Annotated in this window: 89 protein-coding genes and 1 pseudogene (1 of these 90 running past the window's edge); 36 read left to right on the forward strand and 54 right to left on the reverse strand. The window is 71.1% G+C overall.

Features of this window, described 5'->3' with window-relative positions:
- Together ACFOWZ_RS06430 and ACFOWZ_RS06435 are read right to left on the reverse strand one after the other, a co-directional pair.
- Positions 1–1,056, reverse strand: a 1,056-nt coding sequence (locus ACFOWZ_RS06430; RefSeq protein WP_382370124.1) for a GNAT family N-acetyltransferase, incomplete at its 3' end; no start/stop codon positions are given.
- Positions 1,053–1,562, reverse strand: coding sequence for a universal stress protein (locus ACFOWZ_RS06435; protein ID WP_382370126.1), 510 nt, complete (start codon positions 1,560–1,562; stop codon positions 1,053–1,055). The genes ACFOWZ_RS06430 and ACFOWZ_RS06435, both read right to left, overlap by 4 nt.
- Positions 1,563–1,741: 179 nt before the next feature.
- Between ACFOWZ_RS06435 and ACFOWZ_RS06440 the strand changes: the two genes are divergently transcribed.
- The 3 genes from ACFOWZ_RS06440 (at position 1,742) to ACFOWZ_RS06450 (ending at position 3,184) form a co-directional block, all read left to right on the forward strand.
- Complete coding sequence (locus ACFOWZ_RS06440) at positions 1,742–2,209, forward strand: universal stress protein (RefSeq protein ID WP_382370128.1); 468 nt, start codon at positions 1,742–1,744, stop codon at positions 2,207–2,209.
- Positions 2,206–2,442 (forward strand): SHOCT domain-containing protein, encoded by a 237-nt coding sequence (locus ACFOWZ_RS06445; RefSeq protein WP_382370130.1) that lies wholly within the window; start codon positions 2,206–2,208, stop codon positions 2,440–2,442. The genes ACFOWZ_RS06440 and ACFOWZ_RS06445 overlap by 4 nt, the downstream gene beginning before the upstream one ends.
- A 79-nt stretch (positions 2,443–2,521) precedes the next feature.
- A complete protein-coding gene (locus tag ACFOWZ_RS06450; protein WP_030471099.1) occupies positions 2,522–3,184 on the forward strand; it encodes a response regulator in 663 nt (220 codons plus the stop codon).
- A 65-nt stretch (positions 3,185–3,249) separates the two neighbouring features.
- Here the strand turns inward: ACFOWZ_RS06450 and ACFOWZ_RS06455 are convergent, their stop codons facing one another.
- On the reverse strand, positions 3,250–4,923 hold the full coding sequence (locus ACFOWZ_RS06455; protein WP_382370132.1) for a sensor histidine kinase: 1,674 nt from the start codon (positions 4,921–4,923) through the stop codon (positions 3,250–3,252).
- A 138-nt stretch (positions 4,924–5,061) separates the two neighbouring features.
- On the opposite strand from ACFOWZ_RS06455, the gene ACFOWZ_RS06460 reads away from it, so the two are divergent.
- The 6 genes and pseudogenes from ACFOWZ_RS06460 to ACFOWZ_RS06485 form a co-directional block, all read left to right on the forward strand.
- The gene (locus ACFOWZ_RS06460) at positions 5,062–6,066 is read left to right on the forward strand and encodes an Acg family FMN-binding oxidoreductase (RefSeq protein ID WP_382370134.1); all 1,005 of its coding nucleotides are present in this window, start codon (positions 5,062–5,064) and stop codon (positions 6,064–6,066) included.
- 142 nt (positions 6,067–6,208) lie between these two features.
- Positions 6,209–6,901: a universal stress protein gene (locus tag ACFOWZ_RS06465; RefSeq protein WP_382370136.1), complete on the forward strand. Its 693-nt coding sequence runs from the start codon at positions 6,209–6,211 to the stop codon at positions 6,899–6,901.
- A gap of 325 nt (positions 6,902–7,226) precedes the next feature.
- On the forward strand, positions 7,227–9,551 hold the full coding sequence (locus tag ACFOWZ_RS06470; protein WP_382370466.1) for a phosphoketolase family protein: 2,325 nt from the start codon (positions 7,227–7,229) through the stop codon (positions 9,549–9,551).
- The gene (locus ACFOWZ_RS06475; protein ID WP_382370138.1) at positions 9,548–9,877 is read left to right on the forward strand and encodes a hypothetical protein; all 330 of its coding nucleotides are present in this window, start codon (positions 9,548–9,550) and stop codon (positions 9,875–9,877) included. Before ACFOWZ_RS06470 ends, ACFOWZ_RS06475 begins: the two co-directional genes overlap by 4 nt.
- A complete protein-coding gene (locus ACFOWZ_RS06480; RefSeq protein WP_382370140.1) occupies positions 9,874–10,062 on the forward strand; it encodes a hypothetical protein in 189 nt (62 codons plus the stop codon). Before ACFOWZ_RS06475 ends, ACFOWZ_RS06480 begins: the two co-directional genes overlap by 4 nt.
- A 150-nt stretch (positions 10,063–10,212) precedes the next feature.
- A pseudogene (locus ACFOWZ_RS06485) lies at positions 10,213–10,446 on the forward strand (respiratory nitrate reductase subunit gamma); the annotation flags it as partial.
- Between the two features lie 36 nt (positions 10,447–10,482).
- On the opposite strand, the gene aroH reads toward ACFOWZ_RS06485, so the two are convergent.
- From aroH to ACFOWZ_RS06500, 3 genes are read right to left on the reverse strand one after another with little or no spacing between them, the layout of a single operon-like run.
- A complete protein-coding gene (aroH, locus tag ACFOWZ_RS06490) occupies positions 10,483–10,845 on the reverse strand; it encodes a chorismate mutase (protein ID WP_382370142.1) in 363 nt (120 codons plus the stop codon).
- A 3-nt stretch (positions 10,846–10,848) separates the two neighbouring features.
- Complete coding sequence (locus ACFOWZ_RS06495) at positions 10,849–11,673, reverse strand: class II aldolase/adducin family protein (RefSeq protein WP_382370144.1); 825 nt, start codon at positions 11,671–11,673, stop codon at positions 10,849–10,851.
- Between the two features lie 23 nt (positions 11,674–11,696).
- Positions 11,697–13,235, reverse strand: coding sequence for an FAD/NAD(P)-binding protein (locus ACFOWZ_RS06500; protein ID WP_382370146.1), 1,539 nt, complete (start codon positions 13,233–13,235; stop codon positions 11,697–11,699).
- A 460-nt stretch (positions 13,236–13,695) separates the two neighbouring features.
- Here ACFOWZ_RS06500 and ACFOWZ_RS06505 point away from each other — a divergent pair, with 460 nt between their 5' ends.
- Positions 13,696–14,673: an AraC-like ligand-binding domain-containing protein gene (locus tag ACFOWZ_RS06505; RefSeq protein ID WP_382370148.1), complete on the forward strand. Its 978-nt coding sequence runs from the start codon at positions 13,696–13,698 to the stop codon at positions 14,671–14,673.
- Positions 14,674–14,719: 46 nt separating this feature from the next.
- On the opposite strand, the gene ACFOWZ_RS06510 is transcribed toward ACFOWZ_RS06505, so the two are convergent.
- Positions 14,720–15,196, reverse strand: a complete 477-nt coding sequence (locus ACFOWZ_RS06510) for a pyridoxamine 5'-phosphate oxidase family protein (protein ID WP_382370150.1) — start codon at positions 15,194–15,196, stop codon at positions 14,720–14,722.
- Positions 15,197–15,364: 168 nt separating this feature from the next.
- Here ACFOWZ_RS06510 and ACFOWZ_RS06515 point away from each other — a divergent pair, with 168 nt between their 5' ends.
- Genes ACFOWZ_RS06515 through aroF form a run of 4 tightly spaced genes read left to right on the forward strand, consistent with a single transcriptional unit; the run spans position 15,365 to position 19,617 of the window.
- Positions 15,365–15,883, forward strand: coding sequence for a flavin reductase family protein (locus ACFOWZ_RS06515; protein ID WP_382370152.1), 519 nt, complete (start codon positions 15,365–15,367; stop codon positions 15,881–15,883).
- Complete coding sequence (locus ACFOWZ_RS06520) at positions 15,883–17,313, forward strand: FAD-binding oxidoreductase (protein ID WP_382370154.1); 1,431 nt, start codon at positions 15,883–15,885, stop codon at positions 17,311–17,313. The genes ACFOWZ_RS06515 and ACFOWZ_RS06520 overlap by 1 nt, the downstream gene beginning before the upstream one ends.
- 17 nt (positions 17,314–17,330) lie before the next feature.
- A complete protein-coding gene (locus tag ACFOWZ_RS06525; RefSeq protein ID WP_382370156.1) occupies positions 17,331–18,524 on the forward strand; it encodes an acyl-CoA dehydrogenase family protein in 1,194 nt (397 codons plus the stop codon).
- A gap of 58 nt (positions 18,525–18,582) precedes the next feature.
- Positions 18,583–19,617, forward strand: coding sequence for a 3-deoxy-7-phosphoheptulonate synthase (aroF, locus tag ACFOWZ_RS06530; protein ID WP_382370158.1), 1,035 nt, complete (start codon positions 18,583–18,585; stop codon positions 19,615–19,617).
- Positions 19,618–19,697: 80 nt separating this feature from the next.
- Here the strand turns inward: aroF and ACFOWZ_RS06535 are convergent, their stop codons facing one another.
- From ACFOWZ_RS06535 to ACFOWZ_RS06550, 4 genes are all read right to left on the reverse strand, one after another.
- The gene (locus ACFOWZ_RS06535) at positions 19,698–20,192 is read right to left on the reverse strand and encodes a nuclear transport factor 2 family protein (protein ID WP_382370160.1); all 495 of its coding nucleotides are present in this window, start codon (positions 20,190–20,192) and stop codon (positions 19,698–19,700) included.
- Positions 20,176–21,720, reverse strand: a complete 1,545-nt coding sequence (locus ACFOWZ_RS06540) for an AMP-binding protein (RefSeq protein ID WP_382370162.1) — start codon at positions 21,718–21,720, stop codon at positions 20,176–20,178. The genes ACFOWZ_RS06535 and ACFOWZ_RS06540 overlap by 17 nt, the downstream gene beginning before the upstream one ends.
- A 72-nt stretch (positions 21,721–21,792) precedes the next feature.
- A complete protein-coding gene (locus ACFOWZ_RS06545; protein ID WP_382370164.1) occupies positions 21,793–23,229 on the reverse strand; it encodes an MFS transporter in 1,437 nt (478 codons plus the stop codon).
- An 83-nt stretch (positions 23,230–23,312) separates the two neighbouring features.
- Positions 23,313–23,891 (reverse strand): TetR/AcrR family transcriptional regulator, encoded by a 579-nt coding sequence (locus tag ACFOWZ_RS06550; RefSeq protein ID WP_382370166.1) that lies wholly within the window; start codon positions 23,889–23,891, stop codon positions 23,313–23,315.
- A 59-nt stretch (positions 23,892–23,950) separates the two neighbouring features.
- Here ACFOWZ_RS06550 and ACFOWZ_RS06555 point away from each other — a divergent pair, with 59 nt between their 5' ends.
- Entirely contained in the window at positions 23,951–24,916 is a 966-nt protein-coding gene (locus tag ACFOWZ_RS06555; protein WP_382370168.1) for an LLM class oxidoreductase, read from the forward strand.
- Here the strand turns inward: ACFOWZ_RS06555 and ACFOWZ_RS06560 are convergent.
- Both ACFOWZ_RS06560 and ACFOWZ_RS06565 read right to left on the reverse strand, forming a co-directional pair.
- Positions 24,807–25,508: an amidase family protein gene (locus ACFOWZ_RS06560; RefSeq protein WP_382370170.1), complete on the reverse strand. Its 702-nt coding sequence runs from the start codon at positions 25,506–25,508 to the stop codon at positions 24,807–24,809. The two genes, ACFOWZ_RS06555 and ACFOWZ_RS06560, sit on opposite strands and share 110 nt — an antisense overlap.
- 6 nt (positions 25,509–25,514) lie before the next feature.
- The gene (locus ACFOWZ_RS06565) at positions 25,515–25,643 is read right to left on the reverse strand and encodes a hypothetical protein (RefSeq protein ID WP_382370172.1); all 129 of its coding nucleotides are present in this window, start codon (positions 25,641–25,643) and stop codon (positions 25,515–25,517) included.
- 720 nt (positions 25,644–26,363) lie between these two features.
- Here ACFOWZ_RS06565 and ACFOWZ_RS06570 point away from each other — a divergent pair.
- From ACFOWZ_RS06570 to argJ, 7 genes are all read left to right on the forward strand, one after another.
- Entirely contained in the window at positions 26,364–27,944 is a 1,581-nt protein-coding gene (locus tag ACFOWZ_RS06570; protein ID WP_382370174.1) for a B12-binding domain-containing radical SAM protein, read from the forward strand.
- 15 nt (positions 27,945–27,959) lie between these two features.
- Positions 27,960–28,583: a LysE family translocator gene (locus tag ACFOWZ_RS06575; RefSeq protein WP_382370176.1), complete on the forward strand. Its 624-nt coding sequence runs from the start codon at positions 27,960–27,962 to the stop codon at positions 28,581–28,583.
- Between the two features lie 130 nt (positions 28,584–28,713).
- Positions 28,714–29,454 carry an enoyl-CoA hydratase/isomerase family protein gene (locus tag ACFOWZ_RS06580; RefSeq protein WP_382370178.1) on the forward strand — a complete coding sequence of 247 codons (741 nt, stop codon included), beginning with the start codon at positions 28,714–28,716 and terminating at the stop codon, positions 29,452–29,454.
- Entirely contained in the window at positions 29,451–30,860 is a 1,410-nt protein-coding gene (locus ACFOWZ_RS06585) for an asparagine synthase-related protein (RefSeq protein WP_382370180.1), read from the forward strand. The genes ACFOWZ_RS06580 and ACFOWZ_RS06585 overlap by 4 nt, the downstream gene beginning before the upstream one ends.
- Positions 30,857–31,684 carry a TauD/TfdA family dioxygenase gene (locus ACFOWZ_RS06590; protein ID WP_382370182.1) on the forward strand — a complete coding sequence of 276 codons (828 nt, stop codon included), beginning with the start codon at positions 30,857–30,859 and terminating at the stop codon, positions 31,682–31,684. Before ACFOWZ_RS06585 ends, ACFOWZ_RS06590 begins: the two co-directional genes overlap by 4 nt.
- Positions 31,685–31,720: 36 nt before the next feature.
- Positions 31,721–33,121, forward strand: coding sequence for a class I adenylate-forming enzyme family protein (locus ACFOWZ_RS06595; protein ID WP_382370183.1), 1,401 nt, complete (start codon positions 31,721–31,723; stop codon positions 33,119–33,121).
- 64 nt (positions 33,122–33,185) lie between these two features.
- Positions 33,186–34,355 carry a bifunctional glutamate N-acetyltransferase/amino-acid acetyltransferase ArgJ gene (gene argJ, locus ACFOWZ_RS06600; protein ID WP_382370185.1) on the forward strand — a complete coding sequence of 390 codons (1,170 nt, stop codon included), beginning with the start codon at positions 33,186–33,188 and terminating at the stop codon, positions 34,353–34,355.
- 126 nt (positions 34,356–34,481) lie between these two features.
- On the opposite strand, the gene ACFOWZ_RS06605 is transcribed toward argJ, so the two are convergent.
- The 9 genes from ACFOWZ_RS06605 to ACFOWZ_RS06645 form a co-directional block, all read right to left on the reverse strand.
- Positions 34,482–35,144, reverse strand: coding sequence for a TetR/AcrR family transcriptional regulator (locus ACFOWZ_RS06605; RefSeq protein WP_382370187.1), 663 nt, complete (start codon positions 35,142–35,144; stop codon positions 34,482–34,484).
- A gap of 37 nt (positions 35,145–35,181) precedes the next feature.
- Complete coding sequence (locus tag ACFOWZ_RS06610; RefSeq protein WP_030471071.1) at positions 35,182–35,382, reverse strand: ferredoxin; 201 nt, start codon at positions 35,380–35,382, stop codon at positions 35,182–35,184.
- 15 nt (positions 35,383–35,397) lie between these two features.
- Complete coding sequence (locus ACFOWZ_RS06615) at positions 35,398–36,582, reverse strand: cytochrome P450 (protein WP_382370190.1); 1,185 nt, start codon at positions 36,580–36,582, stop codon at positions 35,398–35,400.
- Positions 36,566–38,092: a bifunctional 3-(3-hydroxy-phenyl)propionate/3-hydroxycinnamic acid hydroxylase MhpA gene (mhpA, locus tag ACFOWZ_RS06620; protein ID WP_382370192.1), complete on the reverse strand. Its 1,527-nt coding sequence runs from the start codon at positions 38,090–38,092 to the stop codon at positions 36,566–36,568. Before mhpA ends, ACFOWZ_RS06615 begins: the two co-directional genes overlap by 17 nt.
- Positions 38,089–38,439, reverse strand: coding sequence for a DoxX family protein (locus ACFOWZ_RS06625; protein WP_382370194.1), 351 nt, complete (start codon positions 38,437–38,439; stop codon positions 38,089–38,091). The genes mhpA and ACFOWZ_RS06625 overlap by 4 nt, the downstream gene beginning before the upstream one ends.
- Before the next feature lie 16 nt (positions 38,440–38,455).
- Complete coding sequence (locus tag ACFOWZ_RS06630; protein ID WP_382370196.1) at positions 38,456–40,321, reverse strand: acyl-CoA synthetase; 1,866 nt, start codon at positions 40,319–40,321, stop codon at positions 38,456–38,458.
- The gene (locus ACFOWZ_RS06635; protein ID WP_382370198.1) at positions 40,318–41,259 is read right to left on the reverse strand and encodes a fumarylacetoacetate hydrolase family protein; all 942 of its coding nucleotides are present in this window, start codon (positions 41,257–41,259) and stop codon (positions 40,318–40,320) included. The genes ACFOWZ_RS06630 and ACFOWZ_RS06635 overlap by 4 nt, the downstream gene beginning before the upstream one ends.
- A gap of 34 nt (positions 41,260–41,293) precedes the next feature.
- Positions 41,294–42,427, reverse strand: coding sequence for a VOC family protein (locus ACFOWZ_RS06640; RefSeq protein WP_382370200.1), 1,134 nt, complete (start codon positions 42,425–42,427; stop codon positions 41,294–41,296).
- Positions 42,428–42,571: 144 nt separating this feature from the next.
- Positions 42,572–43,744 carry a TetR/AcrR family transcriptional regulator gene (locus tag ACFOWZ_RS06645; RefSeq protein ID WP_382370202.1) on the reverse strand — a complete coding sequence of 391 codons (1,173 nt, stop codon included), beginning with the start codon at positions 43,742–43,744 and terminating at the stop codon, positions 42,572–42,574.
- A gap of 188 nt (positions 43,745–43,932) precedes the next feature.
- On the opposite strand from ACFOWZ_RS06645, the gene ACFOWZ_RS06650 reads away from it, so the two are divergent.
- The gene (locus ACFOWZ_RS06650; protein WP_382370204.1) at positions 43,933–45,495 is read left to right on the forward strand and encodes a long-chain-fatty-acid--CoA ligase; all 1,563 of its coding nucleotides are present in this window, start codon (positions 43,933–43,935) and stop codon (positions 45,493–45,495) included.
- Here the strand turns inward: ACFOWZ_RS06650 and ACFOWZ_RS06655 are convergent.
- From ACFOWZ_RS06655 to ACFOWZ_RS06665, 3 genes are read right to left on the reverse strand one after another with little or no spacing between them, the layout of a single operon-like run.
- The gene (locus tag ACFOWZ_RS06655; protein WP_382370206.1) at positions 45,490–46,653 is read right to left on the reverse strand and encodes an acyl-CoA dehydrogenase family protein; all 1,164 of its coding nucleotides are present in this window, start codon (positions 46,651–46,653) and stop codon (positions 45,490–45,492) included. The two genes, ACFOWZ_RS06650 and ACFOWZ_RS06655, sit on opposite strands and share 6 nt — an antisense overlap.
- Positions 46,654–46,661: 8 nt before the next feature.
- A complete protein-coding gene (locus ACFOWZ_RS06660) occupies positions 46,662–46,925 on the reverse strand; it encodes a GXWXG domain-containing protein (RefSeq protein WP_382370208.1) in 264 nt (87 codons plus the stop codon).
- Positions 46,922–48,526, reverse strand: a complete 1,605-nt coding sequence (locus ACFOWZ_RS06665; RefSeq protein ID WP_382370210.1) for a succinic semialdehyde dehydrogenase — start codon at positions 48,524–48,526, stop codon at positions 46,922–46,924. The genes ACFOWZ_RS06660 and ACFOWZ_RS06665 overlap by 4 nt, the downstream gene beginning before the upstream one ends.
- Before the next feature lie 184 nt (positions 48,527–48,710).
- On the opposite strand from ACFOWZ_RS06665, the gene ACFOWZ_RS06670 reads away from it, so the two are divergent.
- The 4 genes from ACFOWZ_RS06670 (at position 48,711) to ACFOWZ_RS06685 (ending at position 52,343) form a co-directional block, all read left to right on the forward strand.
- Entirely contained in the window at positions 48,711–49,898 is a 1,188-nt protein-coding gene (locus ACFOWZ_RS06670) for an oxygenase MpaB family protein (RefSeq protein WP_382370212.1), read from the forward strand.
- Between the two features lie 195 nt (positions 49,899–50,093).
- Complete coding sequence (locus ACFOWZ_RS06675) at positions 50,094–50,504, forward strand: hypothetical protein (protein ID WP_382370214.1); 411 nt, start codon at positions 50,094–50,096, stop codon at positions 50,502–50,504.
- Between the two features lie 199 nt (positions 50,505–50,703).
- On the forward strand, positions 50,704–51,582 hold the full coding sequence (locus ACFOWZ_RS06680; RefSeq protein WP_382370216.1) for an ATP-binding cassette domain-containing protein: 879 nt from the start codon (positions 50,704–50,706) through the stop codon (positions 51,580–51,582).
- Complete coding sequence (locus ACFOWZ_RS06685) at positions 51,579–52,343, forward strand: hypothetical protein (RefSeq protein WP_382370218.1); 765 nt, start codon at positions 51,579–51,581, stop codon at positions 52,341–52,343. The genes ACFOWZ_RS06680 and ACFOWZ_RS06685 overlap by 4 nt, the downstream gene beginning before the upstream one ends.
- Before the next feature lie 132 nt (positions 52,344–52,475).
- On the opposite strand, the gene ACFOWZ_RS06690 is transcribed toward ACFOWZ_RS06685, so the two are convergent.
- On the reverse strand, positions 52,476–53,108 hold the full coding sequence (locus ACFOWZ_RS06690; protein ID WP_382370220.1) for a hypothetical protein: 633 nt from the start codon (positions 53,106–53,108) through the stop codon (positions 52,476–52,478).
- Positions 53,109–53,843: 735 nt separating this feature from the next.
- On the opposite strand from ACFOWZ_RS06690, the gene ACFOWZ_RS06695 reads away from it, so the two are divergent.
- On the forward strand, positions 53,844–54,008 hold the full coding sequence (locus tag ACFOWZ_RS06695) for a hypothetical protein (RefSeq protein ID WP_382370222.1): 165 nt from the start codon (positions 53,844–53,846) through the stop codon (positions 54,006–54,008).
- 327 nt (positions 54,009–54,335) lie between these two features.
- Positions 54,336–55,007: a response regulator transcription factor gene (locus ACFOWZ_RS06700; protein WP_382370224.1), complete on the forward strand. Its 672-nt coding sequence runs from the start codon at positions 54,336–54,338 to the stop codon at positions 55,005–55,007.
- Positions 55,008–55,117: 110 nt separating this feature from the next.
- Here ACFOWZ_RS06700 and ACFOWZ_RS06705 read toward each other — a convergent pair whose 3' ends face one another.
- Positions 55,118–57,814, reverse strand: a complete 2,697-nt coding sequence (locus tag ACFOWZ_RS06705; protein WP_382370226.1) for an excinuclease ABC subunit A — start codon at positions 57,812–57,814, stop codon at positions 55,118–55,120.
- Between the two features lie 541 nt (positions 57,815–58,355).
- Here ACFOWZ_RS06705 and ACFOWZ_RS06710 point away from each other — a divergent pair.
- From ACFOWZ_RS06710 to ACFOWZ_RS06720, 3 genes are all read left to right on the forward strand, one after another.
- A complete protein-coding gene (locus tag ACFOWZ_RS06710; protein ID WP_382370228.1) occupies positions 58,356–59,723 on the forward strand; it encodes an aldehyde dehydrogenase family protein in 1,368 nt (455 codons plus the stop codon).
- Between the two features lie 52 nt (positions 59,724–59,775).
- Complete coding sequence (locus ACFOWZ_RS06715) at positions 59,776–60,636, forward strand: transglutaminase domain-containing protein (RefSeq protein ID WP_382370230.1); 861 nt, start codon at positions 59,776–59,778, stop codon at positions 60,634–60,636.
- 128 nt (positions 60,637–60,764) lie between these two features.
- On the forward strand, positions 60,765–61,442 hold the full coding sequence (locus ACFOWZ_RS06720) for a response regulator transcription factor (protein WP_382370232.1): 678 nt from the start codon (positions 60,765–60,767) through the stop codon (positions 61,440–61,442).
- Here ACFOWZ_RS06720 and ACFOWZ_RS06725 read toward each other — a convergent pair whose 3' ends face one another.
- The 9 genes from ACFOWZ_RS06725 to ACFOWZ_RS06765 all read right to left on the reverse strand — a co-directional run bounded on the left by ACFOWZ_RS06725 (position 61,443) and on the right by ACFOWZ_RS06765 (position 72,871).
- Positions 61,443–62,492, reverse strand: coding sequence for an alcohol dehydrogenase catalytic domain-containing protein (locus tag ACFOWZ_RS06725; RefSeq protein ID WP_382370234.1), 1,050 nt, complete (start codon positions 62,490–62,492; stop codon positions 61,443–61,445).
- On the reverse strand, positions 62,489–64,360 hold the full coding sequence (locus tag ACFOWZ_RS06730; protein ID WP_382370236.1) for a cellulase family glycosylhydrolase: 1,872 nt from the start codon (positions 64,358–64,360) through the stop codon (positions 62,489–62,491). The genes ACFOWZ_RS06725 and ACFOWZ_RS06730 overlap by 4 nt, the downstream gene beginning before the upstream one ends.
- 4 nt (positions 64,361–64,364) lie before the next feature.
- Positions 64,365–65,513, reverse strand: a complete 1,149-nt coding sequence (locus ACFOWZ_RS06735; protein WP_382370238.1) for a DegT/DnrJ/EryC1/StrS family aminotransferase — start codon at positions 65,511–65,513, stop codon at positions 64,365–64,367.
- 14 nt (positions 65,514–65,527) lie between these two features.
- Positions 65,528–66,571: a glycosyltransferase family 4 protein gene (locus tag ACFOWZ_RS06740; protein WP_382370240.1), complete on the reverse strand. Its 1,044-nt coding sequence runs from the start codon at positions 66,569–66,571 to the stop codon at positions 65,528–65,530.
- A complete protein-coding gene (locus tag ACFOWZ_RS06745; RefSeq protein WP_382370242.1) occupies positions 66,568–67,527 on the reverse strand; it encodes an NAD-dependent epimerase/dehydratase family protein in 960 nt (319 codons plus the stop codon). The genes ACFOWZ_RS06740 and ACFOWZ_RS06745 overlap by 4 nt, the downstream gene beginning before the upstream one ends.
- Positions 67,520–68,830 carry a nucleotide sugar dehydrogenase gene (locus ACFOWZ_RS06750; protein WP_382370244.1) on the reverse strand — a complete coding sequence of 437 codons (1,311 nt, stop codon included), beginning with the start codon at positions 68,828–68,830 and terminating at the stop codon, positions 67,520–67,522. The genes ACFOWZ_RS06745 and ACFOWZ_RS06750 overlap by 8 nt, the downstream gene beginning before the upstream one ends.
- Positions 68,827–70,377 (reverse strand): class I adenylate-forming enzyme family protein, encoded by a 1,551-nt coding sequence (locus ACFOWZ_RS06755; protein WP_382370246.1) that lies wholly within the window; start codon positions 70,375–70,377, stop codon positions 68,827–68,829. The genes ACFOWZ_RS06750 and ACFOWZ_RS06755 overlap by 4 nt, the downstream gene beginning before the upstream one ends.
- Positions 70,367–71,107, reverse strand: coding sequence for a nucleotidyltransferase family protein (locus ACFOWZ_RS06760; protein ID WP_382370248.1), 741 nt, complete (start codon positions 71,105–71,107; stop codon positions 70,367–70,369). Before ACFOWZ_RS06760 ends, ACFOWZ_RS06755 begins: the two co-directional genes overlap by 11 nt.
- Positions 71,108–71,407: 300 nt before the next feature.
- A complete protein-coding gene (locus tag ACFOWZ_RS06765; RefSeq protein ID WP_382370250.1) occupies positions 71,408–72,871 on the reverse strand; it encodes an amidase family protein in 1,464 nt (487 codons plus the stop codon).
- 251 nt (positions 72,872–73,122) lie between these two features.
- Between ACFOWZ_RS06765 and ACFOWZ_RS06770 the strand changes: the two genes are divergently transcribed.
- From ACFOWZ_RS06770 to ACFOWZ_RS06780, 3 genes are all read left to right on the forward strand, one after another.
- Positions 73,123–73,935, forward strand: a complete 813-nt coding sequence (locus tag ACFOWZ_RS06770; RefSeq protein ID WP_382370252.1) for a 4'-phosphopantetheinyl transferase family protein — start codon at positions 73,123–73,125, stop codon at positions 73,933–73,935.
- A 30-nt stretch (positions 73,936–73,965) separates the two neighbouring features.
- Positions 73,966–75,315 carry a hypothetical protein gene (locus tag ACFOWZ_RS06775; protein ID WP_382370254.1) on the forward strand — a complete coding sequence of 450 codons (1,350 nt, stop codon included), beginning with the start codon at positions 73,966–73,968 and terminating at the stop codon, positions 75,313–75,315.
- Between the two features lie 244 nt (positions 75,316–75,559).
- On the forward strand, positions 75,560–76,849 hold the full coding sequence (locus ACFOWZ_RS06780) for an MATE family efflux transporter (protein WP_382370256.1): 1,290 nt from the start codon (positions 75,560–75,562) through the stop codon (positions 76,847–76,849).
- A 96-nt stretch (positions 76,850–76,945) separates the two neighbouring features.
- Here ACFOWZ_RS06780 and ACFOWZ_RS06785 read toward each other — a convergent pair whose 3' ends face one another.
- Genes ACFOWZ_RS06785 through ACFOWZ_RS06830 form a run of 10 tightly spaced genes read right to left on the reverse strand, consistent with a single transcriptional unit; the run spans position 76,946 to position 86,344 of the window.
- Entirely contained in the window at positions 76,946–77,878 is a 933-nt protein-coding gene (locus ACFOWZ_RS06785; protein ID WP_382370258.1) for a transglutaminase-like domain-containing protein, read from the reverse strand.
- A 29-nt stretch (positions 77,879–77,907) separates the two neighbouring features.
- Entirely contained in the window at positions 77,908–78,201 is a 294-nt protein-coding gene (locus ACFOWZ_RS06790; RefSeq protein ID WP_382370260.1) for a phosphopantetheine-binding protein, read from the reverse strand.
- 29 nt (positions 78,202–78,230) lie between these two features.
- Positions 78,231–79,421 (reverse strand): acyl-CoA dehydrogenase family protein, encoded by a 1,191-nt coding sequence (locus ACFOWZ_RS06795; protein WP_382370262.1) that lies wholly within the window; start codon positions 79,419–79,421, stop codon positions 78,231–78,233.
- Complete coding sequence (locus tag ACFOWZ_RS06800; protein ID WP_382370264.1) at positions 79,418–80,107, reverse strand: hypothetical protein; 690 nt, start codon at positions 80,105–80,107, stop codon at positions 79,418–79,420. The genes ACFOWZ_RS06795 and ACFOWZ_RS06800 overlap by 4 nt, the downstream gene beginning before the upstream one ends.
- Positions 80,104–81,009 carry a hypothetical protein gene (locus ACFOWZ_RS06805; RefSeq protein WP_382370266.1) on the reverse strand — a complete coding sequence of 302 codons (906 nt, stop codon included), beginning with the start codon at positions 81,007–81,009 and terminating at the stop codon, positions 80,104–80,106. The genes ACFOWZ_RS06800 and ACFOWZ_RS06805 overlap by 4 nt, the downstream gene beginning before the upstream one ends.
- A 53-nt stretch (positions 81,010–81,062) precedes the next feature.
- A complete protein-coding gene (locus ACFOWZ_RS06810; protein ID WP_382370268.1) occupies positions 81,063–81,998 on the reverse strand; it encodes a 3-oxoacyl-[acyl-carrier-protein] synthase III C-terminal domain-containing protein in 936 nt (311 codons plus the stop codon).
- Complete coding sequence (locus tag ACFOWZ_RS06815) at positions 81,995–83,362, reverse strand: MATE family efflux transporter (RefSeq protein ID WP_382370270.1); 1,368 nt, start codon at positions 83,360–83,362, stop codon at positions 81,995–81,997. Before ACFOWZ_RS06815 ends, ACFOWZ_RS06810 begins: the two co-directional genes overlap by 4 nt.
- Positions 83,363–83,364: 2 nt before the next feature.
- Positions 83,365–83,637 carry an acyl carrier protein gene (locus ACFOWZ_RS06820; RefSeq protein WP_382370272.1) on the reverse strand — a complete coding sequence of 91 codons (273 nt, stop codon included), beginning with the start codon at positions 83,635–83,637 and terminating at the stop codon, positions 83,365–83,367.
- Complete coding sequence (locus ACFOWZ_RS06825) at positions 83,634–84,950, reverse strand: type III PLP-dependent enzyme (RefSeq protein WP_382370274.1); 1,317 nt, start codon at positions 84,948–84,950, stop codon at positions 83,634–83,636. The genes ACFOWZ_RS06820 and ACFOWZ_RS06825 overlap by 4 nt, the downstream gene beginning before the upstream one ends.
- Positions 84,947–86,344 carry a preATP grasp domain-containing protein gene (locus ACFOWZ_RS06830; protein ID WP_382370276.1) on the reverse strand — a complete coding sequence of 466 codons (1,398 nt, stop codon included), beginning with the start codon at positions 86,342–86,344 and terminating at the stop codon, positions 84,947–84,949. The genes ACFOWZ_RS06825 and ACFOWZ_RS06830 overlap by 4 nt, the downstream gene beginning before the upstream one ends.
- A gap of 459 nt (positions 86,345–86,803) precedes the next feature.
- Between ACFOWZ_RS06830 and ACFOWZ_RS06835 the strand changes: the two genes are divergently transcribed.
- On the forward strand, positions 86,804–87,844 hold the full coding sequence (locus ACFOWZ_RS06835; protein ID WP_382370278.1) for a hypothetical protein: 1,041 nt from the start codon (positions 86,804–86,806) through the stop codon (positions 87,842–87,844).
- Between the two features lie 507 nt (positions 87,845–88,351).
- On the opposite strand, the gene ACFOWZ_RS06840 is transcribed toward ACFOWZ_RS06835, so the two are convergent.
- The 8 genes in view from ACFOWZ_RS06840 to ACFOWZ_RS06875 are tightly spaced (at most 31 nt apart) and all read right to left on the reverse strand, a layout consistent with a single transcriptional unit that may run on beyond the window.
- Positions 88,352–88,723, reverse strand: coding sequence for a nuclear transport factor 2 family protein (locus ACFOWZ_RS06840; RefSeq protein ID WP_382370280.1), 372 nt, complete (start codon positions 88,721–88,723; stop codon positions 88,352–88,354).
- A complete protein-coding gene (locus ACFOWZ_RS06845; protein ID WP_382370282.1) occupies positions 88,720–95,592 on the reverse strand; it encodes an amino acid adenylation domain-containing protein in 6,873 nt (2,290 codons plus the stop codon). The genes ACFOWZ_RS06840 and ACFOWZ_RS06845 overlap by 4 nt, the downstream gene beginning before the upstream one ends.
- Positions 95,589–107,885, reverse strand: coding sequence for a non-ribosomal peptide synthetase (locus ACFOWZ_RS06850; protein ID WP_382370284.1), 12,297 nt, complete (start codon positions 107,883–107,885; stop codon positions 95,589–95,591). The genes ACFOWZ_RS06845 and ACFOWZ_RS06850 overlap by 4 nt, the downstream gene beginning before the upstream one ends.
- The gene (locus tag ACFOWZ_RS06855) at positions 107,882–112,615 is read right to left on the reverse strand and encodes an amino acid adenylation domain-containing protein (RefSeq protein WP_382370286.1); all 4,734 of its coding nucleotides are present in this window, start codon (positions 112,613–112,615) and stop codon (positions 107,882–107,884) included. Before ACFOWZ_RS06855 ends, ACFOWZ_RS06850 begins: the two co-directional genes overlap by 4 nt.
- A 31-nt stretch (positions 112,616–112,646) precedes the next feature.
- A complete protein-coding gene (locus tag ACFOWZ_RS06860) occupies positions 112,647–112,856 on the reverse strand; it encodes an MbtH family protein (protein ID WP_382370288.1) in 210 nt (69 codons plus the stop codon).
- Between the two features lie 21 nt (positions 112,857–112,877).
- A complete protein-coding gene (locus ACFOWZ_RS06865; protein WP_382370290.1) occupies positions 112,878–114,074 on the reverse strand; it encodes a methylaspartate mutase in 1,197 nt (398 codons plus the stop codon).
- Positions 114,071–114,499 carry a cobalamin B12-binding domain-containing protein gene (locus tag ACFOWZ_RS06870; RefSeq protein ID WP_382370292.1) on the reverse strand — a complete coding sequence of 143 codons (429 nt, stop codon included), beginning with the start codon at positions 114,497–114,499 and terminating at the stop codon, positions 114,071–114,073. Before ACFOWZ_RS06870 ends, ACFOWZ_RS06865 begins: the two co-directional genes overlap by 4 nt.
- Positions 114,496–115,343: the 3' portion of a glutamate synthase-related protein gene (locus tag ACFOWZ_RS06875; RefSeq protein WP_382370294.1), read on the reverse strand. It continues 418 nt past the right edge of the window; only the last 848 of its 1,266 coding nucleotides appear in the window; its start codon lies beyond the right edge, outside the window; the stop codon is at positions 114,496–114,498. The genes ACFOWZ_RS06870 and ACFOWZ_RS06875 overlap by 4 nt, the downstream gene beginning before the upstream one ends.

A 115,343-nucleotide genomic window follows, 5' to 3' on the forward strand; every position in this document is an offset into this window, starting at 1 on the left:
GAGGCCGAGCCGCCGCAGCTCCTCCTGCACGCCGATCGCGACCCCGCCGGACTGGGTGACGAGCCCGACGGCACCCGCGCGGTCGCGGTCACCCGCGAACGTGGCGTTCATCCGCACGTCGAACGAGCTCGTCGACACACCGAGGCAGTTCGGGCCGACGAGCCGCATGCCGTGCCTGCGGACCGCGTCCAGCAGGGCCTCGGCGTCGACACCGGACGAGATGACGACGAGCGCCCGCACGCCGCGCCGGCCGCACTCCTCCGCGACGGCGGGAACCGCCTTCGCGGGCACGCACAACACCGCCAGCTCGGGTGCTTCCGGCAGCTCGCTGACCGAGCCGTAGCAGTCGACGCCGGCCACGGACTTGGCGTGCGGGTTCACCGCGTACAGGTCGCCGGTGTAGCAGCCCTTCACGAGGTTGCGCAGCACCGCGTGCCCCACGGAGTCCGCCGACCTGCCCGCGCCGACGACGGCGATCGAGGCAGGGCGCAGCACGTGGCGAAGGCTCGCGACGTCGGCGAGCGACTCGCGTTCGCCCACGGCGTCGAGGTACCTGTCGCCGGGTTCCAGCACGAGCTCGACGTAGACGACCTCGCCGTCGGGCACGATCGAGGTGACCAGGCCCATGTCGGTGAACACGCGCAGCATCCGGCCGTTGATCGTGAGCACCTCGGCGGTGAACCGGCGCACGCCCCGGCCGCGCGCCAGCGACGCGAGGTGTTCGAGCAGGAGGGTTCCCACGCCGTGGGCCTGCTCGGTGTGGGAGACGACCAGCGCGACCTCCGCGAAGTCCGTCCGCCGCACCACCACGTAGCTCGCGGCACCCAGCAACCGGTCCTCGAGAAAGGCGCCGAGCACCACGTGCCGGGGTGCGTCCGGCGAGACCATCCGCTCGACGAAGTCCTCCAGCTGGTGCGGCGACGTGCTGAAGAACCTCAGGTACCGGTCCTCGACCGGCAGGCCGCGGTGCAACGCGAGCAGCGCCGGCACGTCACCCGGCCCCAGCTCGCGCACCGTGACGACCGAGCCGTCCGTCAGCAGCGCCGCCGCGTTCACAGCAGCGGTCCAGGAGTCAGCGGTGCGGCGGCGGCAGCGGGTGCGTGTTCCTGTTCCCGCTCGACCTTCGGCTCGCGGACCACGACGACCGGGCACGAGGCGTGGTGCACGCAGTGGGCGCTGACCGAGCCGAGGATCGCCCCGACGACCGTGCCGTGGCCGCGGCTGCCGACCACGAGCAGTTCGGCGTCCTTCGACGCGGCGGTGAGCACGTCCCTGGCGTCGCCCTCGACCAGGATCCGGCGGATCTCCACGCCCTCGAACCCCTGCGTCACGGCGTCGAGAGACTTCCGCGCCGCGGCTTCGAGCGCCGGCGGCGACATCTCCACCATGATCTCGGCGGGCACCTGCCCGATCATCACGCCGTAGTCCCGGTGCCACGCCGAGATCACGTCGACCGGGCACCCGCGCCGCCGCGCGTCCTCCACGGCCCACCGCAGCGCCGCACGGGCGGCGGGCGATCCGTCAACTCCGACCACCACGGGCCGGGACTCGTTCTCGCTCATGCACATCAGGCTTCCGCCCGGTGCCGCGGCGGGTGAGTGCCCGCGGTCCCCCGCCGTCCGGGACCTTCGTCCCCGGCCCGGCCGGGCCGGTGCGGATGGGCTCACCCTGCTCGTGACGTTGGCCCCTCCCCGCAGTCCCCGCCCGCGCTGGAGGCTGGTCCGGAGTGATGGGAGCGGTCATGAGGGCACCTGTGATCCTGGTCGGCGTCGACGGTTCGGCCCAGTCGCGCGCGGCGCTGCGGTGGGCGATGGAGGAGGCGTCGCACCGCGGTGCGCGGGTGGAGGCCGTGCTGGCCTACCACCAGGAACCGGTCGTCGTCCCGGCGGTGCCGATGGGCCTCAACCCGTACGGCGAGATGCCGCAACGACGACACCCCGCCCGCGAGCTCCACGACACCGTGCAGCAGGTGCGTTCCACGATGCTCAACGCGCCCGACGTCGCCGAGTGCGTCGTCGTGGGTGACGCGGCGGACCACCTGGTGGAGGCCTCCAAGCACGCCGAACTGCTGGTGATCGGCACCCGCGGCCGGGGTGCGATCCGTGAGCTCCTCTCGCACGGCGTCGCCGCGCACTGCCTGCGCCACGCCGAATGCCCCGTCGTGGTCGTTCCCGCGGCGGCGACCTCACGAACGCCAGGGAGGCGATGAAGATGCACTGGTACTACGGCACCCCGATGGGCTGGGGCGGGTTCGCGATGATGGCGCTGACCACGGTGTTGTTCTGGGGCGGGCTCGTGGCCCTGGTCGTCGTGCTGCTGCGCCGGCACCCGCACGCTCCGCAGATCGGCTCCGCGACCCGCATACTGGAGGAGCGGCTGGCCAGGGGCGAGATCGACACCGACGAGTTCGAACGGGTCAGGAGGACCCTCGATTCCCGGTGACAGGGCCTTTGGTCCCTGGGTACCACCAGCCGTCCCGCGAGATCGTGACGGTGCAACGGTCGAGGAGAGGTGGTCGCAAGTGGTGTCGCGTGTCTTCCTGGTGGACGATCACGAGGTCGTCCGGGTCGGGATCAGGGAGCTGCTCAGCGCCTCCCCCGACCTGGAAGTCGTCGGCGAGGCGTCGTCGGTGACCGAGGCGCTCACGATGGTCCCGGCGACCAACCCGGACGTGGCGGTGCTGGACGTGCGGCTCCCCGACGGCAACGGCATCGAGCTGTGCCGCGAGCTGCGGTCGCGCCTGCCCGAGCTGAACGTCCTGATGCTCACCTCGTTCACCGACGACGAGGCGTTGTTCGACGCGATCATGGCGGGCGCGTCCGGTTTCGTGCTCAAGCGCATCGTCGGCACCGACCTCACGGCGGCGGTGCGGACGGTCGCGGCCGGACAGTCCCTTTTGGACGCTCGCTCCACCGCGGCGCTGCTCAACCGCATCCGCCGGGAACGCGAGCAGGGCGACCCCGTCCGCGCGCTCACCGAGCAGGAACGCACCGTGTTCGACTACATCGGCGACGGGCTCACGAACCGGCAGATCGCGGAGAAGATGTTCCTCGCGGAGAAGACCGTGAAGAACTACGTCTCGCACCTGCTCGCGAAGCTGGGGCTCGAGCGCCGCACCCAGGCCGCCGTGCTGTCGTCCCAGCTGCGCAGCAAGCCGACGCAGCACGACAACGAGACGGGCTGAGCACGCCGAGACGTGCCTGCCACCGGCCAGTCGCGTGCGCGTGGCGAGGGCGGCTGGCCAGGTGCCTAGTCCAACGGGACCCGCCACGTCACGCGCGTCCCGCCACCAGGCTCCCCGGCGACGGTGAGGGCCCCGTTCAGCGCGGCCGCCCGCTGTTCGAGGTTGCGCAGCCCGCTGCGCGCCACCTCGGGCGGCATGCCCAGCCCGTTGTCGACCATCGTGATGATCAACGCGTCGCCCGCCTCGACGGTGAGCGTCAGCTCGGTCGCGCGGGCGTGGCGCAGCGCGTTCGTGACGGTCTCGCGCACCACGGCCTCGGCGTGTTCGCCGATGTGGTCGGGCACGAGGCTGTCGATGGTCCCCGACATCCGGATCGCCGGGCTCACCGGCGCGCCCTCGGTGATCTCGGCGACGATGTTGAGCAGCCTGCGCCGCAGACCGGTGTCGCCGGAGTCGGCCTGCAGGTCGAAGATCGACGTGCGGATCTCCAGCACGGTCTGGTCGAGCTGGTTGACCGCCTTCGTCACCCGCCGGCGCGCCTCGGGGTGGGTCACCCACGTCAACGCGCCCTGCAGGCTCATGCCGGTGGCGAACAGCCGCTGGATCACGTGGTCGTGCAGGTCGCGGGCGATCCGGTCGCGGTCCTCCAGCACGTCGACCAGGCGCTTGGCGCTCTGGTTCTCGGCGAACTCGATCGCCACCACGGCCTGGTCGGCGAACGACGCCAGCAACGGCATCAGGTCCGCACCGAACGCGGCCGCGTCCTTGTCCCGGACGGCGAGCAGCACGCCGGTCACGTTCGTGCCCGCCCGCAACGGCAGCACCACGGCGGCGCCCGCCTGGGCGGACAGGTCCCCCAGGTGACCGTCCACCTGCTCGACCAGCGCGGGAGCCGAAGTCTCCAGGACCTGCGCGAGCAGCGGGACGTCGGCGGTGAACTGGACGGCGGGGGCGTCGGTGCCCGCCAGCGCCGCCGCGCGGAGCTCATCGCCCTCACGCAGCAGCACGACGGCCCACGACGCCGACGCGAGCTCGACGGACCGCTGGGCGATGAGCTGCAGGGCGTCCTGCGCCGAGGCCCCCGCGAGCAGCTGGGCGTTGATCTCCGCGGTCGCCTCCAGCCACCGCTCGCGCATCCGGGACCGTTCGAACAGCCTGGCGTTCTCCACCGCGACACCGGCGGCGGCGGCGAGCGCCTCCAGCACGACCTCGTCGTCGGGGGTGAAGTCGCCGCCGTCCTTCTTCTCGGTCATGTAGAGGTTGCCGAACACCTCGTCGCGCACCCGCACGGGAGTGCCGAGGAAGCTGTGCATCGGCGGGTGGTTGGGCGGGAAGCCGACGGACGCGGCGTGCTCGCTCAGGTCGTGCAGCCGGATGGCCCTCGGATCCTTGATCAGCAGACCGAGCAGGCCCTTGCCCTGGGGCAGGTGCCCCATCTGCGCACGGGTCGCGGGGTCGATGCCGACGTAGACGAACTGCGACAGGTTGTGCCGCGACCCGAGCACGCCCAGCGCGCCGTAACGGGCACCCACCAGCTCCACGGCGGCCTGCACGATGCGCTGCAGCGTCGAGTCCAGCTCCAGACCGGCGCCGACCGCGAGCACCGCGTCCAGCAGGCTCTGCATCTTGTCCCTGGTCGACCCGATCTCGGCGAGCCGATCGCGCATCTCGTCGAGCAGCTCGTCCAGGCGCAGGCCACCGAGCAGGCTGCGTGACGGCGTCTCATCGGGATCCAGCATGGATCAAGCTTTTCACGTGACCGCAAAGCCGCCAAGCGGTCCCGGCCAGGTCGGGACCTTCGACAGTGGGTCCCCGCCCTCGCGGCACGGACAGTGAACGGACACAGCTTCGAGCAGCAACACGATGGAGTGAAGGACATGGCTGAGGTGACCGCGGCACTCGGGCTGGAGCCCGAACAGATCGAGAGCGCGCTCACGGCCGCTTCGCTCGCGCCGTCCGTGCACAACACCCAGCCCTGGCGGTTCCGCGTCCGGCCGGACCGCATCGAGCTGCACCCGGACCCGGCCCGGCGGCTCGCGGCCACCGACCCTGAGGACCGCGAGCTGCGGCTCTCGTGCGGCGCCGCCCTGTTCAACCTGCGGCTGGCGCTGCAGTGCCGCGGCGTGCGCCCGCTGGTGACGATGCTGCCCGGCGCGGACGCACCCGGCGCCCTCGCGGTCGTTCGCCGAGGTGGGACGTTCAAGGCCGAGGACGAGCACCGCGCGTTGCTCGCGGCGGTGCCGCACCGCCGCACGAACCGCCGCCCGTTCCTCGACGCGGCCATCGATCCCCGGCAACGACACGCGCTCGTCCGCGCCGCCGAACTGGAACGGTCCTGGCTGCACGTCGTCGCCACGCCGGAAGACCGCGCCCAGCTCAAGCGGTTCGTCCAGCGGGCCCACGAGATCCAGCTCGCCGACGAGAGGGTGCAGGCGGAGTTCGCCGCGTTCACCGGCCACCGCCCCGGCGCGACCGACGGCGTGCCGCCCGCGTCGGCAGGAGTGCGTCCGGAGATGCAGGACGAGTGGGTGTTCCGCGACTTCCAGGGCCCGCAGCGCCAGGCCGGCAAGGACTACGAGTCCGACCCGCTCGTCGTGGTCCTGTGCTCGTTCTACGACGGCCCGCTGGGCGACCTGCAGGCAGGACAGGCGATGCAACGCGTCCTGCTCACCGCGACCACGCACGGGCTGTCCGCGTCGTTCATGTCCCAGCCGGTCGAGGTCCGGCGCGTCCGCGAGGAACTGCGCCGCGCGCTCGGCGGCGTGCTCGTCCCGCAGACCGTGCTGCGCCTGGGCTTCAGCACCCCCGTGCCACCGACCCCGCGGCGTGCCGTCGCCGAGCTGCTGCTCAACTCCGACGAGCACGCGATCTCAGGTGGATGAACGGCGCTTTTGTCCACCTGAGGTGGACAAAAGCGCCGTTCATCCACGTCGGGCAGGGCCCTGCGACGACAGGACTTTGGTCCCGGCGCAGTCGCCTCTTCCCGCCCTGCTCCGGACGGCGCAAACACCCCATCGTTGTCCCATGGAACCAGTCGTGCTCATCCAAGACGGTCCCGGACGCGACGAGAACGCGCTGCGCTGGGCCGCCGCCCACGCCCGGCTCGTCGGCGCCGGCCTCGAGATCCACCACCCCCGGGACGACTTCCGCGCCCAGCTCGTGGTCGTCGGCTACCGGGGTCCGGGGAGCTCGGCACTCGGTCTGGGTGGCCACGTCCTGCCGCTGCTGGCCACCACGCACTGCGACGCGGTCGTCGTGCGCGGCACGCCCGCGGCCGTCGACGGCCGGCACCGCCACGTCACCGCCCTGGTCAGCGGTGGCTCCGGTGATGGCCGAGTGCTGCGCCACGCCGCCGACTTCGCCCGGCGACGTGGCGCCGTACTGCGCGTCCTGCACGCGGCGCCACAGCCTCCGGCCCGGTGCGCCGCCGACCCGGACCACTCGTACGTCCTCGACCGCGCGGCCGCGGCGCTCGGCACCGTCGCGCACCACGCGGTCCTGGTGCGCGCGCAACCGCACGAGGCGATCGCCCGCTGCACCGACACGGATCTGGTCGTCGTCGGTTCCGGGGACTCGCACGACAGCGGCACCGTCACCAAGGCGGCACTCCACCACGCGCCGTGCCCCGTTCTCGTGGTGCACGGGCCCGTTCTGGAGCAGCACCACGGCCGAATCGTCGTCCCCGCTCCTCGCCGGCCGGTTCACTCCCAGGCCTGAGCGTCACGCCATCTCGGCCGCGCACCTCGCACCCCAGTTCCGCGCCCGGTCGAGCTCGCCGTCCACCACCGGGCCCTTCGTCCCGCCGACGTAGAAGTTCTCCGCCGGCGCCAACGTCCGGAAGCCTGCTCGTCGCAGCCGCGTGAGGGCGGCGCCGAGCCGACCTCGACGAGGTCGACGGTCATCCCGGTACAGCAGGACACCCCCGCGGCCCGGTGGGCGACCAGGGCCCGAGGAAACGGCGCGGGCAGGACTTCGGTCCCGTCAGATGCGGACCCCGCACCCTGGGAGGTGACCGAGCGGCACGGCAACGTGGCAGGTAACGATTCAGAGTGAGGAGCGCGAGATGCCGAACGCCGACCTGTCGCTGGTCGACGCGTACTGGCGAGCCGCCAACTACCTGTCGGCGGGCCAGATCTACCTGATGGACAACCCGCTGCTGACCGAGCCGCTGGCGCCCGAGCACGTCAAGCCGCGCCTGCTCGGCCACTGGGGCACGACTCCCGGACTGAACTTCATCTACGCCCACCTGAACCGGATCATCCGCGAGCGCGACCTCGACGTGCTCTTCGTGACCGGCCCCGGCCACGGCGGACCGGCCCTGCTCGCGAACACCTGGCTGGAGGGCACGTACAGCGAGACCTACCCGGACGTGCCGCGCGACGCCGAGGGCATGCGCCGGCTGTTCCGCCAGTTCTCCTTCCCCGGTGGCGTGCCGAGCCACGTCGCGCCCGAGGTGCCCGGTTCGATCCACGAGGGCGGGGAGCTGGGGTACTCGCTGGCGCACGCGTTCGGCGCGGCGTTCGACAACCCCGGTCTCATCGTCGCTTGCGTGGTCGGCGACGGCGAGGCGGAGACCGGGCCGCTCGCGACCAGCTGGCACGCCGGCAAGTTCCTCAACCCCGCCACCGACGGCGCCGTGCTGCCGATCCTGCACCTCAACGGCTACAAGATCGCCAACCCGAGCCTGCTGGCGCGCATCCCGCACGAGGAGCTCGATTCGCTGTTGCGCGGCTACGGTTACGCGCCGTTCTACGTCGAAGGCCACGAGCCCGCGGCGATGCACGCACGCATGGCGGAGGTGCTCGACCAGGTCGTCGACAAGATCCAGCTGGGCGAACGGCCGATGATCGTGCTGCGCAGCCCGAAGGGCTGGACCGGGCCGTCCGAAGTGGACGGTGTGCCGATCGAGAACACGTGGCGCGCCCACCAGGTTCCGCTGTCGGGCGTGCGGACCGATCCCGGCCACCTGAGGCAGCTGGAGTCGTGGCTGCGCGGCTATCGGCCGGAGGAGCTCTTCGACGCCGACGGCGCACCACGACCGGAGCTGGCCGCGCTCGTGCCGCACGGGACGCGTCGGTTGGGCGCGACACCGCACGCCAACGGCGGATTGCTGTTGCGCGCGTTGAAGATGCCGGAGATCCGCGCGCACGCCGTGGACGTCGTCAAACACGGCAGCACGCACTCGGAGCCCACCAGGGTGCTCGGCCGGATGCTGCGCGACGTCATCACGCTCAACGCCGGCGCCCGCTCGTTCCGGATCTTCGGCCCCGACGAGACGGCCTCGAACCGGCTCGACGCCGTGTACGACGTGACCGGGAAGCAGTGGCAGGCGCAGACGTTGCCGGTCGACGAGCACCTCACCCACGACGGCAGGGTCGTCGAGGTGCTGTCCGAGCACCTCTGCCAGGGCATGCTGGAGGGGTATCTGCTCACCGGCAGGCACGGGCTGTTCAACTGCTACGAGGCGTTCATCCACATCGTCGACTCGATGTTCAACCAGCACGCCAAGTGGCTCAAGACGCATCAGAAACTGGTGTGGCGCAGGCCGATCGCGTCGCTCAACTACCTGCTGAGCTCGCACGTGTGGCGGCAGGACCACAACGGTTTCTCCCACCAGGACCCCGGTTTCATCGACCACGTGATGAACAAGAAGGCCGAGGTCGTGCGCGTCTACCTGCCACCGGACACCAACACGCTGCTGTCTGTCGCGGACCACTGCCTGCGCAGCAGGGACTACGTCAACGTGATCGTGGCCGGCAAGAACGAGACACCGGACTGGCTCTCCCCCGACGAGGCCGCGTTGCACTGCGCGCGCGGCGCCGGGATCTGGGACTGGGCGGGCAACGACGAGGACGAACCCGACGTCGTGCTGGCGTGCGCGGGCGACGCACCGACCGTCGAGGTGCTGGCGGCGGCGAAACTGCTGCGCGAGCACCTGCCGTCGCTGCGGGTGCGGGTGGTGAACGTGGTGGACCTGATGCGCTTGCAGCCGGACACCGAGCACCCGCACGGCATGCCGGACCGCGAGTTCGACGCGCTGTTCACGGCGGACCGCCCGGTGATCTTCGCCTACCACGGCTACCCCTGGCTCATCCACCGCCTGACCTACCGCCGCACCAACCACCACAACCTGCACGTCCGCGGCTACAAGGAGGAAGGCACCACCACGACCCCGTTCGACATGCTGGTGCTCAACGACATGGACCGCTACCGGCTCGTCATCGACGTCGTCGACCGGGTGCCGGGACTCGGCCAGAAGGCGGCCGGGCTGCGGCAGCTCATGCAGGACCAGCGCACCCGCCACCACGCCTGGATCCGCGAGCACGGCGAGGACCTGCCCGAGGTGCGCGACTGGACCTGGCAGTGAACGTGCTGGTGGTGAACGCGGGGTCGTCCAGCCTCAAGCTCCGCGTGCTCGGCGAGGACGACACCGTTCTCGCCGAGCACCACGCCGAGCGCTGGACCGGCGAAACCGGTCCCCTGGAAGACTTCCTGAGCACCAGCGCCACCGCGATCGACGACGACACTCGTGCCAGGATCGAGGCTCTCACTGCGCTCGCACCGTTGCACCAGCCCCGTGCTTTGGCCGGCGTCGACGCGGCGACGCGTTTGCTGCCCGGAGTGCCGCAGGTCGCGTGCTTCGACACTTCGTTTCACACCACCATGCCCGCGGCCAGGGCATCGCCGCCATGACGGCGTCACTGGGCGGCATCGACCTGCTCGTGTTCACCGGCGGCGCAGGCGAACACGACCCGGTGTTGCGCGCGGAAACCGTTGCCGGACTCGCGTTCCTGGGCCTCGAACTCGACCCCGGCCGCGCAGATGAGGACGTCGGCCCCTCACCTCCGCACCACTTCGCACACAACGGTGAAGGTTGACAACCCAACTGGCCGCACGCGGCCTCTGGCAGACGTGGTTCCGCTGGACGACGGCCGGTGAGTTCGCAGGCTTCCTCGCACCGGCACTCGTGGGCGCGACCACCTCCTCCCCGCAGCTGCTCGTTCTCGCGGGACTGGCAGAAGGCGCCGATCTTCTACCTCCAGCCGAAGCCGGACCTGATGGCCGCGGCACCCCTCGGCTTCCAGCTGCACGCACTCTCCGCCTGGGCACTGGTCGCGTTCTGGCCGTTCAGCCGCCTGGTGCACGTCTTCTCCGCCCCGATCGGCTACCTGACCAGGCCCTACATCGTCTACCGCAGCCGCGACCCGAAGCACGGCACCCGCGCACCCCGCCGGGGCTGGGAAAGCCTGAACCAGCGCTGAGCCCGGCCCACCCCGGCCGGGCTCCCGCTCACCCCGTCACCCTGGCACGAGATCCGGACGCAGCGCCGACGCCCCGTGCAGGTACACGTGCCGGATCTCCGACCGCGGCAGCGGAGTCTCGACGTGTGCCATGACGCGCACCACGCGTGCCAGTCCGGTGGGGACGGCGATCTCGGTGGCGCACATCATGGGCACGTCGTCGAGCCAGCCGCCCCGCGCGGCCGCCGCCGGGAACGTGCTGCGCAGGTCCGGGGTCGTCGTGAACAGCAGGCTGATCACGTCCTCGGAGTCGACGCCGTTGCGGTCGAGCAGCTCGGCCATCAGTTCCTTCGTGGCGGCCACGACCAGTGCCGGGTCGTCGGCGTCCACCTGGGTGGCGCCGCGGATAGCTCGGATCACCGCTCACTCCTCGAGGAGATCGGGCTGCTCCAGGGTGATCTCGTCGTAGAGCAGCTGGAAGCTGAACCAGCCGAGCTGCGCGTCGCCGAAACCGTCCTGTGCCGCGAGGGCCTGCTCGTGCGACATCGGCACGGGCTTGCCGGCCGACATCGCCAGCAGCTGCACGTGTGCGCAGCTGTCGAACGTGAAGAACCAGTGCACTGCCTCTTCCAGTGAGCCGCCGACGGTGATGAGACCGTGGTGGCGCAACAGGATCGCGCGCTTGTCGCCGAGCTTCTCCGCGATGTCCTGGCCCTGCTCGACCGCGATGGACGGGCCGCGGTAGTCGTCGTAGAGCACCTGGTCCTGGTAGAACGCGGCCGACTCCTGGTCGAGCGGCTCCAGCAGCTGGCCGAGTGCGCCGAGCGCCCGCGAGTGCGCGGTGTGCGCGTGGGCGGCGGCCTCGGCCTTCGGGTTCAGGCTGTGGATCTTCGAGTGGATGACGAACGCGCTCGGGTTGACCGGGTGGTTGCCCTCGACGACGGTGCCGTCCTCGTCGACGCAGATGAGGTCGCGGACCTTCACCAGGTTGAACGACACGCCGAACGGGTTCACCCAGAACCTGTCGTCGTGCTCGGGGTCGCGCACCGAGATGTGGCCGGAGATCCCTTCCCCGAAGCCGTACTTGCCGAACAGCCGCAGCGCCGCGGCGAGCCGCTGCTTGCGGTGCCTGCGTTCCTGGGCCATGTCGGCGAACTCCGGCGCGTGCGGCATGGGCAGCCCGGTGTGCGTGTCGGCGAGGTAGCCCGGCCGCACGGGTTCGACGGTGGAAAGTTCCACAGTGGACATTTCGTTGAACTCCTCGATGATGATCAGGCGGACTGCAGGACGTCGTGCCCGGTGGTCAGCACCGCGCTGTCCTCGCGGATGGCGCGGACGATGTCGACCGCTCTGTCCACGAGGGACTGAACGCCGAACGTGAAGAACAGGCTGCCGGCGGCGGGGTCGCCGAGCGCGTAGAGCCTCGGGTTCGGCGTGGAACCGACGGTGAGCCTGCTGGTGGCGCGCTCGACGTGCACACCGCCGCGCGGGTGCGGTTCGGCGAGACCTGCCGCGACGAGCGAGTTGACGAGCGGTGCGGCGAGCTCGTTGACCTTGCGCATCCGCGCGTTGGTCGCGTTGATCACCACGGCCGAGCGGTGGTCGCCGCGTGCCGTGCCGATGTGAAAACCGCCTCCTGGCACGGATTCGACGCCTTCGAGTCCGTTGACCAGCTCGACCTGTCCGGACTCGACGAGCGAGAGCAGCACCGCCGCGTTGCCGGGCGGCATCGGGCAGCACAGGCTCATGAGCGCGCGGTCGTACCGCTGCAGCAACGCGTTCTTGTCCTGCTCGGTCAGCAACGGCCACACGTCCGGGCCCGCATCGGGAACGGCCTGCTGCAGGATGCGCAGGCCGATGCTCGGCGAGTCCACCTCGCCGAGTTGCCTGCGCAGCCTGACGATCGGGTCCTCGGTGCGCAACGAGTCGATCTCCGCGCGCACCGCCTCGATGCTCTCCCCCGCCGCGGCGAGCTCGGCGCTCATGAGCGTCACGAGGTCCTGCAGCGTCCTCGTCTCGCCTCGCGCGGCCACCCCGCGGAAGTGAGCGGGGGTGAAGTACCGCAGCCGGTGGTGGATCTGCTTCTGCCGCACGCCCGGGAGCACACCCCGACGGGAGAACAGCCTGATCTTGCCCTGGTGCCCTGTCGCGTTCAGCGCGAGCACCACGTCCACCGCCGTCAGCCCGCTGCCGATCACGGCGACGTCGGCCTCGGGGTCCACGGCGGACAGCGTCCGGCCGACCGGATAGGGCTCCATCAGGTAACCCTCTTGTCCTGCAAGCGAATAGTGGTCAGCAGGCCGTCCGGCGCCGACGCTGAGCACCGCGTAGTCCACTTCGTGCACGTCACCGCGTGCGGTGTGCAGCTTCAGCCCGCCGTTCGCGGCCGGCGTGGCGTACTCCGCGCGCTGCCGCACCAGCTCGACGCGCCAGTCCCGTTGCAGGAGCGTCATGAGCGCCGCCCGTGCGGACTGTTCCAAGTAGTCGCCGTAGACGGCACGCGGCACGAAGTGCGACCCCGAAAGGGGATCGGTGTAGGCGGCCGCTCCGCCCACGAACAGCTGGCGTGTGGTCAACCACTCGGCGAGGTGCTGGTTGTCGCCGGCGCGCACGGACATGTCGTCCGGCGTCGCGTTGACCCGCACCACTTCGAGGTCCGGCTGGTAGGGCCTGCCGCGCCACAGGTGGCGCGACGGCTCGAAAACCGTGATGACACCGGGCCGCAGGTCGCGTTCCTGCACCAGCGCGTCCAGCAAACACACCGCGGACGCGCCGCCACCGATCACGGCGATTCTCGGTAAAGACGACATGTCCCACCCTTGACTCTGACTTGCCGAAAGTTCGAAACACAACCTGATGCAACACGTGTGCATTCAGGGAATGGGCGAGATTGTCGCTCGCTGACCGAAGGCTACCGTCCGGTCTAACCACCCGGTTTGCGCACCAGCGCGCGGAGAGTTGCGGATTAGCGCATCAATGCAGTCCAGATGGCCCCACGACCCGGCCCCGCAAGCATCTGTGATTGAGGTCACCATCAGGTTCTTTAATAGGTCGTTCCGCATTCCCGAGAACGTGCTACTCGGTCGGACGCGAACCCGCGTTACATCGGACGCGCATGAAGTTATGCGTCCGTGATCACCTCTGTTTGCCCTCACAACCATTTCAAATAATGACTCCATGCGCATCACTCGAACGGGTAGAGTGAGGGTTCCGCGCAGCGTGGCGTGGTCGGTCTGGCGCATTTCGTCACAAACTCAGGGGGAGTCGACAGTGACCATCGCGTCCGTCGTGGAGGTTGTCAGCACGACCACCGCCGATCCGGCGTGCCGGTTCGACCAGTGGGAGGACCAGGTCAAGCGAACCTGCGGCACGCTCCAGGTCCTCGGCGACCGCGACCGCTTCGACGGCGGATGCATCATGACCTGCAGCCTCGGCGACGTCCGGGTGTCCATGATCTCGGCCGACCCGCACACCGTCATCAGGCAGGAACACGTTGCCAGCAGGGAAGGTGGCCACGTCTACGTCGCCGCGCCGTTGCAGGGCAGCACGAAGCTGAGCCAGGACGGCACGGACGTCACCGTCGAAACAGGCGACGTCGTCGCGTTCGACAGCAGCAGGCCGTACACGCTGTGCATGCCGGAGCGGTTCCAGATGGTCGCCGTGCGCGCGCCGCACCGCTCGCTCGGCCTCACGCCGCAAAGCACCCAGGCCGTCACCGCCTCGCCGTGGAACGGCAAGACCGGCGTCGGTGCGCTGGCGGTCCACACGTTCGCGGCACTCGGCGCACACCTGCTCGAACTGGAAGCAGCGGCGATCGAGCCGCTCGGCGTGACGATCAACGGACTCATCACCACGCTCTTCGCGGAACGACTGCGTTCCGCCGCGGTCGACCCGTTGGCGGCGCGGCGCCTGCTGATGCTGCGGATCTGCAGCTTCGCCAAGGAACACCTCGGCGACTGCGGACTCAGCCCGGCCACGCTCGCCAGGCGGTACAACATCTCACTGCGCTATCTGCAGGTCCTCTTCGCCGAGCAGGGCACGAGTCCCGCCAAGTGGATCAGGGACGAACGTCTCGCGCGCCTGCGCGCCGACCTCACCGAACCGCGCTACGACCACCTGACCGTCGCCGCTCTGGGCGAGCGCTGGGGTCTGGTCGACGCGTCACAGGTCAGCAGGCTGTTCCGGATGAAGTACGGCGTCACGCCGCGCGACTTCCGCCGGATGCGCAACGAGGCCGTCGCCGCCTGAAAGAGCCGTTGGTACTGCAACGTCGCAGCACCAACGGCACCGGCGATCAGTCTTCCCGGTCGTGCGGCGTCGGGTTCGTGCTGAACTTCCGCGGCGTGACGAACACCGCCGCACGCCGGTCAGCCAGCATTTCCCGGTCGTACTCCTCGAGATCGGGGTGCGTTCCCCCGGCCGCCGCGTAGATGTCCCGCAGCAGCTGCGGCACGCGCTCGGCGGGCAGTCCGGGCAATTCGTCGTCCGGACCGGCGATCTGCACCGGCCCCGTCACCGCGATCCAGTCCCAGCCCGACCGGAACACCAACGTCGCCTGCGGGGTCTTGCGCAGGTTGCGCAGCTTCGTCGTCCCACCACGTGAGACCAGCGCGAGGACCTGCTCTCCGGTCACCGGGTGCGCCACGACTCCGGCGTTGACGACGGACACCGCCGGTTCACCGTTCGTTCGCATCGTCACCAGAACCGCCAGCCAGTCCTGAGTGGACGCGAGCTCGGCGACCCTCTGCAGGCCGTTCTCCGTCGAGATCATCTGGTTCTTCGCTCCCTCACCCGTGCGCGAAATGCCGAAAACGTGTGCGCGGACCGGACAGGCCCGCCCTGCACGGCTCGATACTATCGGTGTCATCACGCGAAAGTCCTTGCGTTCAAAGGGATGAACGGAATCCCGAACCCAACCTCACTCGACAAGGGGAGACCCGTGGGCGTCGATCTACGCATGGCGATGCGCAACTTCGCCACCGGCGTCTGCGTGATGACCACGTACGCCGATGGCCCGAACGGACGAACACACGACGGCGTAACGGTCAACTCGCTGACATCCGTCTCGCTCGATCCGCCGCTGGTGTCGGTGTGCCTGCGCCGCGACTCCACCTTCCTGGCCGATCTGCTGGACACCAAGGTCTGGGCGCTGTCCATTCTGGACATCAGCGCGACCGACGTCGCCAGGGCGTTCGCGCAGAAGCGGGAGATCCGCGCGGCGGCGCTGCACACCCTGTCCGCGACGCCGGGCGAGGACACCGGCGCGCTGGTGCTCGACTCCCCCGCCTGGCTGGAGTGCCGGCTGCGGCAGCACGTCGACGTCGGCGACCACACCGTCGTGGTGGGTGACGTGATCGCCACCGGGGCACAACGCGGAAGGCGGCCACCACTGGTCTTTCTGCACGGCGAGTACCACGCGGGCCGCTGCCAGCAACAGACGGAAGAGGCAGTCAAGTGATGAGCGATACGCCCGGCACCGACACGATCAGCATCGCCGCGGACATCGTCGGCGTGGACCGCGTGTCGCCGGACGGACCCGGTGCCAACACCGGTTTGTTCCGGCAGCGCAAGGTGTTCGGCACCGTCCGGCCGCGCACGGCCGACGAGGTGCGCAGGCTGGTCGCCGCGTACGCGGCACGATCGGTGTCACTGCACGCGTACAGCACCGGCCGCAACTGGGGCCTCGGGTCCCGCGAACCGGCCGACGACGACGTGGTGGTGCTCGACCTCGGCTCACTGGACGAGATCAGGGAGATCGACGTCGACGCGGGCTGGGCCGTCGTCGAACCCGGTGTGACGCAGGGACAACTGGCCGCCCGGCTGGACGGCACCGCCCGGATGCTCAACGTGACCGTGTCGTCCGCGCACTCCAGCGTGATCGGCAACGCGCTCGACCGCGGCGTGGGACTGCGCCACCAGCGGGTGGAAGACCTGATGGGGCTCGAGGTCGTGCTGCCGGACGGCGAGGTCGTGCGCGTCGGCTGGTGGCCGGACGCACACAGGCAGACCCCGGTCTACCCGCACGGGCTCGGCCCGTCGCTGGTGCAGCTGTTCGTCCAGGGCAACTTCGGCATCGTGACCGGCGCAGTCGTCCGGCTGCTGCCGCGTCCCGAGGCGCTGCGCGTGGTGCGGTTGAACTTCCAGTCGGCCGAGCTGGGCGAGGCGACCGCACAGCTGCGCCGCTGGCAGGCGCAGGGTCTGGTCAGTGGCGTGCTCAAGTTCTACAACCCCGCCGCCGCGCGTGGTTACGGCAGCACGCCGGGCGAGTGGCTCGCGCACGTCTGCGTGGACGGCACCCCTGCCGCCGTCGCCGCGCTCAGCGGGATCATCGTCGACGAAGCAGTGCGCAGCGGCGTCTTCACCGACGTCTCCAACACCGACGCGGCCGACCCGGCCAGTCCGCACCACGAGGTGACGGCGCTGGTCGAGCGGTCCTACCTCGGCGACCCGGACGTCACGGACACCGTGTTCGAGGCGAAGATGGGCATGCCCGCCGACCAGCTCGACGAGCGCATCGGGTTCCTCTTCTTCCTGCCGCTGCTGCCGTTCACGCCGGAAGCCGTCGTCAAGGCGGACGAGTTGCTCGAACGGGTGCGCGAGGAGACGGGAATCGCCTGCGGTGCGACCGGGAACGTGCTCGGGCCCGACGTCGTCGACCTCGTCGTCACCCTCAAGTTCGACCGGAGCGACGCAGACGTCGCGCACCGGGCGCTGGACCTGGTGTACGAGAGCTTCACCGAGGCCGGCTTCCTGCCGTACCGCCTCGACGTCGACCACCGCGAGTGGTTCGACCGCTGCGGCGGGCAGCCGAGCGAACGGGCGTTCACCAGGCGCCTCAAGGACTCCATCGACCCGGCCGGGACCATCGCACCCGGTCGCTACTTCTGAAGGCCAGGAAGGCTGCAATGACCATTTTGGACTCTGTTGAGGCGGCGCCGCTCACGGCGGAGGACGTGCTCGCCCGCGCACGGGCGGCGGCACCCCTGCTGCGCGAGCGTTCGGCCGAGATCGAGCAGGCGCGACGTCTGCCTGCCGACGTCGTCGACCTGTTGCGCAGCACCGGCGTCTTCCGGATGGCCCTGCCGCGCAGCTGGGGCGGCCCCGAGCTGAACCCGATCCAGCAGACCGAGGTCATCGAGGCGCTCGCCACCGGTGACACGTCGGCCGGGTGGTGCGCCATGATCGGCATGGACACCCCGCTGTACGCGGGTTTCCTCGACGAGCAGGTCGCCCGCGACCTGTTCACCGACCCGGACATGATCACCGCCGGGCTCATCCTGCCGAGCGGTCGCGCCGACCGCGTGCCCGGCGGGTACCGGGTGACCGGCCGCTGGCAGTTCGGCAGCGGCATCACCCACGCCGACTGGGTCGTCGCCGGCTGCTTCGTCTACAACGACGGTGAGCCGGAGCAGAGCCCGAGCGGCCAGCCGATGCACTGGCGCATCGTGATCGCGCGCCAGGAGCAGTTCGAGATCCACGACACCTGGCACACCACGGGTCTCGCCGGCAGCGGCAGCCGCGACTACTCGGCCACCGACCTGTTCGTGCCCGAGGAGCAGACCTTCAGCTTCGCGGCACCGCGCAGGCCCGGTCCGATGTCCACTCCGGACGCGATCCTCGCCAACATGCCCGGCGTGCCGCTGGGTGTGGCGCGCGCCGCCCTGGACTTCGTCCGCGACCTCGCCGCCGGCCGCGTCGACCGGCCGACGCAGTCGCCGTGGGCGGAGACCTACCGCGTGCAGATGGCGATCGCCGAGGCGGAGATGGAGCTCGGCGCCGCCCGTGCCGCCGTGTACAGCAGCCTGCACCGCCAGTGGGAGCTGGCGCAGGCGGGCGTGGCGCAGGACGCGGACCAGCGCGTGGCCGCCGTTCTCGCGCGGGTCAACTCGTTCCGCGCGGCGCGGTCGGTCGTGTCCAAGCTGTTCGACCTGATCGCGACGACCGCGATCTACAAGCCGTCACCGATGGACCGGTGGCTGCGCGACGTGCAGACCATGCGCCAGCACGTGATCGCGCAGGACCAGGTGATCCAGTCCGCCGGAGCGCACCTGCTCGGCGGAACGCCGCACAACCCGTTCAGCATCGGGATCGTCAACTGACGTTCCACTTCGACGGGCGGGGCCTCGGCCCCGCCCCTTTTTCCTGGAGAGCAACCAGATGGTCATCGTGATGGCGTTGGACGCGACCGAGGCCGACGTCGCGGCCGTGGTGGACCTCGTCGAGGCCGCGGGCGGTGAAGCGTTCGTGAGCCGCGGCCTCGACCGCACGATCGTCGGGCTGATCGGCGACGTCGACCTGTTCGCGACGCTCAACCTGCGCAGCCTGACCGGCGTCGCGGACGTCGTGCGGATCTCCGTTCCCTACAAGCTCATCAGCCGCGAGCACCACCCCGACCGCTCGACCGTGCACGTCGGCGGCGTGCCGATCGGCCCGGACACCGTGACGCTGATCGCCGGTCCGTGTGCGGTGGAGACGCACGAGCAGACGCTGGCCGCCGCGCACATGGCGCAGGCGGCGGGCGCGACCGTGCTGCGGGGTGGCGCGTACAAGCCGCGCACGTCGCCCTACGCGTTCCAGGGCCTCGGCGAGGCCGGGCTGAAGATCCTCGCCGACGTCCGCGAGGAGACGGGCCTGCCCATCGTCACCGAGGTGGTCAGCGCCGACGACGTCGACACCGTCGCCGCGTACGCCGACATGCTCCAGGTCGGCACGCGCAACATGCAGAACTTCCCGCTGCTGCAGGCGGTCGGCCGCGCCGGCAAGCCGGTGATGCTCAAGCGCGGGATGAGCGCCACCATCGAGGAGTGGCTGATGGCGGCCGAGTACATCGCGCAGCGCGGCAACCTCGACATCGTGCTCTGCGAACGCGGCATCCGCACGTTCGAGAAGGCGACCCGCAACACGCTCGACATCGCCGCCGTCCCTGTCGCACAACGGCTCTCGCACCTGCCGGTGATCATCGACCCCTCGCACTCCGGCGGTCGTCGCGACCTGGTGCTCCCGCTCACCAAGGCGGCGATCGCGGTCGGCGCCGACGGTGTCATCGTCGACGTGCACCCGCACCCGGAAACCGCGCTGTGCGACGGTCCTCAGGCGCTCATCACGTCCGACCTGCCCGAGCTCGCCGAGGCGGTCGGCACCCTCACGGAGGTCACCGGGCGCACGCAGGCCCGTTCCCTGACCCCCGCCTGACCCAGCACGCCCGGTACCGAAATTGATGAACGGCGCATTTGTCCACCTGAGGTCGACAAATGCGCCGTTCATCCGTGGTTTCAGTTGCCGACGACGACCTGGGGGTCGCCGGTGAACCAGATGTTGTCGATGTGCACCTTGCTCATCAGCCAGCGCTCGCCGTCCCGGACCAGCTCCACGGCGTAGACGTTCTTCAGCAGCGCGTGCCTGCTGTGGTCGTCGGCGGGAAGGTGCTGTGCCTCGACCAGGGCGGTGAGGCGGGCGGTGTCGGCGTCGAGCTCCACCCGGCAGTTGCCGACGGTGTGCGTCGTGTGCAGGCGCGGGTCGAGCACGATCCCGGCGATCATGTCGATGCCGGTCATCAACGGCACCTCGAGACCGCACTTCGTCGCGGCGGGCCGGAAGTCGAACTCCGCGTCAGGCGTGAACGCCGAGCGGAACAGCTCGTGGTCGCCGAGATCGCGGCCGAACGCGAACCGGTGCAGGGCGTCCACGATCTCGTGCCGGTCGGCGATCTCGCGGAGCACGGACTCCACGCCGGTGGAACGCAGGGCGTGGTCAGTTGTGACGTACACGGCTCTCCTCGAAGGATGTGGTGATCTCCCGCAGCTGGGCGCGCTGCGGCTTTCCGGTGCGGGTCTTGGGAAACGCGTCGGGAGGGAGCAGGACGACGCGGTCGGCGTGCAGCCCGTGCGCGGCCAGAACCGCGGCGCGCACAGCGGATTCGTTCTCCTCGGTGCCGTGGTAGGCGACGATCAACGAGCCGTCGGCCAGGAACGCACCGACGAACCTCCGGTCGACGAACGGGAGTTCGCCGACGGTCGACTCGATCTCGTGCGCGTGGTGCAGCTCGCCGTCGATCCACAACGCGTCGGCCGTGCTGCCGGTGACCGTCAGCAGCCCGCCGGAGACGCGCGCGAAGTCACCGGTGTCGAGCCAGCCGTCGGAGGTGAAGGCGGTGACGTTGTCAGGATGTCCGTCCGCGTAGCCGGTGGTGACCGACGCTCCGCGCACCTGCAGCTTGCCGACCACGTTCTCACCGGCGAGGTCGCCGCGCAGGTCTACGACGCGGACGGCCACACCGGCGTGCGGCCTGCCTACCGGCACGTACCGGTCGTCGTGCAGTTCCGCGCGGGAGAGCCGGTGGTCGACGACACCAGCCGCCGTCTCGGACATCCCCCAGCCCGGCCGCACCGCGTCGCCGGGCAGACCGAACGGCGCGAGCGCGGTCAGGAAGCGGTTGATCGTGCGCGCCTTCACCGGTTCACCGCCGTTCATGACGTAGGCGAGCCTGCGCAGGTCCCACAACCCGGCCGACGCACGTGCCGCGATCGCGTCCAGCGCGGAGGTCGTGCCCCAGGCGACGGTCGCGCGGTGGTGGTCGGCGATGTCCAGCCACCGCGCCGGATCGCCGAGGATCCAGTCGCGGTGGGCGTGCACCTGGGTGCACGCGAGCTGCACGTCGCGCAGGTGGAACATGACCAGCCCGCCCACGTGGTCGAGCGGCATGGAGTTGAAGGTCACCGCGGTCGCGTCGAGGCCGTTGTCCGCGATCGTGGCCGCCGACCGGCTGAGGATGTTGCCGTGGCTCAGCAGCACCGTCTTGGGCGCGCCGGTGCTGCCGGCCGTGGTGGCCAGCAGCGCGATGTCGTCGAGATCGCCGCGGAACCACCGGCGGTCCGGCGATCCCGCGGCGAGCCCGCGCACCGTCCCGATCCACTGTGGACCGGACCTGGCCGGAGCGTCGGCCACGAGCCACAGGTAACCCCGGTCGGGGCGCAGCCCGGACGGGTCGGCGCTCGTCGGCACGGCGATGAACCCACCGAGCACGCAGGCCCAGAACGCCGGCAGGAAGTCGCGGTTGTCCCGCAGGTGCAGCACGACGCGGTCGCCGGTTCGCACGCCCGCGAGGCGCAGTCCGCCGAGCACTCGTGAGGCGGCGTCGAGAAGGTCCGAATAGGACAGTGAGGTGGTGACGCCGTCCGCGGTGATCAGGTGGACGGCGGTCCCCCGGTTGCGGCTCGCGGCACGCGGCAGGAGGTCGGCCAGGGTCGACACGTCGAGTGCCGGTGCCGGTCCCCCGTCGATCACGGACGTTGTCATCGCTCGCTCCGAAGTTCCTCGCGCAGGGTGCAGGGGCGGCAGCCGGAGCCGCCGCCCCTGCGGGGGGGTGAATCAGACGGTGGCCTTCTGCCGGGAGCGCAGAGCCACGACCAGTGTGGCGACCAGGGTCAGCACGGAGAAACCGGTCACCACGTACATGCCGTTGTGGTAGCTCTCCAGCGTGTTGGCCGCCCCGCCGTCCTGACCGAACGCCATCGTCGCGGTGACGATCGCCAGCAGCAACGCGGCACCGACCTGGTAACCGGTCTGCAGCACGCCGGCCGCGAGTCCCTGCTCCGCGTCCGCCACGCCGCTGGTGGCCTGCACGTAGGCACCGGTGAACGACAGCGGGAACGCGACACCGATCAGCAGCATCGTCGGCAGGATCGTCGTGTAGTAGTTCGAGTCCGCGTCGATGCGCAGGAACGACAGGTACGCGAGCGTGTAGGCCAGGAAGCCCGCGAACATCATCCACTTCGGACCGAACTTGCCGATCAGGCCGCCGGCGCGCGGGGCGATCAGTGCGATCAGGATGCCGCACGGCAGGAAGCCGAGCGCCATCTCGAGCGGCGACCAGCCGCGCGAGGCCTGCAGGTACAGCGAGCCGATGAACTGGAAGCTCATGTACGTGCCGAGGATCGCCGCCGCGACCAGCGCGGCACCGACCAGTGCCGGGTTGCGCAGGAAGTCGAGGCGGATCAACGGTTGCGCCGTCTTGCGCTCGATCAGCACGAACGCGATCACCAGCACGACGAAGCCCGCGAACCCGCCGAGCGTGCGGCCGGACGTCCAACCGGCGGCCGGCGCCTCGACGATCGTGAAGACCAGCAACAACATCGCGGCGGTGATGCTGAACGCGCCGGGGATGTCGTAGCTGCGCTTGGCGTCCGAGTGCGTGTCCTTGCCGACGAGGATGCTCACACCGACCAGCACGGCCAACGCGATCGGCACCGGCAGCAGGAACGTCCAGCGCCAGCCGATCTCCGTCAGCAGACCACCCGCGACCAGACCGAGCGAGAAGCCCGTTGCGCCACAAGCGGTGTAGATGGCGACGGCCCGGTTGCGGACGGCACCCTCGGGGAACGTCGTCATGATGATCGCGAGACCGGCCGGCGCGCTGAACGCCGCGCTGACGCCCATGACGAACCGGGCGACGATGACCGTCACACCGTTGTCCGCGATGCCACCGACGAGCGAGGCGATCGCGAACACCGAGACCGCGATGAGCAGCAGCTTGCGGCGTCCGACCAGGTCGGCCATCCTGCCGCCCAGCAGCAGGAATCCGCCGAACCCGAGCACGTAGGCGCTGACCACCCACTGCACGGCCGAGGTCGTCATGCCGAGCTCGGCCTGGATCGGCGGCACCGCGATGCCGACCATCGCGTTGTCGAGCGCGTCGAGGAACATCGCGCTGCACAGCACGATCAACGTGGCCCAGAGGCGTCCGCCCCAGCCCTTCGTCTCGTCGGGCAGCTGCGCAGCCGCCTTGGTTTCCTGGGACGTTGTCATGCCTTCCCCACTCCAGAGTATTTGACCTTGAGGTACAAAATTCGCCCGAAAAATGTCCGACGGGCAGATCTCGGGTTCTGAACTCAGATCGCCGCGACCGCGGCGTCGATGATCGACCCCAGCCGATCGCGGTCGGACGTCGTCTTGACCAGCACTCGCAATCCGATCATCGAGCTCTGCACCAGCCCCGCAAGCGCTTTCGGGTCGCGATCGGCGTCGATCTCACCCGCGTGCTGTGCGGCGATGAAAGCCAGGTGCAGCACCGACTCCGTCGCCTCGAACGACTTGCCGAGCAACTTCACCGTCGGTTCGTCACTGGTGCGCAACTCCACCGCGGTGTTGACCACGAGGCAGCCACACCGGTCCGGGTCGTTGAGGTCGGCCTCGACGAACCCGGTCAGGAGCTCGCGCACCCGTTCCCGGATCGGCCTCCCCTCGTCCATGACCGCCTTCAGATCCGCGAGCGACGTGTCCGTGTACCGCTCGAGACTCCTCAGGAACAACTCGTGCTTGCTGCCGAACGCGTGGTACAGGCTGCCTTTGCCGATGCCGAGGCTGTCCGCGAGGCTCTGCGGAGAGGTCTCGGCATAGCCGTGCACGCGGAAGGTCTCCGCGGCCTGCTCCACCGCTTTCTCCGGATCGAACTTCTTGGGCCTGCCCACGACGGGAACCGTAAGCTATTTTGGACCTCCAGGTCAAGTATTGGACGTGAGGAGCTCGGATGTTCGGCAACCGCCCAGGTTTCGCCTCGATGTTCCGTGAGAACGAGCTGACGCTGGGACTGCTGTTCCCGCTGGAGTCCTACGCGGGTCCTGTACCCAGGATGAACGTGGAGGAGCAGGTCACAGAGGCGATGCTGGCCGAGGAACGCGGTTTCGCGGCCTTGTGGGCACGCGACGTCCCGCTGCTCGACCCGGCGTTCGGCGACGGCGGCCAGCTCTTCGACCCGTGGGTCTGGCTGACGTTCATCGCCTCCCGCACCTCCCGCATCGCCCTGGCGACCGGCTCGACCGTGCTCCCCCTGCGCAACCCGATCGACACCGCGAAGGCCGCCGCGTCACTGGACCTGCTGTGCGGCGAACGACTGGTGCTGGGTGCCGCGACCGGCGACCGCGGCATCGAGTTCCCCGCGTACGGCCTGAACCGCGACGACAGCGGCGAGCTGTACCGCGCCTCCGTGGAGTCCATCAGACGGTTGTGGGCGGAGGACTTCCCCGAGATCGACTCGCGCTACGGCACTCTGCGCGGCGCCGACCTGCTGCCCAAACCACGCGGCCGGCGAATCCCGTTGCTGGTCACCGGGAACAGCCGCCAGGACCTGCCCTGGATCGCCGCCAACGGCGACGGCTGGCTGATGTACCCGAAGCCCGTGGCCGCCCAGCGCCAGCTCACCACCGCGTGGCGCGAGGCCGCCGGCGACTGGAAGCCGTTCTCCCAGTCCCTGTACGTCGACCTCGACGCCGACCCCGGTACGGCGCCGGCCCCGATCCACCTGGGCTACCGCACCGGCAGGAACTTCCTGGTCGACCACATCGGCGAGCTGCGCGACATCGGCGTGAACCACGTGATCCTGAACCTCAAGTACGGCCGCCGCCCCGCACCTGAAGTGCTGCAGGAGCTGGGCGAGCACGTGGTGCCGCACTTCCCCGCCCACCACCTCGCCGCGCAGCCGACCCCGGCCACGTGAGGGCAGCGCGCCCCTGCGTCCACCCCACCAGAGGCTCCAGCGCCGAGGCGAGGCGGATGAGAACGGCTTCGTCCCAGGGCCCGGCCACCAGCTGGGCGCCGACCGGCAGGCCGTCGGCCGAGGTGTGGGCCGGCAGAGAGATGGCCGGAAGTCCCGTGATGTTGCAGAAGGAGGTGAACGAGATCATCTGCGTCTCGGTCAGCCGCAGGCCATCCGGGTTGCCGACGGCCTCCCGCAGGACGGTGTCGACGAGGGGCGGCAGGCAGGCGATCGTGGGGGTCAGCAGTACGTCGCGGTTCCTCGCCCGTTCCATCCGTTGGCGCAGCTGGGAACCGACCAGCTCGGGGCGGTTGAACGGCATGGCGCACAGAGACGCGTCCACCACGGTTTGGGCGTAGGCGATCCGGGCTTCCTCGCTGAAGAACTCGGGTTCGACGGGGGTGGACGTCGTGCCCGAGTGACTCCAGCAGCCAGCCGGCTTTCTCAGCGGCCTCAACGCATTCCGGGTCGACGGGCATGCCGGTGGGCACAGTGGTGAGCAGGCCGATCCGCAACCGTTCCTGATCGGCACCGACGGGTTCGCAGTGGCCATCAACGGTCAGCCACCGCACACCCAGATCGGCAACATCCGCGCCGGCTCCAGTCTGAGCGAGCTGCGCACCGCCTTCGCGAACCACCAGATCGAGGAACACTTCCACCACGACTTCTGCCAGGGCAGCAACGGCATGGTCGTCAACGGTTCCGGTGGGGCAATCGCATTCGCGTCAGGCCGAGCGAGATCACTCACATCAACGGGGTGAGCCTGCCTGGTCACACACCCACCAACGCCGAGAACGGCTGCTGAGCCGGATCAGAACCGGTTAACCGTTCGATACGCGGCCGTGCGACCAGATCGAAAACATCGACCTCTTGGCCAGGGGTAAAGCGCTTCACGGCCTACTTGCACACCATCGCGCAGCGCAACTGGGAAACAAATGATGGGCCTTCATGACTACTGAGCTGCGAAGACTCTCCTGGCCGTCGGGACGACAGGATTTGAACCTCAAGTGCAACTGAGCAAGTAAAGCCTCGTATGCGATGCACATCACGCCCGGAACCCGCGACAGTCACATAGCGTCACGACCATTGGGGCAATCCGATGACGCATACGCTGAATTGGAGTAACTTCTCCCATCCAGCAAGACGGTCTCGCATCGGAGTTGACACACGCGCGGATCGCGGGCCAATCTGATTTTGGGGTGTGTATTCGCCGATGATCTCAGCGGTCACCGGCTATGGGGATGAGATTCGCGTGTAGTGGGGGAAGTACCGGGAAACGGCACTGTAGAGCCGTGCTGTAAAAGCGCGCGTGCGCTTCCCGCAAAGCTGTTGCCTCCCTGACTTCCACGCGTCTTGTTGGCATGCGCCGAAAGCATTGATGGCCAACGGTCATGGGGGATGATCGAGAATGCAAGTGCTGGTAGTCAGTCCGCCGAACTCCAACACGGTCATCGACGGTGCGTCGTGCACGGTCACCAGGCCGGAGGAGCACACGGACTGGTCGGACTTCCCGAACCTGGGTGTGCTGACCCTGGCGTCCGCGCTGCGCGACGTCCCCGGTGTCGAGCCGATCTACGTCGACGGCACCGTGGTGCCCTGGCCGGACGTGCTGCGGTACGTCGAGGAGAACGCCAGCGACATCCTCGCGTTGTGCGTCAGCGCGCTGACGGCCACCTACGAGGCCGGGCTGCACCTGTGCGCCGCGGCCAAGAACGCGAACAGCCGGATCGTCACGATCCTGGGCAACGACCACGTGACGGCGTTGCCCCGCGAGTGCATGTCGTCACGGGCCGGGGTGATCGACTACGCGTTCGTCGGCAACGAGGTCGTCGGCAGCTTCGTCGAGTTCATCACCGCGCTCAGCGCCGGTGCGGACGTGGCGTCGGGCGACTTCGCAGGGCTCGCGTCCTTCGACGGCACCACCGTGTCGATGAATCCGCAGCGCCCCGAGCCGATCTACACCCGGATCGACTACTCGCTGATCGACCAGGTCTTCGACCACACCGGGCTGTACCGGCACAACTTCAACGGCCGGGTCGTGCCGACGTTCGAGCGGTTGACCGGCCGCGCGGTCACCGCGGGCATGCCGGTCGAGATCGGCAGGGGCTGCATCAAGTTCGCCCGTAACGACGCGTGCTCGTTCTGCTCGATCCAGTTCGGCGGCATGTGGCGCAACTCCGTCCCGGACGCCGAAGCCGCCTGGTCGGTGATCCACGCGGCTCACCTGTCGGGCTACGACTACCTGTACCTGACCGCGGACGAACTGCCGCTGACGTTCGGCAGGCTGCTGCGCGAGATGGTCGCGGCACCGCCGCCGTGGTGGAGCGGGCTTCCCGAGGACGAGCGGCCGGTGATGGTCGGCTACGCGCGGGCCGACGGCCTGTCCGATGAGCGGCACGCGTCCAACCTGCGGGCCCTCGGGGTCCGCCAGTTGATGGTCGGACTCGACGCCGGCACGGCCATCTCGTTGCACGCGATGAAGAAGCCGCTCGCGTCCATCCGCGACGTCAACTCGGTGTACCGCGCCGAGAAGATGTTCGACCACAACGTGCTCGCGCTGCAGTCGGCGAAGAACGCCGGACTGCTCCTCAAGGTCGGTTTCGTGATCGGCCACATCGGCATGGACGCCGGGCTGATGCGGGAGAACATCGACTCGATGAAGGCGCTGCTCGAGTCCGGCACGGACAGCATCGCCTCGCTCGACGTCGAGGTCCTCTCGCCAGAGCCGGGATCGCTGGACTTCAAGATGCTGCTGGACCCCGAGATGGCGCGAGCACGCGCCCAGGAGCTCGGGCTGGGCATGCCGAGCATCCGGGAGCACGAGCAGCGCGCGAGGAAGTGGCGGGACAAGGACATCATCGACCGGGAGGAGGCGATGGCCGACTACGTCGTGTCGGTGATGCCCGGCCTCACGTTGGACGACCTCGCCGAGGCCCGCGCCGAGGTCCGCGACCACGGCAAGAACCTCGGCCTGACCATCGGTGGCTAGCAAGGGGGAAGACCGGTGACCGTCACCGCACTGCTCGGCTTCGCGGGACTGTGCCTGTTGCTGGCGATCACGCCGGGACCGGACACGTTCCTGGTGCTGAGATATGGCCTGGTCAGCGTCAGCTCCGGCGTCGCGAGCGCAGCGGGGTCGGCGCTGGGGTCGCTGTTCTGGGCCGCCGCGGTCGCGCTCGGGCTGAGCGCGTTCCTGCAGACCTCGGCGTCGGCGTTCTTCGTCGTCAAGGTCGCGGGCGGGTTGTACCTGCTCTACCTGGGGCTCATCGGGTTCCGGCAGAGCCAGGCACTCGTCAGCGCGGATCCCGATCTCGGTGGTGTGCCGCCGAAGACGGGTCCCGCGCTGCGAGCCGGTCTCTTCTCCTGCGTGCTCAACCCGAAGGTCGGGCTGTTCTTCCTCGCCGTCGTCCCGCAGTTCCTGCCTGCGGACGCGGTCGGCTTCGGCACGATCATGACCCTCGGCCTGATCGACGGCGTGGTCGCCTTCGGCTGGCTGGTGCTGGTGACCGTCGCCGCCAGCAAAGCCGTGCTGTGGCTGCGGCGCCCCAAGGTGACGCGGCTGCTGGACCGGACCAGCTCGGCGATCCTCGCGCTGCTGGGCATAGGCACCCTGGCGACGACCGTCTAGCCCCCCGTGCCGCTCAGTCAGCGGTGGGGTGTGGCGATCGCAGTGAAACAAGCAACGGAGTCCCTGCCAGAACAATGGAGAGTCGTTGACCACACATACGGCCGATTCGACGCCAGAAGCAACTTTTTCGGTGAGCGTCTCCAACAGGGTCGGATACGTCTCCTTCGAAGGCGCGCACCACTCGAACCCGATGAGCATCGACCGCATGCGAGTGCTCGCCGGGATCCTCTCCGACCTCGAGCGGTCGGACGAGGTCTCAGCGGTCGTTCTGCACGGGGGTGCGGGCAACTCGTTCGCCGTGGGCGGTGACTTCCACGAGGTCAGTCACTTCTCCGGCCACGACGAGGTCGACGTGTGGATCGACGCCATCACCGAGCTCTACGTGGCGAGTCTGGAGGTCACCAAGCCGACGGTGGCCGCGATCGAGGGCTACGCCATCGGCATCGGTCTGCAGCTGGCACTGACGTGCGACTACCGGATCGGCGCGACCACGTCGGTCCTGAGGATGCCGGAGTTCCAGCTGGGCATCGCGTGCAACTTCGGCGCGTACATGCTGGAGCGGTCGGTTGGCCGGCACGTCATGCAGAACATGCTGATGTCGTGCGAGGAGTGGCCCGCCGAGCGATCCGTGGCGGACGGGCTGCTGCACGAGGTGGTGCCCGCGGAGGAGGTGCTGACGGCCGCGATGGCGCGCGCCTCCGCGTTCGGCGACTACAACCCCGCGGCCGTGCGAGGTACCAAGCCGCACATGAACGGCGAGTACATCCGCGGGCTGCACGCGTTGCGAGACCACGCGAAGAAGTCCCACAGAGCAGCCTTCGCCTCGGGCCTCCCGCAGGAACAGATGCGCCGGATTGTGAGCCGGGCATGACCGCCGAGTGGTTGGCCGTCGGCAACCTGGCCGTGCCCGGCCTCGCCGGGCTCACCACCGCGACCGAGATCGGCGAGTTCGTCCTGTACTACCGCGGCTCTGCCGAGTTGCCCGCGAGCACACCGATCGATGTCGACGTGCGCACGCTCGTCGCGACAGCGGGTACCGGCGCACCGCAGCGGAACCGGCAGCACACCGCGTTCCGGGTGGACGAGACGTCGGTGAGCGTGTGGACCTCCGTGTTCAACGAGGACGCGGTCTATCTGGCCGAGGACCCGGAAACGGGCCGTTTCGTGTGGTTCACCGACCTCCTTCTCGCCGCGTTGATCCTGCCCGCGCTCGGCAAGCAGGCACTCGTGGTGCCGGCACCGGTCGACCCCGAGTCCGACGCGACGATCGTGTCCGGTGTGCGCAAACTCGCGCACTCCACCCGGCGCACTCGCTTTCGTGCGCGGGACGGCTGGCACGTGGAGGAGGTGCGCGCGCCCGACTGGCTGGACCAGTTCCACGAACCACGTCGAACCGACCCGTTGACCGCGGGACGGGATCAGCTGGCCGCCCTCACCGACGTGATCGGCCAGATCGCCGCGGAACGGCCGGGTGCCGGGTTCGCGACGCTGCTGTCCGGCGGGATCGACTCCGGCGCCGTCACCTACCTCGCGGCCCGAGCGGGATTCGACGTGCTTCCGCACAGCGTGGGAACGCCGTGGGGCAACGAGTTCTCCGATGCCGAGGAGCTGTGCGCGGCAGCAGGGCTGGAACTCTGCCGGGTCGACATCGACGAGGACACGTTCGCGGCTGCCGTGCCCAGTGCCGTCCGCTGGCTCGGAACAACGACCCCCGAGGTCGTCGAGATCGCGCTCACCGCGACCGCGGTGTACGAGAACAAGGTCATCGAACCGGGTCGTGTGCTGCTCACCGGCTACGGCAGCGATCTGATCAACGCGGGCCTGTTCACCCCGTTCACCGACCCGCGCGAACTGATCGGCCAGTGCGCCGACGCCGTCCGGCGCACCCGGATGAGCGGCGAGCTGACCAACCGCGCCGCGGTGGCGTCCGGCGTGGAGACCTTCCACCCGTTCTGGACGCTGCCGGTGATGAGCGTCGCGCTGGAGACGGCTCCTGAGTGCAAGGTCCGCGAGGGCAGGGAGAAGTTCCACCTGCGGACAGCGATGGCCGAGCACGTGCCCCACAACGTCGCGTGGCGCCGCAAGATCGCGGTGCACCACGGCGGTGGGTTGCAGGACGGCGTGCGCGGGCGGGTGGCGTCGGATTCGGGACAACCAGATCCGGAACAGGTCTACCGCGCCTGCTTCACCCACCTGCTGACGCTCGCGGGTGAGGGGCAGCTGGACAGCTGGGACGCCGTGGCGGTGTACGAAGCCGCAGTGGCCGCGGTGCGATGAACGAGAAGAAAGACATGGGGGACAACATGTTGACGACATCCGGCCTCGGAGTCGTGCTGGACAGGGCGCCCGGCGAGCCGATCGAGAGCTTCGCCGCGCGGTGCCAGACCGCGGTCCTGGAATCCGGCGTTCTCCTCGTCAGGGGAGTGGAACTCGACGAGCCCGCGTTCCAGTCGCTCGTGCACCGGCTCGGGCAGACGGTCGACCACAGGTTCGGTGAGGGGCAGGCCGACCTGTTGCGCCTCAACGCCTCCCGCGACGAGGGCAAGGTCGTCACCGGGCGCGGACCGTTGCCGCTGCACACCGACGGGCTGCTGGTCGGGGAACAGGTCGACCTGATCGTCCTGTACGCCAAGGAGTTCTCCGACGTGCCGGGTTCCGGGGAGACGGTCGTCTGCGACCAGCTCGCGGCGTGGCGCGAGCTGCCGGAACACCTGGCGGGGATCGTCGAGGGCGGCTCGCTGGAGTACCTGGTCGAAGAACGCGGCTACTTCCCGCAGGTGCCCGACGACTGGTACCCGATCGGCATCACCCGTGACTACGGTCGCGTGCGCTCGCTCAACCTCGCACTCGGCTTCCCCCCGGATGTTCCCCGCGGCTGGCAGGTGCGGGTACCCGGCCAGTCCCCCGACGAGTCGGCGCGTTCCCTGGCGGAGCTGTCCGCGCACCTGCACTCGCCGAAGTACGTCTACTCGCACCGGTGGCAGACCGGGGACCTCCTGGTCATCGACAACCAGCGGACGCTGCACGGCCGCACCGCGATCGGATCGGACGGCGTGCGTTTGCTCCTGCGTGGCCAAGTCACCCTGGCACCGGCGAACTGAAGGTACGAAATGCTGCTCACTGCTTTCCGTCGATCGGTGGCTGAAACACCCGACGCGGTCGCCATTCTCGTCCCCGATGGCGATCAGCTCACCTATCGCGAACTCTCCCACGAGGTCGACCGCGTGCTGGGGTGGTTCCGGGCCAACGGCATCGGGCCCGGGAAGACCGTCGCGACCTGGCTCGACAACAGCGTCGCGTACGCCGCGCTGATCCTCGCCACGGCCGGCAGCGGCGCGGTGCACGTGCCGATCAGCCGGACCGCGACATCCGGACACATCGCCTGGCTGCTCGAACGGACCCGGCCCGCGCTGGTGATCGGTCCGGAACCGCTGCCCGTCGGGGACGTCCCGGTGGTCTCGCCGGCCGCGGTGGCGGAGGGGGACCCGCGAATCGGGTCCGAACCGGGCATCGAGCACGCCGGGTTGTTCCGGCTGCTGGAAACATCAGGATCCACCGGTAAACCCCGGCTTGTCGCGTGGACGCAGGAAGACCTGCTCCAGGATCGTCTTCAGTGGATCGACTACACCGCGACGACCGCTGCCGACACCGTGTTCAACCGGCACACGCTGGACGTTGCGCACGGCTGCGACGTCCACCTGTTCCCGGCGTTGCTGTCGGGGGCCAGACTGGTCCTCGCCGATCCGGGAGCCCCACCCGCGACGCTGCTGCGGTGGCTGGAGCAGACCAGGGCGACTGTGCACAGTGGACTGCCTCGTCACTACGAACAACTCGTGGAGGCGGCCGGGGGCGGCACCGCCGGCTTGCCGTCGTTGCGGTTGCCGTTGTGCGGTGGCGCGTACCTGAGTGAGCGGGTGGTGGACGATGCCGCCAAGATTCTCGGGGTCCACATCAGACGGATCTACGGCTCGACCGAGTTCGGCATCGTTCTCGGCAACATGGAGGACGCGCTGCAGACCGAGCGCGGCATGAGCCCGGTGACCGGCGTGGAAGTGGACCTGGTGCCCATCGATCCTGCTCTGCCCGGGATCGGGGAGATCGTGGCACGGTCGCCGCACACGAGCACGGGGTACGCCGGAGACGAAGCGGCGACGGCGGCGGCGTTCGACGGCGGCTGGTACCGGACCGGCGATGTCGCGAGTCACCGGGGTGAGTACCGGATCCTGGGCCGGGTCGCCGACCTGCTGCGGGGAGCACGCGGTCCGGTGTTCGCGCCCCAGCTGGAAGCGTCGCTGGTGGCGACCTGCCAGGTGACGGAGGCGGTCGTGCTCGCGCCCTTGGCCGGTGACGACCGGACCGGCGCTGTCGTCGTCGCCTCCGCGTCGGCAGGGGCCGCGGAGGCCGAAGTCGTGGCCGAGATCCAGCGGGTGCTCGACGAGGCAGGGGTCGAAGCCGGGATCCGGCTGACCGCGGACATCCCGCACACGGCCGTCGGCAAGCCGGACAAGCCCGCCATCCGAGCCGGGTTGACTGAATAGGTATGCAGCTCGATCGTTTGACGAGGGGTATCGCTAGAGTAGAACGGCATTAGTATGCATCGACGTGGATGATGGGACGACATTGACTGCGCACACTGCTCCGCGTGGCTTTCGGGGTACGACCGCGAACCTCGGACTGAAGGACGGCGACGACGACTTCATGATCGTCGTCTCGGAGGTGCCCGCGACGTCTGCCGCGGTGTACACCCGATCCCGGTTCGCGGGACCGAGTGTCCTGCTGAGCAGGCAGTCGAGCGCGGACTGCCGGGGAGTCGTGGTCCTGTCGCGCAACGCGAACGTCGCGACCGGCCAGACCGGCATGGACAACGCCGTCGAGGTGCGGCTGCGGGCGGCCGAACTCGCGGGTGTGCCGGAGCAGCAGCTGTTGATCGCGTCCACCGGAGTGATCGGCAGGCCCTATCCGATGGCCACCATCCGCTCCGGCCTGAACGAGGTGACCACGCCGCTTCCCCAGGCGGACTTCGCGGCGGCGGCGCGGGCGATCATGACCACCGACACCCGGTCCAAGACCGTGAGCCTGCGCGTCGGTGACGCGACCGTCGTCGGCATCGCCAAGGGCGTCGGCATGATCGAGCCGAACATGGCGACCCTGCTGACGTTCTTCTTCACCGACGCGCAGGTCGACGCTCACGATCTCGACGTCATCTTCCGACGGGTGATCGACCGCACCTTCAACGCGCTGAGCATCGACACCGACACGTCGACCAGCGACACAGCGGCGGTGTTCGCCAACGGTCTCGCGGGCGCGGTCGACCTCACCGAGTTCGAGTCGGTCCTCCACCAGGCGGCACTCGCACTGGTGCGCGACATCGCCTCGGACGGTGAAGGTGCCTCGAAACTCATCGAGGTCCGGGTCACCGGCGCCCGTGACGACGCGCAGGCGAAGCGCGTCGGCAAGAGCATCGTCAACTCGCCTCTCGTCAAGACCGCCGTGCACGGAGCCGACCCGAACTGGGGCCGGGTGGCCATGGCGATCGGCAAGCTCGAGGACGAGACCGACATCGATCCCGCCAGGGTCAGCATCCACTTCGGCGACCTGGAGCTGTACCCGACGCTGACCGACGACACCGGACTCGCCAAGGCCTCCGCGTACATGAAGGGCACCGAGGTCGTGATCTCAGTCGACCTCCACATCGCCGAGGGCACGTTCACCGTCTACGGCTGTGACCTCACGGACGGCTACGTGCGGATCAACGCCGACTACACGACCTGATTCGGCGCGGACCTGGGCCGTGCAAGGACGTGCGGGGCGAACGGGCTGGAGCGCTCGCGGGTGAGAACGCTCGCAAAAGCGTCGGAGCGAGCCCCCGTTCCGATCGCCCCGACACGGGCCCGGCGGTCAGACCCGGCTGACAGCCGAGGCGTCCGGCAGCGGCGCCGTCGCGATCTCACGTGCTTCGTCCAGCGGGACTCCGAGCATGCGCAGCAACTGCTCGGCCACCTCGTCGCACGTCGCGTCGGTGACTCGCTCCGGGTTCGCCAGCGACAGGTGCAGCACGGCCAGGAGCGCGCCGGCGGTGGTGGCCAGAGCGAGCCTCGGCTCACCGACCCGGAAGCGGCCGGACGCGACGCCCGCCTCGATGTCGCGCAGGGCACGCGGAGCCAGTCCCGCGTCGGCGTCGATGAAGGCCATCCCGTGTCGCACCAGCACCTGCGCCGTCTCCGGGCGCGCCACCCCGAGGCGCGCGGCCAACCGCATCGACTGCGCGAAGGCCATCGCCGGATCGTCGACGTCACTGCTGAGGTCGTCCAGAAGCCCGCCGAGCTCCTCCATCACCTCCGACACGGCCGCTTCGAACAGCTCCGCCTTGGTGGCGAAGTGGTTGTAGAACGAGCCGAAACCCACGTCCGCCTCGTCGGTGATGTCCTGGATGCTCACCGTCGCGTGCTTGTCGCCGGCCAGGAAACCGCGCGCCGCGTCGATCAGCTTCTGACGGGTCTGGGCTTTGCGCCGCTCTGTGCGCGTGGCGGGTTCGGCGCTGCGGGAACGCGGTGTGGCCATACCTGAAAGGTACTGCATGACAGCACTGATGAATCGATCAGTGCTGGAGTTCCCGCAGCGCCGCGACGGGACAGACGTTGACGGCGGCGCGGGCAGCCGCGAGGTGCTCGGGTGGGACGGTCCCGCCTTCGAACAGGTAGACGACCTGCGCGTCGTCGTCGAGGTCGAAGACGTCGGGGGCCTGGCCGGCGCACAGGCCGTGGCCCTCGCAGCGGGCGTGGTCGACGGAGATCCGCACGGGTCTCCCCTTTCGTCAGGCGGGAACGAGTTCGAGCGGCAGCCGCTGGAGACGGCGGATGATGTTGTTCAGACCCCACTCCGGCTCCCCGGCGGGCACGATCTTCTCGACGCGGGTGACGAGGGCCTGCAGCATCGACTGGACCTCCAGCCGGGCCAGGCCCTGCCCCGCGCAGCCGTGCGTGCCGCGGCCGAAGCCCAGCTGCCGGGAGGCGTCGCGGCGAATGTCGAACGTGTCGGGGTCCTCCCACTCCAGCGCGTCGCGGTTCGCCGAGGCGTAGAGGACGAGGACGCGTGAGCCCGCGCGCAGTGCGGTCCCCGCCACCTCGGTGTCCTTCGCGACCTTGCGGCTGAAGGCGCGCAGCGGGGATTCGTACCGCACGACCTCGTTGACGGCGTTGGGAATCAGGCCGGGGTCGTCCTTCAGGAGCTGCCACTGGTCGGGGTGCGCCGCGAACAGGTGCAGGGCGCTGGCGATCGCGCTGAGCGTCGTGTCGAGCGAGGGCACGAGGTAGTCGATCATCAACGCCGGGCACTCGGAACGGGCAATCTTGCCTTCGTCCGCGGCGCGCAGCAGGTCGTCCCCCATGCTGCCGGCCAGGACCGATCGTCGCCGGACGACACCTCGCGCGAAGCGCATCACGCCGAGACCTCGCAAGGATGCCGCGGCCGCTCGCGCGTTCAGCGGGCCCAGTGCGTCGAAGGTCGCCGCGCCCCAGCTCAGCAGGTTCTTCCGGTGTTCCTGCGGCCAGCCGACGAGATCGGGAACGACCGCGGTGGGCAACGCCTCGGCGATGTCGACGCCGTCGACGTCGCGCCGGGCCAGCGCCGCGTCGACGATCTCGGCTGCCTGGCGTTCCACGGTTTCCGTCATCGTGCGCAGTGCCCTGGGCGTGAGCCGGTGCGCCACCAGGGCACGTCGGCCGGTGTGGTCCTCGCCGTCGCTGTTGAGCGTCGTGCCGCGCGAGAGCCGGTTCGTGACCGGGTTCAACGCCACACCCTCACCCGAGGCGAAGGTCTTGTCGTCCAGCAGCACGGCTTTGCACTCCGCGTAGCGCGGCAGCGCGTACACCTTTTGCTTGGGCAGCCACACCACCGGCCCGAGCTCGCGCAGCTTCGCGTAGTGCGGGTACGGGTCGAGGATGGCCTGCGTGGAGTAGATGTCCGGCGCGTACGCCGGGACGTCAGGGCGTCGGGGCAACGTTGCTCCTCACGGTGAACCGGGGCAAAGAAAGGCACAGCCGGGAGAGGCTGTTGCTCGTGCTCAGCACCGCGCCGTCCGGGCGGATGACGGCGGCGCGGGTGTGACCGGCACGAAGCCAGTGGTGCAACTCGTCAGAGGGCCGGGTGGTGATGACGACCGCGCCGCACTCCTCGATGGCGGTGCGTTCGGCTTCCGTGGGGGCGATCGCCGTGACGACGGCGAAGCGGGCAGCGGCCACGTCGTCCAAGCGGCGTCCGTCGTCGAGAACGGCGTTGGGGCACAGCCGTCCCGCCAGGGTTCGACGCAGGCGTGGCCGCACGACCAGATCGGAGCGGTGCAGCGGTGGTGTCTCGCTGTCGAGAACGTGGCGGGACAGGCCGGGGACGAGGGCCAGGCGTGGTGCCAGCACCCGGCGGAGGAGCTCACCGAACCGGCCGCCCTCGGTCATGGCCTTGCCCACCAGCTTGGCCGTCCGGATCATGGCGCGCGCGTGAGGCTTGCGCTCCACCTCGTAGGTGTCGAGCGCCTGTTCGGGCAGGGTCGCGCCGAGGACGCCCGCGAGCTTCCACGCGAGGTTCACGGCGTCACGCATTCCCGCGCCCATCCCCTGCCCCACGAACGGTGGCGTGAGGTGCGCCGCGTCGCCGAGCAGGAACACCCGCCGGTCGCGCCACCGGTCCGCGATCTGCGCGCGGAAGGTGTACTCGGCGACACGAACGACCTCGAGATCCTCGGCCGGGACGTCCTTGGTCCACGGCGCGATCAACCGGTGCAGCCGGTCCCCGCCGTGAAAGTCGCCGTCGCGGAAGTCGCCCTCGCTCTCGCCGGGCAGCAGGCGGAACTCCCAGCGGTAACGCGTTCTTCCGATGCGCATGTAGGTCGCGGCGCGGCCGGGGTCGCAGACCTGGTGCACGCCTTCCCATTCGCCGAGATCGGCGGTGGTGGCGATGTCGACCACGAGCCAGCGCTGGTCGAACCGGAGGTCCGTCATCGACGCGCCGATCGCCTTCCTGGTGAGGCTGTTGGCGCCGTCGCAGCCGAGCACGTAGTCCGCGTGGATCGTCTCCCGCTCACCGGTGAGGCGGTCGGTCACCTCGACCCGCACCGGTCCGGTGCCGTCCTGGACGATGCCGGTGACCTCGGTGTTGCCGCGGACCTCCAGTCCGGCGCGGAGGAGTCGTTCCAGGTCGGGCTGGTCGAACATGGTGGCCCGCGGAAAACCGTGACGGCCGGTGCCGCGGGGGCGCCGGAACTCGGCCAGCACGCGCAGGTCCGGGTCCAGCAACCGCAACCCGTGGCAGTGCCACGAGATGGCCGCGAACTCCTCGGCCAGTCCCATCCGCCCCAGGACGCGGTAGACCTCGTCGTCCAGGTGGACCGCGCGCGGCTGGGGGAAGACCGACTCCCAGCGCTCGAGCACCACGCACTCGACACCGTACCGGGCGAGCAGTCTCGCGGCGGTCAGCCCGGTGGGGCCCGCGCCGACGATCACCACGGGCACCTTCACGACGACAGGCCCAGCGCCGCGAGGTAGCCGGCGACGAGCACCGCGCAGACCACGGCCGGGGCGAGCTCGCGGACGCCGTCCCCGTTGCGGACGTGCGTGACCACCGCGCCCGCGAGCAGGAGCAGCAGGCCGACACCGGCAGAGGCCCCGAGCAGCGGCACGGTCAGTCCGATCAGGAGGCCCGCGGCGCCCGCCACCTCCAGCGCACCGATCCCGCGGTAGGCCGCGACGGAGAACCCGGCGTGAGTGGCGAGTTCACGCATGCGCGGCAACGCCAGCAACTTGGACACGCCGAGCACGACGAAGAGAACTGCCAGCAGAACGGCGAACACCGTCAACACGATCATGGTCTGTCCTTGGAGATCAGCTTCGGAAACGGCAGGAGATGGTGTAGCGGCCGAGGAGGTCCTTCACCGCGGACTCGTCCACTTCGGACGGAACGGTGACCGTCACGACGACGGTCCCGTCTTCGACCACCGCGTCGACGTCCACCGCTTCGAACCCGGCGAGCGCCTCGGAGATCACGCGACGGGTGGCGTCGGCGCGCAGCGGGAGCTTGTAGGGCTTGCCGATGTCGGTCACCGGCAACGCGTCGAGCACGGTGACGGCCTTCGGCGCGGCGGCGCGCTCGGGCACGCGGCCGGCAGCCCACGCCAGCAGCTCGTCCTCGGCCGCGGTCACTCCGGGGGCGAGGGTGACGTACGCGACCGGGACCTCGCCGGCGTGTGCGTCGGGGCTGCCGACCGCGCAGGCGGCCGTCACCGCGGGGTGCGCCAGCAGGGCGTCCTCGATGACGACGGGGTCGATGTTGTGGCCACCGCGGATGATGAGGTCCTTGGCCCGGCCCGCCAGGCTGACGAACCCGTCGGTGTCCAGGCGGGCGAGGTCGCCGGTGTTCAGCCAGCCGCCGGCCAGCTTGCCGCGACCGTCGAGGACGTGACCGCTGTGGTCGCGTGCGACGACGTAGCCGGGGAACACCGTCGGGCCGCTGATCGCCAGCACGCCGGTCCGGCCGGGCGGCAGTTCCTCTCCGGTGTCCGGGTCGACCACCTTCATGCGTTGGTACGGCATGCGCTGGCCGACCGCGTCCGGTCGTGGCGCGTCGGGGAAACTGCGTGCGCTGGCACAGGTGGCTTCGGTGAGCCCGTAGCCCTCCACGAGTGAAACTCCGCTGTGGGACTGGAAGTTCTCCCGCACCGCGGCGGGCAGCGGCGAGGCACCGACCATCGCGAAGCGCAGACAGGTGATGTCGGCATCGACCGGGCACTGCGCGAGAACCGCGTACACGGTGGGCACCGCACTCATCGCGGCGATCCGGTAGTGCTCGACGATCTGCCAGAACTGTCCGTACAGGGCGAGGTCGCGGTAGCCCAGCGGACCCGCCCACACCGTCGGCTGCCCCTTGAACAACGGTGCGAGCAGCGTGACGACCAACGCGTTGACGTGGAACAACGGCAGGGCCGCGAAAACGACCGAATCGTCGTCCAGCAACGAGTTGAGGGCGATCATCCACGCGTCGGCGACCTCGTTGGCGTGCGTGTGCGCGGCCAGCTTCGGCGCACCGGTGGTGCCGCCGGTGTGGAACAGGGCGGCCAGGTCCGACGACAACGGTGGCTCACCGGCGAAAGCGTCCGGGTCCGACTCGGCGGCGAGGTCGTCGAGGTAGCCCACGTGCACGCCTTCGATGGCAGGCAACGGATCCGCGGCACCTGCCGCACCGGTCGGCCGCAGCACGAGAACCGCGTCGAGCTCGCCCGCCAGTGCTTGCGCCCTGTCCCACACCTCCGGCGCCAGTTCCGGCCCCGCGGTGACCAGAACACGCGCACCGGACAGGCGCAGCAGCTCGGTGAGGTGGTCGCGGGACAGGGAGCCGTTGAGCGGCGCCGCGATCCCGGCCAGCTGCGCGGCCAGTGTCGCGGGCACGAGACCGGCGCAGTTGGGTGACATCAGCGCCACCGCGTCGCCGCGCCGAACACCCAGCTGCCGCAACAGGTTCGCGTAACGGTGGACGTCCGCCAGCAGTCCGGAGAAGGTGCGGTCGACGGGTTCACGCCAGCGGGTGGCATCGGGCAGCACGCTGATCGCCGTGCGCTCCGGCCACAGCCGGGCGGCGCGCACCAGCAGCGCGTAGGTCGACTCGGGCAGTCCCCTGTCGGCGAGCGGCACGGCCTCGACCGCGGACAGGTCGCCGGGTTCGGCGTAGCGCGGCCACAGCAGGTCGTCGGTCATCGCGCGTACCGCACCTTCGTTCGCTGGGTGCCGAGGTCGATCGCGCCGTCGCGGGTGGCGACGCGGGCTTCGACGACGTCGCCGTCTGCCAGGTACTTGGGGTTTTTGGCCTGTCCGTTGAAGAACAGCTTCCACTTCACCGCGGCGGGCAGCAGAGCGGCGATCTTCTCCACGGCCTTGGGCGGCGCGGACAGCGCGGTGCCGACAGGGGTCCCGGTCAGGACGAGATCACCGGCGTCCAGCCGCTGGAACCTGGTCAACGCGCGCAAAGCCTCGACCGGCCGGTAGATCATGTCGCTGCCGACGATCGAGTCCTGCCGGGACTCGCCGTTCACCGACAGCGTCAGCCGCAGGTCGGTGAACCGCCTGAGCTCACCGGCGTCGAGCAGCACCAGCCTGGGACCGACCGGGGTGAAGGTCGGGTACGACTTGGCTTCGTAGAACTGGGTCTGGGGCAGCTGGATGTCGCGAGCGGACACGTCGTTGGTCACGACCAGGCCCGCCACGAACTCGTGCAGGTTCGCCTCGGTGACCTCGGTGCCCACGGGCATCGCGCGGCCGATCACCAGCCCGATCTCGACCTCGTAGTCGAGCAGCCGCACGTGCGCCGGTTTCACCACGTCGTCGACCGGACCGCTGATCGACCCGGACGTCTTGCGGAAGAACGTCAGCGGCACGGACTTCGGATCCATCCCGGCATCCGCGACGTGCGAGGCGAAGTTGGTCATCTGGGCCACGACCCGGCAGGGCGCGGTGACCGGCGAGACCAGCGCGAGGTCCTCGACGCGGTCCGTGGCCGCGCCCGCGGCCGCGGCCGCGATGGCCGGACGGTCGGCCAGCAGCTCACCGGTGGTCGTGGCCGCGGTGCTGATCTTCACGGCTCCGCCGGCCGTGGTGACGTACCAGGCGTCGGCGGTGCGCAGAATCGACGTGCTCAAGGGTTCTCCTGGGAACGGGCGGGCTTGGCCGCGGTCACGTGCGGGCGACCTTCATCAGGCCCAGCAGACGGCGGAGGTCGAACTCGTTGTCGTCGCGCAGTGCGGCGAACACCGTGCGCAGCTCGCGCAGCGACTCCTTGCCCGGCTTGACGCCGAGGAAGTCGGCGGTGGCGGGCGGCCCCCACTGCGCGAGACCGGAGGCGGTCATCGGGGCCCAGCCCGGTTCGAGGGTGCAGTCGAACAGGTCGCCGTCGCTGAAGTGCTCGACCAGGAACCCGTCCGGGTCGCGCCAGTAGTCGAAGATCTGACTGCCCTGGACGTGCCGGCCGATGCCCCACGAGCGCTGGTAGCCGTGATCGTGCAGGTACTCCCCGCCCGCGGCCAGCGCGTCCAGATCGGCGACCTGGTAGGCCGAGTGCACGTACCGGTTCGCCGGCCCGAGCGCCAGCGCCAGCGTGTGGTGGTCGGCGGGGGTGGCGCCGCGGTCGCAGCGGATGAAGCTCATCACCGGGCCGCGCTCGCGCTGTCCCGGGTAGTACAGGAAGTCGCTGACGATCAGCCCGAGGTGCTTCAGGTACCAGTCCAGCGTCTGCCGGTACGTCGTCGTCTGCAGCACGACGTGCCCCAGCCGCTGCACCCGCGCGGGCTCCCGCAGCGGACGTTGCGCGGCATTGGTGCGCTGAGCCTCGTGACCGAAGTTGAACGTGTGCGGAGTCTGCGGCGGTAACGGGGGCAGGTCGTCGGTGCCGGAGACGACCCGCACTCGCAGGCCGCTCGGGTCGAGGAGGTCGACGGTGATCCCGCCCAGGGTCTCCGGGAGCTCGACGACCCGGCGCCCGGTGGCCTCGGCCAGCCGCAGCACGTCGCTCGACTCGGCTGCCCGGAACGCCGGACCGAGAAACGCCGACCGCGGCCCCTTGCGAATGATCACGCACGGCGCTCCCTCGTCGGTGCCGCGCAGGTGCAGCTCGTGCTCGGTGCGCAACGACGTGGCGAACCCGAACGCCCCCGCGAAGACCTCCGCGCGCTCCAGGTCGGGCTTCACGAACTCCAGCCAGGCCAGGTCCTGCACCTTGACGACCGGGTTCGTGGCGCGCCCCTGGTGTTCCCCCGAGAGCGCGCCGTGCTCACTGTGCAAGCCGGTGTGGGGATCGCGGTGGTCGATCACGGGCCGCTCCTTCCAGTAACTGATGACATCATCAGTTGCGTTGATGTCATCAGTCAAGCGTTTCTGATGACATCATCAGAAACGAGGAAGACGTCACACAGCGGCAGCGGACAGGCCGCCGATGAACAGCCACCGCTCCTGCGATCAGGCGGCCGACAGCCCGAGCGCACTCACCACCAGGGCAGCCACGGCGTCGCGGTGAGCAGGGCTGTCCTGCCAGCGCACGCTGCGTCCGGCCTCGACCACCACGCCGAACCCGGCGTGCACCAGCGCTCGCGCCTGGCGCGAGTCGAGTTCGGGACGCACCAGCCGCAGTTGCTGCTCCCACACGGCGATGTGCTCGCGCTGCGCGACGACCAGGGGCCGCTGCAGGCTGGGCGGCAGACCGGCGACCTCGGCGTCGGCGACGCTGGTGAGTGCGGTGTGCTCGAAGCTGTAGGCCACGTAGGTGGCCGCCAGCACGGTCACGGCGTCGTGAGGATCGGTGACGCCGCGGAGGTTCTGCTCCACCGCCTGGGTCAGCAGTCCGGCTGCCTGCAGGCAGGCCGCCGCCAGGATGTCGGCCTTGCCGGGGAAGTAGCGGTAGAGCGCGGAGGGAACCAGGCCCACGGCCTCGGCGATCATGCCGTTCGTGACGCTGGCGAATCCGTCCCGCTCGAACAGCGGGATGGCGGCCGCGAGGATCTCGGCACGACGAGTGCGGGGCACGGGCTGTGCGGGGAGTTCGACGCGGCGGGCGCTTCCGGCAACGGCCGCCGGGTCGGTCGCTGCCACGCGCAGGGCGGACGCCAGCAGCAGTTCTTCGGCCCTGCGCGGTGAGATCGAGGTGCGGTGCATCGTGATGGACCCGATCGCGCCGAGGGCCGCCGCGGCTCGCAGGTGCTCGTCGGGCAGCGGGTGCTCGCGTCGCAGCGCGCCGGTCACCCTGCCCACGACGTGCCGGAACTTCGTCCGGAGCACCCGGCGGTCCTCGCGGTTGAGGTAGCGGGCCTCCCACCGGTACACACCGCCCGAGGCACGATGGGCGACGGTGACCCGGGTGAGGGCCGCGAGCACGTCCGCCAACGCCGCTTCGGGAGCCACCTCGCCGAGAGCGGCGACCAACCGGTCCACCATCACGTTCGCACACTCGGCGAACAGCGCGTACTTGTTCGGGAAGTGCCGGTACAGGGCCGCCGCGGTGATGCCCACGCTGGCGGCGATCTCCTCCATGGACGCCGCGTGGTAGCCGTGCTCGCTGAAAGCCCGGCCGGCCGCGTCCACGATGAGCTGCCTGCGGTTGCGCGGCCGAGCGGCAGCAGCCGGCTCGGCGCTCACCGCCGCACCCGATCGGACGCACGCGAAAGCAAGCCCATGTGCGCCAGTGAACCACGGAACGAACCCGGCGTTCCCCCGACCGGCCGCCGTGTGATTCCTGATTTACATAATCCTTCTCAACCAGCCGCCCGGCGGGCATACTGACCCCCGCGATCAACGCCGATCCGGCAGCGGAGAGGAGTGGCCAGATGTCGGCCGCCGCGGTTCCCGCCTGGTCTTTCCGGCATCACTGGATGGCGCACGCCGCCACGCACGCGATGATGCGACCGGACAAGCCGGCACTGCGCCACCTCGGGCAGACCACGACCTGGGCGCAGTTGTCGCAGCGGTCGTTGCGACTGGCCGCCGCGCTCGCCGCCCGGGGCGTGGCGGAGGGCGACCGCGTCGCGATGCTCACCCTGAACCACCCGTGGTTCGTGGAAAGCGTGTTCGCGGCCAACAGCCTGGGGGCCGTGGCCGTCCCGCTCAGCTTCCGGCTCGCACCACTGGAACTCGGCCACGTCCTGGCCGACTGCACGCCGTCGGCCGTCGTCGTCGACGCACAACTGCTGTCGCTGTTCGAGTCCGTGCCGTGCGCCGCGTCGATCGGCACGGTGATCGTCATCGGAGAACCGGACGGAGTGCACGACGCGTACGAGGAGCTCCTGTCCGCTCACGAGCCGATGGAACTGCCCGATGTCAGCGAGGAGTCGACGGCGCTGATCATGTACACGTCGGGCACCACCGGCCGGCCGAAAGGAGTGCTGCTGTCCCATCGCAACCTGCAACTGCAGGCACTCACCTGCATCAGGGCGATGGAGATGTTCGACGACTCCGACATCGGCTTCCTGACCGCGCCCTTCTTCCACATCGCGGGTCTGGGTTCGATCGTGGCGAACGTCCTGGTCGGCGGCACCGTCGTGATCCACCCGCTGGGCGCTTTCGACCCGCGGGCGGTGCTCGACGCCTACGAACGCGAGGGTGCCACCGTGGTGTTCAACGTGCCGCAGCAGTGGGATCTGATCTGTGCCCAGCCGGACATCGGCGAGCGGGACCTGAAACTGCGGATCATCAGCTGGGGCGCCGCTCCCGCGAGCCAAGCGACGTTGCGTGCCATGGCCGAGAAGTTCCCCAACGCCCTGAACGTCGCCGTGTTCGGCCAGACCGAGACCTCGCCGATCACCTGCGTCCTGCGCGGCGAGGACTCGGCGCGCAAGCTCGGGTCCGTGGGCCGCCCGATCCCGACGATCCAGTACCGCATCGTCGACGACGACATGAACGACGTCGCCACGGGCGAGGTGGGCGAGATCGTCTACCGGGGGCCGACCGTGACGCGGGGGTACTGGAACAAACCGCGGGAGACCGCGGAGGCGTTCGCGGGAGGCTGGTTCCACTCCGGTGATCTGGTCAGGCAGGACGACGAGGGCTTCGTGTGGGTGGTCGACCGCAAGAAGGACATGATCATCAGCGGCGGCGAGAACATCTACTGCGCCGAGCTGGAGAACGTGATCGCGGAACACCCTTCGGTGCTGGAGGTCGCGGTGATCGGCAGGGCGGACGACCGCTGGGGCCAGGTGCCCGTCGCGTTCGTCACCCTCGCCCCCGGCACCGAGGTGTCCCTGCCGGAGCTGACCGGGTTCCTCGACGGACGGCTCGCCTCCTTCAAGATGCCCAAGGATCTCGTGGTGGTCGCCGGACTACCCCGCAACGCGGGCGGGAAGGTGACCAAGGATTTACTTCGCACCGTGGACGAAGAGCGCAGGGCGTCATAGCCCGAGATCGCGGCCGACGATCTCCTTCATGATCTCGGTGGTGCCGCCGTAGATCGTGGTGATGCGCGAGTCGAGGTAGTCGTGGGCGATGCGGTACTCGAGCATGTAGCCGTAACCGCCGTGCAGTTGAAGGCAGCGCCCGACGATGTCGACGTACTGCTCGGTGGTCCAGAACTTCGCCGCCGCCGCGTCCACGGCGCTGAGCTCGCCGCGACAGTGCCTGGCGAGCAGGTCGTCGACGTGGCTCCGGCTCACCCGGACGGCCGTGACCATCGAGGCCAGTTCGAAGCGCGTGTTCTGGAACGACCCGATCGGCCGGCCGAACGCCTTGCGTTGCTTGACGTAGTCGAGAGTGCGTTCCAGCACGCCCTCGGCCGAGGCCACGGCGTTGGCGGCGATCGAGATGCGTTCCTGAGGCAGGTTGCGCATCAGGCCGAGGAAGCCGGTTCCTTCCTCGCCGAGCAGGTTGGCGACGGGCACGCGGACGTCGGAGAAGAAGAGCTCGCTGGTGTCCTGGGCGTGCAGCCCGATCTTCTCGAGGTTGCGGCCGCGGGAGAAGCCGGCGCGATCGGCCTCGACGACGAGCAGGCTGATCCCCTTGTGACGGTGGGGGCCGGTGCGGACGGCGGTGACCACGAGGTCGGCGTTCTGCCCGTTGGAGATGAAGACCTTGCTGCCGTTGACCACGTAGCAGTCCCCGTCGCGCACGGCGGTGGTGCCGATCCCGGCCAGGTCGCTCCCGGTTCCCGGTTCCGTCATCGCGATCGCGACGATGAGCTTTCCCGCGGCGATGCCGGGCAGCCAGCGGGCTTTCTGCTCGGTGTTGGCCAGGCCGGTGAAGTACGGCACGACGATGTCGTTGGACAGCGCGACCCCGGCGAGCCCGTCGGACACCGGGTTGCGGGAGAACTCCTCACCGATCACCGCGTTGAAGCGGTAGTCGGTGATGCCGGCACCGCCGTACTCCTCGGGAATGCCGAAGCCGAGGATGCCCGCCCTGGCCGCCTCCTCGAACAGCGCGCGGTCGACCTTGCCCTCCGCCCGCCACCGCTCGGCGTGCGGCGCGGCGTGCTTGTCGACGAAGGCGCGGACCGTGTCGCGCAGCAGCTCGTGGTCGTCGTCGTAGAGCGATCGTGCGGCGGAGATCACGCTGCTCATCCGGCTCCTCACTCGCGTTCCAGACCGAAGTCGAAGTGGCGGCCCTCCGCGAGCACGACATCCGGCTCGCCGTCGTCGGCCCGGCAGACCAGCGGCGCGGCGGCGTGCGGCGCGGCGAACCTCTTGCGGTGCCAACGGCTTCTCGTCAGCAGCCGTTCGACGGGGTGTCCGGTCTGGAAGGCGAAGCCGCGCCGGGCGTCGAGCTCGTCCGGGTCGATGGGACCTGGCGCCGCACGAAGCGCCTGCCACCGCGCCATCGTGTCGTCGTTCACCGGATCCCCAAGCGGCGCAACAGGACCAGCTGCCGGTTGGTGCGGTGGACGAAGCTCGACGTGGACGACTTCGGCGACGGGCCCAGCGGCATGAACCGCTGCACGGCGATCGTCTGGCTCTCGGTGTACTTGCGGATCCCTTCCGCGCCATGGCGTCTGCCGAGTCCGCTGTCGCCCATGCCACCCATCCCGACCTCGATGCTGCCGGCTGCGGCCGCCGCGCCGTCGTTGATGTTGACCGAGCCGGCGCGGATCCGCCGGGCCATCCGTCCGGCCGCGCGGGTGTCGCGCGACCAGATCGATGCCGACAGGCCGTACGTCCCCTGGTTGGCCAGCGAAACGGGATCGCTGCCGGCCGCGCAGGGGTACAGGGAGATCACCGGGCCGAACGTCTCCTCCCCGAAAACGGCCATGTCGGGGGTGACGTCTTCGAGGATCGTCGGCTCGTAGCACAACGGGCCGAGGTCCGGGCGAGCGCGGCCGCCCACGAGCACGGTCGCGCCTTTGCCCACCGCGTCGCCGACGTGTGCCTCGACGATCGCGAGCTGTGCCTGGGAGGTCAGTGACCCGATGTCCGCCGAGTAGTCGTAGCGCTGACCCAACCGCAGTGCACTGGTCGCCCGCACCAACTCGTCGCGGAACGCGTCGTAGACCGCCTCGTGCACGTAGACGCGTTCGACGTGGATGCACATCTGTCCGGTGTTGGCGAAAGCGGCCACCACCGTGCCGGCCGCCGCGGCCGCGATGTCGGCGTCCTCGCGCACGATGAGCGGGTTCTTGCCGCCGAGTTCGAGGGACGCGCCGATGAGCCGCCGCGCGGCGCGCTCGGCCACCGCGCGGCCGGTGACGGTCGAGCCGGTGAAGCAGACGAAGTCGACGGAATCGACCAGAGCGGTTCCCACCACGTCCCCCGGACCCGCCACGATCTGCCACACGTCGTCCGGCAGTCCCGCCTCCCCCATCAGGGCACGGGTCCACAACAGGGTCAGCGGTGTCCGGGAGTCCGCCTTCGAGACGACGGCGTTGCCGGCGAGCAGTGCGGGCAGCACGTCGCCGACGCCGAGGTAGAGCGGGTAGTTCCAGGGAGAGATGACGCCGACGACGCCCTTCGGCACTCGCACCTCCCTGACCTTCGTCAGGCCCGGCACCATTCCGCGCACACGACGAGGTCCGAGGTAGTGCCGTGCCCGGCGCGCGTAGTGGCGGGCGATCGTCGCGACCTGGGCCACCTCCTGCCAGGCGTGGTACCGCGCCTTGCCGGTCTCCCACTGGATGAGGTCGAGGACCTGCTCCTGCCGCGCCAGGAGCAGGTCGTGAAAGGCGAGCACGAGCTCGCCGCGGTCCGCGACCGATCTCCGCGCCCACTCCCGCTGGGCGTGCCGGGCACTCCCCACCGCGGACGCGACGTCCTCGCCGGCACACGCGGGAACCGGCGGGGTCGGTGCCAGGTCGTAGGGCGCGACAGCGGTCACCGGCTCCGGCTCCGGGTCCCCTTGCCGCGTCACGTCTCGACGCACCCACGCACACCACCGCGCGACCAGCTCGTCGGTCACCCAGACGGGGCGAGAGGGTGCCGGGATCCGGGTCTGCTCCGCTGCCATCGAGACTCCTCTGGAGTGGCGGACCGATTCAGGTCGGCGATCGGCTTGCCGCTGGACGGCAGCCTGGTGCAGCCTGGCTATGTTAACGAGAATTCTCGTGCCAGATCAAGGAGGACCAGGCCTGTTCACTGCGCGAGATCCATAAACCTGACGCGTCTACCTATCGAGGAAGCCAGGTAAGTAAATGAGCAGTCTCAGCAGGAGGAACGTTCTCACGCTCGGCGTCGCGCTGGGCCTGGTGGGCATGGCCGGAGCCGCCCCGGCAGGAGCGGCTCCGACGAGCGGGACCTCGGACAGCGACCCGTGGTGGACCTGGGACGACGAGGTGGACCGTCTGCTGGCGGATCTTCTCGACAACGGCCAGGTTCCGGTGGTCAACACCGCGATGCGCTCGTGGGTGAACAACAACGACCCGTTGCCCAGCGGCCTGCCCGCCGACCTCGCCGCACACCTGCAGAAGGCCAACAGGCTGCCCTCCTGGGCCGACCGCACCAAGCTGCGCCTCGCCGCCGACTTCAACCGGCGCAAGGACACCTACCTGTTCCTGCTGTACGGCCTCGGCAGCGGCATCATGAGCACGGTCATCCCACGCGAGGCCAAGTCGGTCTACTGGTCCGCCGGCGGTGCCGACATGAAGGACCGCGCGGCCAAGACGTTCACCTTCGGCTACGACATGAGCGAGCTGACCGCCTTCGAGCCCGCAGGGCAGTTCGTGGTGACAGCCAACAAGACCCGCCTGGTGCACGCGGCGGTGCGACACCTGTTGCCCCAGTCGCCGCAGTGGCAGGCGGTCAACGACGAGCAGATCCCGATCAGCAACGGCGACATCCTGGTCACCTTCCACAGCCTCGGCACCTTCGTGCACAGGAAACTGCGCGAATGGCGCGTTCCGATGTCGGCCGCGGACGAGGAGGCGTTCCTGCACATGTGGCAGGTCGCCATCCACCTCCTGGGCGTGCGGGACGAGTTCATCCCCAAGACCTGGGCCGCCGCGTACGCGCAGTCGGCGCAGGTGCTGACACCGATCCTCGCCCCAACGCGCGAGGGCAGGGAACTGGCAGAGGACCTGCTCGGACTGACCGCGCAGATCGACCTGGGCGTCACCCGCGGCTTCCTCAACGAGTTCGTCCGCTACGTCCTCAGCAACGCGATCGGCGACTGGCTGGGACTGCGCCGCGACTACACGGCGGCGGCGTTCATCCGCACCGGCTGGCCGGCCTACATCGCTTTCCGCGAAGGCCTCCTGCCCGTCATGCCCGTCGGGTTCTACCTGTTCGACCAGTTCATCCGCGCACTGGCAATGTTGTTCCTCAACAAGGGCACCTCACCGACCGCCACCCTCATCACGATCCCCACCGCGAACCGTCCCTGACCGTCCACTTGGGCCGATGCACCCCTCGCGTCACGCAACTTGACGAAACATCAGCAGCAGACAGTGCCACCAGTTGGCCGAAATTCCCTTGTCTCGCAAGCGTTCCTGTTTGTCCACGCGGGGCAGCGGAAACCCGGGCCTCGCAGCGGATCATCATCCGCCAGGATCCCAGTAGCGAGCAGAGAGGTACATCTGTTGCCAGCCAACAAGTCCTTCAGGAGTCTTGCCCTCGCAGGCGCCGTGGCCGCGCTGACCGGAACACTGGTCGCACACCCGTCGGCATCAGCAGCCGAGACCGCCGCCGCACCCTGCGTGCAGAAGGTGGCTGTGGTGAACAACGCGGGCTTCGTCCTGTCGTTCCGCGTCACGACCCGCACCGGAGGACTCTCCCCCGAGACCGACAACTACCCGATCAACCAGTGGCGAGTCGTCGACCTCACCGCGACCGACCTGCCAGAAGGCTCGGACGTGCGCCCCTTGGTGCAGGCCGTCGGCGGAACCAGCCAGACCGGCAACACGTTCGTCTCGTACTGCCGCAACGGCCAAACGGCGACCTACACGGCGAGCGGCGCCACGCTGAACTACACCGTCGTTCTCATCTCCTGACCACTGCCGCGACAGGTCCGACATCCAGAACACCGGAACTCCATTCTGGACTGTGTTGATCGCCGGACGGTGGCCCAGCACGAGCGACACGCCCGCGCTGGGCCGCCGCCGTCGTTCACCGCCGAGTCTGGCAACACCATTGCGGGAATTCCTGCCGATTCGGCCCGCGACGGACAGTCACGGCCGCTACCGTGTGTGCGTGCTGACAGCGTGGGGGCTGACGAAGGCGTACGAGGGACGCCGGGTCGTCGACCAGGTGGGTTTCGAGCTGCAACCCGGCACCGTGACGGCCTTCCTCGGGCCCAACGGCGCGGGCAAGTCGACGACCCTGAGGATGATCACCGGGCTGACCAGGCCCGACCACGGCCAGGCAATGGTGGCGGGCCGCCCGTTCACCGCGTGGCCCAACCCGTCCCACGTGGCCGGAGTGCTCCTCGACGCGGCGGCGGTCCACCCCGGCCGGAGCGGCCGCGGCCACCTGCGCATGGCCGCCACGCTGGCCGGCGTGCCGAGCCGACGGGCGGACGAGGTGCTGGAGATGCTGGGCCTGGCCGACGCCGCCTCGCGCAAGATCGGCAAGTACAGCCTCGGCATGCGGCAACGTCTCGGCATCGCACACGCCCTGCTCACGAACCCACCGCTGCTCGTGCTCGACGAGCCCATCAACGGCCTCGACCCGGAGGGCATCCGCGCGGTGCGGACCCTGTTGCGCGGGCACGCTTCCCGCGGCGGCACGGTGCTGCTGTCGAGCCACGTCCTGTCCGAAGTGGACCAGACGGCCGACCGGGTGCTCGTGATCGGCAACGGACGCATCGTGGCGGACGGTCCACTTGCGACTCTGACGACGTCCTCCCGCTCGTTGGTGCGCGCTCGCGACATGAACAAGCTCGCTGAGGTGTTGCAACGGGGCGGCGTCGCCATCCAGCCCGCACCGGACGGCTACATCGCCGCGTACGCACCCGTCGAGCGCGTTTCGGACGTCACCTTCGCCGCGGGCCTTCCGCTGCTCGGGCTGCGTGAGGAGCAGATGAGCCTGGAAGACCTGTTCTTCCGCCTGACTTCAGGGAGCAGGGCATGACCCAGGTCCACACGCCGCCGGTCCAGCGAGCGGCGGGGCGATCACCGTTCTGGCGGCTCGTGGCCGTCGAGCTGCGCAAGCTCGTCGGCACGCGTTCGGACAAGCTCGTGCTCGCCTTCGCCCCGGTCTTCCTGGTCGGCCTGATGCTGCTGTTCACGCTGACGCAGACCAACCTGGCGAGCGCGGGCAAGCAGATCGGCCCGCTGCTCATCGTCGTCCAGCTCGGCCTGCTGCTGGTGTTCGCGACGGTGATCAAGCTCGTCGCGGGCGAGTGGCAGTACAAGAGCGTGCAGCCGACGTTGCTGGTGCAGCCCTCCCGCATGCGTTACTTCCTGGCGCAGGGCACGGTTCTCGGCGCGGTGTGGCTGGTGTGCACGCTCGTCACGTTCATCCTGTTCCCGCTCCTGATCAAGTCCACCGCCGACGGCCTCCACCACAACTACCTGCTGGGCATGCGCCTCGGCTGGGTGCTCGGCGTGACGATGCTGGCGACCGCGCTGGTGCTGCTCACCGCGCTGATCATCTCCCTGCTGGTGCCGAACACGGGCGGGTCGCTGACCGTGTTCTTCATCGTGGTGCCGATCCTGATGGTGGCGCGGATGGCCCTGCCGGAGGTGTTCGGCCTGATCTACCCGCTCGAGGCCGCCTGGCACCTGGCCGGGCTCGGCACGGGGTGGGCGCAGACCATCAGCTCGCTGGTGCTGTGGCTGTCGCTGCTGGGTTTCGCGCTGTTCCGCCTGCAGCGCCGCGACGCCGGCTAGGCTAGCGCCTGTATCGAAGTCCGCACCGAGCCCCTGCTGTTTGGCGCGAAAAGCACGTTCGGGCCGATAGATGGCCCGAACGTGCTTTTCGCGCCAAAAAATATGGTCGGTAGGTTTGACTCGATACAGGCGCTAGTTCGCCCGGCTGCCGCCGTTCTCGTCGATCAGCGGCAGCAGCTTCTCGGCAATCTCCTCGGCCGCGGGGCAGTACTCCCGCAGGGCCCGGTCGATCGGCTGGTCCACGTCCTGCTTCGCCAACGCCATGCTCTCGTCGAAGTCCATCCTGGCCCGCACCTCGAAGGGCAGCTCGGACCCGGTGTCCACGGTGACCGTGCAGGACTCGTTGACCTCACCGCTGATCACCGTGGTGGCGTAGTAGCGGTCCAGCAGAATCGACCGCTGGAAGTAGCCGCTGGAGCCGCGGTCGCCGTTCCACACGTCCACGAAGTGCCGCGCATTCGACTTCCGCCCGGATCCCGGCCCGAGCAGCGCGATCGACAGCTCCCCCCACGCCATGTCGGCGTTGCAGCTCCCGCCCATTCCCGTGCGCGGCTTCTCCTTGGCGCCCAGCAACGACTGCAGGTTCGAGGGCAGCGTCTCGCAGGTGCTGTCGAACACCGCCGGGCGGGCGAGGTTGAAGTCGAGGTTGTCGTAGGCGATCGCCTGCGGGTCGAGCTTCGGCGCCGGCGAGCCCAGCGGCGGCTCCGGCGGCGCGGTGCAGGCGGTGAGAGCCACGACGGAGACCAGAAGCCACGCGAAACGCATGCTGATCACTGAAGCACACCCGCGCTGCGCAGGTGCCGCTTTCAGTCGCACGACCGGGTGACTTCTCCCCGTCTGCCGCCTGCGCGTCCGCTGGCCGCGACGCGTCGGTGTCCCACAACCGCAGTGCGTCCGCAGTGCGGCTCCAGCGTTGGCGCCACTACTCCTCCATCACGTCGCTGTTGCACCGCCCTTGAACTCCCCGGTGCATTTGACCTGAACTCGGGCAGGTGCGATTTCGAGATCAACGATTCCGTCGACCGCGAGTACACCCTCGTCCGGGCCGGTTTCCTGAAAACCCGGCCTGGCTGCACACGTGCCCGAACACAGTCGTGATGTTCGGGCAGGTTGTGGCTCTTGTGGCAGAGGGTGAGTCGCTTTTGTCCAGATGCTCGACGCCGCCACACGAGTACACGTCGGCCGGTCGGCCGCCCGCCCGTCGAATGCATTCGACGACATCGCCGCAACACGGCGGGTCCACAGTCTTCGGAAGCGACGCCATAGCGCGAACAGTGACGAAAAGCCAGCATGGTGTCGCCTAAGTCTCTCGGGTAACTTGGTCGGCGTACGCGACCGGCCTTGGGGGGGCTTGTATGGACGCGCATGGACACTCTCGGCCGCAGGGGATCAGGCCGATGCCGCGGCGGGATCCGGCCGTGTGCCGTGAATCGGTTCGAGCATCTGAACGGCGTGATCACGCCGCAAGGAAACGTCGGTCTCCGAGCGATGGCGACGTGGATGCCCAGTCATCCGACACCGCACATGACGTGGCCCTGCACCGGACTGTCGCCGACCGACGTGGTGACCGTGGCGGAGGCGTTCGAGCGCGACGGTGTCTTCGACGTCGGCGAACGGGTGACCGACTTCCCGGCTTGTCACGCACCGTACCGCCCCGGGTTTTGAATGGCCCGCCGGATGATGTTAAAACGGCCTTTACTGTTGACCAACAGCCCCGTGCAAGGTTTTCTGGGTAGGGGCCAGAGGCCTCGCCGACCACCGCACGCCACAGCAGGAAGAACGTTTGTCGGCTGGTGACGAAAGGGGATCCGCAGTGGAATTCAGAACTGTGCCTTCCTTTGACATGCGCGATAACGAAGACTTGAGATGCCGATTACGAATCCGTATCGCCGAACACGGTCTTGCAACCGCACTGCCACTCCCGCCGTTCTTTACGCACACAGTTGGAGACCAGCCTCGGCTGGGCCGCAGCCTGAAGGGAATCCGCAAGCGATGACCCAGATCGGATCGCGGGAAGTGCCGATCGCCCCCCGCCTCACCGTCGCCGTCTGCGCCGGCAATGAGCTCGTGCGCCGCGGCTTGGGTTCCATACTGGACGACCTCGCCATCGTCGAAACCGGTGTCCACTGCGAGAACTGGGAACATGCCTGCCGGCTCATGTCGACCACCCCGATCGACATTCTGATCATCGCGGAGGCCGGCTACGGCAGCTGCCAGCTCCCGGACGGCGTCCAGACCAAAATCCTCGTCCTGGTCGACGCCACCGACCTGCGCACCGCGCTCAAGGACGCGCCACCGTGGGCCCACGGTTTCCTGGCCCGCCAGGACCTGACTCCGACCGGCCTCGACGAGGCCTTCCGCCGGGTGGCCGCCGGCAAGAGCCAGATCCCGGCCCGGCTCGCGAGCGAACTGATCCAGCGCGCGGCGGCCCCACTGCCCGCGCGCGCCGCCCGACCGGCCAAGCTGACCAGCCGGGAGAGCGAGACCCTGGCACTGCTCGCCGACGGACTCAGCAACAAGCAGATCGCCCGTCGACTGAGCATCTCCGACCACGGAGCGAAACGGCTGGTCGCAAGCCTGCTGCTCAAGCTCGACTCGCCGAACCGGACTATGGCCGTGGTCACCGCGATCAAATCGGGACTGATCGAACCGTCCGTGACGTGACACCCGGGTCGCACCACGCCCAAAATTGTTAGCGCTAACATCAACCACTCCGGCTTCCGCGGCGTTCGGACGGGCTGCTTCAGGTTGCACCGGCCCGGCCCGGCAAGTGGTCACGATGCCTCCGCCTCGGGTCGTCGGGCCGCGGTCAGCGCCAGCTGACGGGCCAGGTAGGGCGCGACCGCGCTGTCCGGGTGGGTGGCGAGCAGCTCCGGCGGGCCGGCCGCGATCAGCCGGCCCCCGTCCTCGCCACCGCCGGGTCCGAGATCAACGATCCAGTCGCTCGCGGCGGCGAACTCCACGCTGTGCTCGATGACGACCACCGTGTTGCCGCGGTCGACCAGGTCGTGCAGGACGTCGAGCAGCACCTGGACGTCGGAGAAGTGCAGGCCGGTGGTGGGCTCGTCGATCAGGTACAGCGTCCCGCCCTCGTCGCGCCTGAGCAGTTCGCGAGAGAGCTTCAGCCGCTGTGCTTCCCCGCCGCTGAGCGTTCCGGTGTCCTGCCCGAGCCGCAGATAGCCGAGCCCCACCTGCGACAGCGTGCGGAGCGGAGAGGCGATCGCCGGGACGTCGGCGTAGAGCTCGATCGCCTCGCCGACCTCCAGAGCGAGTGTCTCGGCGATCGTGCGGCCGCGGTGGGTGATCTCCAGGACGCGCGCCGAGTACCGCAGGCCGTCGCAGGACGGGCAGCGCACCGAGGCGTCGGCGAGGAACAGCATCTCGATCCGGACCACGCCCTTGCCCGCGCACCGGTCGCAGCGCCCGCCCGCCTCGGTGTTGAAGCTGAACATCGCCGTGGAGTACCGGCGCCGCACGGCCTCGTCGGTGCGGGCGAACAGCTTGCGGATCTCGTCGAACACCCCGAGGTAGGTCGCGGGCGTCGACCTCGACGATCCGCCGATCGAGTCCTGCGTGACGGTCGTCACCCGGCGGATGTGCTCCGCGCCGCGGAGCCGGTCGAACGGGCCGACGGGGGTGCGCCGCCACCGCACGGCGGTGTCGACGGCCGGCTGCAGCGTCCGGGTGATCAGGGAGCTCTTGCCGCTCCCGCTCACGCCGGTGACGCAGGTCAGCACCCCGATCGGGATGGTGAGATCGACTCCACGGAGGTTGTTCAGCCGGGCGCCGGTCAGTTCCAGCCTGCGGTCGTCCGGGCGGCGGCGTTCCGGCCGGGGTGAGACCACCGTCCGCTCGTTGCGGAGGTACGCGCTGGTGGCCGACGTGCGGTCGGCGATGACCTCGGCGGTCGGGCCGGCCGCGACGACCAGTCCGCCGCGCGTCCCGGCGCCGGGCCCCATGTCGACCAGGTGGTCGGCCGCCTCCATCGTCTCCCGGTCGTGCTCGACCACGAGCACCGTGTTGCCCGCCTCGGCCAGCCGGCGCAGCATCCCGATCAGCCGCCCGTTGTCCCGCGCGTGCAGGCCGATCGACGGCTCGTCCAGCACGTAGACGACACCGACCAGGCCCGACCCGAGTTGCCGCGCCAGCCGGAGCCGCTGGCCCTCGCCGGCCGAGAGCGTGGGCGCGGAACGGTCGAGCGAGAGGTAGTGCAGGCCCACCTCGAGGAGGAACTCGACCCGAGCGTCGACCTGGTCGAGCAGTTCCGCGGAGAGCTCGGCCAGGAAGTTGCCGGCCAGTTCGGCACGGACCTCGCCGACCCAGTCCCGCAGCCGGGAGATCGACAGCCCGTTGACCTCCGCGATGTTGCGGCCGGCCAGGCGCACCGCGAGCGCCTCCGCGGCGTGCCGGGTACCACCGCAGGAGCCGCACTGCCGCTTGGCCATGAAGCCCTGGTAGAACGACTTGCGTTCCAGCGAGTCGGCGTCCTTGAACAGCCGCTCGATGTGCTCGGTCAGATCGCCCAGAATCCGGTCACCGACTTCGGCCGGGAGATCTTCCCAAGGGGTGTCGAGACTCGCCCCCGCCTCGGTCAGCAGGTCCGGCAGGTCCCGCTGCGGCCACCAGGTCTTCTTGCTGCGGCGGCGGTCGCCGTAGAAGGTGAGCGCGCCGGAGCGAACCGACTCGCGGGCGTCACCGACCAGCAGTGCGGCGTCGACGCGGTAGGTGTAGCCCAGCCCCTGGCAGTCGTCGCACATCCCGGCCGGTGAGTTCGGCGTGAACCAGTCCGACGACGTCGCGTGCACCTCGGTGCCGCAGGACGGGCAGACCCAGCCGGCCGCGAGGTGCCGCACCGGCGTCCGGTCACGCAGCACGGTCAGCCGCCGCTCGGCCCGCAGTTCCCGTTCGACGACGAGCCCGGCGTCGTCCAGCGTGTCGGCGTCCGGGGCGGCCTCCAGACGCAGCACCTCCGTCTCGCCGCCGTCCGGCTCGGTGGCCACCAGCCGCACCGGCCCCTCGGCCGCCGCCTCGGCCAGTGCGGCGAGGTGCGCGGCGGTGTCCAGCGGCGCGACCTCGGTGCCGCACTTGCGGCAGTCGTGCCGTCCGGTGCGGGCGAAGAGCAGGCGCAGGCGATCGGAGATCTCGGTGATCGTGCCGACGTTCGACCGCGGGTTGCGGCTGATCGTCCGCTGCTCGATCGCCACCGTCGGGCTCAGGCCGCTGACCCAGTCGACCGTGGGTTTGCTGACCTTCGGCAGTCTGCGTCGCACGTGTGCGGACAGGCTGTCGAGGTACTGCCGGTAACCCTCGGCGTAGATCGTGTCGAACGCCAGCGACGACTTGCCGCTGCCGGAGACTCCGGTGACGACGGTCAGGCCGCCTCGGGGCAGGGACAACTCCCCGATCCGCAGGTTGTGCTGCCGGACACCGCGGAGCACGATTCGCTCGGGGTCCCGCACGTGTTCACTCATCGCCTGTCCTTGTCCGGTGATGCGTGCGGCGTTCTCCCCCGCGCAGCCGTCGAGGGTCGGAGCGGTCGGCGGATGGACAGCATTGGACGCGGCCGCATGTGGATGTCAGAACGAATATTCACAACGGAGTCGCGAGCGCTCCTGACAGCTACCCTAAACGAGGCCGATCGGATTGGCGAGACCCCCTTTCAATTAGCACTCCCGACCTGCCGCAATAGTGCACCGATCGACCGCTCGAACGACCTCGTGCCGGCCCGACCCGCCTGATAGGGTTGCGGGCATTGCTCGGACATCATTCGCCCTGCATTCGAAAAATTCTGCGAGCTCCGCCGGACCACGGGCGAGTACCGGCGATTCGACATCGATTCGACGGTCAGCAGGACAACGGCCGAGCCGAGCCGGATAAATTTCGCAATCGCTCCGGAAGCGGGGAGGTTTCGCAATGGTTGAGCGCAATGCGGCCGAGGCGCGACGCGTCGTGGCGAATGTCGGGAAGCAGTATCCGATCCAGCCGGCGGGGCGTCACCGGGGACGGTCCGGCGTGACCGCGCTCGATGTGACGGACCCCGCGACCGGTGCCGTGTTCGCCTCCGCCCCGGTCTGCACCGCAGCCGAACTCGACGCCACGATCGCCGCCGCCGCCGCGGCCGCTCCCGGGTGGGCCGCGCTCCCGGTCGACGAGCGCCGCGCCCGGCTGCGTGCCTGCGGGGCCGCACTCGCCGACGCCGCCGAGGAGGTCGCCGCGCTGCTCAGCCGCGAGCAGGGCAAGCCACTGGCCGCCGCGCGCGCCGAGGTGGACCTGTCCTCCAGCTGGTTCGGCCACACCGCAGACCTGCCCGGCACCGACGAGGAGGTCGACGCGGGCTCCGGCGCTTCGGTCGTGATCGGCAGGGTGCCGCACGGCGTGGTGGCCGCGATCGCACCCTCGAACTTCCCGATCATCCTGGCGGTGTGCAAGATCGCGCCCGCGCTGCTGGCAGGCAATGCGGTGGTGGTCAAACCGTCACCGGAGACACCGCTCGCCACGCTGCGGACGGTCGAGCTGCTCGCGCCGCACCTGCCCCCCGGCGTGCTGTCGGTCGTCTCCGGCGACCACGCGCTGGGGAAGGCGCTGACCACGCACCCCGGCATCGACATGGTCTCGTTCACCGGCTCGGTGGGCACCGGGCAGGCGATCGCCGAGCAGGCCGCGGGCCGCCTCCTGCCGGTGGTGCTCGAGTTGGGAGGCAACGACGCCGCCGTGGTGCTGCCCGGCGCCGACGTGACGGCGCTGGCACCGGCGCTGTTCGCCGGTGCCATGGTCAACAGCGGCCAGTTCTGCGCGGCCGTCAAGCGGATCTACGTCAGCGGCGCACAGGCCGGCGAACTGGTCACGGCGCTGGCGAAACTGGCCGAGGAGGCGGTCGTCGGTGCCGGCAGCGACCCCGCTACCGAGTACGGCCCGCTGGTGAGCCGTGCCCAGCTCGACCGCGTCAGCGCGCTGGTGGACGAGGCTGCCGCCGCCGGCGCACGGGTGGTCACCGGCGGCGCCCGGCTGCCCCGGCCCGGCTGGTTCTACCCGCCGACCGTCGTCACCGACCTCCCGCCCGGCACCGATCTGGAACTGGAGGAGCAGTTCGGCCCGGTGATCCCGGTGATCGCCTACGACGACCTCGACGAGGCGATCGCACGTGCCAACGGCACGCGCTACGGGCTCGGCGCGTCGCTCTGGGGTGACGCCGAGCAGGCCCGTGCGCTGGCGGCCCGGCTGGTCTGCGGCACCGTCTGGATCAACACGCACGGGGCGCTCCGCCACGACACGCCGTTCGGCGGGGTGCGCAACTCCGGCGCCGGCGTCGAGTACGGCTGGTGGGGACTGCTCGAGTACACACGAATCAAGGTCGTCCACGAGCTCCACCAGGAAGGGTGACCTCCGCGTCCGACGACGCCTGCCCGAACATCCGCGCCATTCGAGGACGTGCATGTCAACCAACTGGTCCGTGCACAGCGCCTACTCCGATCCCGGCCGGCACCGGGCGCTGCTCGCGGAGCTGCGCGGCCACGTGCCGCGCATCTGCGCGGCCGCGCGCAACGTCATCGCGCACTACCGCATCGAACTGCCCGAACTGTCCCCGGCGCGGCACGACGAGATCCACAGCCGCTGGTTGGAGGCCGTCCTGGAGCTCGACCAGGAGCGCCACCCCGAGCCGCTGGCGACACCGAGGGCGACCGAGGAGAAGGTCGCCGGCTGCTGCCGCGACCACGTGCTGTTCGTCGTCGGCGCGCTGCGCGACCGCGGGGTTGCGGCGCGCAGCCGCGTCGGGTTCGCCTCCTACCTGACCGAGGGCTACTTCCTGGACCACGTCGTCGCCGAGTACTGGACCGGTGACCGGTGGCGCCGCGTCGACCCCGAGTTCGCCCCCGGATCGGTCGAGTTCGACGTCGAGGACATGCCCACCGGGCCGAGAGCCCCGTTCCGGACCGCGGCGCAGGCCTGGCTGGCCCACCGGTCGGGAGAGACCGACGCCGAGCTGTACCGGGTGTCCCCGGAATCAGAGCTGGGCGGGCCGGGTTTCATCCGCGACTGCGTCGTCACCGAGCTCGCCCACCGGCAGAAGGACGAGCTGCTGCTCTGGGACGCCTGGGGCGACGTGGCGCACCAGGTCGACGACCCGCTGGTCGACGAGTTGGCCGACCTGCTCGTCCGGGCCGATGCCGGCGACGACACCGCCGAACGCGAGGTGGCCCGGCGCTACCGCGGCGACCCGCGTCTGCACCCCGGCGACGTCATCACCCAGTACTGCCCCTACGGCCAGCCACCTCGCACGGTCCGGCTGCGCTGAACCCCCGGCGCCATAGCCGTTCGCGCAGGGTCATCCGTGCGCTCGTCCGGATCTTCCGGTTGACCACCCCGCAGAGCGACGCTGGTCACGGGACGAAGCCGGAAAGACGCGATTCGGGGGCCGGTCACATGGCGAATGCGGACTCGATCCATCACACTGCGGGACCCGCCGCCGGGGCCCCGGCCTCGGTCGTGGTGGCCGTGCTGATCGGCAACGAGGTCACCCGGCGAGGGCTCGAGTCGATCCTGAACGACGTGCCGGGAGTCGCCGAGGTCACCTACCACCAGGACGTGGCCGAGGCCCAGACCTCGCTCGCGACCGGACGGGTCGACGTCCTGCTGGTCACCAGCTCGGCCGGCAGGGCGGCGCTGTCGGTGGCCGGGGGCGGGGCCAGGATCCTGGTCCTGGTGGACGACGGCAGCGGCGTCCAGGAGCTGTTCGGCACCGCGGCGCGCCCGCCCGACGGCATCGTGCTGCTGGCCGACCTGACGCTGGACGGGCTGGCCGAGGCGTTGCACCGGACCGCCAGCGGGCAGGTCCACGTGCCCGACCAGCTCGCCCGCGAGCTGATGGAGCAGGCCAGGACGGAGTTGTCCACGCCGGCGTACCCGGCGCGGCTCACCGCCAGGGAGAGAGAGGCGATGGGTCTGATGGCCGAGGGCATGAGCAACAAGCAGATCGCCGGACGCCTGGGCATCTCCAGCCACGGAGCCAAGCGGCTGGTGGCCAGCCTGATGCTCAAGCTCGGCTCACCGAACCGGACCGCGGCCGTGGTCAACGCGATCAAGTCCGGGCTGGTCCCGTGATCAGAACGGGTCCGCCGACGGGATCAGGACGACCTTGTCCGCGACCCGCGTGTCGAACAGCTCGTAGCCGCGGACCGCCTCGGTCAGCGGCAGGCGGTGCGAGACCACGGCGCTCGGGTCGACCCGGCCGGTGCGCAGCAACGCCGTCACCGGATCGCGGGAGCGGATCGGGTCGCCCACCGCGAACCGCAGGGTGAGTTCCTGGACGAACGCCCGGCCGGCCGGGAAGGCGACGTCGTCGGCGCCGTGCGCGCCCACGACCAGCACCGTGCCGCGCGGCCCCGCCGCGTCGACCGCGCAGGCCAGCGCCGCCCCGGAACCGACCGCCTCGATGACGACCGCCGCCTCGGCCCGGCCGCGCATCCGGGCCATCGTCGCGGCGAACCGCTCGGGCTCCACCACCTCCGGCACCAGCGCGCGTGCCCGCTCACGCCGGGCCGGATCGACCTCGCAGACCACGACCGCGGCGCCCAACTCGGTCGCGCACAACGCGGCCATCAGCCCCACCGGCCCCGCCCCGACGACCCCGACCAGGTGCTCCGGCCCGACGTGCGCGTCGGTGACCGCGGTGTAGGCGGTGGCCAGCACGTCACCGGCGAACAGCGCCTGCTCGTCGGTGACAGCCGCCGGCACCGGCCCCAGCACGACGTCGGCGAACGGCACCCGGACGTACTCGGCCTGCCCTCCGGCGACGGCGTCGCCGACGATGGTGGAGTAGCCGAACAACGTGGCCGACGGACAGTGGTAGTGCCAGCCGCGCACGCACCGCGCACACCGGCCGCAGGCGATGAGGTCTGAGGCGACGACCCGGTCGCCGACCGCGAACGGCACCTGTGACCCGCGCTCGGTGACCACACCGGCGAACTCGTGCCCGAGCACGGTGCCCGTGGCGAAGGTGGGCATCTCGCCGCGGTAGGGGTGCAGGTCGCTGCCGCAGATCGCGGTGCAGGTGACCCGCACGACGGCGTCGCGTTCGGACTCCAGCCGGGGCATCGGCAGGTCGTCGACGACCTCGACGTGCCGCGGGCCGCGGTAGACGACGCCCCTCACGCCGAGCTCACTGCGGTCGAGGTCGCTGTATTCAAGGTCGCCGTGTTCGAGGTCATGGGGAGTCGCGCCACGGTCCAGCCCTTCTCGGTGAGGTCGACGACCAGGTCCGCGTCGGGGTCGTCGCCGTCCCGGCCGACCCGCACGGTCACCGCGCGGTCGCGGTGGTTGATGAGGGCGACGCCGCCGTCGACCGGTACGACCTCGACCTCCGGGTCCGAGCAGCGCACGGCGGGACGGACCCCGGCCAGCTCGGCGATCCGCCGGTAGAACCGTTCCCAGGGGGCGAGCGTGAACCGCCCTGCCGCGTCGAGCTGGCGTTCGAACGGGACGTTGGTGAACACCAGCCGGCCCGCGCCGACGGCGTTGACCACGACGGCGGGCGTGCCGTCCGGGTACGCGGCCAGTACCTGGCCGGAGGTCGCCCGGAGCGTGGTGGGCACCGCCCTCGCGACGGTCCAGTCCACCGGCCACACCTCGCCGTCCCAGACGACCTCCTGCCGGTCCCGGCCGGTCAGGTCGTAGTCGACGATCTCGGCGCCGACCAGCTCCGCACCTGGGAAGCCGTGCAGGTGATCACCCAGCGAGTAGTACACGGTGGCGCCCCGGTGCAGGGCGGCACGCAGGTGCGCCAGGTCCTCCAACGTCACCTGGTCGACCGACGGGCAGACCACCAGCTGGTGCCCGGCGGCCGGAGTGACCACCACGTCCACCTCCACGTGCAGGCGTTTGAGCAACAGGTAGGCGAAGAACGGCGAGACGGCGTCGCGGTGGGGGTCCAGGTAGGACCCGCCGCCGGCGAGCTGCCCGGCCACCGGCCACACCGCGACCCCGGCCGGCTCGGTCGTGCGGACCAGCGCCGGTGCGGCGTCGACGAGCTGCCGGTAGGCCGTCATGACCGGCTTGGGCGTCCCGTCGGCGCGGTGCAGCCCGACCACGCGTTCGGCCGGGCGCCGGTCGTAGGGCTCGGCGGTGGAGGTGGTGTCCTGCCAGCACCACACGATCACCCCGGCCGCGCCGCTGACCAGCACCGAGGCGACCGCGGCGCGCAGATAGGCCGCGGCGACCTCGTCATCCGCGCCGTAGGTCCCGAGTTCGTCGACCAGGGCCACACCGTGCGCGCCGGCCAGCCGAGCCAGGAACGCCGGCAGCTGGGTGGCCTTCGGCGACAGCGTGGACTCGATGTGCCCTGGCGACCAGAGCGGGAACCCGTGCACCGCCAGCAGGTCGAGGGCACGGCCGGAGGCCGGCCCGAAGGCCGATCCGCCGAGCACGGTCAGCGCGTTGTTGGCCTGGCAGACCAGCACCTCGGGGGCCGCTTGCCGGACCGCACCGACCAGCCGTCCGTACCAGCGGGCGACCTCGGCCGGGGTCAGCGTCGCGGCCTCGGCCGGATCCACGTTGGAGATCTCGTCGCCCAGGTCGAGCGCGAGGACGTTCGTGCGGTCGGCGATCGTGGCGGCCACCGCTCGCACGAACGTCTCCTGGGCCGCCAGCATCTGCGGGTCGCGCCACAGACTGCGCCCGCGCCGCCACGGCAGGTCCAGCAGCTGACCGTTCATGAACAGGGTCAACACCGACAGCACGCAGCTCAGGCCGGCGGCCTCGGCCAGTTCGACCAGCAGGCGCAGCCGGGTCAGCGCCTGCCCGTCGACGTGCCGGGGATCCGGGTGGAAGTCGCGCCAGAAGACGAACACCCGAACGGTGTTGAGGCCGGCCTCGGCGATCCGGCGCAGGTCGGCCGCGACGACGTCGGGATCCCAGTCGACCCACAGCCGGCAGCCGGCACGGACCGGGAAGTAGGTGACCCCGAGCGCGGTGAACGGCCGGTCGTCACGCAGCAGCCGGCCCTCGTGCAGACGGAACGCCATCGCGTCAGCCCTCCCCCGCGGGTGTGTGCAGCGCGGCCGCCAGCGCCTGCACGACCCGCCGCACGTCGTCCTCACCCATCCCGCGGTGCAGCGGCAGCGACAGCAGCCGGTCGGCGATGGCGTCGGTGACCGGCAACGGGCCGGCCGCGGCCGCGTAGTAGCTCAGCCGGTGCATCGGCGGGTAGTGCACCGAGGTCTGCACACCCGCGGCGAGCAGCGCGGCGCGCACCGGCCCGCGGTCGGTCCCGGCGGGCAACACGACGGGCATCAGGTGGTGCGCGGAATCCTCGGCCCCGCGGCCGGCGAACGGCACGACCAGCCCGGGCAGCGCGCCGAGCAGGGTGCGGTAGCCGGCGGTGAGTTCCCGTCGGACCCGGCGGTCGACGCCGAGCCTGCCCAGCTGGACTCGGCCGATGGCCGAGGTCAGGTCGGTCGGCCGGTAGTTCAGCCCGAGGTCGGCGACGTCGTAGCCACCGGACCCGCCGGTCATCCGCTGCTGCGGCGAGGTGCCGATGGAGTGCGAGCGCATCCGGCGGATCCGGTCGAGCAGTCCGGCGTCGCGGGCCAGCACCATGCCACCCTCGCCCGCGGTGACGTTCTTGGTGGCGTGGAAGCTGAAGCAGCCGACGTCGCCCCAGGTGCCCAGCATCCGGCCGTCCACGCACACGCCCGGTGCGTGCGCGCTGTCCTCGATCAACGGCAGTCGAGCTGACCGGCACAGCTGCGCCAGCGCGGCGATGTCGGCCTGGTAGCCGGCGTAGTGCACGGTGATCACCGCCCTGGTCCGGGGGGTGATCAGCCGTTCGACCTCGGCCGCGGTCAGCACCGGGTCCTCGGCCGCGCGCACGTCGGCGAACACCGGAGTGGCCCGGTGCAGGGCGACGACCTCGGCGGCGGCGACGAAGCCGAGCGAGGGGATGATCACCTCGTCGCCGGGGCCCAGGTCGAGCGCCGCGACGGCCAGGTGCAGCGCGGCGGTCCCGCTGCTCACCGCCACCGCCTGCCCGGCGCCGTGGACCGCGGCGAACTCCTGCTCGAACGCCTCGGTCTGCGGCCCGGCCGACAGCCATCCGGACCGCAACACGGCCACCACGGCGTCGATCTCCTCCTGGCCGATCATCGGGTCGGCCAGCCGCACAACGGAATCCGTCACGCCGCCTGCCGCCGTCACCGGTCACCGCCGGACACCGGGAGCCACGCGGACTCCGCCGGGTAGCCCGCCGTCACCGCGGCCGCCACGTGCACCCAGGTGTTCTCCCGCTCGACCCGCCTGCGGCCCGCCGCACCCATCGCGCGGCGCTTCGGTTCGTCGGCCAGCAGGCCGACCAGCGCCTCGGCCAGCGCGCCGGGTTCGGCGTCGACCACGAGGCCGTCCACACCGTGCCGGACCACCTCGTCCGCTCCCTGGAACGGTCCGCTGACCACCGGCGTGCCGCACGCCCAGGCCTCGACGAAGACCAGCGGGTACACGTCGGAGGTGGAGGGCAGGCAAAGCACGTCCGCGGCGGCCAGCAGCTGGTGCTTGACCGCGGCGTCGACGACGCCGAAGTCGTGCAGCCCGTCGGCGGCCGAGGTGGCCGGGTCGTCCGCGCCCGGTCCGGCCAGCCAGAACGCCGTCCCTGGGCGGCTCAGGCGGACCAGCGGCGCGGTCGCGAGCAGCACCGGGTAGCCCTTGAACGCGGTCCGTCGCCCCAGGAACAGCACGGTTCCGGTGGCCCCCGCGAAGCGGGCCCGCAGCCCGCTCGGGTCCACCGGTGCGTCCAGGTGCGGAGCCTGCGGGATGTACCGGATCGCCGCCGGGTCCGCGCCGGCGGCGATGACGTTGGCGGCCTCGGCGCTGGTCAGCACGTACACCGCGGCGGCCGCCCGGCAGGCCGCCCTGCCCAGATCGGGATCGGGCCAGAGTTCGACGGCGGTCGCCGGGGTGAGCACGAACGGGCACCCGAAGTCGTTGGCGGCGGCCAGGGCCACCGCCACCTGCTGCGGGCGGGCGAGGTCGAAGGCGTGGACCACGTCCGGGCGCCCGAACTCGCGCGGGTCGCGGACGCGCGGCCAGGGGCCGGCGTCCGGCGCTCGCGGTGGCAGCGAGTCGGTCAGCACGGCACCGGTGTGCCCGTGCGTCGCGAGGTGCTCGGCTGTCTTCCAGGCCATCCGCTCGGCCCCGGTCCACTCGCCGCCGTAGCCGCCGAACGCGATCAGGACCCGGCTCATGACGCGCCCCGCTGCGCCGCGTACCAGTCGAACGTCGACCGCAGCCCGGCGTCGAGGGCGACGGCAGGCTCGTAGCCGGTCAGCTCACGCAGCCGGGTCAGGTCGGGCAGCCGGCGGAGCGGGCCGCCGGGGGCGGGCCGCACGGCGAACTCGGGTCGCGTTCCGGCGAGGGCGCAGATCCGTCGGGCGAGGTCGAAGATCTCGATCTCCTCCCGGTCGTTGCCGATGTTGACCACCAGCGGGTCCGGCTCGGGAACCGCGCACAGCCGCAGCACCGCCTCGACCGCGTCGTCGACGTGACAGAACGCCCTGGTCTGCTTCCCGCCGTAGAGCGGGAACGGGTCGGTGCCGGCCAGTGCCCGTTCGATCAGCTGCGGCACGACGTGCTCGCTGCCCATCCGCGGGCCGTAGACGTTGTGGAAGCGGGCCACCCGCACCCGGCTCGGCGGGCCGGCGTGCAGGAACAGGTACTCGGCGACGAGCTTGCTCAACGCGTAGGACGCACGCGGCGAGCGCGGCTCGCACAGCACGAACGGCACGTCTTCCGGGACCGGCAGCTCGGCCAGCCCTGCGGTCACGGCACCGTCGCCGACCTCGCTGGTCGAGCTGAGGAACAGCACGCTCGGCTGCGTCCGGGCGCACCAGTCGAGCACCGATGCGGTGGCCAGCACGTTGGTGCGCACGGTGTGCACCGGCCGGTCGATGACCCGCTGCACGCCGACCACTCCGGCCAGGTGGTAGACGGCATCGCACCGCTCGAGGTCGGCGGGCAGCGGTGTGGTCAGGTCGTGGCGGACCAGGTGCACGTCACCGGCGAGGGCCTGCAGCTCGGGGTCGTCGACGCCGCGGGAGAAGTCGTCCAGGACGGTGACCTGCACGCCATCGTCGAGCAGCCGTCGCACCAGGTGCAGGCCGATGAACCCGGCCCCTCCGGTGACCAGAGCGCGGTCAGCCACGGCCGAACCGCAGGTAGGTGAGCTCCTCGACGCCGGTGAGCTCGGCATCGAGCAGGCCCCACATGTCGAACACGACACCGCGGCCGCGCATCCGGTCCGTCAGCCAGTCCGCGGTGAGCCTGGTGTAGCCGGGGTGGTCGGACAGCAGCACGACCGCGTCGGCGCCAGCCACCCCCTCGTCCAGCCCGACCGGCTGGTAGCCGAGGTCGGCGATGCGCTCCGGACGGACGATCGGATCGTGACCGGCAAGCCGGCCCACCCGGCCGCGCAGCAGGGCGGCCACCTCGGTGGCGGCGCTGCCGCGCACGTCGTCGGTCTCCGGGCGGCCCTTGTAGGCGATGCCGCACACCAGGACCTTGGCGTCGGCGAGCCGGTCGGGGTCCGGGTCGGTCAGGGCCGCGATCACCCGCTCGACCGCGTGGCCGGGGACGCGTTCGTTGGTCCGCCGGGCCGCCGCGACCATCGGCATTTCGGCGTGGCCCACGGCGGCTGCGCTGTGCATCAGCAGGTACGGGTCCTTCGTCAGGCAGCTCCCGCCGACGAAGCCGGGCCGGGACAGGTCGGGCCGGGGGTAGCGGAGGTTGGCGGCGGTGATCAGCTCAGTGGCGTCCAGACCGCGCGCCGTGGCGGCCAGCGCCACTTCGTTGCCGAATCCGTAGATCAGGTCGGTGTGCGCGTTGCAGATCAGCTTGATCATCTCGGCGGCCTCCAGCGAGGACACCAGGACCCGGTCCGGGCAGACCGCCGCGAACAGGGCCTCGGCCCGCTTGGCCGAGGCGTCGTCGAGGCCGCCGACGATCTGCGGGAGCGAGGCCAGCTCGGCCATCGCCGAGCCCTGGATGATCCGCTCGGGGCAGAAGGCCAGCAGCGGCGACGCCGTGACCTGCCGCAGGGCCGGTTCGACGAGGTCGCGGCAGGTACCCACGGGCACGGTGCTGCGCACCACGACCAGCGTGTCCGGGGTGATCGCCGCGGCCGCGGCGGTGGCCGCGGCCCTCAGCGGGCCCAGGTCGCAGCGACCGGTGGCCGGATCGACCGCGGTTCCCACGCAGATGATCACTGCGCCGGGCACCGAATCGGGTAGCCGGTCGGCCACGGTGAGCGCGCCGTCGTCCAGCGCGACCAGCGCCTCGGCCAGGCCCGGTTCGAAGAACGGCGGCCGGCCCCGCGTCACCGCGTCCCGGACGTCGGGGTTGACGTCCACTCCGACGACGCGGACTCCGGCGCGGGCCAGCGCGACCGCGAGCGGCAGGCCGACGTAGCCGAGTCCGACGACGGCGACCTCTGGCGGTGAAGTGATCATGTACGGGTACCCCTCCTGGTGGCTGTGGTGCCGTCCGGCGCACCGGCGCTCCGATCGGCGATCAGGTCCCGCAGCGCGGCGGCGGAGACCTTGCCGAGCGCGGTGCGCGGCAGCCGGTCGACGGCGTGGACGTGATGTGGAACCTCGTAGGCGGTCAGCCGCTGCCGGCAGCCGGCGACCACCGCTGCCGGATCGGTGCCGGGTGCCAGCTCGACCACGGCGTGGATCTCCTCGTTGCCGCGGGCGTCCGGTAGCCCCCAGACGTGCACCGCTCGCACGCCGGGCAGCTCACCGATCAGCCGTTCCAGCCTTCGCGGGTTGACCTTGCGGCCGCCGACGTTGATGAAGGTCGCCTTGCGGCCGACGATCGTCACGTCCCCGGCGCCGTTGACGTCGACCAGATCGCCGGTGTCGTAGTAACCGTCCGGGCGCAGCGCCTCGGCCCGGCCCCGGCCGACGTAGCCGGTGAACATCGTGGACGTCCGCACCAGCAGACGCCCGGCGTCGCAGTCCGGAACCGGTTCGACCCGCCACCGCACACCGGGGACGAATCCGCCGACCCCCTCGGCCGGCCACGGCTGGGGCCGGCCGAAGTGGCAGGCGATCAGTCCGGTCTCGGTCGAGCCGTAGATCTGACGGACCAGGCAGCCGAGACGGCCGGCGGCAGCCGAGGCAGCCGCCGTGGTGAGCGATCCGCCCGAGCAGAGGGCGACCCGCAGCCGGTCTGGCGGGCGTCGCCCGTGCAGCAGGTCCGGCACCAGGCCGTACACGAACGGCGTGGCCAGCAGCGCGGTCACGCCCGCGTCGAGCCCCTCGACCAGGCCGCGCCCGGTGAACCGCACCAGCAGCGCGAGTGTGGCGCCGGACAGCACCGCGGCGCACAACGCCCCGACGAACCCGAACGAGTGCGCGAGCGGAACCGCGGCCAGGATCGTGTCCCGCTCGTCCAGGTCGAACAGGTCGCGGTAGAGCGCGCCCCCACGCAACGCCGAGCCCAGGGGGACTGCGGCCGCTCGGGGTTCGCCGGTCGATCCGGAGGTCAGCTGCAGCACGGTCGCCGAACCGGGCGCCTGGTCCGGCCACTGCGCCGGCGCCGGGCCGGCGACCAGGTCCTCGACGGCCAGCCGGCGCAGCTCCCCCGTCACCGCGGGCCGCGGGCCGTCCACCGCCGCGACCACCGCGCACGGGCGGGCCGCGTACACCGCGGACAACGGGTCGGCCAGGTAGGAGCTGTCGTGCTCGACCAGGACGACGTCGAACCCGGCGGCCAGCAGGCCGAGCAGCACGGCCACGTGCGCACCGGTGTTCACCGTCGCCACCACGACCGCGCGGCCGGCGGGCAGCTCGGCGGTCGCGCGATCGGCCACGCGCCGCGCGGTCCCGGCCAGCTCCCGCCAGGTCGTCTCGGACCAGCCGGCGGCGGTGCGCCAGCGAACGGCAGGGGCGTCCGGACGCTCGTCGGCGTGGGCCGTCAGCCGTTCCCGCAGCGCGGCGACGGCGTCGTGGTCGGTCTGCGGCGCGGCCCCTGGGTGCCGGTCAGTTGGCATGTGAAATCCGGAAGCCGCCCCGGCCGACGCCGGGCAGGTAGACCTCGGGGGTGTCGGTGAACTCGGCCACCGCCCGCTCGTAGCGGCCGGGGGTGCCGATGTCGTGCCAGCTGCCGGTGAACCGGTAGGCCCCGACCGCCTGACCCGCGCCGATCAGCGAGGTGATCAGGTCGGGCATGTCGACCACCGAATCCGCGGGGATGAACGAGCGCACGGACGGGTCGACGACGTAGACGCCCATGCTGACGTCGGCCCGGAAACGGGGCTTCTCGGTCATCCGGTACACCCGGTCGTCGACGATCTCGAGGGCACCGGAGTCGATCGTCACCTCGGTCTGCCGACAGGCGATCGTCATCGCGCAGCCGCTGCTCTGGTGCACCCGGTGCACGTCGGCGAAGTCCAGATCGGTGAGCACGTCGCCGTTGAGCACCAGGGTCGGCTCGTCCCAGTCCGCGACCAGCAGCAACGGGCCGGCGGTGCCCCTGGGCTGGGCATCCACCGAGAAGTCGACCACCAGGCCCTCCGGGATCGCCTCGAACAGGTGCTCGCGGATGGCGGTCTGCAGGTGCGACACGCAGAGGGTGACCCGCTCGACCCCGGAATCGCGCAACTGCCGCAGGAGGATGTCGAGCAGCGGCTGGCCCCCGATGTCCATCAGGATTTTCGGTCGCTCCTCGGTGAGCGGCAGCAGGCGCTGCGCCTTGCCCCCGGCGAAGATGATTGCGCGCACATCAACTCCCACTCATCGGGTCGGCCGGACAATCGGCGACGATTGGCGCAACCGATCGTCGGCAGTTCTTCCGAGCTTCGGCACGAACACGATTTTCGATCGGCTTCGGCCGGCCCGAAATACTCGTCCGGCCGCGCCAACAACCGCACATCCCAGCCATAGCCGAAGGTGCGCCGCCGATCCGGCCGGCCGGCCTTGACAGAACACCGGCTGCGGCCGGACGTGACGCGCGACGGGCACGACGAACCGGCCCCTCGAGGGGCGGAGGTCAGGTGAACGGGACGGCGGCTCAGCCGGTCGTCAGCTCGCGGCGCGCACACCGTCCGGCGGCACCGCGGACGGTCCGGACTCCAACGCCGGACGGCCGATCGGACCCAGCGCCCGAGCCAGCACCCTGGCGGTCTCCAGCACCGTTCGGTCCCCCAGGCGGGGACCGGCTACCGCCACCCCGATCGGCACTCCGCGCGCGTCCAGGCGGACCGGGACGACGACCGACGGCAGGTAGCACACGCCAGTCACTCCGGCCCACACCATCTGGTCCCAGTACGGCCGCTGCCGGCCGTCGACGGTGATGGTGCGCTGGGCGAACGGGCGGTGGTCGTGGGCCGGCGCGGTGTTCGGCGCGACCGGCAGCAGCAGGGCGTCGTAGCGACTGAAGAACGCTTGCCAGCGCAGGCCCATCCGGGTGCGCAGTTCGTTGGCGACGATCCAGTCGCGATGGCGTTGGTGGACGTGCTCGCCGCCCAGCACACCGGTGGGCGGCAGGACGCCGGTGTCGATCAGCTCGGCCTCTTCGCCGGAGATGTCGTCGATGGCGGTACCCGCGATCAGCCTGCGAAAGATCTGGTCGCTCTGCTCGAGCCGGATCCCCAGCGGGCTGGTGGCCCGCACCGCGACTCCGGCCTGGGCGAGCGCGTCGGCGGCGTGTTCCACCGCCGCTCGCACCTCGCCGTCCACCGGGCAGTACGGGTCGTCGAACCAGGCCGCCACCCGGCGCGGCCGGCCGGCCGGGGGCAGGCTCAGCCGCCAGACGTCCCGGTCCCAGGGGTCCGGGCCGCTGATCGCGTCGAACAGGATCTCCAGGTCGTCGACGTCCCTGGCCAGCGGTCCGACCACGGCGATGTCGGGCAGGGCCCGGTTGAACGGCATCGGCGGGACGTGGCCGTACATCGAGACCGTGCCGTAGGTCGGCTTGAGACCGGTGACGCCGCAGAACCCGGCCGGGATCCGAATGGACCCGGCGACGTCCGAGCCGATCTCCAGCGGCGTGAACCCGGCCGCCAGCGCGCCCGCGGCACCACCGGACGAGCCGCTGGTGGTCAGCGTCGGGTCCCACGGGTTGCGGGAGGTGCCGAACAGGTCGTTGTAGGCCTGCAGGTCGCGCGAGGCACGGGGCAGGTTGGTCTTGCCGAGGATGATCGCGCCCGCTCGCCGGGCCCCGGCCACAGCGGCCGCGTCCTCGTCCGGAACGAAGTCGGGCAGCAGACCACCGGTGGTGCGCAGCCCGGCGGTGGCGAAGCTGTCCTTGACGGTCATCGCCACGCCGTGCAGTGGCGGCAGCGGGTCACCGCGCACGACCGCCTCGTCGGCCGCGAGCGCCTCGGCCTCGGCGCGTTCGTTGCGGGTCACCACGAGCCCGAGTGCGCCGTCGTGGCGATCGATCCTGGCCAGCAGTGCGCGCAGGTACTCCCGGGCGGAGAGTTGCCCGTCGGCGATCGCCCGTGCCACCTGTCGGGCCGGCCACCAGCACAGCTCGTCGTCCATCACACCTCGGCTCGGTCCGCGGCGAGTCGGTGCGCGAGGCCCGACGCATTTCCGGCTGTTTCCCCGCCCTTCGGCATGGGCCTCGGCGAATTGTGCACGGCCTCACGCCGGGGCCGAATGACAAATGAGCCGGGAAATCAGGCATGGCCGTTCGCGCACTGACCTGAATCCGAACCGCCGACTACCGTCCGGCAGATGGCGCGACGAACTGCGGCCGGGCCGCCCGGCCGACTGGCGCGGCGGTGAGCCGGGTGCGGGTGTTGATCGCCCGGACCACCGCGCAGCCCTGCCCGGCCACCGGCACCGCCCCGGCCGCCGCCCGCCGGCGCGACCAGGCGGCGTCGCGGGAGGCGCTGCGCCGGGTGCTGGTTCTGCTGGGGCTCGAGCCGCAGGTCACCGGCCACACCTTCCCCCACCGGACGGTCTCGTTGACGCACTGTCCGGCCGGAGGCTGCGCGGCCGCGGTCGACGACCCGGTTCTCCCGGAGGTCGTCGGGGTCGGGGTCGATCTGGAAACCGACAGGCCGCTACCGCGGCGTGCCGCACGCTACTTCTGCACCGCGGACGAGCTCGCCTTCGTCGATGCCCTGCCACCCACCGACCGTTCCGCACAGCTGCTGCGGCTGTGGACGGTGAAGGAGGCACTGTTCAAGTCCGACCCGGAGAACGCGCACACCGCGCTGCGGCGCTACCAGCTGGCGGTGCCGGCCGCCGCCGGCGGCGTCGCGGACCGTCGTGGCGGCACCCGCCGGCTCGCGTTCGTCTACGCGAGCAGCCGATGGGGCGCCGAGCAGCTGTCGGTCGCGGTGGCGCTGGCCCCGCGGGCGGACCGGCCCGCGCACCGGTCCCAGGCCTCGCCGCCGGTGGACGTCGCCGCCCGGCTGGCCGCAGCCCACCCGGATGCGTTCGAGCGGTCGTGGACCGGCACACCGCTGGCCGGGCTGGCCGGGCTGGTGCTCGACCTGCCCGCCGCCGGTCCGCTGCGGCCCTCGCCCCGGCTGCAGCCGCTGCGCACCGTCGCCGAGCTGACCGAGTTCCTCGATCCGCAGCATCGCCCGTCCTGATCCACCGACCCACGCAGGAGGTCGAACCACATGTCACCATCGGACGCCGACACCGGCGAGTTCCCGCTGACCTGGGCCCAGCAGCAGTGGATGGCAGGCCCGCCGCCGCTGGACGAGAACGACGCCTGGCGCTACGAGCTCAGCCTGCCGGTACCGGTCGGCCCCGGCCTCACGGTGCCCGACGCGGTGGCGATCGCCGGCGAACTGGTGCGCCGCTTCCCGCCGCTGCGGTCGCGACTGCGCCGCGGCGCCGACGGGCAGCTGCGGCAGGAGGTGCTGGCTCCCGACGACCCGGTGGTGCTGGACGGGGTGCAACGGCTCGGGGTGTGGTGCTTCGACTTCGTGACCGACGCGCTGTTCGACGCCGGCCGGCGGATCAACCAGTTCGTGACCGACCCCGACGCGGGGAACCTGATGATCGTGGTGCCGCCCGCGGGCACCGGTGGTGACGTCGAGATCTCGGTCGCGCACGCGTTCGTCGACGCCAGCGGGGCCGGTGCCCTGGTCGCCGCCTTCCTGGCCACCCTGCGCGGTCAGCGGTCCGCGCCGATTCAGCGGACCTTCTACGACGTCCTCGAGTTCGAGCGCGGCGAGCGCGGCGCGGAGCTCTCCGCGCGCAACCTCCGCTACCTCGTCTCCACCGCGCGCCGGGCCGAGGAGCACGGCCTGAGCGATCCACGAGGGACGGCCCCGGAGCAGACCGTGGACGGCTGCCGGCTGCGCAGTCGCAAGCTCCTGCGCGCCCTGGCCCGCAGCCAGCCGGACTCCCGCCTGGCCCGCGCCGCCCTGTCCCTGTCCCTGGCGTTGATCGCGTTCTGCCGCGTCCGCGGAACCGACGGCGCGTGGGTCAACATCGTCGTCGGCAACCGGGCCACCCCCGAGGCGGAGTCCTTCGTCGGCCTGGCCATGCAGTGGGGTGCGCTCACCGAAAGCCTGCGGCCCGAGGACACCCTGCGCACCGTGCGCGACCGGCTGACGCTGCGCCTGGCGCAGAGCCTGCGGCACGGCAGGTTCGACCCGCGCCAGGCCGAGCAGGAGTTCGACCGCGCCGGCGTCGGCGGGCGCCCGGTGTTCACCTTCAGCCACTGGGAGTCGCCGGACACCGACTGGGACACCGCCCGCAAGCCCGTTGACGAGCACGTGGTGCAGGCAGACCACTACGAGTGGGCCGTCATGCCGGCCGGGGCGGGCGGGGTCGGCATGGAATTCAACACCTCCACGTTGATGGACCAGGCGCTGCTCAAGGTGAAGTGGGACCGGCGGCGTTACTCCGGACCTCACATGCGCGACTACATCGCGCACGTCGAGCGGATGCTCGACCTGGCCGTCGAAGACCTCGACGTGCCGGTGGCGCGGCTGCGTGACCTCGACCTGACCTGAGCCATCCACGGCGCACACCTCGGCAGCCGCTGCCGGCTTGGCCACGTCGTCCCGACCACGATGCGGGCGTCGCAATTTTTCCACAAAAATTGTTAGCCTTTCCGAGGTTCACTCGGAGGGAAAATTCATGACCAACGGCGATGTCGCGCGCCCTGAAGCCGGGAATAACGGCGACCGATCAGTGACTGATTCATCGAAGCGAAAAAACACCTGGCGGACGCTGATACGGCTGGCATTACCGCTCATGGCCGCCGAGGCGGTCGAATTCCTGGTGTTTCTCGGCATCGTCGCCATCATGGGCTTGATGGGCGGCACCGCGCTGTACCTGCGGGCGCTGTACCAGCCGATCGACTACGTGCTGATCGCGCTCAGCGTCGCGTTCGCGGTCAGCAACCAGGTGTCCGCCGCCATCAGCCGGGGGATGGGCCGCGAGCAGGACGTGCTGGCCGCGGCGGTCAGCATCGCGCGTGTCTGGTTGTGCGGTGGACTGGTCGTCTGCACGGCGCTGGCGTTCTCGGCGCCGGCGATGGCCGATCTGCTGCGGATCGAGCCGGCGGCTCGTGCCGACTTCGCGCAGTTCCTGCGCTGGACCGTCTTCGCCGGGCTGCTCACCATCGGTCCGGCGCTCGCCGCCTCCAGCCTGCGCGGAGCCGGCATGGTGCGCAAGGCGCTGGCGGTGACGATGTCGGCGGCACTGACGAACATCGGCGGCGTGGCCCTGCTCGGGCTCGTCTTCCGCATCGGCATCGCGGCCATCCCGATCTCGCTGGCCGTGTCCAGTCTCATCGGGCTGGCCGCGGGGCTGCTCATCCTGCGGCGGACCGAGCTCTGGCAGCCGTCCGCCTTCCGCTCGTGGCGGCCGGAGGTGCTGGGCCACCTGCGGCGCATCGGTGCACCGGTGGCGGCTTCGTTCCTCCTCATCGCGCTCTACAACCTGGCCGTTCTCCAGGTCCTCCGGCCGTTCGGGCCGGATCCGATCGCGGGATTCTCCGTCGCTCTCGCCGCCCAGAACCTGATCTTCCTGCCCGGCACCATGCTCGGCGCCGCGACCGCCATCGTGATCAACCAGCAGCGCGGCGCCGGCGAGTCGCACCTCATCCGGCGCACGCTGCGGAGCGGACTGGAGATCGCGGCGAGCCTCTACCTCGTGGTGGCGGTGGGCGTCTGGCTGCTCGGCGGGGTGTACGCCGACGTCATGAACTCCAACGCCGCCATCGCGCACCACACCGCGGCCTACCTGACGACGATCGGGCTCACCTACGTCGTGCAGGGACCGGTGCTGGCCGCGCTCACCGTGATGGAGCACACCGGCGGCGGCTTCCTCGCGATCGTTCTCAACATCATCTACTTCGCCCTGATCGTGGTGACGGCACACGTCGTCACCTCATTCGTTCCCAGCGCCGCCGCCTTCTACAACACGGTGGCCTGGTGCAACCTGATCGGTGTCACGGTGCCGATCGTCGCGATCCGGTACATCCGGAAACTGAGCCGGCCGGCACCCAGCGGCAGAATTCGCTTCGCTGAGGCCGACTGAGGTTCACCGTCCCACAGCTCGACAGCGGCCGTCCCAGGAACCCGGCCTCTGGCATGAACGGCGCATCTGTCGACCTCAGGTGCACAAATGCGCCGTTCATGGACGATGTTGGTTCCCCAGGTCCACCTCGACCGGGGTCGGCGCCGTCGGGCTGTAGCTGAGCACCCGCCGGGGCACGGCGAGCAGCTCGGGCTCCCCCGCGTACAACTGCCTGGCCTCGGCGAACGGGACCTCCGGCGTGGTCACCGCGGCCACCCGGTCGAGCAGCGCGCCGTCCTCGGCGCTGATCTCGCCGTGGCGGGTCATGCCCCAGTAGTCCCAGCGCAGCATCTCCACCTTGTTCAGCCCGGCCAGGTCGTCGACCAGGTTGTGGCGCAGGAACGGCCAGCCCTTCGTCAGCCCGTCCTCGAAGTCGGGGTCGACGACGAACGACATCGGGTCGGCCAGCCCTCGCCGGCAGCGCAGCCAGGCGTCGCCCGCGACGATGAAGCGGTCGGGCGGGACGTCCGACGAGCTGAAGCTGAACCCGTCGGTCTCGTCGACGTGCACGTCGGGCAGTTCGACGTCGACCCGGCGCCAGCGTCGCTGCACGTCGTCCCACACCTCGACCAGCTCGTGGTCGATGGTGCAGCCCGGGATGATGTACGAGGCGAAGCCGGCGCGAGCCCTGGCCGGCACGCCGGCGTGGCGCAGCAGGGTCAGGTAGAGCACGGCGTAGTCGCGGCAGCTGCCGACCATCCGCCGGTTGGGTGGGCGCTCCTCGACGATCGGCCGGTCGTCGAGCTCGATGATGCGCCGCAGCATCGCCTCGGAGTAGCGCAGGTCGACCTCGCCCAGGCGACCGGCCGGGATGCCGAGGGCGGCCAGGTCGGTGGACCGGAAGTGGGTGAACAGCCCGCGCACCACGGTGCGCACGGCCAGAGGGTCGGTCGGCAGGTCGACCAGGAGAGCGGCCAGCGGTCCAGGGTCGGTGACCGCGCTCTGTCCGGCGTAGAAGGCGAGTTCGTCGATCGCAACGGGTTCAGTCACGGCTGCCACGTCGTTCTGCGGGCGCGTCATCACGTCTCCACCTCGATGCCGCTGTGGTCGACGATGACCGACGCCAGCGCGGCGGGGCTGGCGTCGTCGAAGATCACCGTGAGGAGCTCTGAGCGGAGCCGCTCGACAGCCTCCTCGTCCACCGGCCCGTACCGCTCGATCAGCCGGGAGAGCACCTCGACAGCCCGCATCGAGTCGCCGCCGCAGTCGAAGAAGTCCTCGGTCGGCGCCAGCGGTGCACGCAGCAGAACGTCGCCCATCGTGTGCGCGACGACCGACATCAGCTCGCCGATGTCGTCGGTCAACGTCCCCACCTGTCCTCCGCGGTCGGCATCGGGTCGGATCAGCTCTCGGTCGGCAGAAGGGTGGCTTGCAGCGGCGGGAAGGCGCCGCGCAGCAGGCCGCTGAAAACGCCCAGCCGCTGGATGTTGCTGGTGCCCTCCATGTACTCCACCGAACCGGCGTCGCGGACCAGCTTGTCTAGCAGCGGGTGTTCCAGCCGGGCCCCCGGGCCGAAGAAGTCGAGGGCTGCCAGCGTCACGCGTTCGGCCAGCCGGGCCGAGGTGGCCTTCGCCGCCGACGCGAAGTGCCCGGCGGACGGGTCGTGGTCGACCGCCGCGGCGGCGGCGCGCAGCATCCGGCGGGTGGTGGCGATGGCCCGCTCCATCCGCTCCAGGCGCAGCCGTTCGGTGGCCCGCAACGAACTGCGCTCGGCCAGCACGTACTCGTAGGCGGCGCGGGCGACGCCGACCCCCATGACCGCCACCGCGGGGCGCAGCAGGTTGAACGTGCGCAGCCAGGCCGCCATCCCGCGCCGGCTGGGCCGCAGGTGGGCGCCGAGCACCCGATCGGGCGCCAGCTCGACGTCGTTGAGGGTGATCTCGCCGAGCCCGGCGCCGCGTACGCCGATGGTCCGCACCGGGGTGGTGGCGAATCCGGGGGTGGACGCGTCGACCAGCGCGGCCGCGAACCCCAGCGGACCGGGCCCGGTCCGGGCGAAGACGACGCCGAACTCGGCCCGGCCGGCGTTGCCCACGTAGCGCTTGACGCCGTTGAGCCGGGCCGGGCCGTCCGGATCGGAGGGCGCTGTCAGCGTGGTCGCCATGTTCACCGCGTCCGAGCCGTGCTCGGGCTCGGAGAGGGCGAAGAACGTCCAGGTCGGACGGGCCAGCAGCCGACCGAAGAACCACTCCTTCTGCTCTTGGCTGCCCAGCGCGTCCACCACGACGCCGCTCATCGGACCGCCCGGCGATCCGAGCATCATGCCCAGGTCGGCGCAGGCCCCTTCCTCGAAGAACACCACCCGCTCGGAGGCGCTCATGAGGTAGTAGGTCTGGTCGCCGAGCACCAACGGTTCCGGGTTGAACTCCGGCGGGATCTGCAGGGCGGCCACCCTGGCCAGCGCCGGCAGGTGCGCCACTCGGGTGACCGCATCCGGGTCGGCGTCCACCTCGAGGGCGTACGGGCGCATCTCTGCGGCCCATTCCCGGGCCTGAGCCTGCAGTCGGCGAAGCCGCGGATCGAGCTCGGTCATTCGTCGAACCCTCCTGGTGTCGATCCGGACCCGGCTCGGTAGGCGTCGGCGAGCAACTCGGACACGTGCACCGCGGTGCCCGGACCGCCCTCGACGTAGCCGTGTGCGCCGAGCAGCCGGACCCCGGCCCGGTCCATGGCGGTGATCTGCGCGTGCAGGTCGGCGACGGCCGCGGCGTCGAGTCCGTCCGGCTCGGCGCCTTCGAGCGCGCAGCGCACCTGCAACTGCTCCATGACGACGTCGGCGACCGCGCTCTTCACCACGCTGTGCTGCAGCAGAACCACGTCGCCGGTGTGCCGCTGGTCGAGGTAGCGCAGCGCGCCCTCGAGCAGCCGATAGGACAGGCCGAGGCGCAGCCCGGCCAGCGCGGTGTTCCACGACCGCGCTTCCGGCACCCGGACGGCGTTCGCCGGCCGGCGGGCCCGCAACGCGGTCAGACCGGGCACGCCGGTGTTCAGGTGTTCGACGGTGTCGTCCGGGGCCCATTCCCACTCGCCCTGGCGCAGCCGGTCCGCGTCCGCGGCCACCTCGTCCGGCACCAGCGCGTGACCGGCCGGACCGAGGACCACGACCCCCGGACCGGCGGCGGCGTGCAGCGCGGTCAGCGCGGCGGACCAGCCGCTCGTGTGCGCGACGGCGAGCATCGACGGCCATGCCGCACCAAGGGCCGTGCCTGTCCTGGTCATGGCAGTTTCTCCTGCTCCTCGGAGTCGGCGACGTGCGTACCGGCGGGATCGGGCTCAACGGTGATCGCGCAGTGCGCGAACCGGCCCAGATCGGGGTCGTAGTCGGCGAGCAGCACCCGTCGGCCCGTGCGGCGCCAGCCATCCCACTCGGCGGCGAGCACGGACCAGATGCCGCTGGCCGGGCGTCCAGCGGGCACCGCGACGGTGCCGGGCGGGAGCCGGTCGCCGCAGACGGCCACCAAGCCGGGCCCGGCCAGCGCGGTGACCGCTCCGGGTTGCTCCCCGGCCAGCAACGCCGACCAGCAGACCGCTACCTCCTCGCGCGGCACGGGCTGCGGTTGCGCCGTCTCGACCCGGTGCGCTGCGTCGACGTCCAGGGTCAGCACGGTCACCGCGTCCTCGGTGACCCGCAGATGCGCCGGCACCGGTTCGGTGTGCAGCACGCTGGCCTGGTCCAGAGCGAACACCAGGATCCGGCGGGCGCCCAGCCGGCTGCGGTTCTCGGCCAGCCACAGCGCGGTGAACACCCCGACCAGGCCCAGGTCGGCGATGCCGAAGACCAGTCCGGCATCCGGAACGGCCGAGTCGAGGAAGCACATCGGGAAGCCGGGCTCGGCGTCCGGCGCCGTGCTGGCCATGACGGCGAGGTCGAACCGGTTGCCACCGCCCAGCAGATCGGGCAGCACGGCCGCGACCAGGTCGGTGAACGACACCCGCCCGGCCGCCAGCCCTTCCTGGTCGGCCGTCAGCCCGAAGGTGCCGAACAGGTCGCGGAAGTAGTCGTGGTCGTGCGGGCGGAACTCGCGTCGGTCGATCCCGGCGCGCTGGGTGACCGCAGCCAGGCGCAGCTCCCCCGGCCCGGCCCGGCCGTCGGCGGCCGGTCGGGAAACTGTGATGTACATGCCGGTGGCTCCTCCTGCGGGCTCGATCGGGGTCGGTGCGGCGGCAACCGGGCTCAGTGCTGGAGGACCATGGCCGAGAAGGTCGCCCCCAGCCCCACCGAGGTCATCAGGTAGCGGTCGCCGGGCAGCAGCCGTCCGGCGTCGACCGCGGTCCGGTAGTTGATGAAGCTGTCGGCACCGAAGCAGTGCCCGCAGCCGGCCAGGTTCTCCATGAACAACCGATCGGCGCCGCGCACGCCGAGCAGCCGCAGCACCCGCAGCCACGACATCCGGTTGACGTTGTGCGGCAGGATCAGCGCGATGTCGTCGAGGTCGAGCCCGGCGCTGCGCACCGCGGCGTCGATCACCTCGGCCAGCAGTGCCGGGTACTCGTCGTGGAACGCCGCGGTCAGTTCGTCGTCGAGCCAGGCGCCGCGGTGGAACTTCCCGCAGGTGCGGGTCGCGTAGGACAGCATCCGATCCCGATCACCGCCGGCCGCGACCAGGACCGCGGCCGCGCCCTCGCCCATGACACCGGTGTCGGCCAACACCTTGCCCGCCGTGGTGAACGCCTTCTCCCCTGCCACCAGCAGTGCCAGCGACTGCGGATCGGGGTCCGCGGCCAGCAGCTCGCCGGCCACCTCGACGGCCAGCAGCCCGGAGGCGCAGGCGTGCTGGGTGAGACAGATCGCGGTGGCTCCCTCCAGTCCCAGCCGCCGGCACGCCTCGGCGAGCGGGTTGACCGGGTGCGGGGCGACCACCGGCATGGTTCGCGCCTGGATCACGTAGCGGATCCGCGGCCGGAGTGCCTCGAAGCCGGGCAGTCCGTTCGCCGCCGCGACCAGCAGGTCGGCCAGACCGGCCGCGGGGTCGAGCGGGATCCGGTCGAACCCGAAGAACCGCTCGTACATCCGCACCCGTGGCTCGGGGATGCCGTGCTCGCGCAGGAACTCGGCCACCGGCACCGTCGCCTTCGGGATGTGGCTCGCCACCGCCACCAGCGACGTCATCGCGGACCGCCGGGGAGCGCGCCTTCGACCGCGGCCACCGGGCGCATCCGGCGCACCCTGCGAACAGCGATCACCACGACGACCAGGCCGACCACGTTCCCCACGGCGGCGGTCGCGTAGAGCGCTGCCGGGTCGTCGAAGGTCCGCGCCAGCACCCCGCCGATGACGACGATCTCGGCGAAGTAGATGACGTTGAGCAGCACGGCGAGCGTGCCGCTGCCGACGTGCTCCAGGAAGGTCAGCGAGGCCAGCACCGGTCCCTGTGCCAGGTAGGTCAGGGCGACCACGCCGACGTAGAGCCCGACAGCGGCGACCACTCGCGGATCGTCGGAGAAGATTCGCCCGACCACGTCGCGCAGCAGCCAGATGACCGCCGCCACCACCGCGTAGAAGGCGAAGGCCAGCTCCAGCCCGGCGCGCAGGATTTCCCTCGCCCGGTCCACCGAGCCCGCGCCGCGCTGCTGATTGATCACGATCGCGGTTGCCCCGCCGAGCTGGATGCCCGGGATGATGATCAACGCTTGGAGCGTGGACGCCGCGGCGTAGCCCGAGATCGTGTCCGGACCGAAGGGCGTCAGCACCCAGAGCATGCTCACGTTGAACAGCGAAATCAGCACGTAGGACAGGGCGACCGGCACTCCGACGCCCCGCAGGAAGCCGATGACCTCGCCGCGCACCGGCACTCCGGTGAGACGACCCCACAGCCGGTGGCGACGCATGAACCACAACCCGGGCACCGCCGCGGCCGCGCTCGCCACCGCGGTCGCGATCGGCACGCTGGACAGCCCCAGCCCGGCGCCGAAGCCGAGCACGCCGACGAGCGTGAACTCGACCGCCGCGCTGGTGAGGGTGACCACCGCGGCCGCTCTGGCGTGCCCGAACCCGCGCAGCGCCGCAGAGCACAACGCCGGCAGCACCACGGTCAGGCTGGCCAACGACGTCCAGCGCAGGAACCAGACGAATTCGGCCCGTTCGGCCGCCGGCACGTCGAGCAGAGCGCCCAGCGCTGGAGAACCGAGGTAGAGCAACACGCACAACACGACCCCGGTGACCACGAACACCCGCAACAGCGCCACCGCGGTCGGAACCAGGTCCTGCGGTCGTTCGCGGCCCCGGCTGATCGACGCCATGACCTGGTAGGTGATGGCGAACGCCGTGCTCATGGCGACGAACAACAGCAGGATCGGCATGGTCAACGACCGGATGTAGAGCGCCTCGTTGCTGACCCGGCCGAGCAGCGCCACCACACCGATGATCTCGACGAACAGCACGACGTCGGCGATCGTCATCGGCAGCGCCAGCCCGGCGATGGCGCGTCGGGTCCCGGCCCGGTCGGCCGCAACCAGACCGTTGCGGTCGGCCATTTTTACTCCTGCTCCTCGGCCTGGCCGGCCACGTACTCGGTGAGCGTCCCGATCGTCTCGAAGTGACGCGGCTCGAACGTGTCCGGGTCGAACTCGACCCCGAACTCGTCCTCCAGCTTCATCAGCAGCTCGAGGATGTTCGTCGAGTCCAGACCGAGGTCGTCGACGATGCGCTTGTCCGCGCTCAGCGCGCCGACATCGCGTCGAATCAGCTCCGAGAGCGTGCCGACCACACGGGTGTGCGCTTGCGTCAGGGCGGCTTCGGTGTTCGTCATGCCCGTGCCTTTCCGGAAGAGAGTTCAGGGATGGAGGCGGAGGGCACCTCGGGCGCCCACTCGTGAAGGCGCTGGCGGTCGACGATGTCGGCGGGCCGGTCCCGATCCCTGATCAGGTGAGGCCTGCCGGAGTCGACCAGCACCTCGGCCGGATGGCCGTGGCTGAGGAACAGCACCGGTGAGGCGGTGGGCCCGTAGGCGCCCGAGCGCAGCACCCCGAGCAGGTCGCCGGGATGCAGCGGCGGCAGCGGGGTGTGTGAGCTCAGAGTGTCGTTCGGGGTGCACAACAGGCCGGTGACCCGCCAGTTCTCGGGCGGTTCGGTGGCCTCCCTGCCGAGCAGCCGGATCGGGAAGTCTCGCTTGACGTACGAACCGACGCCGACCGCGGCCATGTGGTGGTGGGTCCCGCCGTCGGTCACCGCGAACCGTTCGCCCATGGACTCCTTGACCTGGCGGACCCGCACCACGTAGGTGCCCGACTCGGCGGTGAGGAAGCGGCCGAGCTCGGTGAACAGCCGGGTCCGCGGGTGCCGGGCCCTGAAGTCCGCGAACACCGGGTTGACCAGGTCTGCGAGCCGGCGCAGGTCGAGGTCGCGTTCGCCGTCGAAGTAGGCGATGCCGAGGCCGCCGCCCACGTCCACCGTCTCCAGCTCGAAGTCCAGCCGTTCGGCGACTCGTTCGGCCAGGTCGAGGATGCGGGTGGTGTTCTCGGCGACCACCTCCTCGGCCAGGATGCGGGTTCCCATGTAGACGTGCACGCCGGTCAGCCGGACGTTGCGCAACCCGGCCACCCGCGCCCCGGCGTCCAGCACCTGTTCCTCGTCGATGCCGAACTGGCGTGGCTTGCCGCTCATCGTGAGCCGCGAACCCTTGACGGTGAAGGACGGGTTGATCCGCAACACGACCGGGGCGACGGTGTTGCGCCGGGCCGCGAGCGCGTCGATCTCGGCCAGCTCGCCCCACGACTCGCAGACGATGGCGTGCACTCCGGCGGCGAGGCAGGCGTCGATCTCGTCGACGGACTTGCCCGGCCCCAGGAAGATGGTGTCCTCCGGGGCGACCCCGGCCCGGCCGGCGATCATCAGCTCGGCCAGCGAGGAGACCTCGGCTCCGGCCCCGACCGACCGCAGGACCGCGCAGATCGACACGTTCGGGTTCGCCTTGAGGGAGAACAGGATCCCCACGTCGGGGTGCAGCACCTCGCGCAGTTGCCGATAGCGCTCGCGCAGCACGTCGGCGTCGTAGACGAACAGCGGCGTGCCGAACTCGCGGGCCAGATCGGCAACGGCCAGACCACCGATGGTGTCGCTCATGCCGCACCTCCGACCAACTCGGTGACGCGCTCGCCCACCCGCCGGTCCAGTTCGGCGACCTCGTCGGCCGACCGGCCGATGACCAGGCCGTAGAGCCGGCCGTCGAACGTCGGGTGAGCCCCCTCGTCGTGCTCGTCGCCGGGTGACGGGGCAGCTGCGTTCAGGGTGGCGAAGTTGTTCACCAGGAAGCCTGTGCCGGTCCGGCGCTCGAACTGCAGATCGCCCAGCACCGACCGCAGCCGGTGGAAGGGCACCGGCTGGTGCAGCCGCAACGGGTAGTGCCGGGCCAACGCGATCGCGTCCGGCTCGATCAGCCGTTCCTGAATGCCCACCTGGTAGGTGGACATGTTGTTCCGTGCGTTGATCTCCACCAGCGGGTAGAGCCGGCCGTCGGGATCGATCATGGCGTCGATCCCGGCCACGCCGAAGTACCCGTCGCGGTGCAGCCGCGCGCCGACCGCGGCGGCGACCTCGGCCAGCTCGGCGGCCTGTGCGCCCGACAACCGGGCCGGGATGCGGTGGCCCTTGTGGATCCCGCCCTCGGTGATCGCCTCTTTGACGAAGTCGAGGTGCACGGCGCCGTCGCGACCGACCGTCACCTGGTAGTTGAGGTCGGTCTCCTTGGCCACCCACTCCTCGACGACGACGTCGGCCCGGCTGGAACCGGCACGTCGTTCGCGGGCCAGGATCATTCGGCACAGCCGCTCGAACCGGTGGACGTTCTCCACCAGGGTGATGCCCCGCCCGGACACCCCGAGAGCGTCCTTCACCGCGACCCGGCGGCCGGCGGCGAGCAGGTCGGCGACCGGGCCGGCGACCTCCTCCAGCTCATCGAGCGTGTCACACGCCCAGCCCAACGGCTGGCGCAGACCGAGCTCGTCGGCGACGCGCCGACTGTAGATCTTGCTGTTCACCCGGATGCACAGCCGGGCGTCCGGTGTGCACAAGGGCAGGCCGGTGGCCTCGGCCAGCTTCTCCTCCACCGCGGAGACGCCGTGCGGCCACAGCCGGGCGCCACCGGCGGCGAGCAGGCGCAGCTCGTCGACCAGCCCGGGATCGGCCAGCACGTCCTCGGTGACGGTCTGCTGGGCGTCCTGCGTGCCGCAGGCCAGCACCCGCGGCACCGGGAGCTCGAGCTCGTGCAGGTAGGCCAGGTAGTCCGGATCCGGGGCCGCCTTGAGGACCACGGTGTCGCCCGCGTCGCCGAGCAGCAACGCGAACTCGTCCATCCGGTTCACCACGGCTCGGCTGCCGGCCGAGGAGAACCGCGGGAGGCCCGGCTGTTCCCGGGCCCACTGGTCCTCGACCTCGAAGTTGCCGAGCAGCACCAGTGGCCCCGGCGCACCGAGCGCGGACCGAATTCGTCCGAGGAAATCGGGTGGTGTCTCCGCCACGTGTCACGTCCCGTCTGCGCTCAAGCTGCCGGATGACATCGACGAACGTAGGCACCCAGTGCGATCCGGGGTAATGACGGGAAGCGCGCACTTCCGACCCGGCTGATCGGGTATGGCCGCCGGACGCGCCGGACCATCGCCCGAATGTGCGCCCCGCACGACCAGGAGTGATCTCACCAGCGCTGCGTAACATGGCCCGAGAAGAACCGAGTCAATTGGTTCGAGGCTTGCCCGGGAAACTCGCTCGAAGCGGCATCCTCGCCGGCCGCGGATTCTCAAAGGCGATTCCTCGTATCCGGGCGGTCGGCGCACAACCACCAACCGGACGCGGGAGCAATTTCTGTGAATGATTCCGAAAAACGTGGCCTTCGGCATTCCCTGGTTCGCGCGAACACGGCAATTCGCGCTGGACGCAAGCTCTACCCCGAGTACAACAACGTGTTCCTACGCACCTATCCGGTGACCTTCGGCGCCCCCCGGACCGAGTACGACATGTACCAGTTCTGGTTCCGCACCCGAGGCTGCACGTACGACCGGGCCGGCCAGTGCAGCATGTGCAACTACGGCATCGGCCCGGAAATCGACCCGGAAGTCGTAGCACGCTCGGTCGAGCGCAAACTGGCCACCGTTCCCGAGGCCGCCTGCCTGTACCTGTCGCCGTCCGGGAGCCTGCTCGACGAGCGGGAGGTACCCGCGGAGATGCGCGACCGACTGCTGCGCGCAGCGGCCGCGCGGAAACCGTCCACCTTCGCGTTCGAGAGCCGCCCCGAGGTCTGCGACCGCGACAAGCTCGACCAGTTGCGCCAGCACTTCGCCCCCGGCACGCGGCTGGTGTGCCAGATCGGCGTCGAGTCGTGGGATCCGCAGGTGCGCTCCCTGTGCCACCTCAAGCCGACCCGCCAGCAGGCCTACCTGGACACCGCGAGCACGCTGCTCGACCTGGGCTTCGACCCGATCGCCAACATCACCCTCGGCGGCCTGGGCCTGTCCCCAGGGGAGGCCTACCGGGACACGCTGGCCGGGGTCCGCGGCGCGCGAGCGGCCGGCTACCGCACCCAGATGGTCTTCCCGCTGAGCGCGAAGGCCGGCACCCTGCTCGGCTGGGCCCACGACCAGGGACTGTGGGACCCCCCGACCCTGTGGATGCTGGTCCGGCTGCTCGCCGAGTGCGCCGACGACGCCACCGATCAGGACGGCTACGGCGACCTCGACATCTCCTGGTACAACCCGGAACTGGACGACGTCGTGCAGTCCCGGCCGGACAGCTGCGAGCGATGCCGCCCAGTGCTGGTCGATTCGCTGTCGGCGTTCCGCTTGCGCCCCAGGGCCGACGCACTGGCCCCGGCCACGGCGTGGGACGGCTGCCCGTGCCCGGCCCGCACCGACCGCCTGCTGGCCGACCCCGACCCGCTCAACTACCTCGATCGGCTGGTCTCAGTCGCCGACCGCTGGGCCGCGCAGGGCGAGGTATCGGGCCAACGCGGTCTCGGCGTCAGCTGAGCGAGCAGGTGCGCGCGCAAGCCGCGAAGGAACAACCCACCGTCAATCCCTGAGGGGTCTTCAAACTTGGCCGGGCACCGTAGTCGCAGGGTAACGCCGCGTACTTGTGGGCGGCCGCCGAAGCGCGAGTTGGTAGTAGAAAACTGCCGACGTAACCGTTTACAGATCACGCCAGCTACAACCAACCAGCTGCGCAGACGACCACCGGCGATCACGCTGCCCGGTCAAGTTCGAAGAGCCCCCTTGAGTGATGGCAGCGATCGGTTCAGGCTCGACAAGATCAGAACAACCCAAGTTGACCTTGGCCACAAGTACTGCGGTCGCATCGGCGCCGCACGCGGCGACAGCCATGGGCCACGAACGCAGCGGAAGCAGTCGCAAACGCGATCTTCATCTGTCGACTGGGTGGATGTCTGCTCGATCAGGCAACTCACCGCCAATCCGGCTTCCTTCGCGACCCGTGACGGCCCGCCGAGGCGGGCCGTCGGCGTTTCCGGCCTGGGGAGTTCAGACCAGCGGAGCGAAGAAGAACGTGTCGCGGCGTGCGAACCGTCCGTCGTCGGTGAACTCGAAGAAGTCGGAGAACCTCAGATCCACGTTGCTGCCGTCGTGCAGGACGCCGGCGAACGTGCCGTAGACCGCGACCTCCTCCGTGCTCTCCACGACCTTGTCGATGGTGTGGCGGCCCTCGCGGATGACGCGCGCGCCACCGTAGAAGGCGGTCATCTCGTCGTGGCCGACCATCGGTGCGTAACCGGGGCGGCGGTAGGTGGCGTCCGGGCTGAACATGTTGACCAGGCCCGCCACGTCGCCCGCGTCGACGAGCTCGTAGTAGCGGTGGACGGAGGTGACGTGGCCGGTGTTCAGGATGGCGGTCATGGGCGGGACTCCTCGCTGGACAGGTGAGCGGACAGGACGGCGCCGATGGACGCCAGGGATTGCCGGGCGGTCATGCCGCCGTGGGTGCTGTGCACGGGGTGGACCTCGACGTGGCCGCCGAGGTGCGGCAGCCACGAGGCCGGGGTGGGGTCGGACGGGGACTTGCCCTGCGTGGCCTCGAAGACGAGCGCGTCGGCGGTGAGCAGTGACGGCTCGTGCCGGTTGTGGAGATTGACGTTGGCCGCGAACACCTCGGGCAGCGCGGCGCCGCTGAAGGCCGCGAGCGGACCGGCCTGGTCGCGGATCACCTCGTCGAACTCCGCGCGGGAGGCGACCTCGGCCTCGTAGCCGAGGGAGGCGAGCAACGGGGTCAGCAGGTCCGGGTCGTCCGGCGAGACCTCCGGGTGGTCGCCGGTCTCGGGGTAGCCGTCGAGCAGGGCCAGCAGACCGACGTCCTCCAGCTGTGCGGCCATCTCGTGCGCGACGACCGCGCCGAACGACCAGCCGAGCAGGTGGTAGGGGCCGTCCGGCTGGACGCTCCTGACCAGGTCCGCGTAGTCGGCGGCCATCTCCGCGACGCTGCCGGGCATGGACGACGGGTCCGTCAGGCCGCGCGCCTGCAGCGCGTACACCGGGCGGCGCGGGTCGAGGTGCGGCAGCAGGCCGAAGTACTCCCAGCCGATGCCCGCGCCGGGGTGGACGCAGAACAACGGTGCGAGGTCGCCGCCGGTGCGCAACGGGATCAGCGCACCCAGCGGATCACCCGCCGCGGACGTGCCCAGCTGCTCGGCCAGTGCCGCCGGGCTCGGGGCGTCGAAGAGCAGCCGCAGGTCCGGCCGCACCCCCAGTTCCGCGCGAATCCTGCTGACCAGTTTGGCCGCCAGCAGCGAGTGGCCACCGAGGTCGAAGAACCCGTCGTCCGGGCCGACCTGGTCGCGGCCGAGCACCTCCGCGAACAACGCGCAGAGCGTCGCCTCCAGCACAGTCGCGGGCGGACGTGCCTCGACGGTCACGACCTCCGGCGCCGGCAGGGCCCTGCGGTCGAGCTTCTCGTTGGGGGTCAACGGCAACGCGGGCAGCACGACGAACGCCTCGGGCACCATGTACCGCGGCAGGAACTCGGCGAGCGCCCGCTTGGTCGCCGCCGCGTCCAGGCCGTCCGGCGCGACGAGGTACGCGACCAGCCGCTCGTCCCGCACGATCACCGCCGCCTGCGCGACCTCCGGCAGCGCGCACAGCGCCGCCTCGATCTCACCGGTCTCGATGCGCAGGCCGCGCAGCTGCACCTGCTGGTCGGCACGACCGTGGAAGGCGAGCCGGCCGTCCGGCAGCCAGCGCACCAGGTCGCCGGTCCGGTACATCCGGCCCCGCGGCGAGGCGACGAACCGGGTCGCGGTCAGCGCGGACCTGCCCAGGTACCCGCGGGCCAGTCCTTCGCCGCCGATGTAGAGCTCGCCGACCACACCGGGCGGCACCGGCCGCAGGTCGTCGTCGAGCACGTAGGCGCGGTAGTTGTCGATCGGCGTGCCGATGTCGGGCAGGTCGGCGTCCGCACCGGGCAACACCAGGCCGCACGTCGAGTTCACCGTGCATTCCGTTGGGCCGTAGGTGTTGTACAGCTCGAACGGCATGCCGGCGGACGGGCGGCGGCGCAGCGCGTCGCCGCCCGTGTGCAGGACGCGCACCTCGGAGGCGGCCAGCGCCGGCTCGTCGAGCATCGCCTCCAGCCGCGGTGTGGCGAGGGAGGAGACGGTGATGCGGCTGTCCCTGATCCACTCGGCCAGCGCCTCGGTGTCCTCCAGCACGTGCTGGGCGGGCAGGTGCAGAGCCGCACCGGAGACGAGGGTGGGCCAGATCTCCGCCACCGCCGCGTCGAAGCCCTGGGCGGACAGGTGACTGGAGCGGTCGGACGGGACGAGTCCGAGGGCGGGGACGAGCCAGGCCGTCTGGTAGGCGAAGGCGCGGTGCTCGACGACGACGCCCTTGGGGCGGCCGGTGGAGCCCGAGGTGTAGATGACGTAGGCGGCGTCGCGGGGGTGGGTGGTGACGGCCGGTGCGCTCACCGGGCCGCCGTCCACAACCTCCGCGTCCAGCACCACCTTCGCCGCGTCGCTCGACTCCACGAGGTGCGCGAACCGCCGCTGCGTCACCACCACGGGCGCCCCGGCGTCGGCGAGCATGTAGCGCAGCCGTTCCGGCGGGTAGGTGGTGTCGACCGGCAGGTACGCCGCCCCGCTCTTCAGCACCGCCAGCAACGCCAGGATGCTGCTGCTGTCGCGGTCCGTGCAGACGCCGACCACGGTGCCGCGCCGAGCGCCGAGCGCGATCAGGTGGTGTGCGAGCCGGTTGGCCCGCTCGTCCAGCTCCCGGTAGGTGAGCACGCCGTCGTGCGCCACGACCGCGGGCGCGTCCGGGGTGCGGCGCGCGACCTCGGCGACCTGCTCGTGCACCGGCCGGGTCACGTCGTGGTCGACGGCCGTGTCGTTCCAGCGGTGCAGCACGGTGTCCCGCTCGGCGTCGGTCAGCACCTCGATCCGGCTCAACGGCGCCGAGGGGTCGGCGACGACCGTCTCGATCAGACGGACGAGACGGGCCAGCAGCGTCTCGGCGCCGGCCCGGTCCCACAGGTCGACGGCGTACTCGAGGACCACCTGCAGTCCGGTGTCGCTCTGCCCGAAGCCCAGCGACAGGTCGAGCTTCGCGCCGCCGGTGGTGGTCCGGACCGTGCTCACGTCCACGCCGGGCAGGCCGAGCGAGTCGTCCTCGACGCCGTCCACACCGTCCTGCAGGGCGAGCGACACCTGGAACAGCGGGTGCCGGGCGCTCGACCGCTCCGGGTTGACCCGCTCGACGACGCGGTCGAACGGCACGTCCTGGTGCGCGTACGCGGCCAGGTCGGCTTCGCGGACGCGGTGCAGGACCGTGGCGAAGTCCGGATCGCCGGACAGGTCGACGCGCAGCGCGAGCGTGTTCACGAAGAGCCCGACGAGGTCGTCCAGGTCCTCGGGGCCGCGGCCGGCGACGACGGTGCCGAGCACGATGTCCGTGCCCGCGCCCAGCTTCGAGAGCAACGTGGCCACGGCCGCGTGCAGCGCCATGAACACCGTCGCGTTGTTGGCGCGTGCCAACGCGACCAGGCCCTGGTGGGTGGACGGTCCGACGTGCGCGCGGACCTCGTCGCCGATGTTCTCCGACACCACCGGACGCGGGCGGTCGACGGGGAGGCGCAGCTCGTCCGGGATGCCCTCCAGGCTGGACGCCCAGAACTCGAGCGAGTCGTCGAACGAGGTCTCCTGCCGCAGGGTGTGGTCCGGGTACTGGATCGGCAACGGCCGCCAGTCCGGTGCCGTGCCGGTGACGCGGGCGCGGTAGGCCGAAGCGAGGTCGCGCAGCAGCACGCCCGTCGACCAGCCGTCCGTGGCGATGTGGTGCAGCGCCAGCAGCAACACGTGATCGCGGGCATCGACGCGCAACACGTGGACGCGCAACGGGAACTCCGCCGCGAGGTCGAACGGCCGCGCCACCAGTGCGGTCAGGGTGTCGTCCAGCGAGGCCTCGGTGCAGTCCTCGACCTCGAACACCAGCTCGTCCGCCGGCCGCACGACCTGGTGCCAGCCCTGGTCGTCCTCGGGGAACACCGTCCGCAGCGCCTCGTGCCGGTCCACCACGTCGAGCAGCGCGGCGCGCAGCGCCGCCAGGTCGAGTTCTCCCCGCAACCGCAACGCGTGCGGCGCGGTGTAGGCGTGGTCCGCGACCTCCATCGCGAGCCGGACACCGAGCTGGGCCGAGGACAGCGGCACCCGGTCCGGCCGTTGTCCTGGACGAACCGCGGCACGCACCGCGGGCCCGCCGTCCAGGTGACCGTCGAGGCCGCGGGGCGTGGGGTCGCGGAACAGCACGCGGATGCCGAGCTCGACGCCGAACACCGTGCGGATCGAGGCGAGCAGCCTGGCCGCGAGCAGCGAGTGCCCGCCGAGGTCGAAGAACCCGTCGTCGAGGCCGACCGCCGGGAGTCCGAGCACCTTGGCGAACAGCCCGCACAGGATCTCCTGGCGGGGAGTGCGGGGCTGCGAGCCACCCGCGGTCCAGGTCGGCGCCGGCAACGCGCGGCGGTCCAGCTTCCCGTTGGGAGTCAGGGGGAACTCGTCGAGCTCCACGAACGCGGCGGGCACCATGTGGTCGGGCAGCCGCTCCGCCACGTGCGCCCGGAGGTTCCCGGCGGCACCGACGACGTAGGCGACGAGTCTCCTGCCGTCCACGTCCTCACGGGCCACGACCGCCGCAGCCGTCACGTCCGGGTGGGAGGTGAGCACCGCCTCGATCTCGGCGGGCTCCACCCGGAAACCGCGGATCTTCACCTGGTCGTCGGCGCGGCCGAGGTAGGTCAACGTGCCGTCGGCGCGGCGGCGGACCAGGTCTCCGGTGCGGTACAGCCTGGCCCCGGCCGCGAACGGCGAGGCCACGAACCGTTCGGCGGTCAGCCCCGGCCGCCCGAGGTAGCCGTGCGCCAGGCCTTCTCCGCCGACGTACAACTCCCCCACCGCGCCGACCGGCACGAGCGCCATTCGGTGGTCCAGCACCAGGGCGCTCTTGCCCTGCAACGGGGTTCCGATCGGCACCACGGCCCCGTCCCAGCCGGAAGGCACGGTGAACGAGGTGGTGAACCCCATGCTCTCGACCGGCCCGTAGCCGTTGACCACACCGATGCCCGGCACGGCGGCCAGCACCGACCGCACGTGGGCGGCGGACGCCGCCTCGCCGCCGGTCAGCGCCCAGCGCAGTCCGGAGAAGATCTCCGGACTGGTGTCCCAGAGGTGGTTGAACAGGCTCGCCGACGCGTCCAGCACGGTCACGCCGTGGCGCACCACGAGCTGGGCGACAACGGCGGGTTCCGGCCGCTGACCGGGGTACAGCACGGACGTCCCGCCCGCGAGCAACGGCCCGAGCAGCTGGGTGGCGAAGGCGTCCCACGACACCGAGGCGCACTGCAGCCACACCTCGCCGGAACCGAACCCCGCGTACCGCTGGCCGACGAGCGTGCCGGTCAGCGCTCGGTGCGGTGCGGCGGCGGCCTTCGCGGCACCGGTGGAGCCGGAGGTGAACATGACGCACGCCAGGTCGTCCGGGCCGGTGTCCGGTGCCCGGAACGGCATCGGCCGCACGTGGTCCAGCTCGATCACCGGCACGTCGGCGTCGAACGGCCGGTCGGTCAGCACGAGCCGCACCGGCAGCGACGCGACCATCGACGCGAGCCGCGCGGCCGGGAAGTCGACGTCGAGCATCAGGTAGGCGCCGCCCGCCTTCAGCACGGCGAGCAACGCGGTCGCCATGTCCACGCCGCGTCCGATGTGGACTCCGACGATGTCGCCGCGCCGGACTCCCTGCGACACCAGGAAACCGGCGAGGGCCTCGGACTCGGCGTCCAGCGACGCGTAGCTCACCTCCGCGTCACCCGACACGAGCGCCACGGCGTGCGGGGTGCGCGCGGCCTGCCGGCTGAACAGCCGGTGCACCGGCAGAGCGGGCGCCGGCGTCTCCGTCGTCGACAGCACCGCCGCGCGTTCCTCTGCGGACAGCACGTCGAGGTCCCACAACGACCGGTCCGGGTCGGCGGCGGCCTGGTCCAGCAGCCGGACCAGGCGTGCCAGCAGCATCTCGGCGGTCGCGTCGTCGAACAGGCCGGTGAGGTACTCCAGCGAGCACTTCACGCCGTCGCGGCCCTCGTTCAGCGACAGGGTGAGGTCGAACTTCACCTCGCCCTGCCCCATCGGCTCGACGGTGGCGGTGAGGCCGGGCAGCGCGAGGCTCGCCGCGTCGTCGGACCCGGCCAGCACCATCACCTGGAACAGCGGGTGCCTGCCCGGTGCGCGCACCGGGTTCAGCTCCTCCACCAGGCGGTCGAACGGCACGTCCTGGTTCCCGTAGGCGTCCAGCGACTCCTCGCGCACCCTGGCGAGCAGCGCGCGGAACGACGGGTCGCCGGACAGGTCCACCCGCAGCACCAGGGTGTTGACGAAGAACCCGACCAGGTCTTCCAGTGCCTCCTCGCCCCTGCCGGTGACGACCGTGCCGATCGGGACGTCCTCACCGGAACCGCTGCGGGCGAGCAACGCGGCGAAAGCGGCCTGGGCGACCATGAACAGCGTCGCGCCGGACTCCTCCGCCAGGGCGGCGAGTCCTCGTGCCGTACCGGCGTCCAGCACGGCGCTGACCGCCCTGCCCGCGGTGCCGGTGTCCGCGTCACGCGGACGGTCGATCGGCAACGCGATCTCCTCCGGCAGCCCGGTGAGTCTCGTCCGCCAGTGCGCCACCTGGGCGCTGATCAGACTCGCCGGGTCGTCGGGGGAACCGAGCAGGTCCTGCTGCCACAACGTGTAGTCCGCGTACTGGACCGGCAACGGCTCCCAGTCCGGCTCCTCCCCCGCCACCCGCGCCGTGTACGCGGCCGCGAGGTCGCGCAGCAACGGCCCGAGCGACCAGCCGTCGCTGACGATGTGGTGCATCACCAGCAGCAGCACGTGGTCGAGCGGTCCCTCCCGGAGCAGGTGGGTGCGCAACGGCGGCTCGGCGGCGAGGTCGAAGGCCTCACGCGCCGCCCGGCGCAGCGCGGCCGGATCGCCGGGTTCGAGCGCGGCGAGCACGACCTTCGCGTCGTCCAGGATCTCCTGGTGCGGCAGGCCGTCCCGGCTCGGGAACGTGGTGCGCAACGCCTCGTGCCGCAGGACCACGTCGGTGAGCGCGCGCTCCAGGGCCTCGGTGTCGAGCGTGCCGTGCAGGCGGACGGCGATCGGGATGTTGTAGGCGGCGCCGGTGCCCTCGTGCCGATCGAGGAACCACAGCCGTTGCTGGGCGAACGACAGGGGGATCACAACGTCTCCTTGGACCTCGGACGGGCCCGCAGCACGGGCCTCGGAGCGGGACGGGAGGCGGCCACCGGCAGCTGGGCGGCCAGGCCCGCGACCGTCGGGTTCTCGAACACGGTGCGCACGGCCAGTTCCGCGCCGAAGACCGACCGCACGCGGCTCACCAGGCGCATCACCAGGATCGAATGGCCGCCCAGCGCGAAGAAGTCGTCGTCGGCGGTCACCTCTGGCGCGTTCAGCAGCTCGGCGAACAGACCGCAGAGCACCTCTTCGTGCGGGGTGCGCGGCGCACGACCGGCGACGCTCCGCACGTCCGGGGCGGGCAGCGCGGCGCGGTCGAGCTTCCCGTTCGGCGTGCGCGGCAACGACTGCAGCGCGACGACCGCGGCCGGCACGAGGTAGTCGGGCAGCTGCCGCGCGGCGAACTCCCGCAGGCCGTCCACCTCACCGACCACGTACGCGACGAGCCGCTTGTCTCCGGGGGTGTCCTCGCGGACGACCACCTCGGCCTGCCGCACGCCGGGATGACCGGCGAGCACGGCCCGCACCTCGCCGGGCTCGACCCGGAAGCCGCGGATCTTGACCTGCTCGTCGGCGCGACCGAGGAAGTGCACCACGCCGTCGCGGTCCTGGCGGACCAGGTCTCCCGTGCGGTACATCCGCTCGCCCGGTGCGCCGTGCGGGTTGGCGACGAACCGTTGCGCCGTGACAGGAGTCTGACCCAGGTAACCGTGCGCGAGACCGTCCCCCGCCATGTACAGCTCACCGGGGGTACCCGGCGGAACCGGCCGCAGCCGGCGGTCGAGCACGAACACCCGCTTGCCGGTGATCGGCCGGCCCACCGGCACGCTCACCCGCTCCAGGTCGCGGAGCTCGACGGTGTGGCACAGCGTGAAGATGGTGTTCTCGAGCGGTGAGTAGCCGTTCACGACCCGCAGGAAGGGATGCCGGTCGAGCAACGTCCGCAGGTGCGGGATCGAGGCGGGTTCGCCGCCCGTCATCACCTCGCGGACGCCGTCGAACACCTCGGGCGCCTCGTCGACGAGGAAGTTGAGGAGGCTGGCCGACACGTGCAGCGAGGTGACGCCGTGCCGTGCGACCAGCCGTGCGATCTGCGCCGGCTCCGGGGTCTGTCCGGGTTGCAGCACGCAGGTCGCGCCGGAGAGCAGGGGGCCGAAGAGCTCCAGGGCGAACGCGTCCCAGGACACCGGTGAGCACTGCAGCCAGACCGAGTCCGGGCTGAAGCTCACGTAGTCCTGGCCGGTCAGCGTCGTGACCAGCGCCCGGTGTGACACGACGACGCCCTTGGGCAGTCCCGTGGAGCCCGAGGTGAACATGACGCACGCCGGGCTGTCCGCGGTGAACGCGCGGGCGAAGTCGTCGGACGCGTGGTGGCCGCCCTCGGCGTCCTCCAGCACGAACACCGGTCCTGCCTGGTCGAGCAACGCCTGCCTGCGGTCGGCGGGGTGGTCCGGGTCGAGCAGGACGTACGCGGCGCCTGCCTTGAGCACGGCGAGGATCGCGACGACGAGGTCCACGCCGCGCGGCAGGCACAGCGCGACCGTGTCCCCGATGTCGGCGCCCTGCGCCACCAGCCGCCGGGCGAGCCGGTTCGCGCGGGCGTGCAGTTCGGCGTAGGTGACGGTCTCGTGGTCGTCGACCAGTGCCACGGCGTCCGGCCGTCCGGTCATGAGCCGCGGCAGGGTGGCGTCGCGGTGCGGGCTCTCGCCGGACGAGTTCCAGCCGATCGTCACGGTGTGGAGCTCGTCCGCGTCCATGACGTCCACTGTGGACAGAGGTGTGCCGGGATCATCGGCGACCGCGGTCAGCAACCGGACCAGCCTGGTCACGACCGCCTCGGCCGTGGCGCGCTCGTACAGCTCGGTGGCGTACTCCAGCTCACCGACCAGGCCGGCGGGTGTGCCGTCCTCGGCGAACGACTCCCGCAGGCCGAGCGTGAGGTCGAACTTCGCCGCACCGGTGTCCGTGCGCAGCGCCTCGACCTCCAGGCCCGGCAGGGTGAGCTCGCCCTCGGCGTTGTTCTGCAGCACGACCATCACCTGGAACAGCGGGTGCCTGGCCGTGGTGCGGGCCGGGTTCAGCTCCTCCACCAGCCGTTCGAACGGCAGGTCCTGGTGGTCGTAGGCGGCGAGGTCGTGCTCGCGGACCCGGTCGAGCAGTTCGGCGAACGTCGGGTCGCCGGACAGGTCGGTCCGCAGCACCAGGGTGTTGACGAAGAACCCGACCAGGTCGTCGAGCGCCTCGTCGGACCGCCCCGCGACCGGCGTGCCGAGCGGGACGTCCGTGCCCGCACCGAGCCGGGAGAGCAGGGCGGCGAACGCGGCGCGCAGCAGCATGAACGAGGTGACGCCGGACGTGCGGGCCAGCGCGGTGAGGTCGCGGTGCAGGTCCGCGCCGACGGTGAACGGCACGACGTCGCCCTGGTGCGAGGGCCTGCCGGGACGGGGCCGGTCGGTCGGCAGGGTCGCCTCCTCCGGCAGCCCGGCGAGGGCCTCGCGCCAGTGGGCGAGCTGCTCGTCACCGGGGTTGCGCTGCTGCCACAGGGCGTAGTCCGCGTACTGGACCGGCAGTGGCGTCCACTGTGGAGCCTGACGGTCGACGCGGGCCGCGTACGCCTCGGCGAGGCCGGTCAGCAGTGGCCGCATCGACCAGCCGTCGGCCGCGATGTGGTGCACCACGACGAGGAGCACGTGCTCGCGATCGCCGGTGCGGAACAGCCTGACCCGCAAGGGACTCGTGGCGAGGTCGAACGGCCGTCGAGACTCTTCCTCGACGGTGCCCAGCGACTCGGCGAAGTCGACCGCCACCGGCAGCACCTCCTGGTGCACCACGCCGTCGCGCTGGCGGAACACCGTGCGCAGAGCCTCGTGCCGGCCCACCACGTCGTCGAACGCGGCACGCAGGGCGGGCACGTCGAGGTCTCCGGTCAGGCGCAGGGCGATCGGCACGTGGTAGGCGGCGCCGGGTTGCTGGACCTGTTCGACCGTCCACAACCGTTGCTGCGCCGAGGACACGGGCAGCTCGACCGGCCGTTCGGCGGGCGTGACCCGTTCCCTGGCACGGCGTCCGGTGTCGAGGCGGGCCTCCAGCGCGGCGACGGTCGGCGCGTCGAACACCTCGCGCAGCGCGATCTCGGTGTCGAACGCGACGCGGACGCGCGCCACCAGCCGGGCGGCGAGCAGCGAGTGCCCGCCGAGAGCGAAGAAGTCGTCGTGCACGCCCACCTTCGGCGTGCCGAGCAGGTCGGCGAAGATCCCGCAGAGCACCTCCTGGCGGGCGTTGCGGGGCGCACCACCGCCCACCGCCACGACCGGCGCGGGCAGCGCCCCGCGGTCGAGCTTGCCGTTCTGGGTCAGCGGGAGCTCGTCCAGCACCGTCACGACCGCGGGGACCATGAACGCGGGCAGCAACGCGCCGACGTGCTCGCGGGCCTGCTCGGGGGTGACGTGCTCCCCCGCCACCGGCACGACGTACGCGACGAGGCGCTTGCCGATCACCGGTTCGTCCTGCACGACCACGACCGCGCGGGCGATCCGGTCGTGCCGCGTCAGCGCCGCCTCGATCTCGCCGGGCTCGACCCGGTAGCCGCGGATCTTGACCTGGTCGTCGGCGCGGCCGAGGAACTCGACGACCCCGTCCGCGGTCCACCGGCCGAGGTCACCGGTCCGGTACAGGCGCCCGCCCGCACAGGCGACGAACCGTTCGGCGGTCGCGCCCGGCCGGCCGAGGTAGCCGAGGGCGAGCCCGTCGCCCCCGACGTAGATCTCCCCCGCGACACCGGGCGGTACCGGGTTCAGGTCGTCGTCCAGGACGTGCACGGTGGTGTGGCTGATCGGCGCGCCGATGGGCACCGGGCCGTCCAACTCGGTGATCTGGTGCGTGGTCGCGAAGACCATGCTCTCCACGGGACCGTACGCGTGCACCAGCCGCAGGTCCGGGCAGTCGCGCCGGACGCGGGCCAGGTGCTCGAGCGACGCGGTGTCGCCGCCGGTGCTGACCTCGTGCAGGTGCCCGAACACCTCGGGGTGGGTGTCGACCAGCGCGGCGAACAGGCCCGCCGACAGGAACATCCTGGTGACGCCGTGCCGGGCGACCTGCTCTGCGATCAGCGCCGGCTCGGGCACCTGCCCTGGAGCGAGCACGCACGTCGTGCCGTGCACCAGCGGCTGCCACAGCTCGTACGCCGCCGCGTCCCACGCCACGGGCGCCACCTGCAGCCAGGTCCCTCCTGGCGAGGCGAACTCCTGCCCGAAGAACATCCGCACGGCCGCGCGGTGGGTCGTGACGACGCCCTTCGGCACGCCCGACGAGCCGGACGTGAACATCACGCACGCCACGTCGTCGCCGCCGACCGGGAATCCCGGCCTGGTCGTGGATTCGCCCTCGACGTCGTCCACGCGGACCACGTCCAGGTGGCCGGGCAGCAGGCCCGCGACGGACGGGTGGCTGACCACCAGGTCCAGTCCTGCTTCGTCGACGACGCGCGCCACCGGGTGCGTCGGGTCGAGCGGCACGTAGGCCGCGCCGGTCTTGAGCACGCCCAGCAGCGCGGCGACGAACGCCGGCGACCGCTCGACCAGCACACCGACGAGGTCGCCGCGGCCGACGCCGTGTTCGAGGACCTTGTGCGCCACCTGGTTCGCCCACGCGTCGAGCCCGGCGAACGTGACCCGTTCCTCGCCGAAGACGAGCGCCACCGCGTCGGGCTGGAGTTCGGCCTGCTCCTCGAAGAGGCCGACCAGTGACCGGTCGCGCGGGTAGTCGGCGGTCGTGCGGTTCCACCGGGTCAGGGCCTCGCGTTCCCCGGCGGACAGCAGCTCCGCCTGGGAGACCCGTACCTCCGGGTCGAGGTCGGCGGCCACTCGTTCGAACCGCTCGATCAGGGTCTCGGCCGTGGCGCGGTCGAACAGGTCCGCCGCGTACTCCAGCGTGCCGGTGATGCCGGACGGGCCGTCGTCGTCCGCGGTCTCGGTCAGCATCAGCGCGAGGTCGAACTTCGCGGCGGTGACCGCGATGTCCACCTCCTCACCGTCCAGTCCGGACAGTTCGGCGGCCGGTGCCGCGGACCCGACCGTGACGAACACCTGGAACAACGGGTGCCGCGCCGGGGAGCGGACCGGGTTCAGTTCCTCGACGACCTGGTCGAAGGGCACGTCCTGGTTCGCGTACGCGGCCAGGTCGGTCTCGCGGACCCGGCCGACCAGCTCGCGGAACGTGGGATCGCCCGCCAGGTCGGTCCGCAGCACCAGGGTGTTGACGAAGAACCCGACCAGGTCGTCCAGCGCCTCGTCGGTGCGGCCCGCCACCGCGGTGCCCAGCGGGATGTCCGTGCCCGCGCCGAGCCGCGACAGCATCAGCGCCAGCGCGGCCTGCACGACCATGAACAACGTCGCGTCGCACTCTCGGGCGATGGTGAGCAGGCGGCGGTGCACCTCGGCATCGAGCCGCACGGCCAGCTGTTCGCCGCGGTGGCTCGGGGTCTCCGGCCGCGGCCGGTCGGCGGGCAGCGCGATCTCCTCCGGCAGGCCGGCGAGCGCCGTGCGCCAGTGCTCGACCTGCCCGCTGATGTCGAGGTCCCGCTGCCACAGCGCGTAGTCCGCGTACTGCACGGCGAGCGGCGGCAGGTCCGGTTCCACTCCGGCCCTGCGGGCGTCGTAGGCGTGGCCGAGGTCGCGCAGAAGCGGTCCCCACGACCAGCCGTCGGTGACGATGTGGTGCATGACCACCAGCAGGACGTTGTCCTCTTCGGACAGACGGAACAGGTTGGCCCGCAACGGCAGGTCGGTCGCGAGGTCGAACTCCCTGGCCGACTCGGCCGCGAGCAGGTCGTCCAGTTCGGCCGTGTCGCAGCGGATCAGGTCCAGCGCCACCTCGGTGTCGGGCAGCACGACCTGCTCGGGCACGCCGCCGGTGTCCGGGAAGACCGTGCGCAGCACCTCGTGGCGGGCGAGCACGTCACCGAGCGCCGCCTGCAACGCGGCGGTGTCGAGCGGTCCGCGCAGCCGCCGGGCGATCGGCACGTGGTAGGTCGTTCCCTCGCCCTGCATGCGGTTCAGGAACCACAGGCGCCGCTGGGCGGCCGAGAGCGGCAGCCGCGCCGGTCGCTGCCCTGCCCGCACGGACGGGCGTGCCTGCGCGAGGGAGTCGACGCGGGCGTCCAGGCCGCGCACGGTCGGCGTGCGGAAGACCTCGCGCATCGCGAGCTCCACGCCCAGCACCGACCGCACCCTGCCGACGAGCCGTGCGACCAGCAGCGAATGCCCGCCCAGCGCGAAGAAGTCGTCGTCCGGCGACACCTCGGGCAGGCCCAGCAGGCCGGCGAAGATGCCGCAGAGGATCTGCTGGCGCGGCGTCCTCGCGGCGGCGCCCGCAGCGGTGGTGATCTCGGGAACGGGCAGCGCGGCCCGGTCGAGCTTGCCGTTCGCGGTGCGAGGCAGTTCGTCGAGCACCACGAACGCCGAGGGCACGAGGTGCTCGGGCAGCCTGGTGGCGGCGAAGGCGCGCAGTGCGGCCGGATCGGCGGCGCCCACGACGTAGGCGACGAGCCGCGGGCCGGCGAGCACCACGACCTCGGCCTGCCGGACGTCCTCGTGGGCGTTCAGCACGGCGGAGACCTCGGCGGGCTCCACCCGGAAGCCGCGGATCTTCACCTGGTCGTCCGCGCGGCCGAGGAACTCGACGACGCCGTCGGCGTCCTGGCGCACCAGGTCGCCGGTGCGGTACATGCGGCCGCCGAACGGGCACGCCACGAACCGTTCCGCGGTGGCGGCGCCCTGGCCGAGGTAGCCGTGTGCGAGGCCGTCGCCCGCCATGTAGAGCTCACCGGGCGTGCCCGGCGGGACCAGCCGCAGGTGCTCGTCCAGCACGTGGACCCGCTTGCCCTTCAGCGGGCGGCCGACCGGGATGCTGCGGCGTGCCGAGTCCTCGGGCAGGATCCGGTGGCACAGCGTGAAGATGGTGTTCTCGAGCGGCGAGTAGCCGTTGACGAGCCGCACGCCGGGGTGGCGTTCCAGCAACGTGCGCACGTGCTCCTTGGAAGCTGCCTCGCCGCCGGTCATCACCTGGCGGACGCCGGCGAGCGCGTCCGGGTACTCGTCGAGCACGAAGTTGAGCAGGCTCGCGGACAGGTGCACGGTCGTGATCGCGTGCTCGGTGACCAGCTCGGCGATCCGCGCGGGTTCCGGTGACTGGCCGGGTTGCAGCACGCAGGCCGCGCCCGAGAGCAGCGGGCCGAACAGTTCGAGCGCGAAGGCGTCCCAGGAGACCGGTGCGCACTGCAGCCACACCTCGTCCGCGCCGAACTCCACGTAGTCCTGGCCGGTGAGGGTGGCGACGACGGCGCGGTGCGAGGTCTGCACGCCCTTGGGCCTGCCGGTCGAGCCCGACGTGAACATCACGCACATGGCGGCGTCCGGGTGCACCGGGCGGTGCAGGGGTTCCGCGCTCTGGTGGGCGGCGCCGCCGATGTCGACCAGCCGGCTCGGCAGGTACGACGGGCCTTCGACGACGGGACCGGCCTGGCGTGCCAGACGTTCGGCGAGCAGCGACGGCCCGTTCACGACCGTCACCGCGGGGCGCGCCTGGACCAGCAGGGTCGCGAGGCGCTCCACGGGGTGGTCGGGATCGAGCAGCACGTAGGCGGCACCGAGTTTGAGCACCGCGAGCACGGCCGCGACGAGCTCTGGTCCCCGTGGCAGGCAGATCGCCACCAGCGCGCCCGCGTCGGCGTCGACGTGCCGGGCGAGCCGGTTCGCGTGGGCGTCCAGTTCCGCGTAGGTGGTGCGGCCGGTCTCGTGGATCAGCGCGGTCGCGTCCGGGGTCGCGCGGGCGTGGCGGGTGAAGATCTCGTGCAGGCACTCGCCGGTGTCGGTGGTGCCGGTGTCGGTGGTGCCGGTGTCGTTCCACTCGACCGCGATCCTGCGCCGCTCCTCGAGCGTCATCAGGTCCACTTCGGACAGACGGGCGTCCGGGTTCGCGGCCACGGCGTCGAGGAAGCGGACGTAGCGGTCGAGCAGCGCGGTTGCGGTGCGGTGATCGAACAGGTCGGTCGCGTACTCCAGGTGGCAGGTCAGGCCGCCGTCGGTCTCGTGCAGGGTGAGCGTCAGGTCGAACTTGGCGGTGTGCCGCTGCACGTCGAGGGTCTCGGTGGCGCAGCCGGGGAAGACCACCTCGCCCTCGGCGTTGTTCTGCAGCACCACCATGACCTGGAAGAGCGGGTGCCTCGCCAGCGTGCGGGCCGGGTTCAGCTCCTCGACGACGCGGTCGAACGGCACGTCGGCGTTCGCGTACCCGGCCAGGCCCGTCTCCCGCACGCGGTCGAGCAGCTCGCGGAACGTCGGGTCGCCGGAAACGTCGTTGCGCAGCACCACGGTGTTGACGAAGAGCCCGACGAGGTCGTCGAGTGCCTCGTCCCCGCGGCCCGCGACGGGCACGCCCACCGGCACGTCGGTGCCCGCGCCGAGGCGGGACAGCAGCGCGGCGAACGCGGCCTGCACGACCATCGCCTGCGTCGCCTGGGCGGCCCGCGCGAGCCCGGCCACGTCAGCACCGGCGCGCGCGGTGACCACGCCTCCACGCCGGCTGGGGGTGGCGGGCCGCAGGTGGTCGGCGGGCAGGCTCGCCTCGTCCGGCAGACCGGCCAGTGCCGTGCACCAGTGGCCGAGCTGGTCGCCGAAGTCCTGGTCGTGCTGCCACAGCACGTGGTCGGCGTACTCGACGGGCAGGGCTTTCCACTGCGGCGCCGCGTGTTCTCGTCGCGCCGCGTAGGCCGTGGACAAGTCACGCAGCAGTGGCGCGACAGACCAGCCGTCCGCGGCGATGTGGTGCAGAACGAGCAGCAGCACGTACTGGTCGGGCTCTTCCTCCGCGAGGTACGCGCGCAGCGGCGGTTCGGTGCGCACGTCGAACGGCCGGGTCGCGGCCTCCTCCAGCTTCGCGGGGTCGAGCGGCAGGAGGTCGACGTCCGCGGGCAGCGCGACCTGGTACGGCTCGCCGTCGTGGTCCGGGAAGACCGTGCGCAGCGGCTCGTGGCGCTCCACGAGGTCGACCAGGGCGACGCGCAGCGCGTCCCGGTCCAGCTCTCCGTTGATGCGCAGGGCGATCGGCACGTTGTAGGCGGCGCTGGGGCCGTGCACGTCCTCGAGCAGCCACAGCCTGCGTTGCGCGTGGGACAGCGGCAACCGTTGCGGGCGAGTCCTCGGCGCCACGGCTTCCCGTGCGGTGCCGAGCGAGTCGAGCAACGCGTCGAGCGCCGCGGGCGTCGGCCGGTCGAACACGTCCCGGAGCGCCATCTCCACGCCGAACGCGGTGCGCGCCTTCGCGACCAGCCGAGCCGCGAGCAGCGAGTGCCCGCCGAGCGCGAAGAAGTCGTCGTCCAGCGCGACCTCCGGCACGCCGAGGAGGTCCGCGAAGATCCCGGTGAGGACCTCCTGCCGCGCGGTCCGCGGTGCCCGCCCGCGGCTCTGGGCGCGTTCGGGCTCTGGCAGCGCACGCCGGTCGAGCTTCCCGTTGGGCGTCAACGGGAACGCGTCCAGCACCACCACGGCCGCCGGCACCATGTAGTCGGGCAGCCGCTGCGCGAGGTGCTCCCTCAGCCCGTCCGCGTCGCCCACGACGTAGGCGACGAGCCGCTTGCCGGTGGTCCCGTCCGCCCGCACCTCGACCGCGGCCCGCTCGACACCGGGATGACCCAGCAGAGCCGCCTCGACCTCACCGGGCTCGACCCGGTAGCCCCGGATCTTGACCTGGTCGTCGGCTCGCCCGAGGAACTCGACGGTCCCGTCCGCCCGCCACCGCCCCACGTCACCGGTGCGGTACACCCGCTGCCCACCGGCGCACGCCACGAACCGCTCGGCCGTGGTGCCGGCGCGGTTCAGGTACCCGTGCGCGAGCCCGTCCCCGCCGAGGTAGATCTCCGCCGCCACACCGGGCGGCACCGGGGCGAGGTCACCGTCGAGCAGGTGCACGGACGTGTTCGCGATCGGCGCGCCCACCGGCACCGGCCCGTCGACCTCGGTGACCTGGTGCGTGGTGACGAACACCATGCTCTCCACCGGCCCGTACCCGTGCACCAGCCGCACGTCCGGGAACTCCCGCACCACACGGGCGAGGTGCGCGACCGAGGGGCTCTCGCCGCCGGTCATCACCTGCCGGACGACCTGGAAGACCTCGGGGTGCGTGTCGAGCACGGCCGCGAACAGCCCGGCCGACATCCACAGCGTGCCGATCTCGTGCTCGGCGACGAGCCGCGCGATCACCGCGGGGTCGGGCACCTGGCCGGGGGCGAGCACGCAGGTTCCGCCGTGCAGCAGGGGTGGCCACATCTCGAGGCTCAGGCCGTCCCAGGAGACGGGGGCGGACTGCAGCCACGTGCCGCCGAAGTCCACATAGGACTGGCCGAAGAACGTGCGGACCGTGGCGCGGTGGGAGGACATGGCGCCCTTGGGCACGCCCGAGGAGCCGGAGGTGAACAGCACGCAGGCCACGTCGTCGGCGGTGAGGGGGACGGAGGGACGGGTGGTGGGTTCGGTGCCGGGACCGGCAGCGACGCTGGTCCGCACCGCCGACTCGGCACCCGGCGCCACGCGGGCCACCCGCTCCGGGTCGTCCGTGACCACCAGGTCCAGCCCCGCCTGCCCGGCCACCGAAGCGATCCGGTCGTCCGGATGCCCGGGGTCCAGCGGCACATAGGCCGCCCCGGCCTTCAGCACCCCGAGGATCGCCGCCACGAACTCGGGCGACCGCCGCACCAGCACTCCGACCAGGTCCCCGCGGCCGACCCCACGCCCGATCAGCCGGTGCGCGATCTGGTTCGCCCGCGCATCCAGTTCGCCCGCGCACACCTCCACGCCCTCGAACACGACCGCCACGGACGCGGGATCCGCGTCGACGCGCTCCTCGAACAACTCCACCAAAGTCCGCGAGCGCGGGTAGTCGACGGCGGTGTCGTTCCACCGCGCCAACGCCTCCAGCTCCTCGTCGAGCAGCACACCCACCTGCGACAGCGGCACGTCAGGGCTCGCGGACCACGCGCTCAGCAGCGCTGTGAACCGGCGTGCGAGCAGGGCGGCGGACGGTTCGTCCCACAGGTCGAGTGCGTAGGTGAGCCAGCCGCGCACACCATCGACCGACTCGGTCAGGTCGAAGGTCAGGTCGAACTTGGCCGGGTGCAACTCGACCGAGCCGGTCTCCACCGCCAGGCCCGCGAACTGCGACGCGTCGTCCGGGGCGTTCTGCAGGACGAGCATGGTCTGGAACAGCGGGTGCCGCGACCTCGAGCGCTCCGGGTTGAGCTCCTCCACGAGTCGTTCGAAGGGCAGATCCTGGTTCGCGTAGGCGGCGAGGTCCGTCGTGCGGACCCGCCCGACGAGGTCGCGGAACGTCGGGTCGCCGGTGAGGTCGGTGCGCAGGACGAGGGTGTTCACGAAGAACCCCACCAGGTCGTCCAGCGCCTCGTCGGTCCGGCCGGCGACGGCCGTGCCCAGCGGGATGTCCGTGCCCGCGCCGAGCCGCGAGAGCAGTCCGGTCAGACCGGCCTGCAGCACCATGAACAGGGTCGAGCCGGTCCGCGAAGCCAGGTCCGAGAGCCGTGCGCTCACCTCGGCGTCCACCACGACCTCGACGGCCGCGCCGCGGTGGGTCGCCGCCGCCGGGCGGGGGTGGTCGGTGGGCAGGGTGATCTGCTCGGGGAGGCCGGCGAGGGTGTCGCGCCAGAAGGCGAGCTGGCCCGCGAGCTCGCTGTCCGGGTCGTCGGCCGAGCCGAGCACCTCCTGCTGCCACACCGTGTAGTCGGCGTACTGGACGGGCAGCGGCTCCCAGTCCGGCTCCCGGCCTTCGAGACGCGCGGCGTAGGCGGTGGCGAGGTCACGGGTGAGCGGTCCCCACGACCAGCCGTCCGTGGCGATGTGGTGCATCACGAAGAGCAGCACGTGGTCCTGGTCGGAGACCCGGAACAGGCTGGGGCGCCACGGGTGTTCGGCGGCGAGGTCGAACTCCCAGGCGGAGGCCTCGACCATCGCTTCCTGCACGTCAGCCGTGGAAACCTTGTGCAGCACCGGAACCGTGTCGAGCACGAGCTGGTGCGGCTCGCCGTCGACGTCCGGGAAGACGGTGCGCAGCGTCTCGTGCCGGAACGCCACGTCCGCCAGGGCGGACTCCAGCGCGTCCACGTCGAGCGGGCCGCGCAGGCACAGCGTGTACGTGGCGTTGTAGAGCGCGCCCGCCGGGTCGAGGCGGTGCAGCAGCCACAGCCGGCGCTGGGCGAAGGACAGGGGGATCACAACGTCTCCTTTTGCCTGGCCCGCGCCCGCAGAGCGGGTCTGGCCTTCTTCGCGAGGACGAGTCGGTCGGCCAGGTCGGCCACGGTCGGTCCGTCGAACACGGTCGCGACGGACAGTTCGGCGTGCAGTTCCCGGCGAATCCGGCCGAGCAGCCGCATCACCAGCAGCGAGTGGCCGCCCAACCGGAAGAAGTCGTCGTCGATGGACACCGACGGCACGCCCAGGACTTCGGCGAACAGCGAGCACAGCGCCCGTTCGTTCGCGGTGCGCGGGGCACGGCCCTCCACGACGACGGTCTCGGGTGCGGGGAGCGCGCGGCGGTCGAGCTTGCCGGTGTCGGTGCGGGGCAACGCGTCCAGCACCACGATGGCCGACGGCACGAGGTGCTCGGGCAGCCGCGCACGGGCGTGGTCGCGCACACCGCGGGCACTACCGACCACGTACGCGACGAGCCGCTTGTCGCCGGGCCGGTCCTCCCGCACCACGACCTCCACCTGCCGGACGTCCGGGTGGTCCGCGAGCACCGCCCGCACCTCGCCCGGTTCGACCCGGAAGCCGCGGATCTTCACCTGGTCGTCCGCGCGGCCGAGGAACTCGACGACCCCGTCCGCGCCCTGGCGCACCAGGTCGCCCGTGCGGTACATCCGCCCGCCGCCGAACGGGTTCGCGACGAACCGCTGGGCCGTCGCGCCGCCCTGCCCGAGGTAGCCGTGCGCCAGCCCGTCGCCTGCCATGTAGAGCTCACCGGGCGTACCCGGTGGCACCGGCCGCAACCACCGGTCCAGCACGTGCACCTGCTTGCCCGCCAGCACCCGGCCCACCGGGACGCTGCGCAGCCCGGTGTCGGAGACGGCGATCCTGTGGCAGAGCGTGAAAATCGTGTTCTCGACCGGCGAGTAGCCGTTGACCAGGCGCAGGTCCGGGTGGCGGATCAACGCCTTCCGCACGTGTGCCGGGGAAGCCGCCTCGCCGCCGGTCATCACCTGCCGCACGCCGGTGAACGCGTCCGGGTGCTCGTCGAGCAGGTAGTTCAGCAGGCTCGCCGACACGTGCACGGTCGTGATGCCCTGTGCGGCGATCAGCTCCGCGATCCGTTCGGGCTCCGGTGACTGGCCGGGCTGCAGCACGCAGGTCGCACCGGACAGCAGGGCGCCGAACAGTTCCAGCGCGAACGCGTCCCACGACACGGGCGAGCACTGCAGCCAGATCTCGTCCGCACCGAACGAGACGTAGTCCTGCCCGGTCAGGGTGCCGGTCAACGCGCCGTGCGGGGTCAGCACGCCCTTGGGCCGGCCGGTCGAGCCGGACGTGAACATCACGCACGCCGAGTCCGCCGGTGTCACCGTCACCTCGGGCGGGGCGTCGGCCGATCCCTCCGGCACCGTCGTGACGACCGTGCGGACGCCGGCGAGCGCGGTCACGGCCTCCAGCCGGGCGGCGGGGAACGCGACGTCGAGGACCGTGTAGGCGGCCCCGGCCTTGAGCACCGCCAGGATCGCCACGACGAGCGGAATGCCGCGTTCGAGGCGGACACCGACCACGTCACCGCGCCGGACGCCCTCCGCGACCAGCCGGTGGGCGACGTGGTTGGCCCACCGGTCGAGCTCCGCGTAGTCCAGTGTGGACTCTCCACAGACCAGCGCGGTGGCGTGTGGCGCACGGGCGGCGTTCTGGGCGATGACGTCGTGCAGGGTCGCCGCCGCACACGGATGCGGAGTGGATCCGGCCGCGCCCTCACCGGGCAGCAGCAGGTCGATCTCCGCCACGGGCGTGTCCGGAGCAACCGCGACCGCCTCCAGGAGACGAACCATCCGGCCTGCCAGTGCACGGGCCGTGGTGTCGTCGAACAGGTCCTTGGCGTACTTGAGGGTGCCGCGCAGCCCGTCGTCCTCGGTGAGGTCGAACACCAGGTCCGCCTTGGCCGCGTCGACCTGCACCGGCACGTCCTCACAGGACAGTCCGGGGAAGTCCGGCACGACCGAGGGCGGCTGGAGCACGAGCAACGTCTGGCACAGCGGGTGCAGTCCCTGGGCCCTCGCCGGCTGCACCTCCTCCACCAGCCGGTCGAACGGCAGCTCGCCGTGCAGGTGCACGCGGCCGTCCTGTTCCCGCACCCTGGCCAGCAGCTCCCGGAACGTGGGCTCACCCGACACGTCGGTCCGCAGCACCAGGGTGTTCACGAAACACCCGACCAGGTCCGCCAGCGACTCGTGCCCGCGCCCGGCGACGATTCCGCCGACCGGCACGTCCTCGCCCGCCCCGAGCCGCGACAGCAGCCCGGCGAGCGCGGCGCGCAGCACCATGAACACCGTCGCCCTCGACTCGCGGGCCAGGGCCGTCAGCGCACCGTGCGCCGCCGAGTCCACGTGGAAGTCGATCGCGCCCGCCTCGCGGACACCTGCCGACCGCACGGACCGGTCCGCGGGCAGCGCGATCTCCTCGGGCATGCCCGCGAGCTCGGCCTTCCAGAACGCCAGCAGGTCGTCCTGCGGGACCAGCAGGTCCCGGTGCCAGGCCGTGAAGTCGAGGTACCGCACCGGCAACGAGGCCCACCGCGGCGCACGGCCGGAGACCCGCGCGGCGTAGGCGTGGGCCAGATCGCGCCACAGCGGCGTGATCGACCACCCGTCCACCGCGATGTGGTGCACGACCAGGACCAGCAGGTGCTCGTCCTCACCCTCGGCGACCAGCCCCGCCCGGACGGGGATCTCGGTCTCCAGGTCGAACGGCCGCGTGACGTCCGGTGTGGACAGTCGAACGTCGACCGCGTCGAGAACTCGTTGGTACGGCTCGTCGTCGAGAACCGGGAAGATCGTGCGCAACGGCTCGTGCCGCGCGACGACGTCGTTCAGCGCCGCCGTCAACGCACGGACGTCCAGCGGGCCACGCAGACGCAGGGCCATCGGCACGTTGTAGGCGGGACCGCGATCGGACTGCTGCACGAACCACATCCGCCGCTGTGCCGCCGAGAGCGCGGGACGTGCGGGATGCGCCACCGGAAGCGGACCGGATCGCGCGGCACCGGCCGTCGCCGCGACGGCCGCGAGCGCGGACGGCGTGGACGCCTCGAACACCGCCGGCGCGGGCACCTCGACCCCCGCGACCGCCCGCAGCCTGCCGACCAGCCGTGCCGCCGCGAGAGAGTGCCCGCCCAGCGCGAAGAAGTCGTCGTCCACCCCGATCGGCGAGACCCCGAGCACCTCGGCGAACAACGCGCAGACGATCTCCTCCGCCGGATCTCGCGGCGGCCCGCCCAGCGGCACGCGTTCGCGCACCGGCGCCGGCAACGCTCGTCGATCGAGCTTCCCGTTGGGGGTCAACGGCAACGCGTCGAGGAACACCACGTCCGACGGCACCATGTAGGCGGGCAGGATCGACGCGCAGTGCTCGCGCACCTCGGCCTCCGCCGGCGCCGGACCGTCCGCCACCGCGTACGCCACCAGCGTCTTCTCCCCCGCCGGGGTGGTCAGGACGGTCACCGCAGCCTGCCCGATCCGCGGGTGCGCCGCGACGGCGCCCGCCACCTCGGCGGGTTCGATCCGAAAGCCGCGGATCTTCACCTGGTCGTCGGTGCGCCCGGCGAAGTCCAGGTCCCCGTCCGGTCGCACGCGGCCCAGGTCACCGGTGCGGTACATGCGCTCGCCCGGCGCCCCGAAGGGGTCGGCGACGAACCGCACCGCCGTCTCTCCCGGCCGCCCGAGGTAGCCGCGGGCGAGCTGGACGCCGGTCAGGTACAGCTCACCGACCTCTCCGTCCGGCACCGGCCGCAACCGCGCGTCCAGCACCCGGATGCCCGCGCCGGCGGTGGGACGGCCGATCGGCACGAGCCCGCCGCCCTCGACCTCCCGGCACGGCAGGCACGTGACGCCCACGGAGACCTCGGTCGGCCCGTACTCGTTGTAGAGCACCACGTCGAGGCTCTCCCGGAAGCGGTCCGCGACCGCGATCGGCAGCCCCTCGCCCTCCGATGCCACGAGCCGCAACGGGCCGTCGGCGCCGTCGCGCAGGTACTCGTCCAGGAACAACGGGATCATCGACGCGACGAACCGGATCATCGTGATCCGCTCGGCGCGCACGGTCCTCGCGAGGTACGCGGGGTCCCGGTGGCCACCGGGACGGGCCATGACGAGCGTCGCCCCGGCGGCCAGGGTCAGGAAGACCTCGATGACGGACGGGTCGAACCCCGACGGCGTCTTCTGCAGCACGCGGTCACCCGGCGCCAGGCGGTAGCGGGCCTGGACGTCGGTCATCCGCCGCAGGATGCCGCGGTGGGTGATCACCACGCCCTTGGGCTTGTTGGTGGTGCCCGAGGTGAACATGACGTAGGCGGGGTGGTCGGGCAGCGGGGGCGTGAGAGCAGCCGGGCCGTCCCCCTCCGCCGACCACAGCGCCACCTCGTCGAGGCCGAGCGTGAGCGACGGGCGCGCCACCTCGACCACGTGCGCGGTCCGCTCGGCCGGGTAGTCGGGATCGAGCGGCAGGTACGCCGCCCCCGCCCGGACGATCGCGAGCAGCGCGACGACCAGTTCGGCCGAGCGCGGCAGCGCGACCGCCACCACGTCCTCCGGCCCGACACCCCTGCCGGTCAGGGCGGCGGCCAGGCGGCCGGCCCTGGCGTCGAGCTCGGCGTACGTCAGCACCGCGCCGTCGCACTCGACGGCGGGAGCGTCCGGTGCCGAGCGCACGGCCCGGTCTACCGCGGACGGCAGGGTCTGGAGATCGTCGAGCACGGTGGCACCCCCTGGGCAGGTCGGAGAGAGGTCAGGACAGCGAGGCGATGAGGCTGGCCGGACGCAGGTCCGTCCAGTGCTCCTCCACGTACGCGAGGCAGGCGTCGCGGCCGTCCGGGCCGAAGGTCCGCGTCCAGCCCTCGGGCACGGGAATGCGCTGCGGCCACAGGGAGTGCTGGTTCTCCTCGTTGACCAGCACCAGGTACACGCCGTCGGCGTCCTCGAACGGGTTGGTGGACATGGCTCGTCTCCTCTGATGGGTTCAGGCGTCGTGCAGGTGCGCGACGCGGTGCAGGGCGGCGAGCAGGCTCGCCGAGTCGGAAGGGCTGTCGCGGTCCACGACGGACCGCGGGATCGGCATGGCGCCGACGGACGACCAGCGCAGGCGGCCGGCGTCGTCGATGTGGCAGCGGGCGTGGCCCGCGTTGTCGGGGTGCAGGCAGTACGGCACGTCGAGCAGGCCCCGCCGGAACGCGGCGAGCAAGGCCGCGCCCGGTTCGCCGGGCAGGTCGAGCACCGCCTCGACGAGGGCCGTGGCCTCGGCGAGCACTCCCGTGTCCTCTGTGGACTCGCCGAACCCGGCCGCCTCCGCCGCCGCGGCGGCACTTTCCAGTGCGTCCACGTTCTCGGCGACGGTCGGGATGCGGTGCGCCTCGGCCACGGTCTTGACGATCAGCCGCTCGGCACCCGCGCGGACGGCGAGCCGCGCCGCGTTGTCGTTCAGCAGCCGTGCCCCGGACGGTGTGCGCGGGTACACGCCCATGTAGGCGTAGACCACGACGTGCCAGTCCACATCGGACAGGAACCGGCCGGCGAGCACGCGCAGGGCGCGGATCGCCTCGGCGTCCTGGTCGGAGTTGGTCTGCTGGGCGTAGCTCAGCGAGACGCTCCGCACGCCGTGGTGGCGGAAGAACACCGCCTCCAGCACGCTGAGCGCCACCAGCAGGCTCGGCGGGCACAGCTGGCCCATCATGCAGCCGCCGAACGTCTCCAGGTGGCCGGAGAACCCCTCGCAGGCCTCGGTCCAGTGCTCGACCGAGTCCCGCAGCGGCTTGCGGCTGTAAGGCAGGCAGTACGACACCGGGCCGCCCTCGGTCGCGTCCAGCCCCGCCGCGGCCAGCGCGCCGAAGATGGCGCGCGGGTCCGCTGAGCCGTGCCGCACCTGCACGGGGAACCCTGCGAGCCCGTCCAGCACGGCCCGCGTGGTGTCCGGGTGGTGCGAGACGATCGGGTAGCCGTTGAGCAGGGCGCCGTCGCGCAACGCGGTCAGCGCCGCCCGGTGGTCGCCGACCCTGGTGTAGCTGTCGACGGTGAGGGTGCCGACCGTGGTGGCGCGGGCAGCGAGCACCGCGAGCAGCCCGGCACGCATCTCCCTCGGTGACGCCATCCCCATCCGGGGCTGCACCACCAGCCGGCCCTCCGCGGCGGCCCGCCCGACAAAGGCCGCGAACCCGGTCATGACGCTGTTCCCGCTGTTCGGCACAAGGCGTGGGAGGCGACGAACTCACGGAACCGCGTGATGGCCGTGTCGTCGTCGAAGACCTCGGCGAACCCCGCTGCCCGCAGGGCGTCGGCCTGGGCGGCCTCGGGGCCACCGATGCCGAGCTTGCCGCCGATCACGACCGGCACGGCGGCGAGGCCCGGCCGGCTCCTCAGCTCCGCGAGTGCGCGCGGCCCGTCCTGGTAGCCGTGGCCGTTGACCGTGCTGAGGACGACGAGGTCGGGCTGTTCGGCCTCGCACTCGTCGGCGAGCAGCACGGGCGGCACGCACGCCCCGAGGTTGACCACCCGGTACCCGGCCTCCTCCAGCAGCAGCTGCAGGTAGACGAGGTTCCAGGTGTGCGAGTCCGACGCGGTGCCGGACAGCAGGACGAGGTTGTTCATGTCAGGCTTTCTCGAAGACGGGGAACGGTGTCGGCGGCGCCGGGGAACCAGACGTCCTCGCCGCTCAGCGCGGCGGGCGTGTACTTGCCCAGTGCGCTCGTGAGCAGCTGGACCTCGAAGGCGAGGCACTCGACGAGCCGGCGCAGGCCGTGCTCGGGGTCGGCGTCCACGGCGGTGAGCGCGGCGCGCCCGAGCCCGACGGCGGTGGCGCCGAGCGCAAGTGCCTTGACCGCGCGCACGCCCTCCCAGACGCGTCCCGTGGCGAGCAGGCAGCCCGCCGGGGAACCGATGCGCCGCAGGCACTCCGCGAGCGGCAGGCCGACGTGGTCGAGGAACGCGCGCGGCGCCCACCCGGTGCCGCCCTCGGCGCCGTCCACGGTCACCGCGTCCGCACCCGCCTCCCAGGCGCAGGCCGCGGCCTGCGCCACGTCGCGGCCGGGGTGCAGCTTCACCCAGATCCGCGCCCGCGGGAAGTTGTTGCGCATGAACCGGATCTGCTGGCGCAGGATCTCGTCGGTGAACGTGCCGGGACTGCCGGAGCGCAGCACTCCCGGCCCCTGCGACCACAGGTCGTCGAGGGCGAACTGCTCGGACACCCGTGCCGCCGTCGCGCGGTCGAGCACGGTCAGGCCGCCCAGTCCGGGTTTCGCGCCCTGGCCCACCTTGAGCTCGAACCCGAGCCTTCCGCCCGCCAGCAGCGGTTCCGCGGCCGGGTCGCTGTAGACGAGGTTCCACACCTCGGCGTCGGCGTCCTCGGTGCTCTGCTGCACCACGACGCCACCCAGCGACGGGTCCGCCGCGTCGAGGTAGGCGCGGAGGCGGGCCAGCATGCCGGTGGTGGCGG

It is taken from the genome of Lentzea rhizosphaerae, assembly GCF_042649515.1.
Lineage (GTDB): Bacteria > Actinomycetota > Actinomycetes > Mycobacteriales > Pseudonocardiaceae > Lentzea > Lentzea aerocolonigenes.

Coding starts and splice junctions, on each gene's coding strand:
- ACFOWZ_RS06435 (WP_382370126.1), bottom strand. CDS start 1,562: ATGAGCGAGAACGAGTCCCGGCCCGTGGTGGTCGGAGTTGACGGATCG.
- ACFOWZ_RS06440 (WP_382370128.1), top strand. CDS start 1,742: ATGAGGGCACCTGTGATCCTGGTCGGCGTCGACGGTTCGGCCCAGTCG.
- ACFOWZ_RS06445 (WP_382370130.1), top strand. CDS start 2,206: ATGAAGATGCACTGGTACTACGGCACCCCGATGGGCTGGGGCGGGTTC.
- ACFOWZ_RS06455 (WP_382370132.1), bottom strand. CDS start 4,923: ATGCTGGATCCCGATGAGACGCCGTCACGCAGCCTGCTCGGTGGCCTG.
- ACFOWZ_RS06460 (WP_382370134.1), top strand. CDS start 5,062: ATGGCTGAGGTGACCGCGGCACTCGGGCTGGAGCCCGAACAGATCGAG.
- ACFOWZ_RS06465 (WP_382370136.1), top strand. CDS start 6,209: ATGGAACCAGTCGTGCTCATCCAAGACGGTCCCGGACGCGACGAGAAC.
- ACFOWZ_RS06480 (WP_382370140.1), top strand. CDS start 9,874: ATGACGGCGTCACTGGGCGGCATCGACCTGCTCGTGTTCACCGGCGGC.
- ACFOWZ_RS06495 (WP_382370144.1), bottom strand. CDS start 11,673: ATGTCCACTGTGGAACTTTCCACCGTCGAACCCGTGCGGCCGGGCTAC.
- ACFOWZ_RS06500 (WP_382370146.1), bottom strand. CDS start 13,235: ATGTCGTCTTTACCGAGAATCGCCGTGATCGGTGGCGGCGCGTCCGCG.
- ACFOWZ_RS06510 (WP_382370150.1), bottom strand. CDS start 15,196: ATGATCTCGACGGAGAACGGCCTGCAGAGGGTCGCCGAGCTCGCGTCC.
- ACFOWZ_RS06520 (WP_382370154.1), top strand. CDS start 15,883: ATGAGCGATACGCCCGGCACCGACACGATCAGCATCGCCGCGGACATC.
- ACFOWZ_RS06525 (WP_382370156.1), top strand. CDS start 17,331: ATGACCATTTTGGACTCTGTTGAGGCGGCGCCGCTCACGGCGGAGGAC.
- aroF (WP_382370158.1), top strand. CDS start 18,583: ATGGTCATCGTGATGGCGTTGGACGCGACCGAGGCCGACGTCGCGGCC.
- ACFOWZ_RS06540 (WP_382370162.1), bottom strand. CDS start 21,720: ATGACAACGTCCGTGATCGACGGGGGACCGGCACCGGCACTCGACGTG.
- ACFOWZ_RS06545 (WP_382370164.1), bottom strand. CDS start 23,229: ATGACAACGTCCCAGGAAACCAAGGCGGCTGCGCAGCTGCCCGACGAG.
- ACFOWZ_RS06555 (WP_382370168.1), top strand. CDS start 23,951: ATGTTCGGCAACCGCCCAGGTTTCGCCTCGATGTTCCGTGAGAACGAG.
- ACFOWZ_RS06560 (WP_382370170.1), bottom strand. CDS start 25,508: ATGGCCACTGCGAACCCGTCGGTGCCGATCAGGAACGGTTGCGGATCG.
- ACFOWZ_RS06565 (WP_382370172.1), bottom strand. CDS start 25,643: ATGCCGTTGCTGCCCTGGCAGAAGTCGTGGTGGAAGTGTTCCTCGATC.
- ACFOWZ_RS06570 (WP_382370174.1), top strand. CDS start 26,364: ATGCAAGTGCTGGTAGTCAGTCCGCCGAACTCCAACACGGTCATCGAC.
- ACFOWZ_RS06585 (WP_382370180.1), top strand. CDS start 29,451: ATGACCGCCGAGTGGTTGGCCGTCGGCAACCTGGCCGTGCCCGGCCTC.
- ACFOWZ_RS06590 (WP_382370182.1), top strand. CDS start 30,857: ATGAACGAGAAGAAAGACATGGGGGACAACATGTTGACGACATCCGGC.
- ACFOWZ_RS06605 (WP_382370187.1), bottom strand. CDS start 35,144: ATGGCCACACCGCGTTCCCGCAGCGCCGAACCCGCCACGCGCACAGAG.
- ACFOWZ_RS06625 (WP_382370194.1), bottom strand. CDS start 38,439: ATGATCGTGTTGACGGTGTTCGCCGTTCTGCTGGCAGTTCTCTTCGTC.
- ACFOWZ_RS06630 (WP_382370196.1), bottom strand. CDS start 40,321: ATGACCGACGACCTGCTGTGGCCGCGCTACGCCGAACCCGGCGACCTG.
- ACFOWZ_RS06650 (WP_382370204.1), top strand. CDS start 43,933: ATGTCGGCCGCCGCGGTTCCCGCCTGGTCTTTCCGGCATCACTGGATG.
- ACFOWZ_RS06655 (WP_382370206.1), bottom strand. CDS start 46,653: ATGAGCAGCGTGATCTCCGCCGCACGATCGCTCTACGACGACGACCAC.
- ACFOWZ_RS06665 (WP_382370210.1), bottom strand. CDS start 48,526: ATGGCAGCGGAGCAGACCCGGATCCCGGCACCCTCTCGCCCCGTCTGG.
- ACFOWZ_RS06670 (WP_382370212.1), top strand. CDS start 48,711: ATGAGCAGTCTCAGCAGGAGGAACGTTCTCACGCTCGGCGTCGCGCTG.
- ACFOWZ_RS06685 (WP_382370218.1), top strand. CDS start 51,579: ATGACCCAGGTCCACACGCCGCCGGTCCAGCGAGCGGCGGGGCGATCA.
- ACFOWZ_RS06690 (WP_382370220.1), bottom strand. CDS start 53,108: ATGCGTTTCGCGTGGCTTCTGGTCTCCGTCGTGGCTCTCACCGCCTGC.
- ACFOWZ_RS06695 (WP_382370222.1), top strand. CDS start 53,844: ATGCCCAGTCATCCGACACCGCACATGACGTGGCCCTGCACCGGACTG.
- ACFOWZ_RS06700 (WP_382370224.1), top strand. CDS start 54,336: ATGACCCAGATCGGATCGCGGGAAGTGCCGATCGCCCCCCGCCTCACC.
- ACFOWZ_RS06705 (WP_382370226.1), bottom strand. CDS start 57,814: ATGAGTGAACACGTGCGGGACCCCGAGCGAATCGTGCTCCGCGGTGTC.
- ACFOWZ_RS06715 (WP_382370230.1), top strand. CDS start 59,776: ATGTCAACCAACTGGTCCGTGCACAGCGCCTACTCCGATCCCGGCCGG.
- ACFOWZ_RS06720 (WP_382370232.1), top strand. CDS start 60,765: ATGGCGAATGCGGACTCGATCCATCACACTGCGGGACCCGCCGCCGGG.
- ACFOWZ_RS06730 (WP_382370236.1), bottom strand. CDS start 64,360: ATGGCGTTCCGTCTGCACGAGGGCCGGCTGCTGCGTGACGACCGGCCG.
- ACFOWZ_RS06740 (WP_382370240.1), bottom strand. CDS start 66,571: ATGAGCCGGGTCCTGATCGCGTTCGGCGGCTACGGCGGCGAGTGGACC.
- ACFOWZ_RS06750 (WP_382370244.1), bottom strand. CDS start 68,830: ATGATCACTTCACCGCCAGAGGTCGCCGTCGTCGGACTCGGCTACGTC.
- ACFOWZ_RS06755 (WP_382370246.1), bottom strand. CDS start 70,377: ATGCCAACTGACCGGCACCCAGGGGCCGCGCCGCAGACCGACCACGAC.
- ACFOWZ_RS06765 (WP_382370250.1), bottom strand. CDS start 72,871: ATGGACGACGAGCTGTGCTGGTGGCCGGCCCGACAGGTGGCACGGGCG.
- ACFOWZ_RS06775 (WP_382370254.1), top strand. CDS start 73,966: ATGTCACCATCGGACGCCGACACCGGCGAGTTCCCGCTGACCTGGGCC.
- ACFOWZ_RS06780 (WP_382370256.1), top strand. CDS start 75,560: ATGGCCGCCGAGGCGGTCGAATTCCTGGTGTTTCTCGGCATCGTCGCC.
- ACFOWZ_RS06795 (WP_382370262.1), bottom strand. CDS start 79,421: ATGACCGAGCTCGATCCGCGGCTTCGCCGACTGCAGGCTCAGGCCCGG.
- ACFOWZ_RS06800 (WP_382370264.1), bottom strand. CDS start 80,107: ATGACCAGGACAGGCACGGCCCTTGGTGCGGCATGGCCGTCGATGCTC.
- ACFOWZ_RS06805 (WP_382370266.1), bottom strand. CDS start 81,009: ATGTACATCACAGTTTCCCGACCGGCCGCCGACGGCCGGGCCGGGCCG.
- ACFOWZ_RS06810 (WP_382370268.1), bottom strand. CDS start 81,998: ATGACGTCGCTGGTGGCGGTGGCGAGCCACATCCCGAAGGCGACGGTG.
- ACFOWZ_RS06815 (WP_382370270.1), bottom strand. CDS start 83,362: ATGGCCGACCGCAACGGTCTGGTTGCGGCCGACCGGGCCGGGACCCGA.
- ACFOWZ_RS06820 (WP_382370272.1), bottom strand. CDS start 83,637: ATGACGAACACCGAAGCCGCCCTGACGCAAGCGCACACCCGTGTGGTC.
- ACFOWZ_RS06825 (WP_382370274.1), bottom strand. CDS start 84,950: ATGAGCGACACCATCGGTGGTCTGGCCGTTGCCGATCTGGCCCGCGAG.
- ACFOWZ_RS06840 (WP_382370280.1), bottom strand. CDS start 88,723: ATGACCGCCATCCTGAACACCGGCCACGTCACCTCCGTCCACCGCTAC.
- ACFOWZ_RS06860 (WP_382370288.1), bottom strand. CDS start 112,856: ATGTCCACCAACCCGTTCGAGGACGCCGACGGCGTGTACCTGGTGCTG.
- ACFOWZ_RS06865 (WP_382370290.1), bottom strand. CDS start 114,074: ATGACCGGGTTCGCGGCCTTTGTCGGGCGGGCCGCCGCGGAGGGCCGG.
- ACFOWZ_RS06870 (WP_382370292.1), bottom strand. CDS start 114,499: ATGAACAACCTCGTCCTGCTGTCCGGCACCGCGTCGGACTCGCACACC.